104 protein-coding genes and 1 tRNA gene (1 of these 105 running past the window's edge) are annotated in these 115,343 nt (G+C 54.2%); 46 read left to right on the top strand and 59 right to left on the bottom strand.

The annotated features are described in order from the left end of the window. Positions 1 to 40: 40 nt before the first annotated feature. Positions 41 to 125: transfer RNA gene (locus EDB95_RS12505), tRNA-Ser, on the top strand. On the opposite strand, the gene EDB95_RS12500 is transcribed toward EDB95_RS12505, so the two are convergent. The 24 genes from EDB95_RS12500 to EDB95_RS12385 form a co-directional block, all read right to left on the bottom strand. After that, the gene (locus EDB95_RS12500) at positions 91 to 1,704 is read right to left on the bottom strand and encodes a recombinase family protein (protein ID WP_133994079.1); all 1,614 of its coding nucleotides are present in this window, start codon (positions 1,702 to 1,704) and stop codon (positions 91 to 93) included. The genes EDB95_RS12505 and EDB95_RS12500 overlap by 35 nt on opposite strands. Then, entirely contained in the window at positions 1,701 to 1,937 is a 237-nt protein-coding gene (locus EDB95_RS12495) for a hypothetical protein (RefSeq protein ID WP_133994077.1), read from the bottom strand. Before EDB95_RS12495 ends, EDB95_RS12500 begins: the two co-directional genes overlap by 4 nt. A 13-nt stretch (positions 1,938 to 1,950) precedes the next feature. Further along, complete coding sequence (locus EDB95_RS12490) at positions 1,951 to 3,408, bottom strand: P-loop NTPase family protein (RefSeq protein ID WP_133994075.1); 1,458 nt, start codon at positions 3,406 to 3,408, stop codon at positions 1,951 to 1,953. Between the two features lie 14 nt (positions 3,409 to 3,422). After that, the gene (locus EDB95_RS12485; protein ID WP_133994073.1) at positions 3,423 to 8,108 is read right to left on the bottom strand and encodes a strawberry notch C-terminal domain-containing protein; all 4,686 of its coding nucleotides are present in this window, start codon (positions 8,106 to 8,108) and stop codon (positions 3,423 to 3,425) included. A gap of 283 nt (positions 8,109 to 8,391) precedes the next feature. After that, positions 8,392 to 9,060 carry a hypothetical protein gene (locus EDB95_RS12480; RefSeq protein ID WP_133994071.1) on the bottom strand — a complete coding sequence of 223 codons (669 nt, stop codon included), beginning with the start codon at positions 9,058 to 9,060 and terminating at the stop codon, positions 8,392 to 8,394. 18 nt (positions 9,061 to 9,078) lie between these two features. Next, entirely contained in the window at positions 9,079 to 9,345 is a 267-nt protein-coding gene (locus tag EDB95_RS12475; RefSeq protein ID WP_133994069.1) for a hypothetical protein, read from the bottom strand. A 73-nt stretch (positions 9,346 to 9,418) separates the two neighbouring features. Beyond that, the gene (locus tag EDB95_RS12470; protein WP_133994067.1) at positions 9,419 to 10,021 is read right to left on the bottom strand and encodes a hypothetical protein; all 603 of its coding nucleotides are present in this window, start codon (positions 10,019 to 10,021) and stop codon (positions 9,419 to 9,421) included. Positions 10,022 to 10,067: 46 nt separating this feature from the next. Then, the gene (locus EDB95_RS12465) at positions 10,068 to 11,009 is read right to left on the bottom strand and encodes a peptidoglycan-binding domain-containing protein (RefSeq protein ID WP_133994065.1); all 942 of its coding nucleotides are present in this window, start codon (positions 11,007 to 11,009) and stop codon (positions 10,068 to 10,070) included. 1 nt (position 11,010) lies between these two features. Then, on the bottom strand, positions 11,011 to 11,697 hold the full coding sequence (locus tag EDB95_RS12460; protein WP_133994063.1) for a hypothetical protein: 687 nt from the start codon (positions 11,695 to 11,697) through the stop codon (positions 11,011 to 11,013). 44 nt (positions 11,698 to 11,741) lie between these two features. Next, the gene (locus EDB95_RS12455) at positions 11,742 to 11,924 is read right to left on the bottom strand and encodes a hypothetical protein (RefSeq protein ID WP_133994061.1); all 183 of its coding nucleotides are present in this window, start codon (positions 11,922 to 11,924) and stop codon (positions 11,742 to 11,744) included. Continuing rightward, positions 11,921 to 12,739 carry a hypothetical protein gene (locus EDB95_RS12450; RefSeq protein ID WP_133994059.1) on the bottom strand — a complete coding sequence of 273 codons (819 nt, stop codon included), beginning with the start codon at positions 12,737 to 12,739 and terminating at the stop codon, positions 11,921 to 11,923. Before EDB95_RS12450 ends, EDB95_RS12455 begins: the two co-directional genes overlap by 4 nt. A gap of 4 nt (positions 12,740 to 12,743) precedes the next feature. Further along, positions 12,744 to 13,016, bottom strand: a complete 273-nt coding sequence (locus EDB95_RS12445) for a hypothetical protein (protein ID WP_133994057.1) — start codon at positions 13,014 to 13,016, stop codon at positions 12,744 to 12,746. Positions 13,017 to 13,054: 38 nt separating this feature from the next. Next, positions 13,055 to 13,534: a hypothetical protein gene (locus tag EDB95_RS12440; protein ID WP_133994055.1), complete on the bottom strand. Its 480-nt coding sequence runs from the start codon at positions 13,532 to 13,534 to the stop codon at positions 13,055 to 13,057. Further along, a complete protein-coding gene (locus EDB95_RS12435) occupies positions 13,531 to 13,911 on the bottom strand; it encodes a hypothetical protein (RefSeq protein WP_133994053.1) in 381 nt (126 codons plus the stop codon). The genes EDB95_RS12440 and EDB95_RS12435 overlap by 4 nt, the downstream gene beginning before the upstream one ends. Positions 13,912 to 13,984: 73 nt before the next feature. Further along, positions 13,985 to 14,704 carry a hypothetical protein gene (locus tag EDB95_RS12430; RefSeq protein ID WP_133994051.1) on the bottom strand — a complete coding sequence of 240 codons (720 nt, stop codon included), beginning with the start codon at positions 14,702 to 14,704 and terminating at the stop codon, positions 13,985 to 13,987. A gap of 43 nt (positions 14,705 to 14,747) precedes the next feature. Next, positions 14,748 to 15,464 (bottom strand): hypothetical protein, encoded by a 717-nt coding sequence (locus EDB95_RS12425; protein ID WP_133994049.1) that lies wholly within the window; start codon positions 15,462 to 15,464, stop codon positions 14,748 to 14,750. Between the two features lie 35 nt (positions 15,465 to 15,499). Further along, positions 15,500 to 17,086, bottom strand: coding sequence for a transglutaminase-like domain-containing protein (locus EDB95_RS12420; protein ID WP_394346381.1), 1,587 nt, complete (start codon positions 17,084 to 17,086; stop codon positions 15,500 to 15,502). 167 nt (positions 17,087 to 17,253) lie between these two features. Next, positions 17,254 to 17,730 carry a hypothetical protein gene (locus EDB95_RS12415; protein WP_133994045.1) on the bottom strand — a complete coding sequence of 159 codons (477 nt, stop codon included), beginning with the start codon at positions 17,728 to 17,730 and terminating at the stop codon, positions 17,254 to 17,256. Further along, positions 17,727 to 17,918: a hypothetical protein gene (locus EDB95_RS12410; RefSeq protein ID WP_133994043.1), complete on the bottom strand. Its 192-nt coding sequence runs from the start codon at positions 17,916 to 17,918 to the stop codon at positions 17,727 to 17,729. The genes EDB95_RS12415 and EDB95_RS12410 overlap by 4 nt, the downstream gene beginning before the upstream one ends. Before the next feature lie 245 nt (positions 17,919 to 18,163). Further along, positions 18,164 to 18,721, bottom strand: coding sequence for a hypothetical protein (locus EDB95_RS12405; protein WP_133994041.1), 558 nt, complete (start codon positions 18,719 to 18,721; stop codon positions 18,164 to 18,166). Between the two features lie 302 nt (positions 18,722 to 19,023). Then, complete coding sequence (locus EDB95_RS12400; protein ID WP_133994039.1) at positions 19,024 to 19,233, bottom strand: hypothetical protein; 210 nt, start codon at positions 19,231 to 19,233, stop codon at positions 19,024 to 19,026. Positions 19,234 to 19,679: 446 nt separating this feature from the next. Beyond that, positions 19,680 to 20,186: a hypothetical protein gene (locus EDB95_RS12395; RefSeq protein WP_133994037.1), complete on the bottom strand. Its 507-nt coding sequence runs from the start codon at positions 20,184 to 20,186 to the stop codon at positions 19,680 to 19,682. A gap of 29 nt (positions 20,187 to 20,215) precedes the next feature. After that, positions 20,216 to 21,484: a hypothetical protein gene (locus EDB95_RS12390; protein ID WP_133994035.1), complete on the bottom strand. Its 1,269-nt coding sequence runs from the start codon at positions 21,482 to 21,484 to the stop codon at positions 20,216 to 20,218. Positions 21,485 to 21,751: 267 nt separating this feature from the next. Further along, positions 21,752 to 22,528, bottom strand: coding sequence for a ceramidase domain-containing protein (locus tag EDB95_RS12385; RefSeq protein ID WP_162852574.1), 777 nt, complete (start codon positions 22,526 to 22,528; stop codon positions 21,752 to 21,754). A gap of 104 nt (positions 22,529 to 22,632) precedes the next feature. Between EDB95_RS12385 and EDB95_RS12380 the strand changes: the two genes are divergently transcribed. The 4 genes from EDB95_RS12380 to EDB95_RS12365 all read left to right on the top strand — a co-directional run bounded on the left by EDB95_RS12380 (position 22,633) and on the right by EDB95_RS12365 (position 26,284). After that, positions 22,633 to 23,220 carry a Crp/Fnr family transcriptional regulator gene (locus EDB95_RS12380; RefSeq protein ID WP_133994031.1) on the top strand — a complete coding sequence of 196 codons (588 nt, stop codon included), beginning with the start codon at positions 22,633 to 22,635 and terminating at the stop codon, positions 23,218 to 23,220. Between the two features lie 132 nt (positions 23,221 to 23,352). Then, on the top strand, positions 23,353 to 24,828 hold the full coding sequence (locus tag EDB95_RS12375; RefSeq protein ID WP_133994029.1) for a hypothetical protein: 1,476 nt from the start codon (positions 23,353 to 23,355) through the stop codon (positions 24,826 to 24,828). Between the two features lie 12 nt (positions 24,829 to 24,840). Continuing rightward, on the top strand, positions 24,841 to 25,266 hold the full coding sequence (locus EDB95_RS12370) for a hypothetical protein (protein ID WP_133994027.1): 426 nt from the start codon (positions 24,841 to 24,843) through the stop codon (positions 25,264 to 25,266). A 400-nt stretch (positions 25,267 to 25,666) separates the two neighbouring features. Continuing rightward, a complete protein-coding gene (locus EDB95_RS12365; RefSeq protein ID WP_162852573.1) occupies positions 25,667 to 26,284 on the top strand; it encodes an RNA polymerase sigma-70 factor in 618 nt (205 codons plus the stop codon). Between the two features lie 75 nt (positions 26,285 to 26,359). On the opposite strand, the gene EDB95_RS28005 is transcribed toward EDB95_RS12365, so the two are convergent. Then, positions 26,360 to 26,683, bottom strand: a complete 324-nt coding sequence (locus EDB95_RS28005) for a DMT family transporter (protein WP_133994023.1) — start codon at positions 26,681 to 26,683, stop codon at positions 26,360 to 26,362. Between the two features lie 1,081 nt (positions 26,684 to 27,764). Between EDB95_RS28005 and EDB95_RS12355 the strand changes: the two genes are divergently transcribed. The 4 genes from EDB95_RS12355 to EDB95_RS12340 all read left to right on the top strand — a co-directional run bounded on the left by EDB95_RS12355 (position 27,765) and on the right by EDB95_RS12340 (position 32,857). Beyond that, a complete protein-coding gene (locus EDB95_RS12355) occupies positions 27,765 to 28,190 on the top strand; it encodes a helix-turn-helix domain-containing protein (protein ID WP_133994021.1) in 426 nt (141 codons plus the stop codon). A 184-nt stretch (positions 28,191 to 28,374) separates the two neighbouring features. Further along, positions 28,375 to 29,031 (top strand): hypothetical protein, encoded by a 657-nt coding sequence (locus tag EDB95_RS12350; RefSeq protein WP_133994019.1) that lies wholly within the window; start codon positions 28,375 to 28,377, stop codon positions 29,029 to 29,031. Between the two features lie 124 nt (positions 29,032 to 29,155). Then, on the top strand, positions 29,156 to 30,670 hold the full coding sequence (locus EDB95_RS12345) for a TIR domain-containing protein (protein WP_133994017.1): 1,515 nt from the start codon (positions 29,156 to 29,158) through the stop codon (positions 30,668 to 30,670). A gap of 549 nt (positions 30,671 to 31,219) precedes the next feature. Next, on the top strand, positions 31,220 to 32,857 hold the full coding sequence (locus EDB95_RS12340) for a hypothetical protein (protein WP_133994015.1): 1,638 nt from the start codon (positions 31,220 to 31,222) through the stop codon (positions 32,855 to 32,857). A 3-nt stretch (positions 32,858 to 32,860) separates the two neighbouring features. Here EDB95_RS12340 and EDB95_RS12335 read toward each other — a convergent pair whose 3' ends face one another. The 3 genes from EDB95_RS12335 to EDB95_RS12325 form a co-directional block, all read right to left on the bottom strand. Beyond that, entirely contained in the window at positions 32,861 to 34,210 is a 1,350-nt protein-coding gene (locus EDB95_RS12335) for an ATP-binding protein (RefSeq protein WP_211352096.1), read from the bottom strand. An 11-nt stretch (positions 34,211 to 34,221) separates the two neighbouring features. Then, on the bottom strand, positions 34,222 to 34,917 hold the full coding sequence (locus EDB95_RS12330; RefSeq protein ID WP_133994013.1) for a hypothetical protein: 696 nt from the start codon (positions 34,915 to 34,917) through the stop codon (positions 34,222 to 34,224). A gap of 80 nt (positions 34,918 to 34,997) precedes the next feature. Beyond that, the gene (locus EDB95_RS12325; protein WP_133994011.1) at positions 34,998 to 35,357 is read right to left on the bottom strand and encodes a chorismate mutase; all 360 of its coding nucleotides are present in this window, start codon (positions 35,355 to 35,357) and stop codon (positions 34,998 to 35,000) included. Between the two features lie 36 nt (positions 35,358 to 35,393). On the opposite strand from EDB95_RS12325, the gene EDB95_RS12320 reads away from it, so the two are divergent. From EDB95_RS12320 to EDB95_RS27290, 5 genes are all read left to right on the top strand, one after another. Continuing rightward, a complete protein-coding gene (locus EDB95_RS12320; RefSeq protein WP_133994008.1) occupies positions 35,394 to 38,333 on the top strand; it encodes a ligand-binding sensor domain-containing protein in 2,940 nt (979 codons plus the stop codon). A 47-nt stretch (positions 38,334 to 38,380) separates the two neighbouring features. Then, complete coding sequence (locus EDB95_RS12315; RefSeq protein WP_133994006.1) at positions 38,381 to 39,004, top strand: response regulator; 624 nt, start codon at positions 38,381 to 38,383, stop codon at positions 39,002 to 39,004. 66 nt (positions 39,005 to 39,070) lie between these two features. After that, entirely contained in the window at positions 39,071 to 39,730 is a 660-nt protein-coding gene (locus EDB95_RS12310) for a twin-arginine translocation signal domain-containing protein (RefSeq protein WP_133994005.1), read from the top strand. Further along, a complete protein-coding gene (locus EDB95_RS12305) occupies positions 39,714 to 40,634 on the top strand; it encodes a c-type cytochrome (protein ID WP_133994002.1) in 921 nt (306 codons plus the stop codon). The genes EDB95_RS12310 and EDB95_RS12305 overlap by 17 nt, the downstream gene beginning before the upstream one ends. A 98-nt stretch (positions 40,635 to 40,732) precedes the next feature. Continuing rightward, complete coding sequence (locus tag EDB95_RS27290; protein ID WP_162852430.1) at positions 40,733 to 41,650, top strand: hypothetical protein; 918 nt, start codon at positions 40,733 to 40,735, stop codon at positions 41,648 to 41,650. 28 nt (positions 41,651 to 41,678) lie between these two features. On the opposite strand, the gene EDB95_RS12290 is transcribed toward EDB95_RS27290, so the two are convergent. The 3 genes from EDB95_RS12290 to EDB95_RS12280 are packed head-to-tail and all read right to left on the bottom strand — an operon-like array spanning position 41,679 to position 42,803. Next, positions 41,679 to 42,260 (bottom strand): DUF502 domain-containing protein, encoded by a 582-nt coding sequence (locus EDB95_RS12290; RefSeq protein ID WP_133993996.1) that lies wholly within the window; start codon positions 42,258 to 42,260, stop codon positions 41,679 to 41,681. A gap of 12 nt (positions 42,261 to 42,272) precedes the next feature. Further along, positions 42,273 to 42,545, bottom strand: coding sequence for a hypothetical protein (locus EDB95_RS12285; protein WP_133993994.1), 273 nt, complete (start codon positions 42,543 to 42,545; stop codon positions 42,273 to 42,275). Positions 42,546 to 42,548: 3 nt separating this feature from the next. Then, positions 42,549 to 42,803, bottom strand: coding sequence for a short-chain dehydrogenase (locus EDB95_RS12280; protein ID WP_211352095.1), 255 nt, complete (start codon positions 42,801 to 42,803; stop codon positions 42,549 to 42,551). A gap of 41 nt (positions 42,804 to 42,844) precedes the next feature. Here EDB95_RS12280 and EDB95_RS12275 point away from each other — a divergent pair, with 41 nt between their 5' ends. Beyond that, the gene (locus EDB95_RS12275) at positions 42,845 to 43,111 is read left to right on the top strand and encodes a hypothetical protein (RefSeq protein ID WP_133993992.1); all 267 of its coding nucleotides are present in this window, start codon (positions 42,845 to 42,847) and stop codon (positions 43,109 to 43,111) included. Here the strand turns inward: EDB95_RS12275 and EDB95_RS12270 are convergent. The 3 genes from EDB95_RS12270 to EDB95_RS12260 all read right to left on the bottom strand — a co-directional run bounded on the left by EDB95_RS12270 (position 43,108) and on the right by EDB95_RS12260 (position 45,933). Continuing rightward, on the bottom strand, positions 43,108 to 43,398 hold the full coding sequence (locus tag EDB95_RS12270; RefSeq protein ID WP_133993990.1) for an RNA recognition motif domain-containing protein: 291 nt from the start codon (positions 43,396 to 43,398) through the stop codon (positions 43,108 to 43,110). The genes EDB95_RS12275 and EDB95_RS12270 overlap by 4 nt on opposite strands. 205 nt (positions 43,399 to 43,603) lie before the next feature. Then, positions 43,604 to 44,440, bottom strand: a complete 837-nt coding sequence (locus EDB95_RS12265) for a DUF4382 domain-containing protein (protein ID WP_133993988.1) — start codon at positions 44,438 to 44,440, stop codon at positions 43,604 to 43,606. Positions 44,441 to 44,520: 80 nt separating this feature from the next. Beyond that, positions 44,521 to 45,933: an aminotransferase-like domain-containing protein gene (locus EDB95_RS12260; protein WP_133993987.1), complete on the bottom strand. Its 1,413-nt coding sequence runs from the start codon at positions 45,931 to 45,933 to the stop codon at positions 44,521 to 44,523. A 78-nt stretch (positions 45,934 to 46,011) separates the two neighbouring features. Here EDB95_RS12260 and EDB95_RS12255 point away from each other — a divergent pair, with 78 nt between their 5' ends. After that, positions 46,012 to 46,923, top strand: coding sequence for a DMT family transporter (locus EDB95_RS12255; protein WP_133993985.1), 912 nt, complete (start codon positions 46,012 to 46,014; stop codon positions 46,921 to 46,923). Here EDB95_RS12255 and EDB95_RS12250 read toward each other — a convergent pair. After that, entirely contained in the window at positions 46,877 to 47,683 is an 807-nt protein-coding gene (locus EDB95_RS12250; RefSeq protein ID WP_133993983.1) for an RNA polymerase sigma factor, read from the bottom strand. The two genes, EDB95_RS12255 and EDB95_RS12250, sit on opposite strands and share 47 nt — an antisense overlap. 3 nt (positions 47,684 to 47,686) lie before the next feature. Further along, on the bottom strand, positions 47,687 to 48,475 hold the full coding sequence (locus EDB95_RS12245) for an SDR family NAD(P)-dependent oxidoreductase (RefSeq protein ID WP_133993980.1): 789 nt from the start codon (positions 48,473 to 48,475) through the stop codon (positions 47,687 to 47,689). Between the two features lie 115 nt (positions 48,476 to 48,590). Here EDB95_RS12245 and EDB95_RS12240 point away from each other — a divergent pair, with 115 nt between their 5' ends. The 6 genes from EDB95_RS12240 (at position 48,591) to cysC (ending at position 52,570) form a co-directional block, all read left to right on the top strand. Next, positions 48,591 to 49,463 (top strand): SDR family oxidoreductase, encoded by an 873-nt coding sequence (locus tag EDB95_RS12240; protein ID WP_133993978.1) that lies wholly within the window; start codon positions 48,591 to 48,593, stop codon positions 49,461 to 49,463. A 94-nt stretch (positions 49,464 to 49,557) separates the two neighbouring features. Continuing rightward, a complete protein-coding gene (locus tag EDB95_RS12235) occupies positions 49,558 to 50,595 on the top strand; it encodes an SDR family oxidoreductase (protein WP_133993976.1) in 1,038 nt (345 codons plus the stop codon). Beyond that, positions 50,592 to 51,389 carry a helix-turn-helix domain-containing protein gene (locus tag EDB95_RS12230; RefSeq protein ID WP_133993974.1) on the top strand — a complete coding sequence of 266 codons (798 nt, stop codon included), beginning with the start codon at positions 50,592 to 50,594 and terminating at the stop codon, positions 51,387 to 51,389. Before EDB95_RS12235 ends, EDB95_RS12230 begins: the two co-directional genes overlap by 4 nt. Positions 51,390 to 51,461: 72 nt before the next feature. Further along, the gene (locus EDB95_RS12225) at positions 51,462 to 51,668 is read left to right on the top strand and encodes a hypothetical protein (protein ID WP_133993972.1); all 207 of its coding nucleotides are present in this window, start codon (positions 51,462 to 51,464) and stop codon (positions 51,666 to 51,668) included. 18 nt (positions 51,669 to 51,686) lie between these two features. Then, positions 51,687 to 51,908 carry a hypothetical protein gene (locus EDB95_RS12220; RefSeq protein WP_133993970.1) on the top strand — a complete coding sequence of 74 codons (222 nt, stop codon included), beginning with the start codon at positions 51,687 to 51,689 and terminating at the stop codon, positions 51,906 to 51,908. Between the two features lie 89 nt (positions 51,909 to 51,997). Then, complete coding sequence (gene cysC / locus EDB95_RS12215; protein ID WP_133993968.1) at positions 51,998 to 52,570, top strand: adenylyl-sulfate kinase; 573 nt, start codon at positions 51,998 to 52,000, stop codon at positions 52,568 to 52,570. On the opposite strand, the gene EDB95_RS12210 is transcribed toward cysC, so the two are convergent. Then, the gene (locus EDB95_RS12210; protein ID WP_133993966.1) at positions 52,536 to 54,845 is read right to left on the bottom strand and encodes a WG repeat-containing protein; all 2,310 of its coding nucleotides are present in this window, start codon (positions 54,843 to 54,845) and stop codon (positions 52,536 to 52,538) included. The two genes, cysC and EDB95_RS12210, sit on opposite strands and share 35 nt — an antisense overlap. A 100-nt stretch (positions 54,846 to 54,945) precedes the next feature. Here EDB95_RS12210 and EDB95_RS12205 point away from each other — a divergent pair, with 100 nt between their 5' ends. The 12 genes from EDB95_RS12205 (at position 54,946) to EDB95_RS12150 (ending at position 66,614) form a co-directional block, all read left to right on the top strand. After that, positions 54,946 to 55,704, top strand: a complete 759-nt coding sequence (locus tag EDB95_RS12205) for an SDR family NAD(P)-dependent oxidoreductase (protein WP_133993964.1) — start codon at positions 54,946 to 54,948, stop codon at positions 55,702 to 55,704. Positions 55,705 to 55,727: 23 nt separating this feature from the next. Further along, positions 55,728 to 56,636: a helix-turn-helix domain-containing protein gene (locus EDB95_RS12200; RefSeq protein ID WP_133993962.1), complete on the top strand. Its 909-nt coding sequence runs from the start codon at positions 55,728 to 55,730 to the stop codon at positions 56,634 to 56,636. A 49-nt stretch (positions 56,637 to 56,685) separates the two neighbouring features. Next, positions 56,686 to 57,279: a TetR/AcrR family transcriptional regulator gene (locus EDB95_RS12195; RefSeq protein WP_162852572.1), complete on the top strand. Its 594-nt coding sequence runs from the start codon at positions 56,686 to 56,688 to the stop codon at positions 57,277 to 57,279. Positions 57,280 to 57,314: 35 nt separating this feature from the next. Further along, entirely contained in the window at positions 57,315 to 58,574 is a 1,260-nt protein-coding gene (locus EDB95_RS12190; protein ID WP_133993958.1) for an MFS transporter, read from the top strand. Beyond that, positions 58,528 to 59,073, top strand: a complete 546-nt coding sequence (locus tag EDB95_RS12185; RefSeq protein WP_133993956.1) for a cysteine hydrolase family protein — start codon at positions 58,528 to 58,530, stop codon at positions 59,071 to 59,073. Before EDB95_RS12190 ends, EDB95_RS12185 begins: the two co-directional genes overlap by 47 nt. A 68-nt stretch (positions 59,074 to 59,141) precedes the next feature. Beyond that, positions 59,142 to 60,356, top strand: a complete 1,215-nt coding sequence (locus EDB95_RS12180; protein WP_133993954.1) for an MFS transporter — start codon at positions 59,142 to 59,144, stop codon at positions 60,354 to 60,356. Positions 60,357 to 60,359: 3 nt separating this feature from the next. Next, positions 60,360 to 61,553 carry a Gfo/Idh/MocA family protein gene (locus tag EDB95_RS12175; RefSeq protein WP_133993953.1) on the top strand — a complete coding sequence of 398 codons (1,194 nt, stop codon included), beginning with the start codon at positions 60,360 to 60,362 and terminating at the stop codon, positions 61,551 to 61,553. Between the two features lie 40 nt (positions 61,554 to 61,593). Next, on the top strand, positions 61,594 to 64,401 hold the full coding sequence (locus EDB95_RS12170) for a PAS domain S-box protein (RefSeq protein WP_133993951.1): 2,808 nt from the start codon (positions 61,594 to 61,596) through the stop codon (positions 64,399 to 64,401). Next, positions 64,398 to 65,024: a response regulator gene (locus tag EDB95_RS12165; protein WP_133993949.1), complete on the top strand. Its 627-nt coding sequence runs from the start codon at positions 64,398 to 64,400 to the stop codon at positions 65,022 to 65,024. Before EDB95_RS12170 ends, EDB95_RS12165 begins: the two co-directional genes overlap by 4 nt. Positions 65,025 to 65,028: 4 nt before the next feature. Further along, on the top strand, positions 65,029 to 65,436 hold the full coding sequence (locus EDB95_RS12160; RefSeq protein WP_133993947.1) for a response regulator: 408 nt from the start codon (positions 65,029 to 65,031) through the stop codon (positions 65,434 to 65,436). Between the two features lie 74 nt (positions 65,437 to 65,510). Beyond that, positions 65,511 to 65,921 (top strand): Rrf2 family transcriptional regulator, encoded by a 411-nt coding sequence (locus EDB95_RS12155; protein ID WP_133993945.1) that lies wholly within the window; start codon positions 65,511 to 65,513, stop codon positions 65,919 to 65,921. A 42-nt stretch (positions 65,922 to 65,963) separates the two neighbouring features. Beyond that, on the top strand, positions 65,964 to 66,614 hold the full coding sequence (locus EDB95_RS12150; protein ID WP_133993943.1) for an NAD(P)-dependent oxidoreductase: 651 nt from the start codon (positions 65,964 to 65,966) through the stop codon (positions 66,612 to 66,614). Positions 66,615 to 66,632: 18 nt separating this feature from the next. Here the strand turns inward: EDB95_RS12150 and EDB95_RS12145 are convergent, their stop codons facing one another. The 6 genes from EDB95_RS12145 to EDB95_RS12120 form a co-directional block, all read right to left on the bottom strand. Next, positions 66,633 to 68,153, bottom strand: coding sequence for a redoxin domain-containing protein (locus EDB95_RS12145; protein ID WP_133993941.1), 1,521 nt, complete (start codon positions 68,151 to 68,153; stop codon positions 66,633 to 66,635). Positions 68,154 to 68,160: 7 nt separating this feature from the next. Further along, entirely contained in the window at positions 68,161 to 69,522 is a 1,362-nt protein-coding gene (locus tag EDB95_RS12140) for a RagB/SusD family nutrient uptake outer membrane protein (protein ID WP_133993939.1), read from the bottom strand. 12 nt (positions 69,523 to 69,534) lie between these two features. Continuing rightward, entirely contained in the window at positions 69,535 to 72,795 is a 3,261-nt protein-coding gene (locus tag EDB95_RS12135; RefSeq protein WP_133993937.1) for a SusC/RagA family TonB-linked outer membrane protein, read from the bottom strand. An 84-nt stretch (positions 72,796 to 72,879) separates the two neighbouring features. After that, the gene (locus EDB95_RS12130; RefSeq protein WP_162852571.1) at positions 72,880 to 74,049 is read right to left on the bottom strand and encodes a FecR family protein; all 1,170 of its coding nucleotides are present in this window, start codon (positions 74,047 to 74,049) and stop codon (positions 72,880 to 72,882) included. 68 nt (positions 74,050 to 74,117) lie between these two features. Next, a complete protein-coding gene (locus EDB95_RS12125) occupies positions 74,118 to 74,675 on the bottom strand; it encodes an RNA polymerase sigma factor (protein WP_162852570.1) in 558 nt (185 codons plus the stop codon). Between the two features lie 90 nt (positions 74,676 to 74,765). Then, positions 74,766 to 76,058, bottom strand: a complete 1,293-nt coding sequence (locus tag EDB95_RS12120) for an RICIN domain-containing protein (RefSeq protein WP_133993931.1) — start codon at positions 76,056 to 76,058, stop codon at positions 74,766 to 74,768. A gap of 192 nt (positions 76,059 to 76,250) precedes the next feature. On the opposite strand from EDB95_RS12120, the gene EDB95_RS12115 reads away from it, so the two are divergent. The 4 genes from EDB95_RS12115 to EDB95_RS12100 are packed head-to-tail and all read left to right on the top strand — an operon-like array spanning position 76,251 to position 82,461. Continuing rightward, complete coding sequence (locus tag EDB95_RS12115; protein ID WP_133993929.1) at positions 76,251 to 77,423, top strand: lanthionine synthetase C family protein; 1,173 nt, start codon at positions 76,251 to 76,253, stop codon at positions 77,421 to 77,423. 4 nt (positions 77,424 to 77,427) lie between these two features. After that, entirely contained in the window at positions 77,428 to 80,478 is a 3,051-nt protein-coding gene (locus tag EDB95_RS12110) for a lantibiotic dehydratase (protein ID WP_133993927.1), read from the top strand. Positions 80,479 to 80,518: 40 nt separating this feature from the next. Next, positions 80,519 to 80,869 carry a nuclear transport factor 2 family protein gene (locus EDB95_RS12105; protein ID WP_133993926.1) on the top strand — a complete coding sequence of 117 codons (351 nt, stop codon included), beginning with the start codon at positions 80,519 to 80,521 and terminating at the stop codon, positions 80,867 to 80,869. Then, positions 80,848 to 82,461, top strand: coding sequence for an amidase (locus tag EDB95_RS12100; protein ID WP_133993924.1), 1,614 nt, complete (start codon positions 80,848 to 80,850; stop codon positions 82,459 to 82,461). The genes EDB95_RS12105 and EDB95_RS12100 overlap by 22 nt, the downstream gene beginning before the upstream one ends. A gap of 105 nt (positions 82,462 to 82,566) precedes the next feature. On the opposite strand, the gene EDB95_RS12095 is transcribed toward EDB95_RS12100, so the two are convergent. Then, positions 82,567 to 83,622: an amidohydrolase family protein gene (locus EDB95_RS12095; protein ID WP_133993922.1), complete on the bottom strand. Its 1,056-nt coding sequence runs from the start codon at positions 83,620 to 83,622 to the stop codon at positions 82,567 to 82,569. A 14-nt stretch (positions 83,623 to 83,636) separates the two neighbouring features. Then, a complete protein-coding gene (locus tag EDB95_RS12090) occupies positions 83,637 to 83,960 on the bottom strand; it encodes a hypothetical protein (protein WP_133993920.1) in 324 nt (107 codons plus the stop codon). Positions 83,961 to 84,060: 100 nt separating this feature from the next. Between EDB95_RS12090 and EDB95_RS12085 the strand changes: the two genes are divergently transcribed. After that, on the top strand, positions 84,061 to 85,254 hold the full coding sequence (locus EDB95_RS12085) for a hypothetical protein (protein ID WP_133993918.1): 1,194 nt from the start codon (positions 84,061 to 84,063) through the stop codon (positions 85,252 to 85,254). A 123-nt stretch (positions 85,255 to 85,377) separates the two neighbouring features. Here EDB95_RS12085 and EDB95_RS12080 read toward each other — a convergent pair whose 3' ends face one another. Next, positions 85,378 to 87,774 carry an ABC transporter permease gene (locus tag EDB95_RS12080; RefSeq protein ID WP_162852569.1) on the bottom strand — a complete coding sequence of 799 codons (2,397 nt, stop codon included), beginning with the start codon at positions 87,772 to 87,774 and terminating at the stop codon, positions 85,378 to 85,380. Positions 87,775 to 87,902: 128 nt separating this feature from the next. Between EDB95_RS12080 and EDB95_RS12075 the strand changes: the two genes are divergently transcribed. Further along, positions 87,903 to 90,260 (top strand): ABC transporter permease, encoded by a 2,358-nt coding sequence (locus EDB95_RS12075; protein ID WP_133993913.1) that lies wholly within the window; start codon positions 87,903 to 87,905, stop codon positions 90,258 to 90,260. Here the strand turns inward: EDB95_RS12075 and EDB95_RS12070 are convergent. Next, positions 90,257 to 90,706 (bottom strand): anti-sigma factor family protein, encoded by a 450-nt coding sequence (locus EDB95_RS12070; RefSeq protein ID WP_133993912.1) that lies wholly within the window; start codon positions 90,704 to 90,706, stop codon positions 90,257 to 90,259. The genes EDB95_RS12075 and EDB95_RS12070 overlap by 4 nt on opposite strands. A gap of 6 nt (positions 90,707 to 90,712) precedes the next feature. Beyond that, on the bottom strand, positions 90,713 to 91,264 hold the full coding sequence (locus tag EDB95_RS12065; protein ID WP_133993910.1) for an RNA polymerase sigma factor: 552 nt from the start codon (positions 91,262 to 91,264) through the stop codon (positions 90,713 to 90,715). A 114-nt stretch (positions 91,265 to 91,378) separates the two neighbouring features. On the opposite strand from EDB95_RS12065, the gene EDB95_RS12060 reads away from it, so the two are divergent. From EDB95_RS12060 to EDB95_RS12050, 3 genes are all read left to right on the top strand, one after another. Further along, a complete protein-coding gene (locus EDB95_RS12060) occupies positions 91,379 to 91,774 on the top strand; it encodes a DUF6249 domain-containing protein (RefSeq protein ID WP_211352094.1) in 396 nt (131 codons plus the stop codon). Positions 91,775 to 91,841: 67 nt separating this feature from the next. Continuing rightward, entirely contained in the window at positions 91,842 to 93,041 is a 1,200-nt protein-coding gene (locus EDB95_RS12055) for a DUF2264 domain-containing protein (protein WP_133993908.1), read from the top strand. 3 nt (positions 93,042 to 93,044) lie between these two features. Then, entirely contained in the window at positions 93,045 to 94,451 is a 1,407-nt protein-coding gene (locus EDB95_RS12050; RefSeq protein ID WP_133993906.1) for a glycoside hydrolase family 88 protein, read from the top strand. A 131-nt stretch (positions 94,452 to 94,582) separates the two neighbouring features. Here the strand turns inward: EDB95_RS12050 and EDB95_RS12045 are convergent, their stop codons facing one another. Further along, a complete protein-coding gene (locus EDB95_RS12045) occupies positions 94,583 to 95,491 on the bottom strand; it encodes an AraC family transcriptional regulator (RefSeq protein WP_133993904.1) in 909 nt (302 codons plus the stop codon). 61 nt (positions 95,492 to 95,552) lie between these two features. Between EDB95_RS12045 and EDB95_RS12040 the strand changes: the two genes are divergently transcribed. The 3 genes from EDB95_RS12040 to EDB95_RS27285 are packed head-to-tail and all read left to right on the top strand — an operon-like array spanning position 95,553 to position 100,094. After that, entirely contained in the window at positions 95,553 to 97,898 is a 2,346-nt protein-coding gene (locus EDB95_RS12040; protein ID WP_133993902.1) for a DUF5703 domain-containing protein, read from the top strand. Positions 97,899 to 97,916: 18 nt separating this feature from the next. Then, positions 97,917 to 99,899 (top strand): glycoside hydrolase family 127 protein, encoded by a 1,983-nt coding sequence (locus tag EDB95_RS12035; protein ID WP_133993900.1) that lies wholly within the window; start codon positions 97,917 to 97,919, stop codon positions 99,897 to 99,899. Positions 99,900 to 99,923: 24 nt separating this feature from the next. Beyond that, positions 99,924 to 100,094: a hypothetical protein gene (locus tag EDB95_RS27285; RefSeq protein ID WP_162852568.1), complete on the top strand. Its 171-nt coding sequence runs from the start codon at positions 99,924 to 99,926 to the stop codon at positions 100,092 to 100,094. A gap of 744 nt (positions 100,095 to 100,838) precedes the next feature. On the opposite strand, the gene EDB95_RS12030 is transcribed toward EDB95_RS27285, so the two are convergent. The 10 genes in view from EDB95_RS12030 to EDB95_RS11985 are tightly spaced (at most 35 nt apart) and all read right to left on the bottom strand, a layout consistent with a single transcriptional unit that may run on beyond the window. Next, a complete protein-coding gene (locus EDB95_RS12030) occupies positions 100,839 to 101,183 on the bottom strand; it encodes a hypothetical protein (protein WP_133993898.1) in 345 nt (114 codons plus the stop codon). 35 nt (positions 101,184 to 101,218) lie between these two features. After that, positions 101,219 to 104,497, bottom strand: coding sequence for a glycosyl hydrolase (locus tag EDB95_RS12025; RefSeq protein WP_133993896.1), 3,279 nt, complete (start codon positions 104,495 to 104,497; stop codon positions 101,219 to 101,221). Then, positions 104,494 to 106,776 (bottom strand): alpha-L-rhamnosidase-related protein, encoded by a 2,283-nt coding sequence (locus EDB95_RS12020; RefSeq protein ID WP_133993894.1) that lies wholly within the window; start codon positions 106,774 to 106,776, stop codon positions 104,494 to 104,496. Before EDB95_RS12020 ends, EDB95_RS12025 begins: the two co-directional genes overlap by 4 nt. Next, the gene (locus EDB95_RS12015) at positions 106,777 to 108,354 is read right to left on the bottom strand and encodes a sodium:solute symporter family transporter (protein ID WP_133993892.1); all 1,578 of its coding nucleotides are present in this window, start codon (positions 108,352 to 108,354) and stop codon (positions 106,777 to 106,779) included. Then, positions 108,351 to 109,385, bottom strand: coding sequence for a Gfo/Idh/MocA family protein (locus EDB95_RS12010; RefSeq protein WP_133993890.1), 1,035 nt, complete (start codon positions 109,383 to 109,385; stop codon positions 108,351 to 108,353). Before EDB95_RS12010 ends, EDB95_RS12015 begins: the two co-directional genes overlap by 4 nt. A 3-nt stretch (positions 109,386 to 109,388) precedes the next feature. Further along, a complete protein-coding gene (locus tag EDB95_RS12005; RefSeq protein ID WP_133993888.1) occupies positions 109,389 to 111,302 on the bottom strand; it encodes a hypothetical protein in 1,914 nt (637 codons plus the stop codon). Then, positions 111,295 to 112,830 (bottom strand): sodium:solute symporter, encoded by a 1,536-nt coding sequence (locus EDB95_RS12000; RefSeq protein ID WP_133993886.1) that lies wholly within the window; start codon positions 112,828 to 112,830, stop codon positions 111,295 to 111,297. Before EDB95_RS12000 ends, EDB95_RS12005 begins: the two co-directional genes overlap by 8 nt. 12 nt (positions 112,831 to 112,842) lie before the next feature. Continuing rightward, on the bottom strand, positions 112,843 to 113,982 hold the full coding sequence (locus tag EDB95_RS11995) for a four-carbon acid sugar kinase family protein (RefSeq protein ID WP_133993884.1): 1,140 nt from the start codon (positions 113,980 to 113,982) through the stop codon (positions 112,843 to 112,845). Continuing rightward, positions 113,979 to 115,016: a 4-hydroxythreonine-4-phosphate dehydrogenase PdxA gene (pdxA, locus tag EDB95_RS11990; protein ID WP_133993882.1), complete on the bottom strand. Its 1,038-nt coding sequence runs from the start codon at positions 115,014 to 115,016 to the stop codon at positions 113,979 to 113,981. Before pdxA ends, EDB95_RS11995 begins: the two co-directional genes overlap by 4 nt. Further along, positions 115,013 to 115,343: the end of a dihydrodipicolinate synthase family protein gene (locus EDB95_RS11985; RefSeq protein ID WP_133993880.1), read on the bottom strand. 575 nt of this gene lie beyond the right edge of the window; the window shows 331 of its 906 coding nt (coding positions 576–906); its start codon lies off the right edge, out of view; the stop codon is at positions 115,013 to 115,015. Before EDB95_RS11985 ends, pdxA begins: the two co-directional genes overlap by 4 nt.

Genomic DNA, 115,343 nt, shown 5'->3' with positions numbered 1-115,343 from the left:
CTTTTTTGGTTCCTAATTCCCAAACCCTAATTTTGCGCCCGGAGAGATGGCAGAGCGGTCGATTGCGGCGGTCTTGAAAACCGTTGAGGGTTACACCTCCGGGGGTTCGAATCCCTCTCTCTCCGCAGAAGGGGACAAAAGATCAATAAGATAGTTTGTCCCCTTTTTTATTCCCTCTGGATCGTCCGCCAGTTCTGCGATTAGCTTAAAAATGATATTCATTTCCGTGGTTCGAAATGCGTCATTTTCGCGGTCATAATGGATTCCCTCGGGAAACACCAATTTTTGGAGGTCTTCTTTCCGGCCTATATCGCTGGAAGCCCATACAGTCCTGAGTTTTCTGCTCAGAATGACGGCTTTTTCGATGCATTCGGAAAGGTTCGAAATGACCAGCGAGCAATCCGCCAGTTTTTCCTCGATATTCTGCCTCTCACGTTGATACCGGGCCTTAAACTTTTCATAGGTATCCCGGTCCATTTCTTTAGTGATAAAGAAGGCTTCCTGTAGGGAATCTATCTTACTATCTATATCCGAAAGCTGCCGTTTTAAGGCCGGTTGTTGCTCCAACCTGTCTTTGCTCACCTCGTAAAAGAAACTTTCGAGGCGATGCTGGATAGTCGCCGCCAAGTCTTCTTTTGTGGCCAACCTTTCCAGGGTTTCCTCAAACAGTTCATGTAACCGCTTGGCGCTTTTATTACACTTACAGCCGGTTGTCCTGCACTTGTAATAATACAGGCCCTTTGCCCTTACGATATACCCTGTAAACGGTTCGCCGCAGTCACCACATTTTACAAATACCTTCAATGGCAATTGCTCATTTTCTTTTTGATGCGGTACGCCATAATTTGGCGACTGTTGGTGAATATTGTTTACACGTAAAAAGATTTCTTCACTAATTAATGGCTCATGTTGACCCCGGACAATTCTACCATCCAACATGCCATGTGCAATTAGCCCACAATAAAAAGGCTTTTTAAAGATTTTTGTCAATTGTTGTTTATACATGGGAAGGCCCAGGGCATTAAGGCGTTCTATAATTTCTTCGTTTTTCATTCCGTCAGCCTTCCATAAAAACGCCTTCTTTATCAATTTTCCTTCCCTGTTGACGACTAGCTTCTTTTCAGTATTGATCTTCACGCTGTCATAGCCCTGGGGGGGTACGGTTGACCATATCCCCTTTTCATATTGTGCCTTTAACCCTGCAACAGCGCGTTTTCTTCTCAGGGTATTATCGTATTGGCTAAAAAGGAACTGCATGTTTTGGCTCAAAATCCCGGTATCATCACGGGTATCTGTGGGTTGACATATAGCATATATGGTAACCCCGTATTTCTCCCTGAGTTCTTCGGCCAGTTTTATGGCTCCCCCGCCAGTTCTGCTAAATCGGTCGGTCATGTACACCCAAATCTGGCTTATTTTACCAGGGTTCTTTTTTATGTAGGTCAACATGCGTTCAAATTCCTTTCTGCCATCGGTCTTGGCGCTTTCATAAGTGCCCCCGAAGTTTGCCAGAATAGTTTTTCCTTTTCTACGAGCCTCATCATCAAAGGCCTTTTGCTGAGTGTCAAGGCTCAAATTCTTGTCGTATTGCTCCTTTGTCGAAACGCGAGAATAGGTTACCACGAATTCGGTTTCGACGTAGTGCACCGTTTTTTTAGAGCGCCGGGTAAAGCTGTGGAAAGCATTGAAATTTTCCGTTTTCATGCGGCATTATTTAATGGTTCGGAATTGTCTTCCAAATTTATTAAATATTGATTATCAATGCAATGCGAATATTCTTTTGCCACTACATCGTAAAGGATTCGGACAAAAAGGTCCACGGAGTGAATAATGGCCGTTGCCTGCTCGTCGGAAATATCCTGCCACCCGGTGAGCTGCCTCAACTTCTCCACGGTGAGCGGCTCCCTCTCGGGGTTTATAAGTTTGATCTTTGCCATTCTAGTACGGTATTCAGGCGGCAAGCCTGTCGTCAAAAATCTCCATTTCCCCGCCCTGGTTAAAGCGCCCGAATTGAACTGCCTTACCGGGCTCGGGAACCTCAATCACGACATCTACATCATGTTGAAAGGAATTTGCACCCCGGAAATTCCCCGCTTTCGTCGTCTGGAAAATAAAAATGAATGACTTGCCTGGATTGTCCTCTCTCAACCTGTTCAGGTCTTCCGGCGTAAGCCCGAGTTTATTCACGCTGTCCAGGACAATAAAATCGAATTGCGTCAAATCATCCGGGAGCTTTGAGGCAACAAAAAGTCGGGGATGTTTGACCGATTCCAGTTTCTGCTGTAAAGTCAAGTCCAGGCCTTCTTCTTTTGCCACAAAAAGGACCGTCCCATGATTGCGGGCCAAGTACCCCGCGAAATCAACACAAAGCCAAGACTTCCCCATTTTGGGCCTACCGAAGACCATTGCTGTAAAACCTGGAGACGGGTCCCCGATCAAGTCATACCATTTGCCCAACAACCCGATGGTCTCGAATTCCAGCCCGGCAAAGTCCATGCTGTTCATCAATACCGGTTTTTCAGCTCTTTTCGACTGACAGGAACAGCCCAGGGCGCCATTGAGCCCATTCAGAGTGGCCTTTTCAATATCAAGGGTCTTTTGTTCCCTACCGGTTACGAAAGCATGAAGGTTCTTTTTAATGTCATGTATCTCGATAATATAAGAATCACTGTCCGTAATTTTGCCTTTCTCTATAGCTCGATTGATCTGTTCCAGGAGCTTTTTTGCTTGCTCTTTTACGCCGATCTTTCCGTTGAGGCTGATATAGCGTTTGATAAAATTAATAGAGGGCATAATTTTCTGTCCTCCCAACAATACCTTTAGGGAGTCAAGGGTCTCAGGCTTCAATTCGATCTTTATTTTAGTCTTCATCGAATTGTACACGTCTATCAATTGATCCTGGATAAAGCGAATTTGTTCCGCGAAGGCTGAGGTCTTTCGGATACGCTTTTCCAGGATAGATTTTTGAAGGGAGTTGATAAACCGGAGAATTTCTTCCTTGGTTTTGGACTTGCCATTCATATTTATAAAGCGCCTGATAAAACGCAATTCCTCGGGGATACGCTCAACCATGTCCGGTATACGTGGCGAAATTGACTCCCGGGTTTCTTCAGTGGTGGCGGTATGTTCTCGAACACTAGCTTTACGGCGACGTGAATTTTGCCGCCCGGAGGATGACTTTCCTTTGCCCGTCGGCGCTGGAGGTGCTTTCCTTTCCAAAAACTTGTTGAGCTCGGACAGGTAAAGATCTACGATCCTTCGGATTTCGTCGCTTTCATAGTAGTTGTCCAAGTTTGTACCATTCTCGGTGGATTCGACAAGGAGCTCATGGCCTTTCCTTAAAGTATCATTCAGTGAGGACAAGTCAACCGATGATATTTCTTTAAAATAGTTGTCAATCGTAATCATGGGTCGGGGCTTTATTATGCAGCCAGTGAAAGCAATTCCAATTCCAAGGCTAACGCCTTAGCTTTCAGTTCCAAGAGGTGAAGACGTTTGCTTTTATCCGAATCCTCCGGGGGTGGCGGCTCTATGGGTTTTCGGTCATGATACCGGACATGACCGGTACCCAGCTTTCCGGCTTCGGATGATCTAAGAGCGATAGAACTACCATGGACCGCTTGGAGTATTTCTACCGCCTTGCTAAGGTTCTGCTCCGGTAAAACAGCGACCATACGATCCGACACCTTTTCAAAATTGTTTCCCTCCACCAGCTTCAGAATATCTTTATCCAAATAGACGTCTCCACCCCGTGCCCTGGATGCTGGTACAATCATTTTAAAATCACCCCTGGACCGAATTAGGGAAACCTCATTGTTAGTGACTATACCCTTGCCCTCGACCAGCGAATTGATAATGGGAAGGGCCTTCACAATGGGGACAATGACCTGGTCTACCTCCTTTTCGTCCGCCTGCCAGTTTTCAGGCAAAAGGATGCCTTTCTTAACCTGTCCGTCGATTGTCGAATAGCTGACGAGTTTTCCCCGCCCTTTCCCAAAGGCCTGTAAAAGGTTTCCAGTGATGACATGCCGTATTTTCCGGTCCATATTGTTCTCCTTGGTGTATGACTCCCATTCCTCCAGGAATGCCGGAAGGTCCACCTTGGGAAGATCGGCGCTGACACCGATGATGGCATTGATACGCTCCGAAAAGGAGGCGGGGATGGCCAGATACTTGGCTGAACTGGCTATCCCAAAGCAAAGTTTGATGGCGGAAGGGGCGTAAGGGTTCTTTTTCTTCGCGTCGATCAAAAAGCCCAAAAAGACGGCGGGCACCAGTTCATTACCACTTTGGAAAGTTTCGACAGGGTAACGAAGGGGGCGACTAGTCCAGTAAAAGGAAAAGATACGTTCAAGGTACTGCTGCCGGTTAGCGGCGATTTTTTCCAGATTCTTCATTTTAGCCTCCCGAGCTTCATTTAGCTCCTTTTCTCTTTCACGGGTGGCCTCCACCCAGGCCGCTTCACCTTCGCGTTCTCGTATGCGTTGGATATTCTTTTCGTCGGAAATGGATTCGATCAGGGTATCATACTTGTTGTTCACTTCGTCTTTTTCATCCTCTAGGCGTTTTTCTACAGATTGATGATACTCCTCCAGGAGAATGTCTTGTACCTGACGGGCATCCTTTCCCTTTAGGGATTCGGCAAGTAGATTTTCCAACTCCGGCCGTGTAAACGGCTTTTTGAGTACGTTGGCCCGGACTGTTTCCAGGATACTGTCATTGCCAAAGGCGCTATCTCCCCCTTTTCCCATAACGATGACTTTTGAACTGACCGTCTCCGTCTCCAGGTTCATCGTCTCCACTTCCAGGTCATAGGATCCAACCTGACGGAGGTAGTCCACATAGTCATCGTATCGTGCAACAACCTCGTTATAGAAGTCCTCCTGCATCCTGGTGGAAAGAACAGCAACCCGTCCGGAAACCTTCATAGCGGCGTCTTCCACATAGCTGGGATCGCCGCTGCCGCTATCCGCCTCAGCCCTCCCTATATGCAATGGGTCGTCCAAGAGCTTATTGACTTCAGGGTTCTCCACCAAATATTCCTCAACCACCTTGTCACCATATTTGTTAAGGAAGTCCGGCACGTCCAAAACCTTGGAAGACTGTTTCTGGTTGGACGTGGTATTCGCGTCCAGAGACTTCAGCTTTTTCTGGAGCATCATCATCAGCCGCTTTTCTGCGGGAATCGCAGAAATCAGGTAGTCATAAATGGGTTTCAAAATCTGTCCGGTCCGGTTAATACGCCCCCTTTTCTGGACTTCTGTTGAAATATCCAGCTCGGCTTGTAAAACGATCATGACCCGTTGCTTCACCTGTCCATCGGGGACCTTCGCCGTGGGGATGGCATGGGCCGAGGCTCCCGTCGAACCAGACTGATTGATCATGAGTACATCGACCTCGTTGTTGTTAAACTGCCGGAAGGCGTCATTTGTATTGACGCGTTTTCGGGTCATCACCAGCGCCTTGGAGCCTTTTTTGTTTAATTGTAACTCGAATTTCCTGCCGGTCACCTCGGCCACAGAGTACCCGGCCTCACGGATCATCTTAACAATAACATCAATGGGGGAAATCGTAATGCCAGTTGCTACAGTCAGGATGTTTTCCTGGATGTGATTGTAGTCGGCCTGTGCCTGGGGTGAAAAGTCGCTTATGGAAAACTTTTTATACATCGGGTTCCCGTCTACGTCTTTTTCCGTATAGCGCATGACCCCCTCCAGCCCACGCCGCAATACCTCACTGAAATCCGCGTCGATGGTATCGCCCTCGCTAACTGGAAGTCCCTGGTCGTTTTCGAGCGTCTCTATGAAACTACCCATCGTAGAAGCAAAGGCGATCACAGGCTTTTTCCCTTCCCGCAGCCGTTGAATCGCCCTTTCCGCCACGGCTGTAGCCTTCAGGCTGAACAACATTTGGTTGATTACTTGGAAAACTTTTGAAAAATAAGGCTGGTTGTCCACGCCAGCCTGGGAGGTCCCTTCCCGTAACCCGACCTCCTTCCCCTCCGCCACGGCGATCTTGTCCAATTGCTTCACCGCACTATCGACGTATTCACCCTGGAAGGCAATAATATCGCGCAATATGGCAGTGATATTGTCTGCGATGGCCCGGTGTTCTGGGGCCTTTTCTTCCAGGGTGATATAATTGACCTCTATTCCCTCGAAACTCCGTTCCCTACGAATCATTTGCCCTTCGGCCACCAGTTGCGAGGCAAGGACCTCCTGCATGGCCACACCGCCTCGTTTGATCGCATCGACCAACTCGTCCTTGCTCATATTACAGTCAGCAATAGACGTCTTCATGGCATATATGGGCATGTTGTCCGGGCGCTTGGCAAACGTGGCTGAGAGAAACACCACGCCCTTCGTCCGGGCGGCCACCCCTTGCAGGAATTCCCCGGTATTGGAAGAACCGCTGGCGTTATGTGCCTCATCCATGATGAAGATATTCCCTCCGGCTATAGAGGCCAGGAAACCCGGCTTTAGCGGTTTTTTATCTTTGGAATTGAATTGAGAATAGGTCCCTACGACAAAGTCGTATCCAGGCGGAATGTCACCGGCGGCGATTACCGCCTGTTGCTCCGGCAAGGGCGGCGCTTGATAAACGACATTACCGTCCTCGTCCTTTATGTCCGTCTTCGGCTCCCGTCCATTTACGATAAACGGCTTCAGGTGTCCCGATCCTATGGCCGCCAAGTCCCGGTATATATCGGAAAAGAGGTTGGCCTTTTCAGTCAGAAAAACCGGCTTCACTCCCTGCCACACACCATAGCGGATCATAGCTGCTGCGACGCGACCTTTTCCGATACCGGTTTGGTCGCCGATAATCATCCCCTGGTTCCTTGCCTCGATGTTATAGATGGCCATGGCGACGGCATCGATCTGTTCGGCAGACAAGGCCCGGCATAAGGTGGCCTTGCTGGGATACTTCAGCCGGTGGCGGACAAAGTTGTCCATGTCTCCACCCACCTCCCGCTTGATCTGCGCCACTGCCGTTTGGGTTTCAAAGGACATAGAATCGGGGACTTGGGTATGCAGGACAACGCAAGCATTGGACGCGGGTTCGTACGGCGCTCCCAGTTCTTGCGAAAGAGCCATTAGCTCCAGTTCTAAGGCCAGGGCTTCTGCCTCCAGGGTGCGACGATCCTTTACTTTTCGTTTCATATCAACATAAGGTGAAATTCTCTCAAAAAGTTCGTCATAGCTGCGGACAATCACGTCCCGGCGCTTGTCCCTCACTGGTGCATTACCCCGGGGCAACTGCTTTCTTCCATCTATCAATATCAACCGGACGTCGAAAGCGGTCCCTTGGCGGGAATACAGCCGGTGCCCGTCGATATTAATTACATCAGCCACATGGTAACGGCTGTACAGATAGTTAAAGAAGATTCGGTTCCGCCCGGCCTGGACACGGCCTTTGTCATCCCAGCGCGTATGCCCCCCAATGATAATAGCAGCCCTGCCGCCCGCTGCCATCGTGTCCAGCCCCCGGAGGGCCATCAGTTGCTCCAAGGTGCGGATGGGGAACGTCTCGTAGTAGACCGGCTTATCCAGTTTCCCAAAGGGGGGATTGGTGATCACCGCCTTGAAAACACCTTCTTTCCCGTGGAAGGGTTGGGTGGCGTCCCTTTGCCATACCTCCCGAAAACCCTGGGTCCGGAGGTTTTGATTGCGGAAGGGGTCAATTTCGTTCACGATGAAGTCAGCCGGGCGGCCAGCTATGGTAAGCAACCCATTGCCAGCAGACGGTTCAAAATATAGCGATCTATATGCAGGCCTGTCAACGCCACAAAACACCCCGGCCAAATATCCTATGGGGGCAGGGGTCGAGTATTGTTGCAATAGGATGCTCTGGCTCGTTCTATGGGAAAGGTTGACTTGCAACTGGTAAAGGTTCACGATCCGGTCAAACCGCTCCCGCACCGTTCCCGGCTCGTGGGCAAGCACCCTGGCGCGCCGGACGATGGCCAGTTCGGCCAACTCCTTTACCTGGGTCTTGTCTGCGATACCGAATGATGCCGCCAGTTTTTCGAGCGACAATTTGTTGTAGACTTTCTGCTCCACAAGTGCCTGCTCGACTTCCGCCGAAAAGTGTGCTGCCCTTTCCACCATATCCTTTCTGATTATAGGCCCATTTGGGTTGGGGGCGCAGTCCCTACCATAGTATTGATCGCATCCCTGAGCAACACGGCGGAACCGGCTACTGGAGCGGTCACATCCCCATAGTGGAAAAAAATGCTCCTTAAAAATCCGGAGACCCTTATTTCAATTGTATCACCTGAGACAACACTAACCTGTTGGATGTTATGTTTCATCACCAGGAGTTCACCGGCGTCTCCTACAAAATGAATACTGGCCCCATCGTCCGTTATCTGATAAGCCATGGCCTTATCGGTTAGCGTGTAAATAAATGGGCGACCAGGGCGGCGGCGATCATCAAACCCACGGTTTTGGCCGTGGCTTTGAATTTCTGTCGTTGGAGCATCTTTGTGAGTGCCCTGGTCTGGTCCTGGAGGGCCTTGTCGTTTGCAAGCGACTGGTCAAACGCTACCTTGAGCGATTGGTATTCCGCCCGCTGCACTTGGAGCGTGGAATCCTTTACGAGGACCTGTTCCTGAAGGTCGGCGGTGACTTGATCGTAGAGGCTGTCTTTGGTGCTGTCACCGACAACAAGATCCCGCACCCTGGCGTTTAAAGAATCGCAATCGGCAAGACGGGTGGCGGTGTCGGAGGGCATGCCACCAACCGGTTTATCCAGAAGGGCGTAAATCTGGGTCTGGAGCACGGCGTTTTTCGCCTTTGCCCGGTTCAAGGCTGTTTGTGTCGCCTGGAGGTCATCTTTCAGGTGTTTGCTGACCGTGCCCAGCGAATCAATACGCTCCTGGTAGCTTGCTTCGGTGATCGCCTGTTGCTTTTTCTCCTCCGCCACCTTTTGTATATCGCCGGACTTGGCGATAACCGGTCTCGGTCCGCAGCCGTTAAAAAGAACACACATATAAAACCCGATCAAAAGCCCGGCGCACAAAAGCGTGATTTTGGGGTATTTATTGAGCAATGTAAACATGGGTACGTGATTAGGTGGTTAAGAATGAGGGGTATCTACGTGATCTGCTTCGGGCACATCGCCGATGGGCGCCCTTTTTTCCAGGGAATACCCAAATACCCCGGCTCCCACCAAGCTGACAAAAGAGTAAAACATAAACTCCGGTACTTCCAGGCGGAAGAACTGCCGGGCAATCCAACTGGCGACAATGATGCCGATAAACAATACGACAAGGACTTCCCGCATAGAATAGCTGCCGTTTTTATCCTGGAAAAGTTGACCGACGAGGTTTTTAAGTTGTTTCATAATTATTCATTTAAAAAATTATAGGTAACAAGGGCCGCCGCTGTTCCGCAAGCGATACCTGCCAAGGCAAACGCTAATTTTTTTTTGTCGCCCTGGCCAGCGCCCTTTGATCAATGAGCGTATAGGTAAAATCATTGGTGTAGAGGTCACGATGCCGGTAACACAACTGCATAAACAGGTTGAAGTCCTCGGCATTGGCAAATACCTGACACCCGGCGGAAAATTTGTCCACGTACTTCGTGGTCCCCTCCGCCAGGGCGTGGTGGATGTTGATGCCAAACAGTCCCCGGTCTTCCTTGCCGTTCATGAAGTCAAGCACCGCCTTGCGGTCATAGTCCCGGATCACGGTTACCGGACGCTGTTGTACAAGGGCCATATACTTCCCACGGTGCAGTCCGATTTCATGGGACCCCAGGTACTGCCCTTCCTTTAGGATTGCGGTCCCCTGGGGGTTCAGCGGGTTTTCCAGCCAATACGTCCCTGGGTCAGTGGTCGCGGGATAGGTGTGCAACGCCCAGGTGCCGTCCTGATTTCTGTAGTAGACGTTTATCCAATCGTCAAAACGGTTCGGGATCGTGCTGTCTGCCCGAACCCCAACGATATTCAGCTCAAAAGGGCGTAAGAATTCCCGGTAGCCCTTTTCAACAAGGGCCTCCCGGATGTCGGAAAGTTGCATAGAGTGCGTTTATAATTGATGGTTAGTAGATAGTAGTTGCGAGGGGCTACCACACGTAGCGCACGCAGCGGGTGGGTACCAGGTAATACCGCCCCTGGTTCTCAAACAAAGTGTAGTCCAGGCGTTTGCCGACCTCGTTCCCGAGGACCACGCGGGGCGGGACGCTGACCCTTCGGCGGGCGGTCACCCATATCGTCGCAGGCTCAATGGTAATAATGGGGAGACCCCCAAGTCCCGAGAGACTCCACTTATTGCCGTCGTACTGCAAACCGATGCGCAGGAACTGGAATTTGATCGCCTGTTGCTGGTCGTCACTGGTAAAAGTATGGAGCAGGCCGTTTACGATTGTTTGATGGACGTTCCCCAGCCGATTGCTCTTAAAGGTCTCGTTGGCAGCGCTGTAGTCACTAGTACTGCTCATCTTCTTGAGTAAGGAGAGCACCTTGGGGTAATCTCCGGCTTCCGTGGCATTGTATAGATCCGTGCCCAGGGAAGAAGAATCCGATTGGACCTGGGCGGTAACCACGTTATACGTGCTCTCGTCTACGGTGGTGGGGAGGCCGGCCTTGCGTAGTGCAGATGCCGTTATAGGTCCAAAGATGCCGTCTGCTTTAAACTTGGCCGGGGCGCTCTTGCCAAGTTTTCCCTGGAGGGCCTTTTGTAAAAGCCGGACTTTTTCCCCCCGGCTACCCTGGTGCAACGGAAAATCGCTAGGTGTGGTGTCCGTTGGCCATGAAATGGCGCTTGTCTTCTTCTTAATCGGGGTAATACTATCCGAGGGTGACGGACTTATCGCTATCGGGTCATTCCTGGGAATGGTCATCGGGGTGAAATAGTTCTCGTCCTCACTCGATGCGCTTGCACTGGCAGCACGTTGCAACGTCCTTTTCTTCCAGAATTGATAGCCAAAGTAGCCCAATACCCCGGCACCGCCCACGGCGATGGCCGTGAGCACGACCCTTTTCTTGCGCTGTTTTTCGGTTGCCATATCAGCTTGGTTTATCTGTAATCATCTTTTGGATAGAGGGGTATTCCCAAAATGACAACGCGTAGCGGAGGTCACCGTCTAGTTCATTGCCATACATCGCCTTATAGACAAGTCCAAGCTGTTTGTAGGCACCCTGGGAAGGTATTTCCATGACAACGGCCTGGATGGCGCTTTCGTCGGCGTATGTGAAGGGCCCGTAGGGCCTGTCGAAGGCCGCCTTTAGTCTTTGCGCCCAGGACTGATATTGCTGGGCGGTCAACTGAACGGGCTGTACGGTGGTCCCCCTGGCGGGTTTTGAAGAAAGAATTGCCAGCATTTCATTGTACTCAGTGGTCTTTAGGTCCTGCTTCATATCCATCATCAGACTTCGGTTAAAGAGTCGTTGGTAAGACGTCATCACTTTCTTAAAGGTTGCCACACTGGGAATAGCTACTAAAATCTGCCGAAGGGACTGCGTATCCACGCCCCACCAGCCGTTATTTTCAAACGCCATCCGGATTTGCTGGGCATAGGCGGCGGGGTTGCCCTCGATGAAGGTGTTCCTTTCCTCGGTGGTAGACACAGCCTTTCGAATCAGGCTACGGCCCAGGTAAAAACTTCCGCCGATCACGACCAGACCAAGCAGAGTATACTGTAGCTTTTCCTTAAAAGTGAAATTCTCTGGGTGATGGGCGGAAGTGTCGGGCATACGAGGAGCATTAAGGGGTACGGTAAAAACGGGCGGGAGGTCTCCTATACTTTCAGGTACCGCTTGGCCAGCGCGGTCTTGACAGGGTCGTGCTTTACAATGTGCGCAAGCTTACTCAACTCTTGAGTGGTAAGACCTGACGCAAGGGTGCCAAGGGCCTTTACTTTGGTTTCGGCTTCATTCTCATCGATGGCCTCAATCGAAAAGTCATAACTGAACTTCTTCATACATTATTGATTTTTAATATTTTGGATACGGTGTCAAGGCTGTTGGGGTCTTCCGCAAATCGGGCGATGATACGCATGACCGTCTCTAGTTCCGGCTGCGGAAAGGCTGCCTCGATCTGGCGCAAGGTGTCCAGGTAGCGGAGCTGCTCCGGCGCCAGGTCGGGAGTCTCCGCCTTGCGCTCAAAAGTGACGTTCGAGGGCGGGGTGGTTTCTGGAAGCATCTTAGGTGTGGAATCACTTGTGAGGAGACCCGCCAGGGCTTCACCCCCCGGAACCCTTTGCAGCCATCCAGGATTATTGCGTAAAAGCCCCTGCAATACCCCTGCCGCCATGTCGAACAGCCCCATTTGGCGCTCCTGGCGACCCGCCCGGACGGCCTCCATCTCCTGACGCAGTTCCTCGGCCTCCGCCTCTGCGTCCGTGATCTGAGACCGGGCCTGTTCCAACTCCTTGCGTAGGCTGGCCATTTCATGTTCCCTGTCCCGGGCGGTCAGCTTCTCCTGGATCATCGTATCGATCTCACCCAGCGCCTCGGTAGGTTTGCCCGGTGATGCACCCGACACGGAAAAACAGAATTGATCGTTGCGGGGTGACAGGCTGGAGTTGTAAATGAGAATGCGAATCTTTTCCGTGTCCTCGTCCATATACCCCTCGTAGTTTTCAAAATTGCTAAGGTCTTCCGTCCGGGGAACGACCTTCAGGTTGTCTACGAAGATTTCATACTGGCGGGGTTGTCCCTTGCCGGCCATATCTTCCAGGTAGTGCTTTAACTTATCTACTTTGGATTGATCGAACTTTTGATGCGTAAACGACATGGGTTCAACGTTTGGGTATCACTTGAATAAAACGGACGTGGTTGGAAAAGATCGAATAATTGGTCACCAGGATGGTCCCCTTATGCTCGTACTGCAGTTCACTGGCGCCTAGTTCGCTTTCGTCGAAAAGCCCAATATCGCTTTCCACACGGGCGTCCGTAGGCGGGTCCGTCAGGAAAAAGAGCGTCGTATGCGCAAGGATGGTCCGCTGCTCACCCGGCTTCAACCGAAGATGACGAAAGCGAAGATGGTAGTCCTCCGAGCATAGTTCGCTCATTCGTCTTGAAATGTACTCTAGTGCCAGGGCCGGAGTCATCACATTTTTTTTTCAATCCACAAATGAATGGTAAGAACATAGGCACTGGAACCGGTCCAATCGTTCCGAAAAATTCCCTCTATAAAATCAGGGTTGGCAACATTTAATGATATCTCCGTCCGCCTCGTGTTGTGGGACCATACCGCTGGTTGCCAATGCGTATTCGCAAGATTCTCGCCCATGTGGATATTTCCGTCCTCGACCACATCCCCTTGATAGATTATTCCAGGGCATCCCGGTATTTGTAACATCAGCCGCCCAAAATGTACATTGGGCATCACAATGAACCGTGAGTCTACTGCATGGGGTGGGCGTATAATAAAAAAGGCCTTTATAGCCGGGGGCGCGCTCCACATACTGACAACCACCTCGAAACCGATGATCCGTTCCACGTCATAGGGCAGTAGCATTTGAAAATATTCTATCTGCCCGACTGTCCCTACGGTTATGGTATTGGTAATGACCTGCTGTTGGTTCATGCCTCGGACGTTTCACAATCCAGATAAAGCGTAACCCGGTAAGCGATAAATGTGGCAATGGTGGTATCTGTGTCGGTGTAGTCGATCTTGACTTTCCCATTTCCTGGCGGAATGCCTCCAAGGCTATAGTACCGGTCGTTGGGGGACACATTGAGACCCGACATCAGGAGCTTGCTTTCATATTCCGGGGGGAAAATCTCCTCTTTGTTGATCTCTACCCGCTGGGTCCCCCGGTAATACATGAGGTCTTCCCGGTCGGAAGTAAACAACAGGCCGTTGATTTTCGTGATGGTCTTTTCCAGCTCGAAGGTCTGGGAATAGGTGGCTCCCAAAGCCGTAATAGGTATGTCGAACCGTTTCATGATGCGTGTGTACATCGCCGTGATTTTTAAAAGAGACGGGAGGCCTTACGGGGCCAGCCCGCCCTTATATATAAACAAAAATCCCAGCCTAGGGGGTGGTGATGGTACCGTGCAGCCCGGCGTACAGGTAGGTGTTCGCTGCTATCCCGTTTACCGTACCAAGCTGTACCGTTAGTTCGATCAGGATGTCGTCGAGGATCAGCCGGGGGTTTGCCAGCTTGTAGTATCCCAGGGGGACACTGTGGAAGTTGGTTGTCTTGAAAACGGCGTTGCTCGTTTCCGGGAAAATCTGCTTTTTATTTGCCTTCAGGTCTGTTTCTCCTGTGGCCAGCGCGGGTATGTTTTCCAACGCAGCGAAATTCGTGGACATGATATTGTCCGGGGTCTGGTCCACCGATACGCCCGCCAGAAGAATCACCCCACTGACCAGGAGCGCCTGGTTCTTTGGCAGTTTGGCATTGGAAATGTTCCTAAGCCCGATCTGGCGGTCGTCCTGAGTCTCGAACATCTTTACTGTCTTCGAGTTGGCCAGTTTTATGGAATAGATGACCGTGTCGGCAAGGCGAAGATCACCCTTTGACAACCCATCCTTTATATATTGGGGCAATTCCGAAAAGTGTTTCTCCATTTCCGAACGGGATCCCCGGCTGGGGTGGCCCGTATTGGAAAGTTTATTGATGGTTCGCTGCCGCTGGATGGGGTTCATCTTGCGCAGCGCGCCCAGCAACTCGGCATTGTCGGTTGCATCCAGGCCAATGAGCGCACCGGCGTTGTTGTATTCGTCGGCGGCTCCAAGTATTCCCAACATAGTGTACGTTTTTTAATTTAAATAGGGGTTAGGCTAGACAGGTTTAATATAACGGGTCCTCCACCTCACCTACAAGTTGGTCCTCCATCTCGCCCACCGGCTGGTCCGGATCACCGAAGTCCTCCGACCCATCGGACGGAGAGGCGATTTCAGGGAAAGTGTCGGACATCTCCGGTAAATCGCCCGCTGCCTGTCCTCCCTGGAATGTCAGGGCGCTTTCCGCAAGTTGGTTTTCGATGTCGTTCAAGGCTGCAAGGTCCCCCGTGAGGGCATCGGGATAGGTGAAATACTGGACGTCTCCGAAACCCGAGGTACTACCCGCCGCAGCCGGAAGGGCAACAGGTTTCTTTTTTAGGAACTTATCGAGGTAAAATTTCTCCGAAAAGGAATGCTGGTATGCCGTCAGGCGATCCTTCATAGTATCGGTCCCTCCAAGCCCGTTCGTCCCGCTGGTGCCGCCCTGAAAACCGTTCGACGCCATCATGCCCGTGCCCAGCACCTGAACTAACCTGTTTCCCACATAGTGGCCGACGCCGGTGACCGCGATGCCCACGAGTAGCGACGACTTGCCAATGGCCGCGCCCACAACTCCGCCTACAATGACTCCTAGAATATCCTTACCCGTCTCTACGGCAGTATGGATCAAACGGTCGTGGGTAGGATGGGCAGCGTAGGTTCCGTGAAGGGCGTGGTGATGATGATGGAGCTTCCTTTGCCCTTTGCCACCCCGCTTTCGGGTATTCGATCTTTTTTTAGACATACAAAATTTTTTATCGGTTTGAGGATGACAGCGGGCTATATCAGTGCAACCGCCTTTTTTGGGGGGTGTTTCTTTTTGCGGTGATGGTTCCTGGGTTTGGTGGGTCCGCCGGAAAGCGGCGTTGTCTTTGTGCGCCCTTTAAGAAGGTGGTAACCCACGGCCAACACAACAATTCCGCCCGCCCCGATCGCTACCGGCTTTAACCAGCGTTTATTTTTTTGCCAGAAACCCGTTTGGGCGGGCGGTGTAGGGCTTCCGCTGCCGATCATGCCCGGGAGTTTGGCCGCTTGGACTACAGGGGTCGTTATCGGGACGTCGCTGCTGGCGTCGGACGTGGACGCAGCATCTTCACTCCCTGTTGGATTGGAACCAGAAGGTGATGAGTCAGTTACCGGATCGGGCGCCGAATTATCGGGGGTATTGTCCGAGGTGATAGCCGATGCCGGAAGTACCATGTTTGCCTTTTTCGCGGCCAATTTGGCTTGAAGAAAGGCAGGAGTAGCAGGTGTGGAACTGGGAGAAGTGGATGCCCCCCCGGAAGAATCCGGAACGGCGCTGGGATCCGTCGTATCGCTGCTTGTCGCAGCGGCGGTCGAGTCGTCTTCCTTTTTGCCACCAGAAAAAATGCCCCCGACCTTTTTAAGCGCAGCGACCAGCTTGGCAATGACCGCTGCAGCAGCGGAAATAGAAGCAATCGTAACCGGCTCGCCCAATGCGCCGAATCCAGCCAACCCTTGGAATGTCCGCTCGTTCTCGCTGTTATATATCTCGGGGCCTAGCAATTGTTCCAGGGGGGTAGTCTCGCCCATGGCGTCGATTTCCGAAAAATCAAGACTACCCAGCCCAGCCACCACCGCCTTGTCCTTGTTGCCTTTTCCTTTGAGGATGGCCTTTTTCAGGTTGTTCAGCTTTCCACCCGCTCCGTAGAAGATGCTTTCCAGGGTTTTGCGGACTGAGACCAATTGGGCCAGCTTCTGAGCACTGACTTTGTGACTCGCCGCCTGGGCGGGGGTAAGGTAGCTCCAGCGGAGCTTGCCGGCCACGCCGCCAAGATTCAGTTTCATGGACGCTAAAAGACCATTGCGGAGTAAGATCGTGGCCGGGTTAAACTTGTTGAGCTTATTGAGGAGCCCTTTGAGTTTGATCTTACCGAGGTCCCCCAGGTCTTCCCCAAAACGGACGGGGGACATGATCGCTCCGTCGACCCGGCCGTCGTCACCGGGACCGTTCAAAAACTGTAAGTCCATTGGAAAGTCTTTTTTTTCTGAATAAGGGACTTCGTAATCGAAGTCATCGGTCACACAATCCAGGATGATTTCCCCGTTTTCCGTGATCACCACCGGGTAGATATGCTGGAAATGATCCGCTTTATACTTGGTGATGCGAAAAACATGGGGAATATCCATGTTAGCCAGGACCGTAGAAATGAATACGGAATAGCAATCACAATCCACTCCCCGCCTTCGATCAAGCCACGATCTGGCGGGGCTGCGGATCTGTTCATATCCTGGCTGGTCCTTTTTATACTGTATATGACGGTAAACAAAATGCCAGATATTTGAACAGGTCTCCCGAAGACTTTTACCTTTTAGTCGAACCGACAGGTCCTTTGTATGCCTCATACAACTACGAACAACCTTGGGAATAAAGTCTATTGTATCCTTCAGGGAGGCATTTTCTTTTATGGTTTGTACACCACCGCTGGCTGTCGGCAAAAACTGATCAAAATAGTTGCCGGTTGCAATTCTCCTACGATTTGCTTCCATAGAGTACGGGTTATCGCGTCATTCTAGCTCTTTAGGGAAATCTCCTGGATATCGTCATAGTTGACCTTTGTAAAACCCAGGTCTATCAGGGTAGACACTTTTATCGTGATCTTCACCGGCAGCTTGTTCTGTATGGCGTCGATGAGACCCGAAGCAACATTCAAAACCCCGGAAATAGGAATTTCTATCAGGATTTTTTGAATGTTCGCTTCTCCAAAAGCGTCCACCGAAATGTCTTGGCTAACAAGATTGGAGCTACCTAGCAGGGTGCCCTTGTAGTATAAGGATACAAATGGAAACCGCATCTTAAAACTGCCCGTACTCGGATTCTTAATACTTACGTCGGCTCGAAGCACCAAGCCCGTCAGGCCGAATGAGGATACCGTGACCACAGGCGTCACAATGAGGTTTGTCTTCATCCGGCTGAGCTTACTTGCCACGAGGTACACGATCACCCCGCCACCGGCCGCTACAAGCGCTATTTTTCCGGTGGCGTTCATAACTTCCGCCCCCTTTTTTTCTCGATGTAACCGGCAGCCACCTTGTAACCCAGCCAGATACCACCACCGATTACCGCCTTTATAGCGTATTCTGCGATGTCCGAAATATTCACATTGGCAAGCAGAATAAAGCCGGTCAGAAAGACATTGGACGAAAGGCTGTCCAGGGAGAATTGATCTGTTTTCATATACGGAGTTAGAAGTGATTCGACGCATGAGGGATGCCCAAAAGTCTAACTATACGCTTAACCTGGGCAGCATTAAAGTAATACCCATCCTTTTCTCCTATCTCACACGCCCTGCACTCGATCCATCTACGCATGGTCCGGTAACCCACCTCGTAGATAACACATAAGTCTGAGAGCCGGTAAGGCTTTACAATCAAACGCCCTTTGTCGGTAAAATAGCGTTTGGGTTTACGAACTGCCACAGCTCAGGCAGTATAAAGGTGAGTAATGGCGAAACTCTGGAACAGACGGAGGTAATCGCCCTCGTGCTTATCCTTGAAATAGCTGCTCCAATAGCGGTAGTTCCTTCCTATTGGGTCCTCGCTAAACTCCAGAACAGCTTCGCCAAGCGCCTTCAGTTCACGCTGATAACCGGGCAGCGATTCCCGCAGCGCCTTTATTTCTGCATACGGCTGTTTGGTCCCGCCAAAACCCTCCACATTGGCCCTGTCCAGCCATGCAGACGGTAGCGGCAAAGATTCACGGCAAGAGTAGAGCATGTGGAAACGCGCCAAAACGATACGTTGGCAAAAGGACTGGAAGGACTGGCGGGGAGTCTTTGACAGTTGCAGGAATTCATCGATCTTTCGCTGCGCTGCGCGGATTTCTTTACTGGAGAATTGCACGTCATTCCAAAGCACGCAGTGGGTAAAAGTCCAGGCTGCTTCTGACAGCCTTTCGAGTTCGGAACGATCCTTACCCATGCCTTTTATTGCTCTAAGCAGGGGTTTCAAGGCATAGGTGGTTTTCTTTCGTTGTGTCATGGGGTCTCGGTTTTGTTGTTCTTTTTGCTTGAGAACACAAACCTACGACGGCTCCAAAACGCACTGTCCAACTTGGAGGGTATTGCGACCTATTGGGATTACAATTCCTTAAAAATGTCCAAATATGCCTGAAAATGCATGAAAAGACACTATTCCTTTTTGTTAGTTCCTTATCTAGCAAGGGTTCCGCTCATAGAAATGAATATAATTGGGCTAACTATCTTCGTCTAATGCAACCGCGACGGCGTTTAGCGGGCAGTTCTATTTGTGCAAAACTGCCCGCTTAGAAACCAATTGACTCATCAAGAATTAGGTGGATCACCTAATTTTTCAAATATCACGCGGACCTGACGAGGGGTATAAAGATAACCTGTTCTCTTTCCGATACTTTTTTTATGAGGAATAAGCCAACGTGTCATTGTCTTGGGGCTAACCTCATAAAGCTCTGCTAGTCCTTTTAGATTATATGACTTAACATCCTCTGATACAATCGAATTCTCATTCTTTTTCATGTTACCAAATTGGAAGTAGTAGTGAGTTAATAGCATTACACGGGAGTTGAAGCTAATTCGCATGACCGAGGCCGGCGACCGGTTGCGAGGACGTTGCTTTTTCATGGCGCCAATGCGCCATAAAAAAATGGGTAAGGCTGAACAACGGAACATTTTGGGTTAGTGAGGTTAAACGCAAGTAAATATTAGTGATCTATAGTAATTTATTAATAATTTTTTAATAGGCAATCTAAAAAGATCATAAATATTAGGTATCGAAACTAACATTTTTCTTACGGTGGAGGATATGCGGAGCAATAATGGATCAATTAAGGAATTGACGGAACAAGTTTTGGAGCAAAGGGGATCTTTGGGAAGCTATATATTCATATAAAGGGGTATCCCAAGGGGAAAAGCGACCTAGAATACTTCCAGGTCGCTCATCAACAGTAGTAAATCGGTAAATGTCACTTTGTTTTCAACGAAATAGGCTCGAATAGTTTTGGAATCCCCATAGACATTGGTGTATCCATTACTTTAAGGTGGTACTTTGTATTTAAAACTTTGATGTCGAAATTCCTTGGCAAAGAATCTTTTTGTGTCGATTCGCTTAAAACAGTCGTATCCATCGTAACAATTCCTGCACCAACCTTTAGACGAAATTCTGGATTATTCATCAAATAAGGCATTGGTGTCTCCCCCCCTACGCAATCCATTTCATTCAACATGTTTTCTAAATTGGGTTCCAACCATCTAATAGACTGAAAGTACAATATGAACCCAATTTTTTCTGATTCGCCCAGTCTGACTTGGATATTTTCCTCTAGGCTTTTAGTAGAATCAATAGAAGTTGGGAAAAAAATAATATCCTGGGGAATTTCATTAATATTTGGAAACACAACTATGCACTGGATTCTTTCCAATTTTCGGTTCTGAGCACTCGCCAGCTCAAAAAAGGAATTACTAAAACTCATCAAAAGAAGAATTCTCCACAATTTAACACTTATTCGCATGCTGAATACGCTTGAGTTACAACTGGATTCGCTGGATTGCTCGGCGGCGTCCTAGTCACCGTTCCATAACCACTCGAATACGATTGCATATAAACATTCGCCTGTTGTGCCCAATAGGTACCCAAATCCAATACAGTCTCCGTTGGAGCTGCCTTGAATTTGTTTCTCATATCATATTCTGCCGCATTGAGTGCATCCGCTGCCATCTTCGCCGCATCCGAAGCCGAATAGACCAACTTACCTCCTGAGCTGTAGTACGGCAAATTAAAATAAAGCGTGGAAGGAATTGTAACCTTTTCCTTGACATAAATTCCGGTAGTCGGATCCCAATAGACCAAATTGCAATAAATATTGTTCAATCCCGCTGTTTGGGTTAAGTTACTACTGGTAACCGATACAAATGTAAAGTTTGCTGGACAAGTGTACCCATAGTCATCCGTTACGACCGTAGCTGTTTCGTCTCCCCCATCGTCAGAAGGTCCAGTCACAGACACATAGTCACCTGACGAGGAAACAGACGTTCCGGTGGTGCCTGTAGAACCGCCGCCGTCATCGCATACCTCCTGCGTATATGAATATTGACAATTAGAGAGATTCCCGTCGGCATCGGGAGTACACCCATACCAATCCACATAGTAGCAGCCAGTAACTGGAAATTCGTCGGTTTGATTCTGAGAGAGCGTCGTTACCTTACTCACCTCATCCATTGCGGACGTTGAACTATAATAACTATGATCTGATACTCCACTAGTATAATGAAAACCTTTGAGAAAATCTCCTGACCAGTCCTCTATATTAATATATCCGCTGAACTTTCCACCTGGTGACTTCAAATAAACGTCATCGGGCATCCATGTCAGCACTTCCGCATGGTTTTTATCCAAACTATCAGTATATATAAGTAAGGATGTTATGCTGTTTATAGGCAAAGATGTAGTTCCATTATCCCGCTTAATGTTCAATTGCTGCTTAATCTTCAATGGAACGACGACAGCATCACCACTACTTATATGCACTACCCGGGCAGCACTCCATACCGGTCTTTTGTCAAGGCCAAACCTTGGGTTCACGCTGAGCTGTTCTTTATCGGTTATTGGAGGCGAGAAGACCTTTGAATCAAAAAATGATTTTGCCTCCGCAATCTTAGCACCAGGGTTTGCAGCGGAAGATACCCCAGCATTTTTGTGACATGAGATCAGACCGGCGATCAAACCTCCAAGAATAATAGCAGTAACCGCAACCAAATTGATTTTTTTCATAAATTATATTTTAGATTAATATGTGTAAACATACTTCTACCGCTCGATATCGAAGCATTTATAATCTAAGGTTTCGCAATGGGCCTTAAAAGGGAGTCTTGATTGATAAAGAAAATCCGATAGGGCTTGTCGATAGCATATTGGCGACACCGCCAGAAATAAAATGGCTCTGCGGAATATGACCGATATAATTTGGGCTTTGACATAGTTCTCAAGATGCAAGTGCTATGGCGTTCCTCATTACTTAAGATGTTTCATTTGTGATTCTTATTTAGTATGAAATGAAGGTTTGTCAGCATATCGCTCCCTGAACATACCCACCAAATAACCCGTGCTGACAGCCGCCGCCAAATGCTTCAGCGTATGGCCACTTACTACTGTAGTCCAAGTAAATATGGGGCCATCCAGAAACTCAAGTATCTTTGCTACCCCATACCAAATAACCACCCAAACTAAGCTTCTCAGGCCTTGATAGCCCCCGGAATGTCCAAATAGAATAAGTATCAGCGGTATACAGATCATCGGAAAGAATTGAACCCACCAATAAAACCGTAAATCCCCTTTTCCAGAAAACTCGGTTACATGCCAGTATAAAACACTCCCTACACCTAATGCTACCAAAGGCACCACCAGCCAAACTCCAGTCTTTCGATCAACCCATTCAGCTACTGTTAAGGCAAGAACTGACATAAATACAATCGTCATCGGCATGCGATCCCAAATTAGTCGCTCATTGTCCGGTGCCCAATGATAATAGGCCGACCCCAAGCCGGTTAGCGTAATCCCAGTAAATAAAATGGCAAAAATTAGCTTTATTCCACCTGGGGCTTGTCGTTTATAAAGCTCAAGAAACCCCCAACAACCAATCCCCACAAAAAAAATGTTACTCATTACGTTTCCGAAGTTCGGCACACCAAGCAAGCCCCTGGAGTCTACAAACCGGTGAAAAGCCGGATCTTGCCCAGCACGCGGCAACATCGCCGCCGCCGCTGCCGTAACCAGAACGACGGCCCATAAAATCTTTAATTTACCAGTCCTTACCATACGAACGGATTTAAACATTGATTTTCAATATCATAAGCACATCAAATTGCTTTTTGCCATAACTTTTATATCTTCCTCCATTGTTTAGATATTTGCTTTCCACTATGACGTCTGACTTCTTAGGCTACCTGAACGACATCGCTCCTTTAAGTACTGAATGCAAAGCATATCTTCAAACCGAGGCCAGGGTTAAAACCATTCATAAGGGCGACTATCTCTTAAGAGAAGGCGAAATTTGCAATAAACTTGGCTTTCTCCAATATGGGTGTCTCAAATCCTCCATCATGGATGGCGATAAGGAAAAAGTGGTCTGGTTCTGGACGACTGGCGATATTTCCACCTCCACAAAAAGTTTTTTCGAACAAACTCCCTCGAAAAATTTTATTCGCGCCCTCGAAGACACGCAGTTTCTTTACCTCACACATGAAACGCTCCAATACGTTTACATAAAATATCCTGAAAGCAATTTTGTTGCCCGGCTTATATTAGAGAAATACTATGTCAGGGAGGTAGAACGAGCTGAACTCTTACAAAGCCAGACCGCAATCGACAAATATCAGTATCTCATTGCCAACCACCCGGACTTACTAAATATCGTCCCCGATAAGGATATCGCATCATATATAGGTATCTCGCCCTATAGACTCAGTCACCTCCGTAGTCAATTGCGTTCGCGAAAACCTAAAACTTAGCCATTTCCCTTTCTGTAACGATTGCAATCTACCACATTACGTTTTTTATAAAGTTGCTATATAGCAACTCTCTCAAGGTAGGCCAGTTATAATTTCGACCTAAACTTATACCTCAAACCCAAACAAGCTATTATGAAAAAGAGGGCTCCATTTTTAGGCATATGTGCCATACTTATGATCTCTGTAGGCACCTACCTATCCTGCCGAAAAGTTGAAAGCAGGGCAACTACTGAATCGTCTCAAATTTCAGAAGCAAGAGCTTTTTTCGAACAGTTTATTGGCCCCAAGCACAATCCAGACACAACGGTTGATGCATCTCACATTAGAATGACGCTGCATAAAACACCCCTATGGAACAAATCCTACGTCGATGATCTTCCTTTCGGGAAAACAATTACCGTCCCGCTCCAGATAAAAGAACCTGTTTATTATAAAAACGGACGAACCTCGATTTCCATAAGCGAACTAAGCTTTCTGATCATGTATAAGGACCAGCAGGGAAATTATCAAGCGGAGGTAGTTACCAAAACGCCAACGGATACATTCTTGCACTCCAATCCCACGACCCGTATATTTTCTGGCCAAGTCCGGGTTGAAGATTGGGCTGGAAATTTACATAGCGTCTATCAGTATGCGCCAAACGGGTTAATTACACCTATGACACCGGCTAATTCTACCAATCTGACCGGTACCTTAAGTACATTATCGGCCGGATCAATTCAAAAAGACAACGTTCCGGTTACACCATTGGGGAATTGTACAGAAACCGATTGGTACGAGTGTTGGGCATATGGTGAGGGTCCGTTCCAATGCGAATCATGGTACCAGGAAATCGACTGCTCTGGCGACGGAGGGGGAACTAGTGCCGGCAGCAGTATACCCGCTGTTGCTTACCAGTATGTCGCAGCACCAGGGGGCGGCACAACTGCAGCACAAACCTATCAAAACGTTGTAAACAATTTCATTGCAATATCACCTTCTATTCCTATCACAAATTTCCAATCCTATACTCAGTGCTTTGATAATTCAGGAGTAAGTTACTATGTCACATTGTGGTGCGATCAACCAATACCGGGGACAAGTGCATCATATAGTCTTTGGGGGGCGGCAGGTTCCGGATCTTCCGGTCAAACAGTTAATGTTGGCCACACTTTTCTTAGTTTTGACGAATACGGAGGTGTTAATGGGGAGCAAATCACCAGGTATATGGGATATTATCCGAGCGGTTTTGCATGGCCAGGAAGTCCAATAAAACCGGGAACTTTAGGGGATGACGAACAACACTCCACAAAAGTGGCTCTTCAATTTCACGTTACGCAGACCCAATTCTATCAAATCTTAAATTACATGGGGAACGCGTACAATACGACATATAATCTGAGCTCAAATAATTGCACAACCTACGCTTTAAACGGTCTACAAGCGGGTGGTATCAACATTACCACACAACAAGGAACTTGGCCTGGGGGTGGTGGATACGATCCTGGCGACCTTGGCGCAACTATGCTAGGTCCCAATCCCTACGGAACAAATGTTACAGGTGGGAACGTCACAAGATTTACAAATATGACAATAGCAGGGTCAAATTTTGGAAGCTGCGATTACTAAATTTCTGTTTCGATGAAATCAATATTAACCATCTTAGTAACTGTATATTTCTTTCCAATTGGTATCAAAGCGCAAGAAATAGACTGGTCGAAAACAACGAACTGGAAAATGTACGACGTCCCTCGTGTTCACTATAATTCACCTGTCGATTCATTGTCTCAATTCGACTCTGTCCGTTTGAGCCTAGCAACGCTACAGCAATTCCTTGGCAACGTCACCAAGATACCAAAAGAAAACCGGCCTTACTGGGAAGGGGTCTATATATGTACGGCTCAAACAGAAACCGGTCAGAGAATAAAAGTTTATGTAAGTACCTTCGGTGGCTTTTTTATGAACGGCAATACAATGGACTGCTATGAAATTCCGGATGACCGAAAGGAGGATTGGCAAAAATACTTTAAAGATGAGTGGATGTCGATAAAACGAGCTTCCCGATGATGTTTATTGATCCCATAAAATTCAGAAAACGACTAACAAAAATAGTTCTAATTACACTAGGCATAGTTATACTAGTGCCCAATCTGTTTCCAATACTATCGGCCTTCAATTCCTATACATTCAGTAATAAAGATGGGCGTTTTGTATTCAGGGAATATCCAATGTTCGGGACTGACAGGGTTATGATGAACAAGCAGTGGGAGAGTTTTCTCGACACAACGAGTTCGCCGAACAAAACCTTATACAGGACATTTGCCAGAAATCCTCTGCATTTCTGGCAATGGGGGGAATACATCTTCAACGGACGTTACTACTATCCCTACTACAACCCCGATTCAATACCCTTCCCTGTTATTCAGCCATATACCCCTCGTCCAATCCCGCCACCTTAACAATTGTTATGGCATCTGACCAATTGGTAGATACAGTTTCAGAAGAAGACTTCCTTGTGGCAGAGTTTCGAAGAGGAAAAACGCGAGCTTTTGAGCAACTATTCCTAAAGCACCACGGAGCAATTTGCTACTATACACGGGAGTTTATAGCCGATACCGAAAGTGCAAAAGATATAGTTTCTGATATATTTATAAAGCTTTGGAGGCTCAGGGAAAACTTTGAGAATTTGCGAGCCATCAAGGCCTTTTTATATGTCAGTGCAAAGAACGCCTGCTTGAATTACCAAAGGCACTCCAAGCTAGTCGCCAATCACAAGAAAACGGCTTTGCTGGAGCTCTCCAATGAGGAACTGAGCGATATTGTAATGAAACAAGTTTTCGAAGCAGAAGTTATCCGAGAAATAAACCAAGCCATTGAAACTCTTCCAGTACAAACCAGAAAGATTGTTTTGCTCACGCTCCAGGGGATGACGACTGAAGATATAGCAGCTATTATGAACCTAACCGTCCAGACAATTCGAAATACCAGAAGTAGGGCTACGCACATTCTTAAAAAACGGCTGTCTGACGCAAAAATCGCACTCGTTATCATTGCACTGTTGGTTGATGCGGCAATGGTATGCTAAAAGATACTACAGAGATCGTCCCGCATAAAATATCGTTGATATCTTATGCGGGACGATTGTTGGCATAGAAGCGGCTCATCGTACACTAACCATATATACACCGGCAATTATTACAATGGCACCCATAAAATTCAATAAACTAATCTTTTCATGAAAAGCCATCCAAGAGGTAAGCAATACCAAAATAATGCTTACGCCACAGAAAATCGGATAGGCTACAGATAGCTTCAACTCCTTTAGGGAGCGCGTGAATAAAAAGGTGGTAATCCCTGCTAGGATCAGGCCACCCGTAAACTGAAGCACCCATTGAAAGCTATATGACTTTCCAGAGACGGCCTTCAACACCAAATAAGAGAGACAATTGATGATCGTTGAAATTGCGAGTAAGACATATCCCATTGCGTTGGCTTTTATATACTACAAATTAATAATTCTTTTCGTCACACCAAGAGTGTATGGGCTTCGATCAAAATTTTTATGCTTCCGCTAATTGAATATCTTCGGCTCAGCTATTTGCCCCTGCTTCCGGGTCATTTATGCGTTGTTCACATGGTAATCTACTGTCTGGATGTACATCGTCATCGTCGTCTTCATCATAGCCGAATTCTTTATACTTTGGCCTGTCTTCTGTGTGACTAGTGCCAAGCCTATCCCAATAACAAGCTGACACCGTAAATGACAGAAAACATTCAAATATTTCATGGCGCCAAAGGTCTACAGCAGAAAAACAGAGGAATCCAATTGCCATTATCAGTGCTAATACTTGCAGGGGTTTTGCGGGTCTCATTTGCATTTATTTTGTTTTTGAAGAAAAGACGTAGATTCAATGAGCCTTTCCACGGATTCGAAGAATAACAAAATCTCGGTCCTGGTAAATTCATTGCCGATATCCTCGTCCGCCATACAAAGGAGGTTTGCAAGGGCAAGCCCGCAAAGGTTTCGACAGAATTCGAGGTCGAATTCCTGAAAAAAACCATCGATTACTAGCACTGGAGTGCTCCTTTCCTCCGGAGTCAGACAGGTAAGCCGGTCTTGGAATATATCGTACCGCTTCATACGTTCAACTTTTAACAGGTATTCTTATATAGTTTTGTAGATTATGTTTGTATTCTTGTGGAATAAATAATAGATCATAAGGGATACCTTTGGCTAAGTATCTTCAAGGACAGAAAAAGAGCATGGGTTAGCCCCTGACATTATCTATACGCCACAGAACATAACCTCAGACAGGGACGCCCATGCCTATCTATACACACACGCTGAGAAAAGGATTATCTGTTTAAGACATAAAAGGATATGAAATAATCACCCCGCTTTTAATTATAAGTGCAAGTAACGGATTAAATATTTGATTATCAATTGATTGTGAGAATAAAATAGACGTTTAAGGGTATATTTTAGACAGTTTGTGGTATATTGTAGAACCACGTTTTTAATTTCTCTCTATCTTACCAATATATATAAGGATCAAAATTAATATATGACAACCATTGATAAACCCAAAAAGGTACATGAAGGCCGGAATGTGAAGCGCTTCCGGGAATTGCTTAGTATGAAACAAGAAACCCTGGCCGCTGCACTGGGTGAAGATTGGTATCAAAAAAAGGTTTCCCAACTTGAACAGGAGGAGACCATAGATCCTGAGGTCTTAGAACGAGTGGCAAAGGCTCTGAAGATACCCGCAGATGCGATTAAGAATTTTGACGAAGAGGGTATTTATAACTTCATTGGAAACACTGTTACAAATAACCAGAATGTTGCCTTTGTGCAGTATAGTCCTGTTTTTAATCCACTGGAGAAATGGATTGAGGCGATGGAAGAAAATAAAAAATTGTATGAGCGGTTGCTGGAGTCGGAGAGACAAAAGGTGGAAATTCTTCAAAACCAAATGTCTGCTAAGAAATAGCAGCTTCTTTTATAATTATATATCAAATTGACAACGAGACAAATCGAAAATGGAGTCAATTTTAAAATATACTGGCATAGCGGGACTATCAATTACCCTTTTATATCTTCTTTTTAAAAATATTCTTAGCAAGAAAATTATTCCGATACTAACCAAACGTCAAGGCTATAATATATTGCGATTGATGATCCTTGGGATATTCCTTCTATCCGTATTTAGCCTCATTGCATATTTAATTATGCATTCCGCTCCAAAATCGTTCTCGTCAAAAAATAATGTACGTGATACTTCAATAGTAATCCAGGGAAATAGAAATGCTATAGTAACGGAGAACCAAGGTACCATAGTGACTGGTGATCATGCAAATATAAATCAGGGTCCCCCCGAATATGATGGAGATTTTGCCAATAAACCTTTTGAAGAATTTGTCCGAGAAAATGACGGTAGAACTGTCTTTATAAATATAGATATTCCAAACGTCCCATTTTCAAAGGATATAGTTGACAATTTTGATTACCAAGATCACAATAGAATTCCTACATACGTAACGAAATTTGGATATGGAAGAACTGGCGACATCAATCTTCTTGAGTTTGCGGTACTCTGGCCATGCGATCCGAAAATTTATTGGAAAGACGCTTCCCAAGATGAATTGAATGATGACCATATATATTATGCTGGACCACTTGAGGGCATCTTAACAGTTAAGTTCATTGTCAATAATCTCAACATAGGGTTTATAACTGAAAAATTTCATGATATCTATATAAAAGGCCAATATCGGGTTAACTACCAATTAGGAGGCCAAGGCCAGAATTTTGTTACACTTAGTCCAATTTGAGGCAGTCTGTTTGACCTTTAGGAATACATGCAATTAGATATCCGAGTCTCCATTCATTATATTTCAGTAATTTAAATTAATTATTTATTTGACCATGCATTTTCTAAATACAACTTTATAATTTATGGAATTGGAAGATGTCTTTAATGAGGCTGCATTTCCCAAAAATACATTTATTGAAATTAAAGAGTACCCTTACATAAAGTCGGCGATCAGAGCAAAAGGGAAGCATATCACAATTTCAGGCCCTTCTGGAAGTGGAAAAACCACGATAATTAGCAGACTTCTTCTGGATGAAGGAATTGAATCTCGTGATACACTTTGGATAAATGCCCGTGAACATGCTAGTGCTAATAGCTACGCTGAACTATTTTCAACAGTACTAAAGACTGATCCGGATTTCGATGTAATAAACGACTATTTGAAGATGGTCAGATTCATTATCATCGATGACTTCCACTTTTTGACAGCCAATACTCGATCTGAGATTGCAAAAAATCTTAAACTACTTCATGAAAAAGACATTAGATTTATACTTATTGGAATATCTAGTTCGGCCGAAGAATTGGTAGGTATTGATGCTGAATTAGGAATTAGAAACGATCCATTTCAGCTCAAAACCCAATCCGAAGAGTTTGTCGTCAAACTAATCAAACTAGGGACAAAATTGCTCAACGTAGAGTTCGACAATGAAACAATAGTACAGATTATTACAGCTTCAAATTGTGTTCCTTCAATCGTACATGTCATTTGTCGAATGTCATTACTGTCAAAAAACATGACAAACACTCAAGCCGACTTGACCAAATTGTCAATTACATTGAAAGATCTTAAAGATGATATATTGAGGATCTTTGACTCTAAATACTTCAATAAAATAGTCGCGCTCACAAAAGGTAAACAACAAGCCAGATCAGTTCACAACACTTACTTTGACATAGTTGCCACCATTGCATCTGAGACTAGATCGGAAATATCAACAGAATTTCTATACGACAAAATTGTCCGCCCAATACCTGATGCAAAAGAAAGGGGGAAAAAAGCCACTTCCTTCTATAATTGCCTAAATAATTTAGATGAAATCATTGCTATTAATAACATTGATGATTTGTTGCATTACAATAAAACCGGGAAATCAATATCAATAGAAGATCCATCACTTAGATTCTACTTCAATTTATTAGATTTTAACAAGGTGCGAGAAAAAGTCCACGTCAGAACACCAGGATTTACTTATGACGTTGCCATTTCATTTGCCGGAGAGGATAGGGATTATGCGAAATCATTAAAAGTAGCATTTAGGGAAAGAGGCCTTGAAGTCTTTTATGATTTTGACCAACAAGCGCAACTGTGGGGCAAAGATTTAAATAAAGCCTTAACAGATACTTATAGAAACGATGCACTCTTTATGGTGATTATAGTTTCTAAAAGTTATCCGGAAAAAGATTGGACAAATTTTGAATTCGCTAATGGTAAGGACGCTGAAAAAATTCGTCCGCTGGAGTACCTTTTACCTATTAGAATTGATGACACCCACATTGTAGGCTTAAAGGAAACCATTGGATTTATCGATTCTCGAAAACAGTCAATAATAGAAATTGCAGACATCCTTGCTGAAAAAGTAGACCAAGTTGCTTAGAATTCCTTGGAATGAAGCCACGAATCCACGCAAATATTTGTACAGCTTTCCATAAATTCCGTTTGGAGGGCACATCCTAGGTGAAGTTGTTCAATAGAAAATAATCGCTGATACCTCAAATAACAAGCGGAAATGGAGTACAAAAGCTGGTAGGTATCTATTATTTATGAAGAAAATCTTTTATTTGAAACCCTAAGAAGTTGATCTTCAATAAATCGGATATAAAAAGGTTCGAAACTTGTCCCCTCCTCCCCGCCTTACAGCGCCAGCGCGATTCCCGCCGACTTTGTCGGCGGGATTTTCGTTTGTAGCGTATGGAACGAGCTATCTCGTTCCGGCCGCGGAAAACGAAAATCCGACCTCGCGCCAGCGAGAGCGAGATCAGCGGGGGGCTGCAGGGACCCCTTCGGGGATCACCGTAGCGCCGAAGGCGCGGAGCTAATCCCTCTCTCAGCAAATGCGAACAAACCATGCATGGTCAACCTCACCTTTTCCTTGTATTACAACCAACACTAGTTAATTTGCATTTTTCCAAACTCCAAATTTGTTATGGCTAACCATAAAAACACAATCATCTGCTGGTTCGTCGAACCTCATGAAGTGGATCTATTGACAAATCAGCATATTCCTTTTCAACCAACCTACAGCCCCTATTTGTATTTCCAACTCATAAAAAAAGGTGAAAACACTTTAGAGGGATATCTAGGTCGACACGACGTCGATGATAGCTTTCATCAAGTGATTGATTCTTATTATTCTTACTTCAGTAACTACCAGAATAACAAGAAAGTTTACATGACGATGGATAAAATTGTTGTCTATGAACTCATCGAAATTCTTCCATCTAATCCATTGTTGTTCGTATTTAAAAAGCTAGAAACCAATGTGCCAGCTACTCCATCAACTCCTATCAGACAGGTTAAGGCAGCGACAACTGTTCATCGCATACACTTTGAAGATTTAGAAAGCATAAACTTCGAAAGATTAGTCTTTGCTTATGTTAATCGGCTTAGAACCTGGGAAGATTTATTTTGGCTGGGCGAATCTGGTAACGAAAACGGCAGAGATATCTGGGGTACTTATAAAGAGAAAAACTATTGTTACCAATGCGCAAATCATAGAAAACTTCCTGCAGACAAAATTAAAAAAGACATTGATAAATTGGTTGAACACGGTCATATTCCCGATTCCTTTATTGTTGTTTCTGGAGGCAGCGTGAGTGCCACGACCAGGAACAACATAAGCAATTATGCACATGAATCCGGGATAAAACATATAGAAATTTGGAGCGGCGGCGAATTGGAGGAAAGGTTGCGAAAGGATCATCCCGATATTCTACTAAGATTCTTTGATGGACAATTACTACCAGAACTGGAAAGTTCTAAAGCTGACGCCCAAAAAGAGAATAAATCATTTCACTTCGATGATACACCTCCCTCACTGGCAATTGGTTTAGAGCCGAATCTTCATATCATGGAAACTGATGATGAGATTGCATTAGCCTTGGAAGATGCTCAATTTAGAATCCAAAAATCGCTTGAGCCGCCGATAGAAATAAGGATCCCCCGTGTGCATGACTTGTATAATCAATATTTATTGCTAAGTGACTCGGCAAATACGACGAGCAATAAAAAAAAGATCCTAGAATTAAAAAAGATATTGATTGCTAGCAAAGACATAGAAAATGAATTTCAAAGAAAAGCAAGACTTCTTTTTACCGCAAATCTATACGTCGTCACGAATGATTTCTCACTATTAGTACAATCATTTAAGGAGTTATTAAAGTTGAGCATAAGCCCTGATAAGCTGATCGAAGAAACTGATTTAGTCAACTACATTGATTGCAGTGGACGTAAAGAGCAACCAAAAAAATATGTAGGGAACATTAAAATCGATATACTTCAGCGACGCGGAGGGAAAATCGCATTCAGCATCTGGCTTTCCGATTCAGAATTGGACAATTTATTATTAAAAAGCCCTGTCAAATTGGACAGAAAGGAAATTTTAGAAAACCTGTCATTCATGGGATTCGAATGCTCCGATTTATCGATTGATGTATTTGCTAACAAAGCAATTCCGGCATTTATCGACAAGATTTACGATTTGATTTATGTCGATAAAATTATTGACGAAAGTGATACCTCATCATGGATACACCTCTCGTCTTATTTGATAGGACTGGGTTAAATCTTAATACAAAAACCCAAACATCCATAACGGCACCTTACTCCCAACCCCCATCTCAATATCATCCGCCGCCACCAGGTAAGAAGCTTCGCCCTTAACCTGCCCCGCATTCTTAGATTTCCCACCAACCTCAATGAAAAGGTCACCCACCTTAAAATCCCCCTGAGTCGGCGCTGTAACGCTAAGTCCAGCATTGACCAATTGCCCCATTAAGAAGGTCTCACGAAGATTGCCCATATCGGGAGAAGCCTGCATGGCATAAGCCAGGTTGGTATTCTCTAAATATATTTTCTCCGGTTTTTGAAGCCGGGAAACCCCCTTGCCCTCAGCCGAAAGCAGGTTTAAGAGGCGCGCATCCTCCAACTGATAGATAAATTCGTAAATCTTGTCCCGATGAAGCCCCATTTTATCTGCCAGCGCAGAGATATTGGGCTTGAAGGGCGCCGACTCGGCGATGACACCGAGCAGCTTCTTTACCCTTGCGGCAGTACCGGCATTATAAGAGGCCAGCGTGGCGAGATCAGCCTCCAGCGTCGTATTAATCACCTGTTCCAGCCGCGGCAGGTAGCTTTCTTCCCCTTCGGTAAATATCGGGAGGTACCCTTGGCGCAGGTAGTGTCTGAAGTCAGGTAGTGGTTGTACTTTTTCAAGCACCGACCGGCTAACCTCACGATGATGTGCACGAATGTCATCGAGGCTCATGGCAGGGAAAGTACCCCGCTCCGTAAACTGCAGGTACTCCCGGAAGGACAATCCCGGTAGCGAATAGGAAACAACCCGCCTGCTGAGATCTGCTTCGCCCCGGTAAATATCCAGTGCGGAAGAAGCTGAGAAAATGACTTTCATCCCTGGTAAGCCATCATATATGTTCTTCAGCTCCCTCGACCAATGCGGATATTTGTGGACTTCATCGATAAACAAGACACGCCCCCCCTGTTTCCACCAATCCATAGCTGTATCCAGGAGACTGTGCGTATAAAACCAAGTATGATCGGCTGTAACGTACAATCCTTTTTCCCGCTGATCCCCCAATCCAAATTTCAGCCTTTGTAAAATAAGCGTCGTCTTACCTGCCCCCCTGGGGCCCCGGATCCCAATCATCTTGTCATTCCACCGGATCTTGGCTACACTTTCCCGGCTAAACCGGTTCTCCACGCTGCCCAGCAATACATCTTGAAACGCCAAAAGTGGCTCCATAAAGTGTTGTTTTAAAACAACAAAATTAGTAAAATAATGTTGTTTTAAAACAACATACCGCAAAGAAATAAGTGAAATTAAATATTTATGTTGCTGATTTTCAATAGCAAAATTAGAAATAGGTTCGAAACTTGTCCTCTCCTCTTCGCTAAACACGTTAGCCGCTTCTAAGGCACAGCAAGTTCACGCTGCCCCCCTTGACCCATCAAATGATCCATTTTCCAAGACCAATAGAGGCCATGTACTTCGTCAAATTCCTCCCTTTTTGATTCGGCAAACGGACCAAATTTTTGATCGAATGAGTTTAGGTAGCCACCGGCTTCAGCACTCCCGGATATATACGCCCAAAAAAGCCCACGCGCTACCAGGAGGAGAGCATTATCATCGCCGGGTGTCAATTTGTTGTATTGGTCAAGCACATCTTGTATCTGGGACGAGGTAAATTTCGTTAAGTCGTTACGATAATCCGAACGGACAACGAATTTTGATCCCTTGTAATAATATCGCTCGATCCTAAAGGAAGTGGAAATAAATTCCATGTTTTTCCCAATGGGGAGGGTGACGAGGTGCCGCACCATGATCGTATCTTTGTCCTGATGGATTGTACAGGTCTTGATACCGTCCCAGCCGCGAAAAAAACCTTCGTCTCCGCAGTGATATAATATGACCTCGGAATAGACGGTGTCGCGATCGACCTTTTCGACGTCCCCGCAAAGCCCGATCTGTTTGCCATTGCTTAAATAAAACATCTTTTCCGGCGCGCCTTGATGGGCCAGGTCCTGAACGGTTGGACAATGGCAAGTCTGCCCGAGCGCCGCGTGTCCAAAGGCGGGGATGAGTAACATGAATAGAAACCATTTCATAGGGTTGAAAATAGTCCTATTTTATCATGCCCTGATAAAGGCGCGCATTTTTAGAAATTCTCCTACAAAAAAGTTCGAGTTTAAATCCCGCCAACGCTCCTTCCCCTTTTCAAACTATCCTCAATCCGCAAACTCTCTTCATGAATAGCATTCATCAACTGAGTGATAAAACCGGCCGACAGCCCTTCTTTTGCCCCGGCCTCAATGCTTTTTTGCAGGACCTGCTGAAAGCGGGCCGGCTGCAGCGGGGGGATGTTGTGTTGGGCTTTATAGAGGCCGATCACCGTTACCGCGCGTTCCCTGGCGCCTAATATTTCGATGAGTTTTTTATCCAGTGAATCGATCACCTTTCGTTGAACGTCGAGGGGGTTGGTTTGGGCCTGGCAGGCGGTGACACCCGCGATACATAGTACGGTGAGGAGTAAAATGGTCTTTTTCATTGTACTAATTTACCCTTATTTTCTATCTTTACAGGCATGAGGAAGTGCATTGTCATAGCACTTGTCTTGCTTATCTCCTCCACCACTACCGGCGCACAGGACATTCCTCATTTTGTGGAAAAACTCACCACCGCGGAAGGCTTGAGCAGCAACGTCATCACGGCACTCGCCCAGGACGACAACGGTTTCCTTTGGATAGGTACGCCTGACGGCCTCAATCGCTACGATGGAACGGAAATCGTGCACTATACGAACACGCTGCCGCATAGTTATATCAATTGTCTGCTCAAACTTCCGGGCAATGGCCTCGCCATTGGCACGCAGGCAGGCCTGAGTTTCTACAACACGGCTACGGGCGTTTTTCAAAATTTCTATTCCCATCATCAACCTTCCCTGGATGACTACAACAATACGATCATTGCGTTGGCGGTCGATGCCCGGGGTAACTGTTGGGCGGCCTCGAAGAACTGCATTTATATCTTTACCCCGCAACACCGGCTAAAAAAAATACTTTCCTCCAGCTTCACGGCTATGACGGCGGCCAGGGAAAGGCTGAGTTTTGTAGAAAAAATGCTTCCCCTTTCCGATGGCGACGTTTTACTATACCTCCATGACGGGTGGGCGATGTATTCGGCCACGGCTGATCGGCTTATTCACTACCAACGGCCGCCGGCCTTTCTACCCACGGCTGCCGGCCGGCTTTTTAAAATAGGGGACAGACACCTTCTTTCCATTCCAAAGGGCAAGGATAGCCTGCTGCTCTTGGATGAGCACGGCAGGGAGGAAAGCAGTTGCTTTTTCCCTTATAATAAATACCCTTACATTTCGTGGGCGCAGCAGGCCGTAGCACTCGATGCCGGGCGGGTTTTACTGTTGTTGCACAATTTTGGTTTTTTAATCCTGTCGCTGCACCGGGGAGAGACGATGTCCCTGTCGCCGCTGCTTTTTGAGGACAGTGAATATAAGACGGCCCTTTGCGATCTTCAGGGCAGTTGGTGGCTGGCCACGACAAGAGAAGGTCTGCAAAAAATCTCGGCCGGTCACCAATACTTTACCGGTACGCCGCTGATCGACCGTCAAACCGGGCGGCCGGTCCGTTATGAAGTGACCTCCTGTAACCGGCTGGATTCCACCCTGTGGGTCTTCACTTATGGGGATGGGTTCTTCGAGATGGATCTGCCCTCGGGCCGCCAGCGACAACACCGGCTGACGCACACGGGGAATGACATTTGGGCGAACTTCATCTGGAATTCGAGCAGGCAGGGCAAGGACACGCTCTTTCTCGGCACCCAGATCGGCCTGTTCTGGTATTCCACGAGGACGGGAAAAAGCGGCCGGCTTTCGGCATACCGGGGCAAACCGCGCATACTCGACACCGTTGCCATTACCACCCAGTTCCTGGACAGCCACGGTCTCCTGTGGATGGGGCTGGGAAAAGGTAAAGGTCTCTGCACTTATGAACGGTCCACGCACCGCTTTGACTGGTACCCGGGTAATTCTCCCAGCGGCTACCCGCTAAGATACCCCACCGACATAGCCGAAGATCCGCAGGGAGATCTATGGTTTACCAACGATGCCAGCAACCTGCTCGTCCGCTGGCATCGAAGGAGCCGGCAATTTGAAACCGTCGGCGGTTGGAAAAAGGTGGGGCCCTTAAAAGGCATTTGTTGCCCGTCCGATTCCATTCTTTGGATCGGCGACATCACCTGCGGCCTGCTGAAATACAACCTCCGCAACCATCACCTTTGCTATTATGGCCACGAACAAGGGCTTGTGAACTGTCATATATCGGACATCCGCGAAGACGAACGTAAAAGACTCTGGCTCGTCACGGAAGGGGGCCTCGCCTGTTTCGATCCGTGTACAAAGACCTTTACCAATTACACGACAAAGGATGGCCTGCCGGTTCCTTACCCTACGTCGGATTTTTTTTATGATTCCCGGGATAGACGCCTGTATTCCGGCGGCCATGGCGCCTGTTTCTTTTTCAATCCAGGCGCTATCCTGGATCACCCGGCGAGGAAAAACACCTTTATCACGGCCTTTAACGCCCGGCAAAACAATGTCACGATCCAATACGCCGCGGTTGACCTCCTGGACGGGCCCTCGACCAATTATGCGTATCGCCTCGTCGGCGCGGACACGGCTTGGATCATGGTGGGCAGGCAGCGTCAGATCAACTTCAGCCGGCTTCCCCCAGGCCGCTACACTTTCCAGGTGCACGCCACTGTAAATGGACCCATCGCCGCTGTCAGCTTTCGCATCGCCCCCCGCTTTACACAAACCACCGGCTTCTATGCCTTGCTCCTCCTGGTTTTTGCCATAGGGGTCGGCGCCCTTTACCGCTACCGTCAAAAACAGGTCAACCAAACCCTTCAGATCCGCGGCGAAATCTCACGGAACCTTCACGACGAGGTCGGCGCGGGTCTCACCAACATCAGCCTGAGTAGCCTGTTGGCCCAGCGGCAGTTGCAGGGTGAAGGGACGGTAAGCCACATTTTGGAACGTATCTACGAGGACAGTCAACGGGTATCGGAAGCTATGCGGGAAATCGTCTGGAGCATCAACCCAAACATCGACACGCTGGGCGAGGCGGTGCCCCGTATGATACAATATGCCGCTCACTTACTGGAAGCAAACAACATCGAGCTTCAGGCCGAGATCGTCCCGGAAGTGGAAAAACTCCGGCTGAACATGAAACAACGCCGCGACGTTTACCTCATTTTCAAGGAAGCTATCCACAATATGGTACGACACTCCAAAGCCACAAAAGCCATCGTTCAGTTCTACCTTTCGGGGAAAACCCTGCTCATGAAGATCTCGGACGACGGCAATGGATTCGACACCTGCGTTGCCGCTGCGGGCAACGGCCTTAGGAATATGCAGGAACGGGCGCGGCAACATCGTTGGAAACTTGAGATCAGGTCCTTGCCCCAGCATGGCACGACCGTTGTCCTGAACACAACGCTGACATGAATATGCTATTGACAGCCCGACCTTCGGGTTTTATTTTAAAGTCTGATATGCCCACAAGCATTGCCATCTTCGAAGACAATTCTCCGCTCCGCGAATCGCTGACGGTACTGTTAAGCGGTGTGGAAGGGTATATCGTATGCGGCGGTTATGAGAACTGCGCCGGGGCTGCCGACGTCATCCGGCAACACCAGCCCGACATCGTGATCATGGACCTTGATATGCCGGGTGTGGATGGCATTGAAGGCCTTCGCATCATAAAAGAGCAACGGCCGGAAACCTTTATCCTCATGTATACGGTATTCGAGGACGAGGACCGCTTGTTCCAATGCCTTTGTGGCGGGGCCAACGGGTATATCCTGAAGAACTCTTCTTTTGTCTACCTGCTGGAAGCCATCGAGAATATGCTGCATGGCGGCGCGCCCCTTTCTCCCGTCATCGCCAGGAAGGTATTGCAGTCCTTCCGCCCCCCACACACAGCGTACAGGCTTTCGGACCGCGAAAAAGAAGTACTGAAGTATCTTATAAAAGGCTACAGCTATAAAATGATTGCCGTCCATTGTCATATCAGCCTCGACACGGTAAGGGGACATATCCGGAACATCTATTCCAAACTACACGTCAACTGCGGCCGGGAAGCCGTATCAAAAGCGCTCCGCGGGAACATCCTGTAAGCGGCATCTTCATGCCATTGACGGCTTTTGGGGACGAACCTATTTTTATGGAAAACACTGGTCATCATGTCCACCACAACCCGTCGCAGCTTCCTTGGGAACATAGCCGTAGGCACGGCCGCCCTGGCTACATTGAATGTTCCGCTTCATCTGAATGCCACACCCGCCCGGGCTGGCGATGCCGACACCTGGTTCAGCCAGCTCAAAGGCAAGCACCGGATCGTATTGGACGTCCCACACCCCAACGAGTTATTTCCGTTCGCGTGGTCAAGGGTCTTCCTCATGACCAACATGGCGACCGGTACGCCCGAGAAAGAGAACAACGTCGTCGTCGTACTCCGTCACGAAGGCATTCCCTTTGCGTTCGAGGATCGGATCTGGGAAAAATACAAATTCGGGGAGGTATTCAAGTACAACGACCCGAAAACAAAAGCCCCCTCCACCCGCAACCCCTTCTGGAAACCCATGCATGGGGATTTCACCGTTCCCGGTCTCGGCCCCGTGGATATCGGTATCGACCAGTTGCAAAACAGCGGGGTCATGTTCTGTGTCTGCGATGTCGCCATGACCGTATACAGCGCAGCCCTGGCAGGAAGCGGCGACCCGGCCGAGGTAAAAAAGGACTGGATGTCCGGGCTGTTGCCGGGGGTCCAGCCCATGCCTTCCGGCGTTTGGGCGGTAGGTCGCGCCCAGGAACACGGATGTTCCTATGTTTTCGCCGGCTAGGTTATGCGGGTGGGGTCTCGTAGTCATCGCCTGTTCCTGCAAGCCGCATGGGAACGGAGGTCTTGACTGGAAGGCGCCTGATACGGCCCGGATACCAGCTACGGAGGAAGGCAGGCTCATCCGCTATGGCCGGGATCTTATCGCCAATACTGCCTATTACCTTGGTCCAAAAGGAACAAAGGCCGTCCTCACCAATGGCATGAACTGTCAGAACTGTCACCTCGACGCAGGGACAAAAGCATGGGGCAACAATTACAGCGCCGTATACGCCACTTACCCAAAATTTCGCGACCGCAGCGGATCAGTGGAAAATATCCACCGCCGGGTAAACGACTGTCTCGAAAGAAGCCTCAATGGCCGTCCACTGGATACCAATAGCCTTGAGATGAAAGCCATCTCCGCCTACCTCCGGTGGCTGGGGCAGGATGTGCCCAAAGGAACAAAGCCCGCGGGTGCAGGCATCAGGGATATTCCCTTCCTTGACAGGGCAGCCGATCCGGAAAAAGGCCGCCTGGTTTATCAACAGCTCTGTCAGCGATGTCACGGCGCGGATGGCCAGGGGACGCTCAATCCCGACAGCGCCAGCTACCGGTACCCTCCTTTATGGGGAGCCTATAGCTATACCACCGGTGCAGGACTCTACCGCATCAGCCGTCTGGCCGGCCTGGTAAAAGACAACATGCCTTACGGTGGCTCCCACGACGCCCCTCTCCTCACGGACGAACAGGCATGGGATGTGGCTGCGTTCATCAACAGCCAGCCGCGACCCGAAAAGGTCTTTCCGAAAGACTGGCCAGACATCGCGCGAAAACCGGTCGACCAACCCTTCGGGCCGTATGCGGATACCTTTAGTGCGATGCAACACAAATATGGGCCGTTCAGTCCCATTAGGAATGTGCACTAGCGCCATTTCCCGTATTACTGCGCATTCCGATTACGTAGTATTACTTGTGGTTGTCCGTAGCCCTTCTTCTACCTTCATGCCTTTAACAAACATGCGCAATGAAACATTCAACAACAGGGCTCTTCACGATACTGCTTGCAGTGGCCATTTGGGGAGTCTCCTCCTGCACCAAAACCGGACCTGCGGGCCCCCAGGGAGCCACCGGCGCCACCGGTGCCGCTGGCCCCGTAGGCCCTGCCGGCTCGAATGGCAGCCAGATCTATAGCGGGTCGACGACTCCTTCCGCCAGTACCGGAAACAACGGGGACTACTACCTGGATGTCACTTCGGACGTTTTATATGGCCCCAAAACAGCCTCCGGCTGGGGAACGGGTATTTCACTGGCGGGAGCCACAGGCGCCACCGGTGCTACCGGGGCTACGGGAGCCACCGGCGCTACCGGAGCCACAGGTGCGACGGGCGCCACCGGCAAAGCCGGAAGCCAGATATATTCCGGAAGCGGGGCGCCGCCCGCAGCTACCGGAACCACCGGCGACTACTACCTGGACGCCACCAATTATGTGTTGTACGGCCCCAAAACGGCCTCCGGCTGGGGGACGGGGATTGTCCTGAAGGGCGCTACCGGTACGGCCAACGTGATATACTCCGCATGGGGTTATGCCACCAATGCCAGGGATACGATGATTGACGAATCCAATCTGTGGGTGGTCGATTTCCCTGCAAACGCCCTTAGCCTGGCGGACCTGAGCACCGCGAGCATACAGGTGTATCTTCAGTTTGGAGGGGGTGAAGAGGTCTTGCCCTATATCGCCAGTGCCGGAAGCGTCAACAGTACGCTTGCCTTCATTCCGGAAGTGGGGAATATCCTGATCACCCGTTTTACCTCGGATAACTCGGGGAGTATAGAGATCCCGTTGAGCTTGCAATACAGGTTTGTGATTATCCCGGGTGGCGTGGAATCGACAAAGATTGTAGATCCTTATGCCCAGGGATCTTTTAATCCTAATAATTTCTAGACGGGATCGGGAACGCTGGGGGCGGCCTTTAGGCTTCCCCCAGCAATCCCCCGCCCGACCGGATCAATATATTATCCAGCTCTGTAAGTGAAAAGGAAAGTCTTGTAATCTGCTCGACGCGTACAACGTGTACCGCGCCACCGCCCATGATGGTACTGGTGGGGAAAAACACCACGGCGCGCCCTTCTTTTTCCTCCACCAATATGCCTAACTGCTGCGAGGAAGACCATTGCACCAGCACGGGGGCGCCCTTCTTCTCCTTTACGTGCAGTTTTTCCTCCATCATTGACTTTAGGAAATCGTACCCCGGCATCATATCCAGTACTTGTTGCTCCAGCCAGTTCTTGGCACGTTGAAGTACCGTAATATGGACCAGGATGCCCAAGGCAAAGACAAAAGCAACGAATCCCAAAACCACCATCGGCAGCAACAACAACAAACCGCCGTGCGATTGTACCCAGGGGTTGCTTTGGGTACTGCTCATGGCGCCTGCGATACCTCCGATAGCGCCGCTAAAAACCCAGCCAAGTGCGACCAGTGGGATTAGAAAAATAATGCCATTGATAAACGTGTTGCGGATCATGCCGCCTGTTTGTCGTACGATACTCATTTTATTGTTTGGCTACTCGTAGATCAACTCCAACCACCGCACCACCGATATCTCACTCCTGGGCCCCAGCGGCAACTTATCCCGCAGAAGGGATTCAATTTTTTCAACCTCCGCAATGGTGATCCCGGTAATCGATGTGCAGAAAGTATTGATGACGAAAAGTACTTGCTCGCCGTTGAAGGGGTCAAAAGCACGCCGGGTAGGGCTTCCGCTGTAAACGACCTTACCGGGCGGCTTTTCCCATTCATAGTCCTTGTGCGTAAGATCGTCCTTCGAATACAGCATGATCTATGGTATCGACAGCTTCGAGAATTCCAGGCCATTGAATATCCTGGCGTGGCTAAGGCTTTTCGTACGGATATAGTCATCCAGGTTCGGGGACATGACGATCCGCCAAAAGTTCTTTTTCTTCAATTCCTCGTAGTCGGGGGTTTGAATGAAAACACCCTGGACATTTTTTCTTGTTTTAAAGGATATGGTCACGGATCCAGATGCTCCTTTTGGATGCAACGCTATAAACTTTTCGATCTGTTGTACGGTCATTGATGTATTGGTAATTGAATATAAAGCATACCTTCGTCGATATGAGTATACAAGCAACGGGCATGGACCTGCTGAAAAAGAACCTCGATAAAGTCGAGGAAAAGTTCATGTCGTTTTTCCAACAGCACGAGCCGAGATGGCCTTCGGAAACGCGCGATTACATGCACAATCACCATCAAAGCCTGTCTCGTTTTACACCCTCCAGCATTTCCTTTGAAAAGCTCCAGTTCAACGACTTCCCCGAGGAAATTCTCCAACAGGTACGCCTGGCGTTCGAAGCTTTTAAGAGAAGCGAAGAGTACCACTAAAACCTGTTCCGGTTACGGTTGGGTTGGAACCCACCATCGGATTCATCCCTTTTCGGCTTTGCAGGGGCAATGGATAGCGGCCGGCCTTGCAAATCAACACCTTGAAGCTCGCGGATGGCGTTTTCGCCGGCGGCGTCCGGTATTTCCACAAAAGCAAACCCGCGGGACCTTCCCGTAGCTTTATCCATAATAATGTTAATGGAGTTAACGGCGCCAAAAGGCGTAAAAAGAGATTGAAGATCACGATCCGTTACCTGGAAAGCCAGGTTGGAGACATAAAGAGTCATGCTTAAAAAGTTTAAAATGTTAGAGACCAACTGAGAAGGGCGATAAAAAGTAGAGGGGACTTGACAATTACTTCTTTTGCTAAACTCAATGTTACCTACGAAAGTACGGTTTAATTGCCGAATTGCAGGTATAGATATGCAAAATGGCTCAAACTAGGGTTTTTCCCAAGTTTAGAGCCATTTTGCATCATTATGGTTTCCCGTGCTATTGCTTCAACTCGACACTCCCTACATCGGTGATCGTCCCGCGCACCACGGGAACATCGAGCAACGCCGTATCGTGGTAGCTTGAAGCTGTCGCGTGGAAGAAGACGTTTACCGTAGCCGTTTTTATCCCGCGTATTTCCCACATACCGGAATCCCCGGTGAAGGAAGGCAGGGCCACCAGCGTATCGCTGCCGCTGATGACGCCGACGAGGGGCGCGGACGCGTGGGGCATGACGATCCCTTTTATACTGGCGCTGTTGGTGGTGAACAGGCGGATAAAGGGTTTGAGTCCGAAGTTCCCCTGCGCGAGCTCGACGATCGAACGCCCGGCGTCGATGTCCATCCATAGCTGGAGGGGGGTGTCGCCCAACTGTATCGTATCATTGGTCACGGGGACGACCACCGTGGGTGCAAACAGTAAACCCAGTTGAACATTGATGCCGTTTGCGGTCACGGAGCTTTGGTTCCCGAAGACCACCTTGATCGCTTTAACCTGTCCCTTTTTGAGGTGCGTTGTGCCCAACGCGGTATCCATGCCGTTCCTGAGGTTCAAGAGGTTATATACCCCGGGCATGATGTCCAGGGGTTCCCAGTGATCGGTGTCCGACCACATCATTATGGACATGGATTCTATGTCCACGTTTACGGCGGTGATGCTGGCCATGGCATCGATCAGAACGGAGTCCGGGGGCGTGGGCGGGGGATCGTCCGTCAACATCATTTGGAGGTCTTGTTTGTCCGAAGAACCCCCTCCTGGTGTCGTTACCTTGATACAAGCAGGAATCATCGCTCCCAGGCATAGCAAGGCCAGGGAAACCACAGTAGTGCGTTTCATAGATGCGTTTTTTTGGATGAAAAGTTTGATGTGGCGGGGCGAGCAGGTGTATTCGAAAAACGCACAAAGTCTATGCCGGATCACATCATTTTCGCGAGGTTCCCCAGCTTTTTCAATTTGAATCTTATGTCTTCGGACCAGGGCAACCCGATACAAAGCCGCATGCAGTGCTCAAACTGGTGTTGAAGCGTGAACATGCGCCCGGGGGCAATGCTGATGCGTTGCCTGATGGCGAAGTCATACAATTCGGTGGTATCGATCCTTTTGGGAAATTCAACCCATAGGGCAAGGCCGCCTTGTGGCCGGCTCGTCTTTGTCCCATCGGGGAAGTATTCCGCTATCGTGTGGACATAGTTTTGGTAGTTGCTTTGGAGGGTTGCCCGAAGACGACGGAGGTGATGGTCATACCTGCCGGTACTTAGGAAATTCCCCACGGCTTCCTGGACAACGGAGGTGGAGGACAAGGCGTGCACCAGCTTTAGCTTTAGTATTTGCGCTTTGTATTTGCCGGGGGCTACCCAGCCGACGCGATAGCCCGGCGCCAGGGTTTTGGAAACGGAACTACACCATAGCACGGTGCCTGTCTCGTCAAACGATTTGCAACAGGGTGGACGTTGCCCACCAAAATAGAGGTCGCCATATACATCGTCCTCTATCAGTGGTATGCCGTGCTTTGCCAGCAGCGTCACAACCGCCTTCTTGTGCTCTTCCGGCATACAACTGCCCAAGGGGGTATTGAAGTTGGGGACCAATAAGCAGATATCAATCTTTGGAATGGCTTTCATTAAGGCATCTATTTCTATCCCTGTCGTCGGATGCGTCGGCAGCTCCAGCACTTTTAGACCCAGACTTACGGCCAGTTGCAAAATGCCCGGATAGCACGGACTTTCTATGGCAACCGTATCGCCGGGCTTGCCTAATGCCATCAGGCAAAAAGACAGCGCGTTCATGCCGCCGCTGGTCGTCACCAGGTCGTCTTCCGTGAGATGGCCGCCCCAGGCCAGGGAGCGGGCCGCCATCATCCTTCTCAATTTTGTATTGCCGGGTAGCGGTTCATACGCCGTTCCGCCTTCCTTAAGCGCCCGGGTGGCCAAAACGAGTTCCTTTTTCAATTTTGGGAAGGGCAGCAGGTCTCCGGATGGTGCGCCGATGGAGAACAGGGTGAGCTTCTCGTTGCCCATATTGGCGTAGACCCTGCTGATAAGTCCGTCTGGCTCCTTGCAATGAGCTGTCGGAGAAGGGCGGCTTACCTCGGGAAGCGGTAATTTTAGATACAGCAGTTTATGTACAAAATAGCCCGATTGGGGTTTGGATTCGATCAATGACTGGGCCTCCAGCTCCAAAAATATCCGCTTTGCCGTATTCATACCGATGCCATGTTCCTGGCATAACATCCTCACCGAGGGCAGCCTGTCGCCGGCTTTCAGGGTCCCATTTCTGATCTGAGCGGCGATCCTGCCGGCTATTTCATGGTATAAAAAATTCCTGGGCATAATAAACTGTATCCATGCAAATATATAAAACTGAGACTGTGTCTTTATGTTCTGCGCTTTTATTTTTGTGCAAAAAAAATGAGCGCAAAAACGACAAGTGGTTGGATGTATGGTTTTATCGGGGTAGTGATATTCAGTGGTTCACTACCCGCCACAAGGGTGGCCATTCTGGACTTCAGCCCCTTGTTTCTAACGGCGGCGCGGGCCACCATTGCCGGTCTGCTGGCGCTTTTTGTCCTTTTTGTCTTTAAGGAAAAACGACCGGCGCGGGAACAGATTTTCCCCCTGTCGATCGTCGGGTTGGGTGTAGTGGTGGGTTATCCCCTTTTATCGGGGTTGGCCTTGCAATATGTCACCTCCGCGCACTCCATCGTTTTTGTAGGCATATTGCCGCTTGTCACCGCCCTATTCGGGGTGATTCGCGGAGGAGAGCGCCCCCGGCCGGTATTCTGGATATTCTCCCTGGTGGGAAGCCTCCTGGTCGTTGGCTTTGCTGTCGCGCAAGGCATAAAAGGATCACCTGTGGGGGATGGACTCATGCTGCTGGCGATCCTTCTTTGCGGGCTGGGCTATGCGGAGGGCGCCAGACTCTCAAAGACGCTGGGTGGTTGGCAGGTGATTTCCTGGGCATTGGTGTTGTCGTTGCCGGTCATGGTCCCGCTTGTTTTCTTTTTACCCCCGGCCTCCTTTGTTCAAATTCACGCGGCCGGCTGGATTGGCCTGAGCTATGTCTCGCTGTTCAGCATGTTTATCGGTTTTATATTCTGGTATCGGGGGCTTGCACAAGGCGGGACGGCAACGGTCGGCCAGTTGCAACTGTTACAACCCTTCTTTGGATTGGGGTTGGCGGCGACGTTGCTTCACGAAAAGGTGAGCCTGGGGATGGTGGGCGTGACCGTGGGGGTGATTCTTTGTGTGGCGGGCTCGAAAAAGTTTGCAAAGCCTATTCCTCCGCAAAAAAATCCTTTTTCTCCCCAATCGCCGTTCTAAGACACTTCATAATCTCCTCGTGAAAATCGGTCCCCGACGCATGCAGGGGATCGATCGCTTTTACCAGCATGGTCCGCAAGGCATACAGCTCCTCCCGGTTGTATTTTTTCGAACCCTTTACAAGGTCCAGCTTCATGAGCTCCTCCTGCTGGTCCTGTTTGGGGTTGAATATTTCGTTGATGTGGCTGCATTGGTGACAGACGCCATTTTTGTTGATGAGCGCGCACCTGTGCTCAAATATATCCGTCATCGTGCTCCTGGCGTCGTTTAGCAGGTGCTTGATGACGCCTTCCGTTTTCCCCAGGATAAGGCCAATTTCCCTGACTTGAAAATCGTAAATGTCTTTTAAGATCAGGGCGACCTGGTTTTCGATGGGTAAGGTTTTTGATATACAAGTAAAACAGTAGTCGATATGCTCCTTCATTTCGTACGCCCCGTAAGGCGATGTATGGTGGACCATCCAAAATACCTGCCGGATTTCCTCGGAACCGATGGCGAGGTCCGCCGCCCGGTCCTGGGCGTCGGCCTGCCATCTTTTTTGTCGCCGTAAATGATCATACGCGAGGTTGGTCGCTATTTTGAACACCCAGGTTTTTAGGGAAGATTCCTGGTTAAAGGTGGATATCTTGGAAAATGCCCGGATAAACGTGTCGTGCGTCAGGTCCTCCACGTCATTCCGGTCGGTCACCAGACGATACAGGTATGACTTTAACGGGTTTTGAAACTCGGCGAAAAGGGTTTGGAAATCGTTGATATCCATGGATCACAAGATATTCAACTTACCACAATCCACGTCAACAATATGACTGTTGAAGGCCACCCCTGTCTCGGAAGCAAGAAAGGCGGCGGTGTCGCCGAGTTGCTTCAGTGTAGGCACCGTCTTTAATATGTCAAAGGCTTTGTATTGTGACACGATTTGCTCCACCGGTATTCCGTATTGGTTTGCAACGGACTCTATCCATCCGGAAATCCGCTTCGTCTCCATCAAGGCGCCGGAACAAATACAGATCACCTTTATACCGTTACCCCCAAATTCCGCGGCCATCACCCTGGTCATCCCTTCAATGGCGGCACTGGCGGCGGTGATGCCTGCCAGGTTGGGGATTTTGCTTCTGGACAGCGCCGCCGTGAGCAGCAGGATGGTCCCCTCGGAACCGGTTTCCATCATGTACCTTGCCGCTACCCTGGACGTAAGGAACTGTGAACCGCAAAGTTTTTCCATGGGGCTCATAAACTGCTCGAAAGTCGCTTGGGTGGTGGGTGGACGGCCGCCCATGTCGTTGTAGCTCACGCCGATACCATTGAATACGACGTCCAATTTGCCGTTGTCCGCGACAACCTTTTGTAGGAAGTGGTCGATTTCGGTCTCCTTCATGGCGTCCACCCTGGCGGCTTCCGCTTTGAGCTCGCGCGCCAACGCTTTTACGGCATCCAGGTTCCGGGCGGTAACATAGACCTTTGCCCCTTGATCGGAAAACGATCGCGCCACGGCGCCCGCTATGTCTCCGGAGGCGGCAAATACGACGGCTACTTTGTCTTTTAGAGGTTGCATTTTGTTTGTTTGTCTATAGACGAAGGAGCCGGGCAAAACGGTCGGGATTTTAGAAATTTGAGTCAAATGTCCTTGTTTTCAAGTCTCCCGACGGCTCAATTTTGTATAAAAAAATATGCGTGTCTTTATTACAGGTGCAACTGGATTTATCGGATCGGCCCTTGTCCCGGACCTGATCAAGTCGGGTCACCAGGTTCTTGGATTGGCTCGTACGGAAGCGGCGGTGGACGCATTGGCAGCGGTGGGCGCGGAAGCGCATCGCGGGGCGCTGGAAGATTTGGAAAGCTTGCGCAGCGGCGCCGCGGGCGCGGATGCGGTCATTCATTTAGGCTTTATCCATGATTTCTCAAAGTTTGCGGAGAATTGCGAGGTCGACCGGCGCGCCATCCTGGCCTTGGGCGAGGGGCTGGGCAGCGGCCGTGGTCCGTTGATTGTTACCTCGGGAACGGGTATGGGCGTTTCGGGCGGGCCCAGGACGGAAATGGAAGCCCCCCACCCCAGTTTCGCGCACGTACCCCGTGTGTCGGAAGCGACGGCGGACGTGGTGGCGGCGCAGGGGGTCCCGGTGTCGGTGGTGCGTCTTCCGCAGGTGCATGACCGGGACAAGCATGGGCTCGTCTCCCTTGCCATTGACATCGCCCGTCAAAAAGGGGTGTCGGCATACATCGGTGAAGGGCTGAACCGCTGGCCGGCGGCCTACCGGTTTGATGCCGCGCGGGTTTATCACCTGGCGTTGGAAAAAGGGTTGGCCGGTGCGCGGTATCATGCGGTGGGCGAAGAGGGCGTGCCGCTCAAAGCCATCGCCGAAGCGATCGGCCGCCGGTTGGACCTGCCGGTGGTGTCCTTGTCTCCGGAGCAGGCGGGTGAGCACTTTGGTTTTTTGGCGGCGTTTATGGGGATCGATATGCCGGCGTCGAGTGCCTTGACCCAGGAATGGCTGGGATGGCGTCCGACAGGGCCGGGGATGATTTCGGACATCGAGCCGTAGACCTTATGGCCCGCTCAACAAAACAACTTTGGACTTTTCAACAAAGCCGGCAAATCCTTTTCCGTTGACCTTTGTCCTACAAAATCATGTAATAATGGACAAAAAAGAAACGGTTTTGGTCACGGGAGGAACCGGCTTTGTTGGGGTTCACTGTATTCTCCAACTGTTACAGAAGGGCTATCGCGTAAAAACGACCCTTCGGACCATGAACAGAAAGGAGGAAGTCCTGGACATGCTCCGCAACGGGGGCATCGCGACGCCGGACGGCCTGGAATTCGTCGAGGCGGACCTGATGAAGGACGCCAACTGGGACAAAGCGGTGAAGGATTGCCGTTTTGTGTTGCACGTGGCCTCTCCCATGGCCACCGTCATTCCCAGGGATGAGAACGAAGTGATCCGCCCGGCGGTGGACGGCACGCTTCGGGTGTTGACAGCGGCAAAAAACGCCGGTGTCAAACGGGTGGTGTTGACCTCCAACTTTGGGGCGGTGGGGTACAGCCACAAAGATCCCCATACCGTGATCACGGAGGAAGAATGGAGCAACCCCCACCAAAAAGGGATGACGGCCTACAACCGGTCAAAAATCCTGGCCGAGCGCGCCGCCTGGGATTTTATCCGCAAAGAAGGTGAACAGATGGAGCTGGCGGTGATCAATCCCGTGGCCATCTTCGGCCCGACATTGGGGCGGGATATTTCGGGCAGCTTTGCGTTTTTGACACACATGCTCGACGGCTCCATGAAGTCCATCCCCCAATTAAACATGAACATCGCCGACGTCCGGGATGTCGCGGATTTGCATATTCGCGCCATGACCCATCCGGGGGCCAGCGGGCAGCGGTTTCTGGCCTTATCGGGTGGAGCCATGTCCTTACCGGAGATGGCCGTATTTCTAAAAAAAGAAATGCCCGGGGTTTCCCAAAAGGTGTCCACCAAGGTTTTGTCCAATGGGCTGGTCCGCCTGGCCGGTCTTTTTAATAAACAAGCCAAGGCCATCGCACCCTTATTGGGGGTCAGCCGGAATGTGAGCAACGCCAAAGCAAAGAAAATGCTGGATTGGCAGCCGATCGCCACCAACGAACAAGCCATTGTAGCTTCGGTGGAAAGTATGATTAAATTTGGGGTCCTTCAATGAGCACCTTGGTACGCAAAACTTGTTATATCGGTCCGGAGATGTCGATCGAACAATTCATCCCGGAGCACTTTTTCATTTATATGGTGAAGGGGACCCTCAACGGATACGTGGGCAATAAAGAATATTCGTTGGTGGCGCACGAATCCTACCTCGTCCGTAAAAATCAGCTGGGCCGGTATAACAAGCCAGCGCAAGGCGAAGAACCGGAAAAGGTCATTCTTGTTTTTGACGAGCCTTTTCTAAAAAAATTTCAGGAAAGGCACGAGGTCACCGTTGAAAAACGGATGACCTCAGAGGCTGCTGTATGGTTGCGCGCGGATGAGCGGATACCGGAGTTTATCCATTCTTTACAACCTTACTATACGGGTTCAGGTAAGATCGACTCCTCCTTTTCGGAGGTCAAACGGGAAGAATTGCTCCTCCTTTTATTACAGACACAGCCGGAGTTGGCGGGCATCCTCTTTGACTTCGGCGTACCCGAAAAAATAAACCTGGAGGAGTTTATGAACCGGCACTATACCTTCAACATCAGCCTACAGCAGTTTGCATTTTTAACGGGACGCAGCCTTTCAGCCTTCAAAAGGGATTTCAAGGCCATCTTTCACAACACGCCCAATCGCTGGCTGGTGCAAAGACGGCTGCAGGAAGCCTATCTCCTTATCCACAAGCTCCGTAAAAAACCGGCAGAAATTTATATTGACCTGGGGTTTGAAGACTTGTCCCACTTTTCCTTTGCTTTTAAGAAACAATTTGGACTAACGCCCACCGAATTAGCGGCGCTAAAAAAATTGTGAAAACGCAATCTTTTCCCGTTTATTTTTTTGTATATTGGTTAGGATAGATTATTAATTCAAAAAAGCCACACCATGCAATCAACATCCCTGAAGGCCCTTAGCCGCGTGGAAATGAAGTCCATTAAAGGCGGCGGCCCCCAACTCATCTGTCCTTCCCAAGGCGAAACCTGCACCGGTTCGCAAGGCACCGGCGTCTGCGTCCCGCACGGCATCACTGAGGTATGTTATTGTTCCATCCCTGGGTATCCGATCGAGTGGCCTTGTCCCAATCCGCTCTAAAACCTAAACATTCATAAGATGAACACCAAACCTGGTGCGGCGCTTAGCCGCAGCGAAATGATGCATCTCAAAGGAGGCGCACCACAGTATGCGCCTTGTCCTTCGGAAGGCGAATCCTGCTTTGTCAACTACGAAGGCAAGATATTCTATGGGACGTGCGAACCGCATGGCGGCGCCTTCTGCTATTGCATTGCCTCGGGGGCGCCGATCAACCAGCTGTGCGCCAATCCACCGGCGTAACGAACGGTTGCTTGCCAAAATGTTGCAGCGCCTCCGGCGCCCTTAAGGATAGCCTGCGAAACCGCAGGCTATTTTTTGTACTTTTCAGAATGAGCACAACGCCCAAACAATATGCCGGCTACACCGTCTGGCTGACAGGTTTTAGCGGAGCCGGCAAGACCACCATCGCCCACCGGCTGTCCGCCACCCTTACCTCCCTCGCCCACCCCGTGGAAGTGCTGGACGGGGATGCGATCCGCGCCAGTCTTTCCAAGGGCCTGACGTTCTCGCGGGAGGACCGGTGCGAGAACATTTTGAGGTTGGGCTTTGTCTCCGAGTTGCTCTCCAGGCATGGCGTCGGCGTTATCGTTTCCGCGATCTCGCCCTACCGGTCCGCAAGGGATATGGTCCGCGGCCGTATCCCGAATTTTATCGAAGTGCACGTCAAGTGCTCCATCGGCGAATGCGAAAGAAGGGACGTCAAGGGCTTGTACAAAAAAGTCCGTGCCGGTGAGATCAGCCACTTCACGGGCATAGACGATCCTTATGAAGAGCCGGCCGATCCCGAGGTCACTTGTTGTACGGAACTGGAAACCGTGGAAGAGTCCACCGCGAAAATATGCGCCGAATTGATCCGCCGGAAGCTGATCACTGTTCCTCCCGGTTCGCTTCACGAATCGTAAAAGGCAGGGTCTTCCCACCGGGCATTACGTATTGCCAGCGATCCCCGTCGTAACACAACAAGGGGTAGGTCAATTGAACCGAATTGTATAAACGGCTCATGTCGATCGCCATCATGTCCTGGTAGATGGCGGGGATGATCATCTTCCCGTCGGCGGCCATAATCCCGAACTTGCCGTTTTGGCGCACCAGGTATTCCTGGCGGGCCGTGTCCTTCCAGATGACCTCGAACCGGGGAGGAGTGATGATCGTGCCGTCCCGGCGGGCAAGGCCCTTTAAAATGGAGCCGCTCTCCGTATCCCGGCGGAACAAGACCAGGTCGCCCCACAACATCGCGTCTTCGGTGGAGAAATATTCGTTGGGAATGTCGTATTGCAAAGGGACCACGACTTTCCCGGTGGTATCGACAATTCCGTAGGTGCTGTCGTTTTTTTGTACGACCGCCATGCCTTCCATGAAGCTGGAAAGCCGGGCGTAGACAAAGGGGACCGCTACCTTGCCCGTAGTGCCGATGGCCCCTTCCAGGCTGTCCTTGCGGGCATGGGCGACATCGTTTCTAAAGGCATCGATCTCATCGTATCCGTCCGCGACGATGCGCTGAGACACGGGGTCCAGCAATTTTACCCCTTTCCCGTCGCTGACGATCAGCCATCCGTTCGCGTCTGCAAATGAAACATCGCTGTAAGGCAGCGAATCTTTTTGACCGGTCCGGCTGTTGATGAGGAAAAAAGTACCGTCTTTGCGCAGCAACCACCGGTCATTTCCGATCCTGTCAAGTCCGCCGGACCGGAGCGGCAGGATCATCCGGCCCTGAAGGGTGGCCAGCCCTGCCAGGTCCCCCTCCTTGCGCATCTTCACCAGTTTCACACAGGTAGTGTCGTCCCCATCCTGCTCCACCCAATCATAGACCGGCGCCAGGAGAATCTTGCCGCTGGTGTCACACAACCCTTTATGATCGCCTATGCGTATGTCCAGTTTATCGGGAAAAGACTCGAAGGTTGCGATATCATCATACCGCGGGGGGAGAATGGTTTTGCCCTGCAGGTTGAGCAATCCCTTGCGGGCACCTTTTTTCACGATGAGGAAGCCCTTCACTTCGTCGTCCGAAATATCATTATAGATACAGGGGGTCAGCACACGCGTATGGCGGTTGTACAGCCCCCACGTATGACCGTCCCCGGAAACCACGTATACCCCTTCACTGACCGGCTGGATGGTTTTGAAGTAGACCGGAAGCAATGGCCGGCCATGCCGGTCGATGAGCAAATGCCTTTCGTTCCTGTATACGTCAAAGGTACTGTCGTCGATGATCGAGACTTCCCCCCCCTGGCGGACCGGAATGATGAGGCTTCCGGTCGAGTCGATCAATCCGTACAGACCGTTCTTTTTGACGGAGGCGTAGCCGCCTGCTATTCCCTGGGCTTCTTCATACCAGAAGATCTCGTCGTAGTCAAAATTCGTTACCGGCTTGCCCGCGGCGGTGACGAGGCCAAATTTTTTATGTTGCCCTACGCACACCAGCCCGTTCCAAAGAACGTCCTCGGGCAAGGTGTACTCCGGTTCCCCGAATACCTTCCCCGTAAGCATGTTGATCAAAACGGGCCGGCCGTTGCGCTGAAAGCTTTGGACCCATTCATCGCTGCGCATGTTCCTATGGGTGTGTTCGTACGCGAAGGGGACACGAACCTTGTTGTCAAAGCCGATGACGCCCCATTGTTGGTCCCGTTGTGCGAACACATAGTCGGAGGCATCGCCGCAACCGCCGCAGAAGTCGAAGCCGTCGTACTGGAACGGGATAACGACGCTGTCCCGCTGCGCGTCATAAATGCCCCATTTCCCGCCCTGGCATACGTCGAAATAACGGCCGTCCAGGTAGCCCGCATCGCTGAAACGGAGGGGCAACAATAGTTTACCGCTGGTGTCGCACCAGGTGCTTTTGCCGTCCCTGGACAACTTCCACACGTTAAAACGGGTGTCGATCGTGTCGTATTCCGGTGCCAGGAGCCAGCGGCCGGCGCGCAACATGCCCCAGTGGTCAGGACGGTCCTTCGTGCCGCGGACCAGGACGAGCTTGTCGGCAGTGCCGTCGCCACCTGTGATCGCGGTTATTTCGTTAAAAGCAAATTTTCCGGTGGTATCGATATAAAAGGAGCTATCCCCCCGCGCCACGCGCGCAAATCCATCGATAAAGGGGTAGGCTTTGTCCAGGGAGTCCTGGGCGGCTGCGTGCAGGGTACAGCATAACACGAACAGCAAGGGGAGCGGCGTTTGATACATAGGTGAGCGCAAATATATTTGAATTTTGCAAAAACCCGATTGATTCTTTCAATGCCTGGCGCGTCCGGCCGCACTAATTTTGTAAAAAAAAACAAGCACAATGAGTAACAAAATAGCCCTGGTAACCGGCGGCAGCCGTGGCCTGGGAAAAGACATGGCGCTGAAGCTGGCCGCCAAGGGACTGGATGTGATCGTTACCTATAACAACCGGGCGGAAGACGCGCAGAACGTGGTCACGCAGATAGAAGCGGCCGGGCGAAAGGCTGCGGCGTTACAGCTCAATACGGGCGAACTGCAAAGCTTCGATGGCTTCGTGGAACGACTGAAAAGCGTTTTAACGAACCACTTCAAGACCGGCCACTTCGACTTCCTGGTGAACAACGCCGGCCAGGGCGGCTACAGCCCCATCAACGCGGTGACGGAGGCGTTTTTTGACGACCTGTTGAACGTACATTTTAAAGGCGTCTACTTCCTGACCCAAAAGCTCCTCCCGCTGATGAATGACGGGGGTGGTATCGTCAACGTCTCTTCCGGGCTGACGCGGGTGTCCGTTCCCGGCTCGTCGGTGTACGGTTCCCTCAAAAGCGCCGTGGAAACGTTGACCCGCTACCAGGCCAAGGAATTGGGCGTCAGGGGTATCCGCGCCAACGTGGTGGCTCCGGGGGCGATCATGACGGACTTTGGCAACGGGCATCTCCGCAGCGACGAGTCGCTGCAAAAGATGATCAGCAGCATGACGGCCCTGGGCCGTCCGGGCGTAGCGGAGGATATTGGTGGCGTGGTGGCCTTCCTTTGTTCGGAGGACGCCCGTTGGGTGAACGGTCAGCGGATCGAAGCCTCGGGCGGCATGCAGCTGTAAAATGGTATATTTGAATTCTATAAATGCTTTCGGAAACAACCTCCCTGGATGACTTTTACCGGAACAATGCCACCCCGCTCCCGGACGGTATTGCGCAGGAGATCGGCCACTTCAATGTGTTCGAAACGGAAAAGTTGTACGACAAGGCGACGGGTGCGCGCACGATGCCCTATAGCCGGAGGGATTACTATAAGATCAGCTGGATAAGAGGCAAGAGCCGGGCGGAATATGCCGACAAGGTGATCGACATCGAAGAGCACGCGCTGCTTTTTGCCACACCCAAAATACCTTACCACTGGATCCCCGCAGACACCCAGACGGGTATGTTCTGCATCTTTACACCCGATTTCCTTACCCCAAGGAAATCGGGTGTTTTATTGGATGAGCTGCCGATCTACCAGCCGGGGCAGTTGCCCGTTTTTCAGCTGAACCCGGCGGAGCACGCCGAGGTGGAATACATCTTTAAAAAAATGCTCCGCGAACTGGCGTCGGACTACAAATTCAAGTACGACCTGATGCGCACCCTTTTGCTGGAGCTCATCCACTATGGGCAAAAGCTTCAGCCCATGTCGGCCCTGCGGACGACGCAAAACGCCGCCCAGCGCATTTCCGCGCTTTTTATCGAACTCCTGGAGCGGCAGTTCCCGCTGGAGTCACCCCATCAGCGGCTGGGGCTGCGGACCCCAAAGGAATACGCCGACCGCCTCGCGGTACACGTCAACCACCTGAACAAGGTGTTGAAAGAAGCCACCGGCAGCACCACGTCCGAACTGATCACAAAGCGTGTGATAGAAGAGGCAAAAATATTGCTGAAGCAAACCAACTGGAGCGTGTCCGAGATTGCCTATACCCTCGGCTTTGACGAGGTGGCGCACTTTTCCAACTACTTCAAAAAGCAGACGGCCACTGCACCGCTGTCTTTCCGGTCCTGACATTTCAACATTTTTTGTGAATTTGTCGAAAAGGTCCTATCTTTGCACCGTGCTCGTAAAAGAAGACCATATTCTTCAGGCGGCCCAGCAACTGTTCCAGAAATACGGCTGGCAAAAAGTCTCCATGGACGACGTGGCCAAGGCCATCGGCAAAAGCCGGAGCTCGTTGTATTACTATTACAAAAGCAAGGAAGAGATCTACGCCGCCGTGGTCAATATGGAGGTGGACGATATCGTGGACAAGATCGGCCAGGCGGTGGAGCAGGTGACGGGCACGGAAGAAAAGATCGCCACTTTCTTTACGACCAAAATGCACCTGATGCGCAAGCGGCGCGAGCTGTATGGTTCCCTGGAGGCGGGTATGAACGCGGACGAGATATCCAGTCTGTCCGGGATCAAGCGCGCGGGCCACGCCCGTATCATGAAGGGGGAAGGCGATCTGTTGAAAGAAATACTGAAACAAGGCGTGGAAGCAGGTGAGTTACGTCCTATCCCTCCCAGGGAAATGGAAAACCTGGTTTTTGTCATCCTGGCAAACATGCACGGGTTGAAACGGGAAATGCTGCTCGCCGAAGATGCTCCAAAAATCGACACTTTAGCGCAAACGCTCAGCCAGCTGATCGTACACGGGCTGAAGGCGTGATTTTTTTTGCCCAGGTTTCGACAACTTAACCTATAATGTCAAAAAGTCAACATACTTTTCGGGCCTTCCGCAGCCGCAACTACCGGCTGTACTTCTATGGCCAGTCGGTGTCCCAGATCGGCACGTGGATGCAACGCACCGCGGTCAGCTGGGTAGTCTACACCATGACGCACTCGGCCTTTATGCTGGGGGTGACGACCTTTGCCTTCGGGTTTCCCACTTTTCTCCTGACCTTGTATGGCGGTATCGTAGCCGACCGCTACAACCGGTTCCGGATCCTTTTGTTGACCCAGGCGGCGTCCCTGGTACAGGCAGCCCTGCTGGCCGCGCTGGTCCTGACCGGGCACTATGCCGTTTGGGAAATCCTGGTGCTCAGCGTCGTCTTAGGCGTTATCAATGCCTTTGACGTACCCGCCCGTCAACCGCTGGTGCACGAGATTATCCGTGACAAGGACGACCTGCCCAATGCCCTCGCCTTTAATTCGTCGATGAACAACATGGCCCGGCTGGTGGGGCCCGCCCTCTCCGGGATCGTCCTGCAACACTTCGGCGCCGGGGTTTGTTTTCTGCTCAATGCCGTCAGCTTCGTCGCGGTGTTGGCTTCGCTCCTGCTGATGAAGCTGCCCGCCCATGTTCCGCAACCCGTGCCAAAGAAAGCCCTGAAGGAAGGTTTTGAATACGTCATGAATACCCCCGCCATCGGCGGCGTCCTTTTGATGCTGGCGTTGACCTGTCTTTTTGTATTACCCTACAATACCTTGTTCCCGGTCTTCGCCAAGGTGATCTACCGGGGGAATGCAGAAACCTTTGGGTACATCAACAGCTTTGTAGGATTGGGCGCGCTGGCCGGCGCCTACTTCCTCGCCACGTTAAAGACAGGGGCTGATTTTAAAAAGATCCTGTTCATCAATACGCTTATTCTGGGGTTGGGCCTGATCCTGTTTTCCCAGGTCACCTACTTCCCGCTGGCCATGGTGTTTGCCGTCGCCTGCGGCTTTGGCACCATGTCCCAAACCTCGATTGTCACCACCATCGTCCAGATGGAGTCGGACAAAAATATGCGGGGACGGGTCGTCAGCTTCCTGGCGATGGCCGTCTTTGGCATGTTGCCCCTCGGCAGCCTGCTTATCGGCTTTGTGTCCAAACACATCGGCGCCCAGGCCAGCCTTTTTGCCCAGGGCTGTGCCGCGATATTGATCGCCCTACTTTTGTCCAAATTTCTCTTACGTCACAAAAAACAAAACATACATGAAAACAGCCCTTCTCGTCATGGACATGCAGTCGGCGTTTCTTAGCCGTTTCCCGGACATGGCGTCCGTCACCAAAAGCGTCGCCACGGCCATTGCTCACGCCCGTGCCAAGGACATCCCTGTCATTTATGTCGTGGTCGGTTTCCGCGACGGCGCTCCCGAGATCAGCCCCAACAACAAAGGTTTTATGGCGGCAAAGCCCATGGTGAACGGCGTTACGTTTGAACAATTTACCGCGATCGACGCCTCCGTGGCGCCCGCCGCGGGCGAGATCACCGTCGTCAAACGCCGCGTCTGCGCCTTTACCGGAAGTGACCTCGAAGTCGTCCTCCGCGCTTATGGTGTCGGGCACCTCGTCCTCACGGGCATCGCTACCAGCGGGGTCGTCCTGTCCACCGTGCGCGAAGCCGCCGACAAGGACTACGTCCTCACCGTGCTGTCCGACGGCTGTGCCGACGGGGACGCGGACGTCCATCAGTTGCTCATGACGAAAGTATTTCCCCGCCAGGCGGAGGTGATGACCGCGGCGGAGTGGGTCGGATAAGCAAGGATAATTAAGTAAATAGCCCGGTGCCAAAAACGCCGGGCTATTTTTATTGCTAACTTGGCGTCATGACTCGGACGAACCGCATCCAGTTCTCCGCCCTCATGTTCCTGGAGTTCTTTGTCTGGGGCTCCTGGTACACGACGATCGGCATCTATATGACCCGGCACGGTATGGCGGACCTGACGCACTGGCCCTATACGGTCAACCCGATCGCCGCGATCGTGGCGCCCTTTTTTGTGGGGTTGATCGCCGACCGGTATTTTGCGACAGAGAAAGTGCTGGGCGTACTCCACCTGCTGGGGGCCTTGTGTATGTTCCTGGCGCCGTCTGCCGTTCATCATCCCCTCCTTTTTATCCTCCTGCTCTTAGCCTACAATATCTGCTATATGCCCACGATGGGGCTGGCGAATACGATCTGTTTTTATAAGATGCCGGACCAGGAGAAACAATTCCCGGCCATCCGCGTTTTTGGGACCATCGGGTGGATCGCGGCGGGTTTGGTCATCAGCTTTATCTTAAGCCGCATCGCCGGGGAGAAAGCGGAAGCAACGGCGCTCCCGCTGTATATGACGGCCGGAGGCGGCCTGCTGCTGGGGCTCTATAGTTTCTGGCTTCCGCATACCCCTCCGCCGGCGGCGGACAAGAAAGTGTCTTTCTACAGCATCATCGGTGTCGACGCGCTCCGGCAACTGGGTAGCCCGTCTTTTTATATTTTCCTGGCAAGCTCGTTTTTAATCTGTATCCCGCTGGCCGCGTATTACAATTTCACCCAGATTTTCCTGGACAACGCGCATTTTACGAACATCGCCGCCACCCAAACCCTCGGACAGGCGTCAGAGACGCTGTTTATGGTATTGATGCCGTTCTTTTTCGCCCGTCTGGGGGTCAAGTGGATGCTGGCCACGGGGATGCTGGCCTGGGTCTTGCGGTATGCCTTGTTTGCCATGGGCGCCCCGGGGATCGTGGACTGGATGATCCTGACCGGGATCGCGCTGCACGGGGTGTGTTACGATTTCTTTTTTGTCACCGGCCAGATCTATGTGGATACAAAAGCCGGCCCCCACATCCGGGCGCAGGCGCAGGGCCTGATCGTGTTTGCGACGTATGGCACCGGCATGCTGGCGGGTGCGCAGATCGCGGGGAGTGTGTACAACCGTTTTCTACGAAACGCCCCAGCCCTCGGGTTAACACAATGGGCGCACTTCTGGTGGATCCCCGCCTGGTTTGCGGCAGTAGTACTGATTTGTTTCGTCCTTCTTTTCCATACAAAAAAAACCTGACAGATGCCCCAGATCGCCATGCTCGGATCCGGCTTTATTGCGCGTTTTTATGCAGATTCCATTCTCGGTCAGCGGAGCCGGGATAAGATCGTTAGTGTCTACTCACGGCGTACCGAAAGCGCCGGGGCGTTTGCTATGAAGTACGGTTGTGTACATGCGACCACCGATATGGAGGTGGCCATCGCGCATCCGGAGGTCGACATGATCTGTATCGCGCTGCCCAACGACCTTCACGAAGCCGCGGTGATGCTTTGTTGCAAACACGGCAAGGCGGTGATGACCACCAAACCCCTGGGGCGCACCGCTGCCGAAGCGCGTCGCATGCTGGAGGCCGTGGAAAAGGCGGGTATCTTCAATGGTTACCTGGAAGACCTTGTCTATACGCCGAAATTCCTAAAGGCGCTGGACAGCGTGCAAAACGGCGCGTTGGGCCGCATCCTCTGGGCCAAATCCCGCGAAACACATCCCGGTCCGCACAGCGACTGGTTTTGGGACCTGGAGCACGCGGGCGGCGGGTGTATCCTCGACCTGGGCTGTCATTGCGTGGAGATCGCGCGCAGCTTTATCGGCAAGGACATCCGGCCGGTCGAAGTGATGTGCTGGGCCGAGACCCAGGTCAAACCCATCGAAGCCGAAGACCATGCCATCGGTCTTGTCAAATACGAAAACGGCGCCATCGGCCAGTTCGAGGTCAGCTGGACCTTCCGGGGCGGTCTCGACCTCCGGGACGAGGTCATGGGCACCGAGGGCACCCTTTGGATCAACAACTTTCTGCGCACCGGCCTGGAGATGTTTACCACCGGGAAAGGCGCCGACTATGTGTCCGAAAAGGCCGAAAGCAATACCGGCTGGCTTTTCCCCGTCGGGGACGAGCTCAACGACCTTGGCTACAACCACATGTTTACCGACGTATTCAACGCGTTCGAACAGGGGCGCGCGCCCCGGGAAACCTTTTACGACGGGTATGTCGTCAACGCCATCCTCGACGCGGCCTACCGGTCCGCCCGGACAAAATTGTGGGAGCCCGTCGTCCTGGACGTCTGGCGGGGACGCACCGGTGTGACCAGGGACAGTCACCTGACGGAATACGATCAGGACCACTACCTGATCAAGGAGGAAACGACGCACTACGGGGCGCGGAAGGTCATTTTAAAACACAAAACAACCGGGCAAATCACCGAACGGGTCCTTTCTTGATAATTTCCGTACATTTACAAACGCTCAAAACCCCGTCTCCTTGTACAAACAAGGCATCCTCCCGGCCGCCTGTGTGGCGGCATTCCTTTTTGCCCTGGCTTATATCTACTATCGGAAAAGGGTAAAAGCATCGGCGCGCGCATCACAAAACGGCTACGGCATCTTCCGCGCCCTGGTGGAGAATAACCAGGGGATCATCGCGTTGTTGGATGAAAATCTTCGCATCATTTTCCGGAGTGCATCGGCGGAAAAGATTACGGGGTATTCCAACGAGGAGTTTCCCCGGTTGCCGGAGGAGCAGATCCACCCGGAGGACGTGCCCCACGTAAGGGCGGCCTTCGCGGAGGCCAGGATCCACCCGGGCATGACGGTGCACATGAACCACCGGTTGCGCCGCAAGGACGGCAGCTATATCTGGCTGGAAGGGACGGTGCGGAATATGTTGCAGGATCCGAAGATCAGGGGGTTTATCGTGAACCTGCTGGACATCACGGACCGGAGGAAAACGGAGGAGCAGTTGATCAAGACCAACCGGTTGTACCTGTTTGTAAGCCGGATCAACCAGGCCATCGTACAGGCGACGGACGATCATGCCCTGTTGTCAGAGACCTGCCGGATCGCGGTGGACATAGGCGGGTTCAGGATGGCATGGATCGGTTTGCTGGACGGGGAACGGTCAAGCCTGATCCCGGTGACCTTTGCGGGCGAAGGCGCGGAATATTTGTCCGGCATCAGCATCATCCCCATGGAAGGGCCCCCGGAAAGCATGGGACCGGGTGGCCGGGCGCTCCGGGAAGGGTACTATTTCATGTGTAACGACATCGAGGCCGCCCCGGACATGGAACCCTGGCGGGAGGCGGCCATGGAGCACAACTACCAGTCGTCCATCGGGCTCCCGATCAAACGGTCGGGTACGGTGGTGGGGCTTTTCTCGCTGTATGCCGACAAAAAGAATTTCTTCGATACGGAAGAGATCGACCTGCTGATCGCCATTGCGGCGGATATTTCTTTTGCCATCGACGGATTTGCAAAGGACGCCTTGCGCAAAAGAACGGAAGAGGAGCTGATCATCAGTACATTGAACTACCAGACGCTGACGGAGTCTTCACCGGTGGGCATCTTCAGGACCGACGCCTCGGGCTGGACGACCTATGTCAATCCCCGGTGGTGCCAGATCACCGGGATCCGGAAGGAAGATGCCCTGGGCAACGGCTGGCAGGGGGCGGTCCACCCGGACGACCGGGCGGTGTTGTTCCGGGAATGGGAGCAGGCAACGGTCCAGGAAAGGGCATCGGTGGCGGAATACCGTTTTGTAAACCCTGACGGGAAGGTGACCTGGATCCTGGGCCAGGCGGTCCCCGAAAGGGGGATCGACCGGGAAATCCTCGGCTGGGTGGGAACGGCCACCGACATTACCCGTCTGAAGACGGCCGAAATGTTGCTGGAAAAAAGCGAGGACAACTACCGCCGGGCGGAAACCCTGGGCCGGATGGGCCACTGGGAGCTGGACCTTCAAAACAATTACCTGTCCTGGTCGGACGAGATCTACCGGATCTTTGACCTCCGGAAAGAGGAATTCGGCAACCGGTTCCAGGACTTCCTGGAATGGGTGCACCCGGAGGACCGGGAAACGTTTGAATACCTGCAGGCAAAGGCGCTCAGCGGCCGCGCGCCACTGAATTTCACCCACCGCATCATCACCCCGAAGGGAACGCTCAAATACGTGCACGAGATCGGTGAGCTGCGTACCGGGGAGAACGGCGACATCCTCTACCTGACCGGGACTGTACAAGACATTACCGAACAGGTGAAATCAAGGGACCAGGTAGTGAACGAAAGAAACCTGTCCGATTCGGTCATCAACAGCCTGCCGGGCGTTTTTTACCTCTACAACAAGGAGGGCCGGTTCCGCCGGTGGAACCTCAATTTCGAAAAGGTGACGGGGTACAATTCGGAGGAGATGCGCCGGTTGCATCCGCTCGACTTTTTTGATACGGACGAAAAGGAGTTGCTCCGTCAGAAGATCGGGAGCGTCTTCGACACGGGAGAAGACGCTGTCCAGGCAAACTTCCTGACAAAAAGCGGGGTCAAGATCCCTTATTTTTTTACCGGGAAAGCCATCACTTACGAGGACGAACCCTGTTTGCTCGGTGTGGGCATCGATTTCTCGGACAAGGTCAGGGCGGAAGAGCAACTGCGGGAACTGGCAGCCCACCTCCAAAGTATCCGGGAACAGGAAAGGGTGGACATCGCCCGGGACATCCACGACGACCTGGGGCAGCAACTGACCGCCGTCAAGATCTCGATGTTCCGGCTCACCAAACACATACAGGGGAACGAGGCGCTGGAAAATGGGATCCGGTCCATCATCGACATGGTCAGCCAAGGGATCGAATCGATTCGCCGGATATCCACCGAGCTCAGACCAGGCATCCTGGACGACCTGGGGCTGGTCGAAGCCATGAAGTGGCAGATCGAGGAGTTCGAAAAAAGGTTTTCCATCCCCATCGCCTCGGCGTTTTTCGTGGCCCCCGTGCCGCTGAACCCGGAGGTATCGATCAATACGTTCCGGATTTTCCAGGAAACCCTGACAAATATTGCCCGTCACGCCGAAGCGTCCCAGGTGGACGTACGTTTTACCATAAACCACGAGTGGATCCTCCTGGAGGTCAGGGACAACGGGAAAGGATTACCCAGCAACGGCGTCAAAACAAAACGTACCTTGGGGCTTCTGGGCATGAGGGAACGGGCCCGCATGATCGGGGGACGCCTGGATATAGACAGCCGGCCCGGCTATGGTACGACCGTTTTGGTCGAGGTGCCGCTGTCCAAAAACATAACGCTATGAGAATTCTGATTGCTGACGATCACGCCATTGTTCGAAAGGGGCTTGTAAGTGTCCTCAAGGAAGAGTTTCCTTCCGCCGAGGTCGAGGAAGTGGGAGACGCGGAAACGCTTTTCAAGTTGTCGTTAAAAGGGGAATGGGACCTGGTCATCAGCGACCTGTCCATGCCGGGCCGGAGCGGTCTGGAGATCATCGCCGAAATCAAACAGCACTTCCCTAAGATCCCCACGCTGATCCTGAGCGTGCACCCGGAAGAATTATACGGCCCGAGGGTCATGCGCGCCGGCGCGTCCGGTTACCTGAACAAAGATGCCGCCCCTACCGAGCTCAAAAAAGCCATCCACTGGATCTTACAAGGCCGGAAGTACGTTTCCACCCGGCTGGCCGACAAGCTGGCCGACGACATCACCTGCAACAACACCAAATTTCCGCACGAATTGCTCTCCGACCGCGAACTGAACGTCATGGTGATGCTCGCGTCCGGAGAATCCACGGGACGTATCGCCGAATTGTTGTCCATCAGCCACAGCACCGCCACCAATTACCGGACAAAGATCCTACAGAAGATGCAGCTTCAGTCCAACACCGACCTCACCAGGTATTGCCTCGAACACGGAATACTATAACCGCATGATTCCACTTCGCTTACTTCTTGCCGACGACCACCACCTGATGAGACAGCTCATCCTTCAGGTCATTGCCGACGACTGGCCGGACGCCGTATGCGAACAGGTCAGCGACGGCGCCCAGCTCGTGCGGCGGGCCATGGAAGAGCTATGGGACATCGTCATTTCGGACATCAGCATGCCGGTGATGAACGGCCTGGAAGCCCTGGAGACCCTCAAACGGGAGGTCCCGGACCTTCCCGTCCTCATCATCAGCATCCACGCGGAAAAACGATACGCGCTGCGCGCGCTGGAATTCGGGGCCGGGGGGTTTGTGCCCAAGCCCCGTATTGAGCAGGAGCTGGTGAAGGCCATACGGGCGGTGCTGGCGGGGGAGATTTACCTGTCGGCGGAGTTTGATGGGGCGCTATAGCGGCAGCCGCACAGATTTTTTTTGAAATTCCGCGGAGCGGTGTATCTTTGTTCTGTAATTATAAATATTACAGAATGACCAACGGCCGTTTCTCGATCTCCCTACATATCCTGACCCTCCTGGATCAGATGTCGGGGAAGCTTGTGTCGTCCGAGTTTCTGGCCGGGAGCATCAACACCAACCCGGTGCTGGTCCGCAAAGAAATCAGCAACCTGAAAAAGCACGGGCTGGTGGACAGCAAGGAAGGGAAGGCGGGCGGGTTCAGCCTCGCGAAACCCGCGGCCAGGATCCGGCTATCGGATGTGTACCACGCAGTCCGGCAAACATCGCCCCTGGGCCAGGCGAAGAATACCCCCAACCCCGACTGCCCGGTGGGCCGGCAGATCCAACAGCATTTGGAAGACCTGTACGCGGAAGCCGAGGAAGCGCTCGTCAAAAAACTGGGCAGCACGACGCTGGCCGAATTTCATAGCCGTTTTATCTGATATTTTTTTTATCTATAACTGTAACATACAACATTACAAATCATGAACATCGCACTCATCGGGGCCTCCGGTTTTGTAGGGTCCAACTTATTGACGGAAGCGCTGAGCCGCGGCCACCACGTGACCGCCATCGTACGCAACCCGGAAAAGATCACAATCACGCATCCGAACCTGACGGTGAAGAAAGGGGACGCCACGAACCCTTCCGAATTGGCCGCGCTGGTCAGCGGGCACGACCTGGTGCTGAGCGCCATCAATGACCGGCAGGTCCCCAACCAGTACGACACGTATCTGAATGGGTCCCGGGCCGTGCTGGAAGGTGTGAAAAAGTCGGGCGTAAAACGCTTTATCGTCATAGGGGGAGCGGGAAGCCTCGAAATCGCCCCCGGCGTACAACTCGTCGATACACCCCAGTTCCCCGAAGAGTACAAGCGTGAAGCACAGGCGGCCAGGGATTTCCTGAACGTCGTCCGTAAAGAAGACGGTCTTGACTGGACCTTTTTCAGCCCGGCGATCCTGATGCATCAAGGCATCAAAGACGGCCGGACGGGTAAGTACCGCCTGGGGACGGACCAGCCGGTGTTCAACGAGCAGGGCGAAAGCCGGTTGTCCGGAGAGGACCTGGCGGTGGCGATTCTCGATGAGGTCGACAACAAGAAATTTATCCGAAAGAGATTTACAGCGGCCTATTAAAAACAATGGCTCGGGGTATTAACCCCGGGCCATTTCTATCATTGCAGACACTTCTTCGACGGCGGCATCATCGCCCCCGTCAAATCCTGTAAACTTGAATCGGATCTTCCCATTCCCGTCTACGACGAACTTGGTGGGAATACCGGACACCTTATAGCTTTCCACGACCTTATTGGCGCCGTCTTTCGGATCCTTGAGGTCCATCAGCACCTCGAAGGGATACTGGTGTTGCTCGATAAAGGTCTTGGCGGCCGCGGTGGCGCCGGTGTCGTGTTCCCAGGTGTGAATAAACAGGAACGCCACGTTTGTATCGGCGCTATACTTTTCCACCACCCTTTTCATCGATGGGAAAGACGCTTTACAGGGGGTACACCAGGTGGCCCAGAAGTCAAGTACTACTGTCTTGCCCTTATAATCGGACAAGGTCACTGATTTGCCGTTGACGTCTGTCAGGGTAAAATCAGGAGCGGGCAGGTCCATCTTCTCCTTCGTCAAACGGTTGTGCATATCCTGGAGGAACGCCTTGTGAATGGCGTCTGCGTAGGCATCATAACCGGTAAGTCCGCCATGCACCTTTACATAAAGCACCTTGAAGGTATCGATCATCTCGGTATTCGCCTGCCCTGCTTTTAGCGTTCCCTCCATGTAATGGAACGCCTCGGTGTACCGGTGCCGGGTCATAAGCAGCTTCGAATACACGAAGGCGAGACGGGGGCTGGGCTCCTTTTGCAGGGCCAGGGCCTTTTTCGCCCAGGGCAAGGCTTCGGTGTACTTTTTCTCCTTGATCAGGATGTCGGTATAGCTGGTCATCAGCCCGGGATAACCGGACCCGGCAAACTTAGCGGCGTTGTCGGGGTTCTTTTCCTCATAATACTTCTGCGCGCTGAGCAGGGCCTTTTTTGTACAGGTCTCCGCCATGTGCAGCTTTCCGAGTTTTACGTAGTGCTCACCCAAGCCGCCGTATATGTTCCCGAAATAAAAATCCTCTTCACACCGGCCCGCCCAGTACAGCGCCTTTGTATCGTTGCCTGCTTCCGCAAAAGCATTGGCGAGGGACATCCGCGCATAGTCGTAGACGATGTGGTCGTGGTCGATGTTGGGGAAACGCGAGGGCGGAAATTTGGCGACCCAGGCCTTGTATAGGGCTTCCTTTTGGGCGGGGTCCTTTTCGTTATAGATCGCTTGTTCGGCTTCACCCCGGGCTTCGTCGCCCAAGGGGAACTTTTCGCGGATCACTTTTCGGAGGGAGTCCGCGGTGGCCTTTTCTTTGATAAAAGCATAGATGTTGGCCGCAATTTGTAGGTGACGTTCGCCGGCGCTGGCTTTTAGGGTGTCGAGGATCCCGCGGAGCGTGTCCCGCGAGAGGGGGTCTTTAGAATTGGCCAGGCCGTATGCGTAGGGGGCAAGGGTGTCGCGCTGCTCTTGCGCGGGGGCGCTGGTGCGGTGCGCGGCGGCCGTGGTCGCGTGGTGCGCCGCCGTTTGTGCGTTGGCGCCGGAGCAAATGCCCGCGAGGGCGAAACAAATAAGAATTGTTTTCATGGCTTTATTAATTATATCCAGGATTTTGTGTCAGGTTCGGATCGGCCGATATTTCCTTCAGCGGAATCGGCAACAGTTGCGCGTCGCTGGTCCAGGTAGGTTTTAACGTCCCAAGGACCGTGTTGATCGTGCCGGTCCGTTTGAGGTCGAACCAGCGGTGGCCCCATTCGGTGAACAGTTCCACCTGGCGTTCGTGGGCGATCGCGGTGAGCAAACCCGCCTGGGTGGTGGCGGTGGTGGCCGCCAGACCGGCGCGGCTGCGCACGGCATTCAGGTCGGACGCGGCTCCGGACAGGTTGTTTTGCCAGGCGCGGGCTTCGGCGCGGATCAGGTACTGTTCCGCCAGGCGCAGGACGACGTTGTATTGAGCGGCGGCGGCGGAAGGCGCCGTGACATATTTCGACGCATAGTAGTACGTCGTCCCCATATAGGGATAGGCGGTCACCCACGAGGTCTTGCGCTTGTCCCCGGCTTCGAAGCTGCCGGCCAGGGAAGGCGTCAGGTAATAAATGGGGCCGCTGGTGGCGTTGGCCGGCGTGTACCAGCCGAAGTCATAGGCATTCTGGCTGGCCTCGGAAACGGGCAGCAACTGCCAGATGACCTCGTTGCTGTTTTTTTGAAAAACACCTTGGAGGCTGGACACCAGTTGGTAGGGTCCGGACAAAACGGAATCGGCTTCCGCTTCTGCCTGCGCATAGTGTTGCTGGTAGAGGTATACCCTGGCCAGCAGGGCCTGTGCGACATAGCGGTTGGCGCGGACCATGTTGGAAGAGGGATAGGATGCCGTCAATAATACGGACGCTTTTTGCAAATCGGACACGACCTGCTGGTATACGGCGGCGGAATCCGTACGCGCCAGGGAGGCATTGGCGCTGTAATCGGATGTCACCGTCAGCGGTACGGCCCCGTACATATTTGTCAGCGTGAAGTAACTAAACGCGCGGATAAAGTAGGCCTCCCCCAGCAGTTGGGTCTTTATGGAATCGGACAGGCTGGTGGAAGCCGTCAGTCCTTCGATGGCGGCGTTGGACTGGTAAATGGTATAGTAAGCGGTGGACCACAGGTAGTAGTTCGGCGCATAGCCCGTATAGTTGACCTGGTCTTTTACCCAGTCCGGGTAGCGCTGGGTAAAATCGTTGAGCTCGTCCGATGCAAAACCCAGGTATACACCCAGGCTCCCGTTGAAACAGGTGCTCCCGAGGCTGCCGTACATCATCGAGGTATAGATCCCCAGGATGGCGGACGTGGCGGAGCCATCGGAGGTGAACACCGTGGTCGATTGTATGGCGTTCTTTTCCGGATCGGGCGTGAGGAATTTTTTGCAGGACGTCAGTGCCAAAAGCGCTATGAAGAGATATTTCTTGTTCATGTGGATCGAGCGTTAAAATGAAAGTTGAATGCCCCCGGTAAGGGTCCGGACGACGGGTGTGAATACGCCCCCGGTTTCGGGATCGAGACCGCGGTAACCGGTGATGGTAAACAGGTTATATCCTTGGACATAGACCGAGGCCCTGGTGGCGCCGATCTTGGCCAAGGCTGCCCGGGGAAGTTCATACGAAAGATAGACCGTTTTTAACCGCAGGTAAGACGCGTCCCCAAAAGCCGCGGACGAACTGGTATAGTAGTACCAGTTATAGTTCGAGGTCGTTGCCTTTGGAACGGCGGTGTTTTGACCCGGCGTGGTCCAGGCCTGGAGCGCCAGCGCGTCGAAATTGTTTTCGGAGCCCATGGGATAAAAAGTAGAGGACAGGTAGTTGTAGCCATCCTTTTTGTCTAGCTGGACAAAGAACCTCAGGTTCCAACTCTTATACGTAAACGAGTTTTGAATCCCGCCGTAAAATTTCGGATCGGTGTTGCCCAGCACTACGCGTTCGTCGGCCCCGCTGTGGTCTTGAAGGTAGACCGGGTTCCCGGTGCTGTCGATCCGCAGAAGCTGGTATCCCTTGGCCACGTTGACCGATTGCCCGATCGCATAGCTATACGCGTAGGAGCTGCCGGCGAGGTTGGGGAATTTCAACAACTGGTTTTTCGGGACGGTCAGGTTGAGCGTTGTCTTCCAGGTAAAATTTTTGATGCGGATGTTCACGCTGGTAATATCCAGTTCGAGCCCCTTGTTTTGGATCACCGCCGGCAGGTTGTATTGCACGGTGGTAAAGCCGGTAATGGCGGGCAAGGCATAACCGACGAGCTGATTGCCGGTGCGGTTGCGGTAGTAATCGGCGGTGACCAGGATCCGGCTGTCGGCAAAACCAAGGTCAAGCCCGATATTCAGCTTTTTGTCCGATTCCCAGCTGTACTGGCTGTTGGACAGGTTCCCGGGTACCAGGGCGGTGATCCCCTGGAAGGACCGGGCATAGGGCGTCGAATAGTTGCTGGAATATCCATAGTCCCCGATCTGGTCGTTCCCAGTGGTGCCGTAGCTGGCCCTGACCTTTCCAAAGTTCAGCCACTTTTGCGCCCCTTTCATAAATCCTTCCTTGCTAAAGACCCAGGCGGCGCCCACGGAACCGAAGTTCCCGTAGCGTTTGTCGGGTCCGAAACGGGAGGATCCATCCCGGCGGGCGTTGAAGCTGATGATGTATTTGCCCAGCCAGTCATAGTTTAACCGGCCGAACACGGACGCATACCGGTAGTCCGCGTTGTTGTAAGACATATAAGTGCTCCCTGCGGCCGCGGGGGAGTTGAGCAACAGGTCCGAGCTATAGCCATAGGCATAGATATAATCCCCGTCGGTCACCCGCCGTTGCAGGGTGGACCCGGCCAGGAAGGACAACCGGCCCTTGCTGATGTTCAGGAAGTAATTGAGCTGGGGCTCCACGACCCAACTGCCCAGCGACGTCCGGCCAAACTGGGCGAACGGCTGGTAATAGGCGCTGGGCGCGGCGGAAGTGGAAGGAAAAGTATTCACCTGGTTCATGACCGCCTGGTTATACCCCGCGCTGACCTTCAGATCCAGGGTGGGCAGCACCTGGTAGTGCACGACTGCGTTGGAGATCAGGTTGCTGGTCGTATTGTTAAACGGCTGGTACATGACCGCCAGCGGGTTGGTGAGGTTCCCAAGCCCGTTCCAGTTCAAGGCGCCCGTAGCCGTATACGGGGCCTGGTTGGGCACAGAGAGGATAGAGGTAGCCGGGTCCCCCGACATCATGTCGTTTTTATCATAGGAAAAACTATTGGTCATCTGTAACCCGAACTTCCGGTCGAAGGAGGTAAAGTCGTAGTTCATGTTGGCCGACATCCGCTGATCCGCATTACTGCCCGGGTAAATGGTGGATTCTTTGCGATAGGTAAGCCCCAGCGAAAACCGGCTCAGGTCCGCCCCGGTTTCCAACCGGACGCTGGCGTTGGTAGTATGCGCGGTATTCCCGAGGAGCAGCTTTTGCCAGTTGGTATTTTGGGTTTGGCTGAATACGGTAAGGTCGGCCGGGCTTTGCGTGGGATCCAGGTAGTTGAGCCCATCATTGGTGTAGGCCTGTTTCCGCAGCTTCAGGTATTGCGGGGTATTGAGGAGGTCCATGTAGTGCGCCATGCGCCCCCAGCCCTCGTATACGTCGGCGCTGGCAACGACTTTGCCGTTGGTGTTCCGGGCGCGTTTGGTGGTGATCAGGATGACCCCGTTGGCGCCCCGGGAACCGTAGATGGCCGTGGCGTCGGCGTCCTTCAACACGCTGATGCTTTCGATGTCGTTGGGGTTGATGCTGTTCAGCGGGCTTTGATCCCCGACGGGCGGGTCGCCTAAATAGTCAAACTGGTTGAGCGGTGTGGAATTGTAGGGTACCCCGTCGATGATGTATAAAGGATCGGTCCCCGCACCAATAGAGTTGGTTCCGCGGAGCTGTACCTGGATGTTGGCGCCCGGGCGACCGCTGGTGGTGACGACATTCAAGCCGGTCACCCTTCCTTCCAGGGCGGAGAGGGGGTTGGATACGGGCTGGTCGTGGATCGTTTCCGCCGAGATGGTGCTGATCGACCCTGTGCTCCGTTCGCGGCTGGTCGTACCATACCCAATGATCAGGGTTTCGTTGAGCGCGGTAGGTTTTTCGCGGAGCGCTACGACGAGCGTCTTCCGGTTTCTCAAGGGGATTTCGGTTTCCTGGTAGCCGACAAAACTGACCACCAAAACGGCTTCGGGGTCTACACCCGGGAGAGAGAAGCGTCCGTTGGCGTCGGCCGTGACGCCGATCTGGGTTCCTTTGATTTTTACAGTGGCCCCGGCAAGCGGCCGCCCGGTACCCGATTCGGTCACTACCCCCGTCACCGTGATGATGGTGGGGAGCGCCGCCGCTTCGATCAACACGACCCGGTTTTCGATCTTGTAGCTGAGGGGAAGGCCGCGCAGACATAAGTCCAGCACGCTGGCGAGCGGCGCGTCTTTAACGTCGAGCTGCACGTGGTAGGTTTTGTCAAAAAGGTTTTCGTTCCACAATACCGAATAACCCGTCTGGGCTTCGATTTCCCGGAAAACCCCTTCCAGGGTCATCCGCTTCGAGGCGATCGTCACGGTTTGGGAATAAGACCTGGCGCTTACGTGAAGGGAGGCGGCCAGAAGCATCAGAGCGGTCAGTCTCATGATCAAAAGCAGTTTGGCGAGGGCAAAGGACGGCCTTTTGGCAAAGGCTTTGCCATCTTGAAGTAGATGCATACTTTTGTACAGTTAGTTTGTTTTAAAATTTTCTCTTCCGGGCGCTGTTGCAACCAGCGTCCGGTTTTTTTTGTCTGTTTGGTTTTATGGTAGGATGGTTATAGTTTTCCCTTCCGTCTTATAGTGAACCCCGTTGTCCGCGAGGTATCCCAGCAACATACTGAGGCGTACATCCCTGTGTACAAGCCCGCCGATGTGCACGCCCTTCGGCATCCCTTCAAACACCACGTCCACGTCGTACCAGCGGGAGATCTGCCGCATCAGCGCGCCAAAGTCTCCGTTGTCGAGGTCCAGGAGGCCCCTTGTCCAGGCGGTTACCCGTTTGCCGTCGGCGTCCGCCTTAACGAGCGCGCCGGTCTCGCGACTGACATTTGCCTGTTCCCCCGGTGTGAGCAATGTGCCGTTCACCCGCACCGACCCCTGCAATAAGGTCACTTCCGTCCGCGGCTCGTCGCTATAGCTCATGACGTCAAAATGCGTCCCCAGCACCGTGGTCTCTACCCCACCCGACCGCACGACAAAGGGTTTATCCTTCTCCGTTGCGACCTCGAAATATACCTCTCCTGTTACCTCCACTTCGCGCCGGTTGCCCTCGAACTGTACCGGGAAGCGGATCGAGCTTCCGGCGTTTAGCCAGGCTTTGGTGCCGTCGGAGAGCACTAAGGTGTATTCGCGGCCGCGGGCGGTTTTCAGGAGGTTGTACAGGGCGGCGCCAGTTGCGCCCGCGGCGTACACCAGCTGATGGCCGTTCCTCGATAGCCGCGCGCTGCCCTGCTGATCCGGCAGGTGATCGGCCGCGCCAGGGTCCAGCGATACCACCGAGCCATTGGCCAGCGTCAGCGTCGCGCCCTTGATACCGGGCGGCGCGTCGAAGGCCTTGGCCGGCGCGGTTGTTGCGGCCGCCGGCGTTTGCGCTTGGGGCGCTAGTGCGGGGCTACCCTTGTGCCACAACAAGTACCCTCCCACCAACAAGACCGCCGCCGCGGCCGACAACGAGGTGACTAGCCATCGGCGTATGAATGGCCGGCGCTCCTCGCGCATGCGGTCCGCCAGGGCCGCCCACACCTCCTCCTTATCCTCCGGCGCGCCGGGTTCGGCAAGGGCGGGATTCGCAAAAGCCGCGGTCAACACCTCGTCGAGGTCCCCCTCAAAGCCCTTGCCCTTCATCCATTCGAACAAAAAAGCCAGCTCCTCCGGGCTGATGGTGTCATCCAGGTAATGTTTAAAGACTTCCAGCAAGCGGTTTTCAGACATACTATCCATATAAAGACGGATGACATTCTCCGAAGAGAACATTGTTTTCAAAAAAAAATAAGAATTTTTTAAAGGTGGCTCATCGTCCACAAAACGAGCAGCTTAGGGCCGTTCCTGCCCAGCTCCTCCCTCAGGAATGCCAGCGCACGGACCATATACGTCTTCGAGGAAAGCGGGGTGATGTTCATCCGGCGGGCGATCTCTTCGTGTGTGAGCCCTTCGATCCTGCTTAGCCGGAACACCTGTCTGAGCTGGGGTGGCAACCGGTCGATGGCGGCCAGCGCGGCCCCGTCCAGTTCTTTCTGTTCCACGATTTCCTGGGGGGAGGCCTGGGTATAGGTCATGTATTGTTCCAGGAAACCCCGGTTCGATTCCCGGAAGACCTGGGTACGCAGGTAGTCCCAAACGGCGTTCCGGGAAACGATGAACAAATAGTTCCGAAGCTCGTTGACCCCGGCCAGCCGTTCCCGGTTTGTCCACAGCTTGAAAAAAATGTCCTGGGCAAGGTCCTTGGATTGTTCGGGGGACTTGGTCAGGTGGAAGGCGGTGCCATAGACCTGGTCCCAATAAAACTCATAAAGCGCCCGGTAGGCGGACACATCCCCCTCCGCCAGCCGTTGTAACAATTCGGGCTCGTTATGTGGACTTTCTCGTTTCAATACCAGGCGCGCGCTAACGGGCTCAAATTACACATTTTCATGCGATTGGCGCGAAACCTACGGCAACCACCGCACAATCTCCCACTGCTGGTTCGTCCCCGTATGGTACGCCCACTGCAGAAGCGTATCCCCCTGGGTTTTTAGCCCGCCGCTCACATCCATGACATACCCGCTGTTGCTGTTGGTCACGGTGTAGTACCCGCCGCCGATGTCGGCAATGGACCACAGCTGGCTGCCGGCCCCGCTATAGTCGTTCTGGACGATGCTGGCGCCTTCGGTGGTGGAGCTGCCGCGGATGTCGATCACCTGGCCGCTGTTGCGGTTGACCAGGGCGTACGTGCTTGTACCCACGGTCGCGATCTGCCATTGTTGTTCGTTCCCGCCTTCCCAGGGCCATTGGATCAGCGTCACGCCCTGGGTGGTGGAGGCGCTGGGAACGGCGGCGACCATCCCGCTGTTGACGTTGACCAGGCGGTAAAAGGAATTGGGGTCGAAGGGGGTGGTACCCTTGCGGATGGTGACGTCTTTGATATTGTAGTACACGTCATAGTTGGGTCCGGGGCTGCCGCTGGAGCCTTCCATCTGGAGGTCGATGATGAGCCACATGGGGGACCCTTCAAAGCTGGTCCCGGTCTGGACGGACACGAGGTTGTCGTCAACGAAGTACTGGATCTCGACGTTGCTGGACCAGGTGCCGTTGGTATTTTTGAGCAGGTTGTATACGGCTTTGTAATGGTGCCAGGCCGTGGCGGCGTCGCTGACGGTGGTGGAGTGGGTCTGCCAGCTACCGGTGTAGGTATTGGCCCAGACGGACGTGGACCCTTTGACCTCTGCGATGTCGCTTTCGGGCGGCCAGGTATTGACGCCGGTCAGCCAGAATGCCGGCCATGTCCCATAGGTGGTGGGTGCCTGCAGGTCGACGCTTACTTCCCAATAGGGATAGGTCGTGTCGATCTGGATCTGGTGTTTGGAATAAATGGTCCCCGAATGATAGTGGATCGCCAGGTAGGGCGACTTAGAACTGGGGGTGGCGTCCGTATCGGGATTCGCCTTTAGCGTCAGTGAGCCGTCCCCGTTGAGGTAGATCTGGCTGTGATCGCTGTCGCTCCCATACATACGCGCGCTCCCGTTGTGGTCCGACCCCCAGGGATAGAGGTAGTTCCAGTGTTCGTCGAAATTGGTGTAGTTGGCAAAAGAGGTACTGTCGGTCACCGTGACCCAGGTACTGGTCTGGCCCGGGATGCTGGCAAAGGACGATACTTCCGGCAGGCTTTTGGAATCCTTAAAAGATTTGGTGCACGCCCCCAACAAAAGGGCGCACCCGATAGACAAAGCAATTGTTTGTTTCATTATGGTGTGTTTGTTTAAAGACGGATGTTGTCTACACACCTTACACAGGATTCCTAAGGTATGAAAAATCGGCGAAACTGGTGGAGAAAGAACTTTTTCGTACGACAGTGTTCGGACACCTGCTCAAGTCATCTAGTTAATTTAATGTAGCAGCGCTATTTTTTTTCGCGGCCTTTGGCTTACATTTATTTGATGGACATCCAGGACACCATCGCACGGATTCACCACGACACCCGCCCTTGGATGGCAACGACCGATCCGTCCCTTTACGTCGGAAGGGCAGGTCTTATCCTTTTTGACTACCTTTTTCAAAAACACGGGGGAAATGCGGCCGGCGCCGTGGACTTCGGGGAAGCGATCCAGCAGTTGGCGGAGGATTCGATCGACACGACCAACCCTCTTTTTTGCGGAGGGGCGGCGGGCGTTCGCTGGCTGTTCACTTACCTGTACAAAGAAGGCATACTGGAAGAGAACGATTGGCGGTTTCTGTGCGACCCCAAAGAGCCCTTTGAGGAAACGGCCCTCATCCTGCTCGAACAGGGCAACTATGACTTTCTCCATGGGGCGACGGGGATTGCCCACTACCTTTTGTACGCCATGGACGAAGGTCGGGACGCGTTCTTCAGGGAATTTCTCCGCCGGCTGTACGCACTTTTTGGGAAAAGCACAGACGGCCGGGCGATCCCGCGCTTTAGCTACGAAAAGCAGGTCCCCGTGCCGGGCGAGGTCAACCTGGGTCTTGCCCACGGGCTGCCGAGCCTTCTGCTGTTTTGCGTCCAGTGTTGCCGGCAGGACGTCTGCGCCTGGGAGGCGGAGGCGATTGCCCGGCGGTTGATCGCGTATATGGTGGACAACATCAACACGGATACCCGGGAGAACTTTTTCCCGAGCATCGCCGGCAAAGGCATTTCGGACAAGACGAGCCGCCTGGGCTGGTGTTATGGAGACCTCGGTGTCGCCTACTCCCTTTACCGGGCCGGGCAGGTTTTTCAGGATACCCGTCTCCGTTCGCTGGGGGTGGACATCCTGTCCAAAAGCACCCATCGGCGCACCCATGCGCAAACCCTGGTCAACGACGCGTGTCTCTGCCACGGCAGCGCGGGCATCGCCCACATCTATCACCGGTTGTGGCGGGACACGGGCCTGCCCGTTTTCCAGACCGCCTGTGACGCCTGGATCGAGCGCACGATCGGTTACGCCACCCATCCCGACGGCATCGCCGGGTATAAAATGTATGACAGCCCCAGCGAGGGCTACAGGAACCAGATGGGTTTTCTGGAAGGCCCGGTCGGTATCGGGATCGTCCTGCTGGCCTACCTGACCGGAGACCTCGGTTGGGACCATTGTCTCATGTTAAACAGTTGAATCGTTGACACTCACATCGTATGACAAGGCTCTCCTCCGGACGCCGGTGGGAAGCCTTCTCCTGGCCGGCCAGCCTCCCCGGGAAGAACCGATTTTCGAAGAAGCCCTTTACCTGTCCTCTCCCGAATTGTGGAGCGAGTATAAGAAACGGGATGCGCTTACCGGTAAAAAACGCGATAAGCTGACCCTTTCCCTCCATAAGTACTGGCTCCGGGGGTGTACGCGTGCTACGCCTTATGCGACTTTTGCCGGGAGTACGTTGGTGGATATGGAGGGCAAGCCCACCAGCCTTGTCCTCGATGCGCCCGGCGCGCACCGCCGGAGCGTCCGGCTGGACATGAACTATGTCGCGCAGTTGGTCCACGTCCTGACGGAAGACCCGGCCACCAGGGGACAGCTCCGGTTTTTGACCAACAACAGCCTGTATACGGTCGGGGATACCTACCGGTATGTGGAGTATACCATCGCGAACAATGTCCGGAAGTACCAGTTGACCTCCATAGAAAGGACTCCTTACCTTAATGCCCTCCTGGAGGCAGGGCGCCACGGCCGCCGGCTGGAGGAGCTCCGCGTGGTGCTTATGGAAACAGAACAGGTGACCGCCGAAGAGGCGGACGGCTTTTTGCTGCAGTTGTGCGAGGCGCAGTTGTTGCTGTCCGAGCTGGAGCCCTGTGTGACGGGGGAAGAACCCATCGACCGGTTGATCGGGCAGCTCTCCGCGCTTTTGGAGCCCCCTGCCGTTTTAAGCGACTTGCGCCATATCCGTGACCTGACCCGTCTGCCGCAACACAGCGTGGAATCGTATGTCGCTATCGACGAAGCCCTCCGCCGGATAGACCTCCCCGGCGGCGTCCCCCGGAATACGCTCCAGACCGACCTCTATCTGTCCGCCGCGGGGCGCACCCTGGACAAGACGCTGGTGGAGGCGCTCCTCGCACAGGCATCCGACCTGATGTACCTCTCCCGCCGGCATCAAAACGCGGACCTCAACGACTTTAAAAATGCTTTTGTCCAGCGATGGGAAGAAGCCGAAGTCCCCTTATCCATCGCCCTTGACGGCGACGTAGGCGTAGGCTACGCCGGCGTGGGAGACGAGCTCGCGGGGGAAAACGAATGGCTCGACGGCCTCCCCCACCCGGGCGGTGACGCCGGGTCCTTAAGCAACGACTTTATCCAGCAATTTGTCCTGGATAAATACCACGATTTTCTTCGCCACGGGCGGACGGGTATTTTTTTGGAAGAACAAGAACTAAAGGCCCTCGCAGACAAAGTGTCCGGCCATCGTTTTCCCGGACAACTCTTTCTGATGGGCAGCCTTTTGTCCGCGGACGGTGTCCTCGACAAAGACCATTTTCTTTTCGACCTGAGCTCCTTCGGTGGTCCCGGTGCCGCCAACCTCTTCGGCCGGTTTACCCACGGCGACCCGGACCTGTGCCGGTTTACGCAGGCGATCCTCCGGGAGGAAGAAGAACAACAATCCGACATATTGTACGCGGAGGTAGCCCACCTCCCCCAGGCCCGGATCGGCAACGTCATCCTCCGGCCGGTACTCCGCCGCTTCGAGATCCCCTATGTGGGCGCTTCCGGGGCCGCCGGCCAGATCCCCGTCGACGACCTCCTGATCAGCGTGCGCCAGGGGCAGGTCGTCCTGCGCAGCAAGACCCACGGCAAACGCGTGTTGCCGCGCCTTACTTCCGCCCACAACTATAGCCACAACAGCCTTCCGGTATACAAGTTTCTTTGCGATCTGCAGTTGCAGGATCTGGCGATGCCCAATATCTGGGATTGGGGGGCGGTGGCTCCTGCGCCTTTCCTACCCAGGGTAACGTATAAAAATATCATTCTTCGGAAGGCGCGGTGGATCGTGGAAGAACGCGCCGTGCGCGACATCGCGGAATTCCGCCGCCAGTGGAACGTCCCCGGCCGCGTTGTGTATGCAGAGGCCGACAACGAGCTCCTGATCGACTTCGACACCGCCGCGGGTGTCGCGCTTTTTACGCACTACCTCCAGCGACATAAGCGGATTATGCTGGAAGAGTTCCTGTTTACGGAAGAGAATTGCGTAGTGCGGGATGGGGAGGGGAGGGCGTTTACGAATGAGTTGATTATACCGGTGCGGTTAGAGGGTTCGCCCGCGTCGGGCGCGGGGGCGCGTGGTGGGGCTGCGGACGTCCGCGACGGCGGCGCACCGGAGCCCGCGGCCGTTCAACGGAAATTCATCCCCGGCAGCGAGTGGCTTTACTACAAGATCTACTGCGGACGAAAAACCGGGGAGACCCTTTTAAAAAAGCTCCTCCTGCCTTTTGTCCGGCAAGAGGGTCTTTTCGAACACTTCTTTTTTATTCGCTATAAAGATGACTTTTCCCACCTGCGGATCCGATTTTACAACAGCGATCCCCGGCGCCACGAACGCCTCCGCGAAGCACTTACCCCCCTGTTGCATCCCTTTATAGAGAGCGGCCTTGTCGATAAGGTCGTCCTGGACACCTACACCCGGGAACTGGAACGATACGGTGACTATCGGATGGCCGACGTGGAGCGCATGTTTGGTAACGACAGCCGCGCCGTTTTGGGGCTTATCGACCTGTTCGAGGGCGCGGAGGGGGAGAAATACCGGTTGTTGTTTGCCCTCAGGGGTACGGACGCCTTATTGGACGACTTCCACTTTACCCTCGGGGAAAAAAGGAGCCTGTTCCAGGGTTTGCAAAAAGGTTTTTTCCAGGAATTCGGTGGGCAGTTGCGTTTGCAGCAAACGCTCAATGAGAAATACAGGAACCATCAGAAGTGGCTGTTTTCGCACATGGACCCGGCCCTTGACGACCAGAACGAGATCCGTGAAGGGACGGATCTGCTGACGGTCAGGAGCCGGATGAACGCGCCGATCATCACGCGGATCGGCGGCGGGGCCGCATTCGTGCAGAGCCTGATCCACATGTATCTAAACAGGCTGTTTATCGCGCAGCCGCGCAAACACGAGCTGGTCGTGTATCATTTTCTGGAGAAATATTATGCGTCGCAACTGGCGATCACGGCGGCGCGGCTCCCGGCGGGGTGATATTTCCTTTGTTGGCGGCACTTACAATAAACGCCCCACCATGAACCATGAACTTTATGCCGCCTTTAACGCCCGCGACCTCCCTACCCTGCTCGCCCGGATGCACCCGGACGTCGAATGGCCAAAAGCCTGGGACGGCGGTTATGCCCACGGTCCGGAACAGGTCCGCGACTACTGGGTCAGTCAATGGAAGACCCTTGATCCAAAGGTGACGCCGACCCGCATCGATACGCTCTCCGATGGCCGGGTCCGGGTCACCGTCCACCAGGTCGTCCATGGTCTGGACGGTGCGCTCCTGGTCGACACGACGGTGGTCCACTTATATACTTTGGAGCAGGGATTGATCAGGAAAATGGATATATTGGAGCTATGCTCAGACGCTCCTTCCTAAAGACCGGCTCCCTCGCCGGTGTCTCCGCACTGGCACTGGCCGGGTGCCAGCCATCATCGACGGGCCACAAGAATGCCGACACGACCGCAACCGGGGCGGCCGTGGTTCCTCCCTTCGACCTCGACGAATCCACCATCGACGGCTTACAGCAAAAGATGCAGCAGGGGACGCATACCGCCCGCTCATTGACGGAGGCCTACCTGAAAAGAATCGCAGCGGTCGACCCCCTGCTCCGCGCGGTGATCGAGCTCAACCCGGATGCGCTCTCCATTGCAGACGACCTGGACAAGGAAAGAAAAAATGGGAAGGTCCGTGGCCCCCTACACGGGATCCCGGTGCTGATCAAGGACAATATCGATTCCGGGGACAAGATGATGACCACGGCGGGGGCGCTGGCGATGGAAGGAAACATCGCCACTCAGGACGCCTTTATCGTTGGCAAATTGCGGGAGGCGGGTGCCGTACTGCTGGGGAAAACAAACCTGAGCGAGTGGGCGAACTTCCGTTCCGAGCGGTCCACCAGCGGGTGGAGCAGCCGGGGCGGGCAAACACATTGCCCCTTTATCCTGGACAGGAATCCGTCGGGATCCAGCGCTGGCACGGGGTCGGCCGTGTCGGCCAATCTTTGCGTGATCGGTATCGGCACGGAAACAAACGGGTCCATCGTGTCCCCCTCCTCGGTCAACGGGTTGGTGGGGATCAAACCCACGGTAGGGTTGTGGAGCCGGAGCGGGATCATTCCCATCTCCGCGACACAGGACACCGCCGGTCCGATGGCGCGGACGGTCCGCGACGCCGCCGTCCTGCTCGGCGCGCTGACAGGCGTGGATCCCCGGGACCCGGCGACCGGCACCGGCAAAGGCCTGAAAGACTACACGGTCTTCCTGACCGGCAAGGGCCTGAAAGGAAAACGCATCGGCATCGAGCGCTCCTTCCTGCATGGACACGAGGGGGTGGTCGCGTTATACAACAAGGCCATCGACCTGCTCAAACAACAAGGGGCCGAGGTGGTGGAGGTGGACCTCCTCAAGGCCCTGGAACCCATCGGCCACGCCGAGTTCACCGTCTTGCAATATGAGTTCAAGGACGGCGTCAACCGCTACCTGGCGCAGGCGCCCCATGCCAAACCCCGGTCGCTCACCGACGTGATCGCCTTTAACCGCGCCAACGTGGCAAAGGCAATGCCCTTTTTCCAACAGGAAACCTTGGAGTCCTCCGACAAAAAAGGCGGATTGGACAGCACGGAATACAAAGAAGCGCTGGCAAAAGTACTGGGGTCCCGCAAAACGATCGACGACCTGATGCACACCCAACGCCTCGACGCCATCGCAGGCGTGACCAACGGTCTCGCCTGTTGCATCGACCTCATCACCGGCGACTATGATACCGGCTTTTCTTTTTCCGGGCCCGCCGCCATGGCCGGCTATCCGCACATCACGGTGCCCATGGGAACGGTGATGGGATTGCCTGTCGGGTTTTCTTTTATGGGGAGCGCTTATCAGGAGCCCGTTCTTTTGGATATGGCGTATAGCTTTGAGCAGGCGAGGCCGAAGCGGGCGGTGCCGGGGTTTGCGAAGGCGTTTATTCCCTGAGGGGCGCGGCCCCGAACCGCGGGGGCGCGGCTCACGGGGCACGGGGGCACGGGGGCACGGGGGCACGGGGGCGCGGCTCACGGGGCGCTACTGCGCGCCGCCCCCTTAGATCGCGAGCACCCGCTCCGCATTCGCATGCGCGAGCAACATCTTGGCCTCCTTATCCAGCGGCAATCCATCCAGGAACCGCCTCCCCTCTTCCAGGGTACTAAACGGATAATCCACGGAAAAAAGCACGCGCTCGATGCCAAAGGTGTCGATGGCCGCCTGGAGGGGCGTCAGCGTAAACATACCGCTGGTGGTGACAAAAACCTGGTCCCGGAGCGTACGGCTGACGCTTCTTTGTTGAAGACCCGTGGCACCCACCTTGAACTTCTCGTCGATACGCGCCATCATCATGGGCAACATCTCGCCGTTGTGGCCGATGATGATCCGGAGGTCGGGAAACTTGTCGAACGTACCGGACACGATCAGCCGCAACACGTGAAGCGCGGTTTCCGCGTGCCAGCCCCAGCCGGACAGGGAGAGCTGGAGCCCCGCGCCCTTGGGGAGACCGCTGAAATAGGCCTTATCGACCGCCGGGGGCGGCGGACCGGGGTGCAGGTACAAGGGTACGTCCAGGCGCGCCGCCCTTTCGAGCAGGGGTGCATAGGCGGGGTCGTCCAGAAAAACACCCTGCGTCATGCCTTTGATCAACGCTCCTTTGAAATCGTATTCGCTGACGGTCCGGTCGAGCTCGTCCGCCGCCGCCCAGGGCAACGCCATGGGGAGGTGTGCAAAGGCGCCGAAACGGTCGGGGTGGTGCTGGATCTCTGCGGCCAGCCTATCGTTGTAGGCCCGCGCCATGTTGACACCCTCCGGGCCTTCCAGGGCTTCAGCCCCGGGCCCTACGACGGACAGAACCTGGTACGTGATCCCGTGCTGGTCCATGGCGTCGAGACGGGCGCCGTCAACGTCGGCCAGCAGGGGCGCAAGCGGGCCCGTGAGCAGCGACCCAAGCGGGTCCGCCTGCGGCGGCGCGAGGGGGTCTGCCTGCGGCGGCGCGAGCGGGTTTGCCTGCTGCGGCGCGAGAGGATCTGTAGAATGCCGGCCGGCGCCAGGCAGGTATTGCCGTACAAGATCAGGGAAGCAAACGTGCTCTTCCAGGGTGACGATACGCATGGGCTAAAGATAGCTCACTTGAGGAGACCGTCCACTACCGCCTGGATCTGGTCCGGTCGCAGGTCTTTCCCGTTTTCCAGGGTATAGTCCTTCCCTCCGGGCGTTTTGACAACCACCCGGGTGCGGTAGTTGTCCGCGTATTTTTGAAGACACTTCACCAATTCGAAGAGGGGTTTTTCGGCTTTTTTCAGATTTGCCTTGAGGGCGTCGAGGGGGCCGACGCCACGGGCCAGGTCCACGCCTTCGAGACCCTCGATGCCGGCTCTTTTGATAAAAGTCTTTAGCGTAAGCAACTCGTTGGGATGATTGTTCCCATTTAGTGTAACGGATAATTCCATAGCCGAGGGGTATTTCTCATAAATTAGGCAAATTTCTTCATAAGGACACCGGGTGTTTTTACGGTGTGCGCGACCCTGTCCCCGTATTATCTTGACGGCGATGGGAAAAAAACCTCTTGACTACGATACCCGGGAATTCCTCGTGACTATGTTGTGGCTGGCAATCGCCGTGGCCGCCGTTCTTTTGCTGACCTACGCGGAACCCGTTGCCCCACCGCTGTTGGGCAGTGTGGGTCTGCTCTACCTGCTCCACCGCAACAAGCATCCCCTCGCTGCGCTCACCCGGGAATTCCTGTGGTGTGTGACCACCGGTTTGGGCATTGTATTATTCTGCTACGGACTCGTCGCGCTTTGCCTGGCGTGGTTCTCCACCCGGGACCTGACCCCGGCGCTCCGGTCCGCGGAGAACTTTATTTCAGAAGCGTCGGAAAAAGCAGAAGCGCTCAGCGGCTGGAAACCCACGCTGATCATTTGCGTTGTCGTCATCGCGCTGGTGTTGCTCACCCGCCTGCTGCCCCGCTGGCAATTACTCGGCCGGTTTGCCACGCTTCGTGACTGGTTCTCGCGGGTAGCGTTGGTGTTGTCCGTCGTCGCCGGGTATACCTTTTTCACCGCGGACCCGATTGCAAAGACCGTCCGCGGGCATGGGCTCGCCCTTCAACGAAACACCCACGACAACCAGCGCAAAACCCTCGCGGCGCAGGCGCTTCAAGCGCACGTGGCTGCGATGGACGAGGCGACCAAAACCTACTACCAGGTGTTGTTCCAGGATCCGCGCATCTCCGGGGAGGGGGTGGCGGAGGCGGTCGCGGAGCGGCAGGTGGAGGGCGCCGCACCAGCGCTGGCGACGGCGCAGCCCAGCGAAGCGACAGCGCCGACTGCAACCGAGAGGTCGCCCGTGGACGCGCCACCCGGTGCAGCGACAGCGCCGGTGGGGACCGCCGCCGCCCCGCGCCTCGGCGACCTCGACGCCCAATCCCGCGCCAGCGCGCGCGAATACAACGCCACGCTCGAAGGCACAAAACTGATCTTCGGCCAGGTCCTGGGGTTGCAAAGCCTCGTCAACGGCCCGATCGGCGACTACGTCACCGGCCTGATCGAAGACCGGGGGGACGTCTTCCTCGACAAAGGGTTCCGGTGGCTCCGCCTGACGGGAAACCATGACCCGCAAAAGGACGTCGCCGCAGCCAGCGACAAGGTGCTACAGGAAGAGGTCGCTAGGGAGCAGAAAGAACGCGAGCAGGAGCTCGAAGAACGGGCCAGGGACCGGGACCGCACGGTCCCCGAGCGTTAGCGTGACGCGGGCGAGCGTTAGCGTGACGCACGCGAGCGCCAAGCCGGTGCACGCCCGAGCGATAGTGGGATGCGCGCCCCAGAGCGGCACGCCGTAGCGGCGCGTCCGGGCGCCAGAGTGGCGCTAGTCCACCCGCAAACTCTCCACCGGATTCACCAGCGAAGCCCGCACCCCGTGGAACCCCACGGTGAGGATCGTCACGGCGAGCGTCCCCGCGGCGGCAAAGGCAAAGATGCCCCAGCCGATGGATGTGCGGTAGGCGAAGTCGTGCAGCCAGCGGTTCATGGCAAACCAGGCAAGGGGCGACGCTAAGAGGAGGGCCAGGACGACCTGCACCTGGAAGTCGCGGAGCAGGAGAACGACGATGGTCCTTGTTCCTGCGCCTAGTACCTTGCGGATGCCGATTTCCTTGGTCCGGCGGGTGGCCACAAAAGAGGCGAGGCTAAAGATCCCGATCCCCGAAATAAAGATGGCCAGCGCGGCAAAATAACCGACGAGCCTGGAGAGGTTTTCCTGGGCTTTATACAGCGCGTTGATGTCTTCGTCGAGAAAGCTGTAGTCAAAAACGAGGTCGGGGAAGTGTGAGGACCAGGCAGAGCGGATATACGCCAATGCAGAAGGCGCGCTGACGCGCACCGCAAAAGTGGTAAACCGGGGTACATTCACGTCCATAATCATCGGCTGAAGCGGCTGGTCCAGCTTGGCGAAATTAAAATCCTTGACGACGCCGATCACAAACCCTCTTTTTCCATTAATCATATTACCCCTGATCATTGTTTTGCCGATGGCGTCCCGGGGGCTTGCCCAGCCGAAACGGCGGACCGCGGACTCGTTGAGGATAAACGCCTGGGTGTTGTCGGTACCGGCGGCCTTGGAAAAGCCGCGGCCGGCGACGACCTGAATACCCATCGTTTCTATAAAATCATAGTCGACGGAGGCCCAGGGGAGGAAAATATTGTCGCGTTCGGTGAACCCCTGGGGGATCACCAACCCCTCGACAAAAGGCGTACCGGGGAGGACGGACGCGAGGGTGACGCCCTGTATGCCGCTGTAGGCGCGGAGATCGTCTTCAAAGGCGTTCATCCGGGCGCGGAGGGGGCCGTCCACGCTGTTGCTGATGGGGGAAGAGGCTTTCCCAAACAAGGGTAACACCAGGACCTGGTCCTTGCGGAAGCCCAGGGGCTTTTCCCGTAGGTAGGATAACTGACGGTGGATGACCACCGCCCCGATGATCAGGGCCACGGCGATGGTGAACTGGGTGACGATCAGGACCTGCCGGATCAACCGGCCGCCGATTTTTGTGCGCCCCTTGATCAAGGCCCCGGCCCCAAACCGCGTGATAAAAAGCGCGGGGTAGAGACCGGCCATCAAACCGGTACAAAGGAAAAGGAGGAGCAACCCACCCACGACACGCCCCTGTCCCAGGACGGCCGGGTGGAGCGCCTCCCCCGTCACCTCCCGGACGAGGGGGAGCGCCGGAAAGGCGAGCCCAAGCCCCAACAAAAAGGCGATAAAGCACAATAGAAGACCTTCACCCAGAAATTGCAGGATCAGCTGCGTATGCCCCGCGCCGGCCACCTTGCGTACTCCGATCTCGGCGATACGCGTCAGGGCCTGGGCGTTGGAAAGGTTGATAAAGTTGATGTTGGCGATCACCAGGATGAGAAATGCGATGGCCACAAAGATGTAGATGTAGGTGATGCTGTTGGTGCTCGGATTGCCTTCGACATCCGATGCGTACAGGTGGATGTCGCGCAAAGGCTGGAGCGACAGGGACCAGAATTTCGCCACGCGCTCGTCTCCGTACTTGCGGGTCAACCCGCGCACCGCAGGGGCGAGCGCCGCCGCATCCTGACCCGGGTGGAGCAGGACGTAGGTGTCCGCAGGGTTGAAAAGCCAGTTGGTGCGCAGAAAGTCCCCCGTCGCCTGGTTTTCCACTGAATAAAGGGTTTCAAAGGGGATCAGGAAGTCGAAATGTATGTCTGACGTGGCAGGCCAATTGTCCACCACCCCGGTCACCTGCAAGGGCGCCTTGTGCTCATACACCAATGTCCGCCCTACCGCGGAGGCCTGACCGAAATACTTACGGGCCATATCCCTGGTCAGCACCAGCCCTCCCGGCGCGCCTTCGAGGAAATGAAACGAAAAGATGTCAAAGATGCTTCGATCCGCAAAGACGACGCCTGTCTCCTGGTACTTCAGGGAGCCTGCTTCCATGATCCCGCTCCGGTTGTACAAACGCCCCACGGCCACAATACCCGGCACATCCTGCGCAATGGCCGGCCCTGCCGATACGGGGGCGCTAGACATCTTGCGCCGGTCCGTTGCGTTGTTGAAGTTGACCCGGTAAATATCCGCGTAGTGCCGATGGAAGGTATTATAGCTGAGTTCGTCCGACAAATAGACAAGGATCAGCATACAACAGGCCATCCCGATGGACAGACCGACAAGTTTGACGACATTGGCGCCCCGGTGTTTGACCAGCTGACGCCAGGCGATATGGAGGTAATGCCGGAGCATGTGCCAAGTTAGCCAATTTTTCGTACGGTCCGGATAGCGGGCTGTATCGAAAACGAACGCCACCTCAATGCCAAAATGATCACAATCAATCATTTGTACACCGGCATCGTTTTGGTGTCTTGGGATACATGCTGCTCAACTACTGCAAGATCGCCCTGCGCCGCCTGTCCCGTAGCCAGGTCCAGTCTGTGATCAATATTTCCGGTCTCGCCCTGGGGATGGCCATTGCCCTGCTCATCGGTCTTTGGATCAACGACGAGCTGACGTTTGACCACTACCATCCCAACCACGGGAAGATCGCCGAAGTGCTCCTGTCCCAGCAGGGACAAGGACACCTCTATATCGGCCCCACCATTGCCACCCCTATGGGCAATGCCCTGCACGACAACTATAAAGACCTTTTCGAACGCACGGCGCTGGTGTCCTGGCCATTCGATCCCCTCCTCGGCGTCAATGACAAACACCTGACCGCGACCACGGTCTGGGCACAGCCGGAATTACCGGAGATGTTTACGTTCCAGATGATCCGAGGTACGACAGCGGCGCTGGCCGACCCCACTACCCTCCTGTTGTCTGCGTCCATGGCCAAAGCACTTTTTGGGAACGCCGATCCCGTCAACAAAACCGTCCGGGTCTTTAACGCACTCGACATGCGCGTGGGCGGTGTATACGAAGACCTGCCCCGGAATACCACCTTCAACACGGTGCAGGTCCTTTTGTCCTGGAACAGCAAAAACAACTACCTGAACACGGTCACCGAGTGGAACAACCACGGCACCAAACAATTTGTCCAGCTCAGGGAGGGCGTGACGGATGGGCAAGCCACGGCGAGGGTCAGGAATGTCCCCACCCCGTTTGTAAAGGAGGATACGGAAGGCGTGTATCTTCAGCCCCTCGACAAGCTCCACTTCACCAACGAAATCATCGACGGGCAACCCACCGACATGCACCGGCAGATCGTGTGGCTCATGGGGGTCATCGGTTTTTTCGTGCTTTTGCTGGCGTGTATCAACTTTATGAACCTGTCCACGGCCCGGAGCGAAAAACGCGCCCGTGAGGTGGGTATCCGCAAAACGGTGGGTACGCTTCACCGGCAGCTGGTGGCCCAGTTCCTGGTGGAATCCGTTCTGGTGGCCATGATCGGCAGTGTGCTCTCGATCCTCCTCGTCCAGCTCACACTCCCCTTTTTCAATAGTATTGCAGACAAAGCCATGGAACTGCCGTGGCGTAGTCTTCCCTTCTGGGGGATGCTGCTGGGCTTTACCCTGCTGACCGGCCTGGTAGCAGGCAGTTATCCCGCCTTCTACCTCTCGTCCTTCAAACCCATCAAGGTGTTGAAAGGCGTCTTCCGTGCAGGGCGTTATGCGTCGTTGCCACGGAAAGTGCTTGTCGTGCTCCAGTTCACCGTATCGCTCACCCTGATCATCGGCACCCTTATCGTCTATAATCAAATTCAGTTTGCACAGAACCGGCCGCTCGGTTATGACCGCGCGGGCCTGGTGACCGTGCCCATCAATACCCCGGACTTCGATCAACACTACCCAGCATTCCGCACGGACCTGCTGGCTACCGGTCTTTTTGAAAACGCGGCGCGCGCGTCCCAATCCATGACCCTTTTTGGGAGTAACAACAGCCTGGAATGGACGGGCATGGACCCCGGCCAGCGTTCCATCGATTTCCGGAACGTCACGGTGACGCCCGAATTCGGGCCCACCATAGACTGGAAAGTGACCGCGGGACGGGACTTTTCCCGGACCTTCCCCAGCGACTCCGACGCCATGGTCCTCAATGAAACAGCGGCCAGGACCATCGGCCATCCCCACCTCATCGGCGAGACCGTCAAATTCTTCGGACACCCTTATAAGGTCATCGGCATCGTCGGGGATATGCTGACCAACGAACCTTATGCACCGATCGAACCCGCCCTTTTTATCGAGCGCGGTTACACCGACGTGATCACCCTCCGGATCAAAACCGGCGTAGCCATGCAAAAAGCGCTCGACGCCCTGTCGGCCGCCTGCAAAAAATACAACCCGTCAAGCCCTTTTATCTATCACATCAACGACGACGAGGACGCGCACAAGCTGGCCGAGCTCCAGCGCACCGGCCAGCTCGCCGCTATCTTTGCCGGTCTGGCGATCTTTATTTCCTGTCTGGGGCTTTTTGGTCTTGCCGCGTTTATGGCGGAGCAACGCACCCGCGAAATCAGCATCCGGAAGGTCCTCGGTGCAAGCGTACTACACCTGTGGGGGTTGTTGTCCCGCGACTTTGTACGCCTGTCCGCCATCGCGCTGCTCGTTGCTTTTCCCCTGGCGTATGCCGGTATGCACTGGTGGCTGGAACGCTTTCCCCTCCATACGGCCTTACATTGGTGGATTTTTGCCATTGCCGGTGCGGGCATGGTGTTGCTGGCCCTGGTCACCGTCAGCGGTCAGGGGCTAAGGGCGGCGATGATGAACCCGGCGAAAAATATGCGTGTAGATTAGGCGGTTTTCTTTTTGTGCAAAAGGGCGTCCAAGGCAATGAACCCGGATACCACTGCCACAAAAACGCAAACGATGCTGACGTAAGGATTCAATTGTATGTCAGGTATACTAATGACCGGCATGGGCAGGTTTTTCCCTTTGGGAAAGCTCGGGATTTGAAGGAGTATATAGACCAATACGACGCCGATCAAGGACAGCAACAACACGGCAATCCCGCGGATCACGCGCTTGTTGACATAAGGCACCGGTGCAATGGCTTCCATCACGTTCTTGGTAAAACGGACACCGGGCTCTTCCAAACCCGAGGCGTGCAACGCCTCATGGAGCTCCAGCAGCTCCGCGTATTTTTCGCGGGCGGCTCCATCCGTCGCCAGCAACGCCTCCACGGCCGCCCTTTCCGAGGCGTCCGCCCTCCCATCGATAAAGTCCCACAAACGCTCTTCCATAATGGTTCAATTTATGCTTTCCCTTCGATAGTGTTTTTCGATCACCTCCCTCAGGCGGTGCCGCGCACGGTGCAACCGCACCTTGACGGTATTCGTCTCCAGCCCCATGATCCGTCCGATCTCCTCCAGGGTTTGTTCCCCCTGGTAAAACAACGTCAGGACCTGTGCATCCTCCGGACTCAGCAACCGGATCGCCCGGTTCAGCGCGTCGTGCCGGGAGCGGGTTTCCGCAGGGTTTTGCGTATCCGCCGCGAGCTCTACCTTGTCCAAAGAATTGATGACAGGTCGCTTCCTTCTTAGAAAGGTCGCACAGCTCGTCTTCACGATGGTATACAACCACGTACTGAACCGCGCGTCCCCCCGAAAATCCGCCAGCGAGCGGTACGCCTTTACAAAGACGTCTTGCGCCACTTCCTCCGCGTCCTCCCGGTTCCCCATCTGCCGCAACACCAGCGTAAACACATACGACTGGTACCGCTCCACGAGACACGCAAAAAGAGTGTGTTCCCCCTTCCGTATCCGGTGGATCAATTCCGCGTCGGTTTGTCCTGTCTGCATCGATCCCATGAGACTACCCTTCTGCCGCAGAGGTTACACGGTTCTTTGTAAAAATAGTTTCTTCCGCCGGTAACCTCCTTCTTTCCTTCCGCGTCTCAGTACAAAACGTATATTATGGGACCGGAAATGGTTGTTTTTTGGTTGATTATCAGCACCTTAACTGTTTTTGCAACGATTTACGGGTTGCGCTATATGGCCAATAAAGAGAATATGGCCATGATCGACAAGGGCCTGGATCCCCGGCAAAGACCTTTGCGTCCGCGCCCGGCGCCCTTCCGCAACCTCAAATGGGGTCTTCTGCTGACCGGCGCCGGTCTGGGACTCTTCATCGCCTACTTCCTTGACAACTTTGTCCTTTACAACGTCGGCCATGTCCAGGAGACCTGGGGCCATCATCCCAACGGCGAGAACGTGCCTATCTATTTTGCGCTGATCGCCATCGGCGGAGGGCTGGGGCTTATTGTTTCCTATAGGATTGAGAAGAAGGAGTTATTGGACAAGGAAAAATAAGGTGGGCACTACAACGTTGTCGTAAATGCGGAGTGCCGCGATCGGTCTATTGGATACCTTTGAGCCTATGACTTTTAGACGATTCGCGTTGCTACTCTTCTTGTGCGCACCGGTCGCGGTTTTTTCCCAAACCGCCGACCGTGCCTACTGGCTCGAAACGATGGACAAACTCGCCCGGCCCGTCCTTTCCAACCTGGCCAAGGACAACCTCCGCCAGGCCATGCCGGTCAAACTTTCCCCCAAGATCGATAACGCTGCGCTGCGCAGCCAGGACGCCTACCTCGAAGCCTTTGGACGCCTGATGAGCGGGATCGCTCCCTGGCTGGGCGGCGAAGGCGGGTCCGCCAAAGAAGTGGCCCTTCGCACCCAATACCGTGCGTGGGCCCTCAAGGCCATCGGCAACGCCGTCAACCCCGCCGCCAAAGACTACATGGCCTGGGACGCCGGCGGCCAGCCCCTCGTAGACGCCTCCTACCTCGCCCTTGCTTTTCTGCGCTGCCCCTGGCTTTGGGAACACCTCGACACCACCACCCGCCGCCAGGTCGCCGACGCGTTTATACGGACCCGTTCTATTGTGCCCGCCTTTAACAACTGGCTGCTTTTCCAGGGAATGATCGAGGCCTTTTTTTGCCACTACGGCCTCCCCTGGGACAAGGTCCGCATCGACTACGCCCTCCGCCAGATGGAGCAATGGTACATCGGCGACGGCGTTTACTCCGACGGGCCCGAATACCACTGGGATTATTACAACAGCTACGTCATCCACCCCTATCTTTTTGAAATCCTGACCATCGCCGGCGACCGCTATCATGGGATGCTCGCCACCGTCCGGCAAAGGAACGAACGCTATGCCGAAATCCAGGAACGGCTCATCAATACCGACGGCAGCTATCCCGCCACCGGCCGGTCCATCGTTTACCGCGGCGGTGCCTTTCACCACTTAGCCGACATGGCCTGGCGGCAGGCGCTCCCCTCCGCCCTTGTCCCGGCCCAGGTCCGTTGCGCCCTCACCGCCGTCCTCCACAAAACCCTCGACGCCCCCGGCACATTCAGCGCCGACGGCTGGCTCCAGATGGGCCTGGCCGGTAGCCAACCCGACCTCGCCGACTGGTATATTACCACCGGCAGCGGCTATCTCTGCGCCAATATTTTCCTCCCCCTGGGGCTGCCCGAGACCGATCCCTTTTGGGCCGGGGCACCTATGCCCTGGACCGCCCAAAAAATATGGAGCGGGCAAGATATTACTCCTGATCACGCTATTGATTAACTTATGCGCACCCTCCTCCTGCTTTTGCTGTCCCTTTCCGCCTCCGCCCAGTGGAAACCCGACCCGGTTCTTTTGCGGACGATCGACACCAACCTCCAGCTCGCCTGCACCCAGTATAAATTCCTTGCGGACCACACCCCCGCCGGTGTGCTGCCGCGCAGCTACGCGGGCGGCCACTGGGTTACCAGCGGACCCGGCTGGTGGACCAGTGGCTTTGTCGCGGGTACCATGCTCCAATTGTATAGTGCCTGTCCCGACACCGCGCTCCGCGGGGACGCGCTTCGCCTGCTGGATCTGTTGTATACCCAGCAGTACAATAAAGGCACGCACGACCTTGGGTTTATGATGTATTGCAGCTATGGAACCGCGCTGCGCGTTCTTGGGGGTAAAGCCTTTGATACCGTCCTGATGAACAGTGCCCGCTCCCTGGCGACCCGTTTCCGCCCCAAGGTCGGCTGTATCCGTTCCTGGGACCACGATAAATGGGAATACCCCGTCATCATCGACAACATGATGAACCTCGAATTGTTGCTGTGGGCGTCCCGGCACAGCGGCGACACCAGCTTCCGCCACATCGCGATGACCCACGCCAACACGACGATGCGCAACCACTACCGGCCCGACTACAGCTCCTTTCACGTCGTCGACTACGATACCGTCACCGGCGCCGTCATCGGCCGCGAGACCGCCCAGGGCTTTGCAGACTCCTCCGCCTGGGCCCGCGGCCAGGCCTGGGGTTTGTACGGATATACCATGATGTACCGGGGCACCCGGGACCCGCGCTACCTGGACCAGGCCAACCACATCGCCGGGTACCTGTTGCGCCGTCTCCCCGCGGATGGCGTACCCTATTGGGACTATGACGACCCCGCGCATACCTACCGCGACGCCTCTGCGGCGGCGGTGATGGCGTCCGCTTTTATCGAATTGTCCGGGTATGTGCCCGCGTCGCTCTCCCGCCGCTATCGTTTGGCCGCCGAAACCATGCTGCGCACGCTCTCCTCACCGGTCTACCGGGCGGCTTTTGGTACCAACGGCGGTTTTTTATTGATGCACAGTGTGGGGAATATGCCGGCGCATAGCGAAATCGACGTGCCGTTGACGTACGCGGACTACTACTACGTCGAGGCAATGCTGCGCTACCGCGCGCTCGCCCAGGTCCACCGTCCCCAATCCAAGGAAGAAATGATCCTGATCTGCAACAAATTCATGGATGGTTTTGTAAAGGACACCTATGCGGATGCCTTTGATGGGATCAAACCCTACTCCAGTATACAAGACGTAAAAATCGACACCATCGCCCTCACCGTGAAGCGGGAAATGGCGGGCGTCCGGCCTTTTTATGGCAAAACGCTTTCCGCCGGGGGCAGCAAAAGGCCATCGCCGGCGAAAACAAGGCCATTAAACTAAACCCCTACTTCAGGGGCGCGCTCAACGACCGGGGCGTGATCAAAAAAAGGAAGGCTGTCCCGATATTCAAAAGGCCTATACCCTTGGATCGCCGTACGCAAAAAAATACCTGGAGACCTATTGCAAATAGCTCAATCCTTTTTGATCGTGCGATACTTCGTCGGCGGCATCCCGATCACCTTTGTAAATCTTTTGGAAAAATAATACGGGTCGTCAAACCCCATGGAAATGGCGATGTCCTTGACCAGTTTGTCCGTGAAGTCCAGGTGCTGGCTCGCCTTTTGCATCTTCATCTGGATGAAGTAGTCGATGGGCGCATACCCCGTCTTTTGTTTGAAAAGGCTGGAAAAACGAGAGGCCGAATAGTTGTACCGGCTGCTCAGGTCATGGAGCGTGAGGTTCTCGTGAAGGTGCTCCCGCATGTACATGATCGCGTTGTCGATCACGTCCATCTTCCCGCTGGATTCTCCCGAAAAGTGCCGCTGGCTGTATAAAAACAGCGAGAGAAAGTACGGCAGACACATATTCGCAAACACCAGGTTGTCGTTCGAATACCCCAGCTCCAGCGTGCGGTACATCTTCGCAAAAAGTGAAAAGATCTCCTCGCCCCCCTTCACATAAGCAGGGGAAAAATGTTCCTGGACCGTGTGCATCTTGTTGATGTTCGCCAGGCTCGTGCCCCCATAATGGACCCAGTAGATGCTCCACGGATTGTTGTCCTCGCTCCCATACGCATGCTCCACACCCGCGGGCAGTATAAAATATTCGTTGGGTTTGACCTCGAACCGCTTGTCCCCGATAGAATACCAGCCGGAACCGTCGACGCAATAGAAAAGGAAGTTTTCGGGAAGGCCATTTTTCCGGAAGGTGTAGTGTCCCTTTGCCTTGGGATAGTACCCAAGACCGCAGATGTACAGCTGTTTCAGCCATTCATCCTGGAGTACCCTCGATTTCAGAACGGACTTGGGTATTTCGATCCGCTGGCGGCCCAAACCATGCCAGACGTTTTTCCTCGACCCCACCTTTACTTCTACATCCATGACCGGAAATTTTGGACGCTTGCGCCCTTCAAATATAAGCAGGCGGGCTTAACTTACCGCCATGTTGCGGCTATTAATATGCGGGGCGGTACTCCTGACGGCGCTGGGGCTCAAGGCACAAAGGACTGAATTGTCTTATGACAACATCGTTTGGACAAGGCCCGGCGGCCGGTCCGATGCCTCCATGCCCTGTGGGGGCGGGGACATCGGCCTCAATGTATGGGTGGAAAAGGGCGACTTGCTGTGTTATGTGGCCCGGAGCGGCACCTTTGACGAAAACAACAGCCTCCTGAAGCTCGGCCGGATTCGTGTCCATTTGACACCTTTCGACACCGGTACCTTCCGGCAGACACTGGACCTCCGGGAGGGGTGTGTACGCGTGGAAGGACGTTCCGTTTCCGTGCTGGTCTGGGTCGATGTTTTTCGCCCGGTGGTGCATATCGCCGTTCATGCGCTCCGGCCTGTTCAGGTCCAGGCATCCTGGGAAAGCTGGCGTTACCGCGACCGGCCGGTCCGCGGCTCCGAGAACAACCAGGACAGCTACCGGTGGGCGCCCCCCTTCCCCGTGGTCACCTTCCGCGATTCGATCGCCTTTGCCGCGGGCGGTGTTCTGTTCTGGCACCGCAACCGCGATACGCCTTCGGTGTTTGATCAGACGGTGCGGCAGCAGGGGCTCTCCGCGGACTCACTCTATAATCCCCTGAAAGACCTCACGTTTGGAGGGGTCTTGCGCGGTGTGGGGCTTTATCCTTCCGGGACGGATACGGGGACGTATGCGTCGACGGATTTTAAGCGGTGGACGCTTGCCGCGCGGCGGCCTTTGCGCGCGACCGAGATTACGCTCGCGTGTTATACCGCGCAGGCACCCACCATCGGGGCTTGGCAGGACAGCCTTGCCGCGGCGCCTGCCGCCGGTCGCCAGGCCACCCTCGACTGGTGGCACGCCTTCTGGGACCGTAGCTTTATCTTCATACGCCCCGGCGAACACGCCGCCGACTCCGCCGACTGGCAGGCGGGCCGCAACTACCAGCTCTTCCGTTATATGCTGGGTTGCAATGCCTTTGGCAGCTATCCCACCAAGTTTAACGGGGGACTCTTCACTTACGACCCCGTATACGTAGACAGCACCCTACCCTTTACCCCCGACTTCCGCAAATGGGGCGGAGGCACGTTCACCGCCCAGAACCAGCGCCTGGTCTATTATCCCATGCTGGCCAACGGGGACACCGATTTGCTCCTTTCTCAATTCGCCTTTTACCAACGGCTCCTGGGAAATGCCTCCTACAGGACACGGGCCTACTGGGGACACGAAGGCGCGTGTTTTACCGAACAATTGGAAAATTTTGGCCTGCCCAACTATGCCGAATACGGAACAAAACGCCCTGCCGGGTTTGACCCCGGCCTGGAGTACAACGCCTGGCTCGAATATGAATGGGACACCGTCCTCGAATTCTGTTTTATGATCCTGGAGGAAGAACGCTATACCGGGATAGACATCCATCGCTACCTCCCCCTGATCGAATCCTGTCTCACCTTTTTCGACCAGCACTACCGGCTGCTCGCGCAACAGAGGGGTCGAAAAGCGTTGGATGGAGAAGGACACCTGATCCTTTATCCAGGGTCCGCCGGAGAAACCTACAAGATGGCCTACGACGCCTCCTCGACGATCGCGGGGCTGCGCGTGATTTTGGCACGGCTACAAGCCATCCCCTACGCGCGCCGCGACGCCTGGGCCGCCATGCTCCGGGAACTTCCGCCGCTCTCATTCCGGAGTTTTGACGGGCATACCACCATCGCGCCTGCCAAGGTATGGGAACGGGTCAACAATACCGAGACGCCGCAATTGTATCCTGTATTTCCCTGGGGGCTTTTTGGGATTGGGCGGCCGGGATTCGACACGGCGCTGAATACCTACCGTTACGACACCGACGCGGTGCGATTCAGCGGGTATGTTGGTTGGAAGCAGGACAACATCTTCGCTGCGCGGCTGGGGCTGGCGGGGGAGGCCTTTCGGCTGACGGTGGCGAAACTTCGTGACGCGGGGCGGCCCGCGCCACGGGGTGACGGCCGGCGCTTCGCCGCATCGCGCGACGCCGACCCGACCGTTCCCGCATCAGGCGGCGCCGGCCCGATCTTCCCCGCCTTCTGGGGCCCCGGCTACGACTGGGCCCCCGACCACAACTGGGGCGGGAGCGGTATGATCGGCCTGCAGGAGATGTTGCTACAATCCAATGGCCGGGCGATCTATCTTTTTCCCGCCTGGCCCTTGGGGGAGGACGTCCACTTCCGGCTCCATGCGCCCTACAACACCACGGTCGAAGCGCGCGTACGCCACGGCGTCGCGGACATCATCAGCGTCACCCCCGAAAACCGGCGAAAGGATATTGTTAATATGTATGGGCAATAGTGTAAATTACGTGTCTGTATGACACGAATTATTTGCTTGCTATGTTTGACGGCGTTGCGCGTGCAGGCGCAAACGGCCGAGGCGCCGCCTCCCCCGGCACACCTGCAACAGTTGCCCCTGGGCTCCGTCCGCTGGACGCAAGGTTTCTGGGCCGACCGCTTTAAAGTCTGCAAGGACTCCACTATACCCCATCTTTGGTCCGTATACACCGATCCCCGCCAGGGACACGCCCTCCAAAACTTTGACATCGCCGCGGGAATCCATATCGGTCCACCTTTTCAAGACGGTGACTTTTACAAACTCATCGAAGCGATGGCCGCCGTATACGCGTCGACCCACGATCCGCGTCTGGACAGTACCATGGACCACGCCATCGCGATCATCGCAAAGGCCCAGCGCGCCGATGGCTACCTGCATACACCGGTACTCATTGAGCATGGCGCTCACTCCGCCGCCACTCACCGGCTCGACTTCGAAGCCTACAACTTCGGCCATCTCATGACCGCTGCCTGTGTCCACTACCGGGCCACCGGCAAAAAAACGCTGCTCGTCGTGGCCGAACGCGCGGCCGGCTACCTCATTCACTACGACAGTGCGCACCCCGGGGCAATGGCCCTCAACAACATCTGCCCCTCCCACTATATGGGCCTGGTCGAACTCTATCGTACAACAGGTGTGCGCGCCTACCTGGAACTCGCCGACCGCCTCATCCGCGAGCACGGCGCCGCGGGCAAAGGCACCGATCAAAACCAAGATCGAATACCTTTCACCCGCCAAACCACCGCCGTCGGCCACGCCGTCCGCGCCAATTATCTCTATGCCGGCGCCGCCGATGTGTTCTCCGAAAACGGCGACAGTGCCCTATGGCGTCCGCTACTCCCCATCTGGACCGACGTCACGTCCCACAAACTCTACGTCACCGGCGGCTGCGGCGCCCTCTACGACGGCATATCCCCCATGGGCACCGCCTACGACCCCGCCCAGATCCAAACCGTCCACCAAGCCTACGGTGCCGACTACCAGCTCCCCAATCGTACCGCCCACAACGAGACCTGCGCCGCTGTCGGCGCCCTCTTGTGGAACTGGCGGATGTTCCAGGTCACCGGCGCCGCGCGCTATATGGACCTCGTGGAGCTTGAACTCTACAACGGGATCTTGTCCGGGGTCAGCCTCGACGGCAACCGCTTTTTTTATACCAACCCGCTGCGCGTGCTGCGCTCCGCGCCCGACACACTACGATGGGCCGGGACACGCCAACCTTATATCACCCTGTCCGATTGCTGTCCGCCTAATGCGGCGCGGACCATTGCCGAGGCCTCCGGGTATGCCTATTCCCGGGACGATCGGGGGGTATGGGTCAATCTCTACGGTGGTAGCACCTTGTCATTGCCGGGGCTCCGCATGGAACAAACTACCGATTATCCTTGGAACGGTCGCATCGTTCTTTCCATAGACGAAGCGCCGGCGGATTCAATGTCGCTTTACTTGCGCATACCCGGGTGGTGCTCGTTCGCGGATGCTGCTGACGTCGGTGCCACCCTCACGGTCGACGGCGCTGCTGTCCCGGTCATGCCTGGCTCCTATGCTGAGGTTCGCCGCCACTGGCGTCCCGGGGACTCCGTCGTGCTGTCCTTATCCATGCCTGTTACGCTTTTGCAAGCCAATCCGCAGGTGGAGTCGGACTTGGGGCAGGTCGCTGTTAAGCGGGGGCCCATTGTCTATTGCCTCGAATCTACAGATGTGCCGGATGTACACAATATTCTTGATGTTGCCGTCGGTGTCGAGTGGAAGGAGGTGCCCTTTGCCGTCGGAGGCACATACATGATTAAGCTGGAAGGTACCGGGCGGTTGTATCCCGAAAGGACGTGGAATGGGTTGTATCAAACCGTGGTTCTTGGTGTGTCCACCGGGACGAACTTTCGGTTGATTCCTTATTTTGCCTGGGGGAATAGGGGAGCGTCGGATATGACGGTGTGGATCCGGCAGATGGACAACCCCTGACGGAATTCTCTTATCTTGGGGTCTATGGCAGTCAATTTTTCTCCCATATATCTTCGTTTTGGAGGGGCTGATAAGTCTTTCGCTGAAATGAATCAGCAAGAAATAAAAAAAGCAGCCGAATCCATTATTCGCAGAGCAAAAGAAAAGGCCTTTTTTAAAGGCAGACCCATTAAGAAGATAAAGAGAGGGGCGTAAGACATAAAATGGGGAGGCTCTAGTCGGCCAGCGTGGAAAATACGACGCCGGGAGTATCGAAAACGACTTTCCAGGGTCCGGTAACCATAAGCGACCTGGTAGAGGCGGCAGATATGCCAATCCTATAAAATAAATTCGCAATTTCGCCTAAATCTGCTTATATGCCATCGGCTTTGAATATGGATGATATTTTGTCCCAAGTGAAACGTATGGACAAGGAAGATCAGTTGACCCTCCTTGAAAAGATTGCTTTGCTTATCAGGAGGACAAAGAGCAAAATGAATCTGTAAAACTATCTTCTATTTCAGGCATAGGGTCCTCCGTATGGTCCGGTACAAATATCGACGAATATGTTGATGGGGAAAGGCAATGGTAATTTCTGATTTTACATCGAAAATTGTATTCCTGGATACAGCGCCTTTAATTTATTTTATCGAGGGGCATTCTGTTTATCAGTCATTTCTAAAGCCGCTTTTTGAGGCCAACGACAATGGAGATTTTATCTTTGTAACTTCATCTATTACCTTGCTGGAAGTATTGGTAAACCCGTTAAAAGATGGAAAGCTTCAACTTGTCAGCCAATACAAAGGTATTTTGTCGTCTGCTTCGCATATTGAGATTTAGGAGATAGACAATATTATTGCAGTGAAAGCCGCTGAATTAAGGGCGAAGTATAATCTACGGACGCCGGACGCTTTGCAGATAGCTACCGCTGCCAAAGGCCCAACAAGGGGGTCCTTATCTTCAACCCACCCCCGGTACAATCAACAACCGGTAAAACAGGAGCACCCCATCGGAAAGCGGTTCCCGAAAGGCCAGATAGAGAACTCCAATATAGAATAAGCCGAACGTCACGGTTTGCGCCACGGCACCTGTTTCTTCTTTTTTGTCCATTTTCACACCTTTAGCGATCAGGACAATGTAAAGTGCTAAGGCAGCGGCACCCAATAGAATATAAAAAATGGGTCTGAATGCTATGATGTCTTCGCGTTTATATAAACGCTCTATCCAGTCATGTGACCATGTAAGCGCAATCCATATACCGACGACCGCAATGTTCCAGCTGTATTTTTTTAAAAAGGAGACCATGCCAGAGGTTTGATTGTATCCCTTAATTTACACCTTTAAAACCGCAATTGTACCGGCCCCAGCAAGCCAGAGGGCAACAACTTCCCGTCGAGCCGGTAAGGCGCATTCGTCCAGGCATGTTGAGTGGAGTCCAGGTGATCCCCGATGATCCGGTTCGCCCAGGTATTGGTCACCTCGACCTCCAAGTGGTTCTCTCCGGGTCGCAGCGCGCGCGTGATATCTACCCGGAAAGGCGCCGTCCAGGCCACCCCGCAATCCAGGCCGTTGACGCGCACCCCGGCGACATCGGCGACGCGGCCCAGGTCCAGCCAGACGGGACCACCTGCGGGCCGGAAGCTAAACCTGGCGCTGTACACCGCGGTACCGGAGTAATACCGGGTGCGTGGGTCCAGGCTCCAATCCATCGGCGCCGGAAATACCAAGGGCGCGGTTGGGCCGCCAAAAGCGGTATCGAAGGTGACGGTCCAGGGGCCGGTAACTGCAAGTGACCTGGTGGGGTCGGGCGGCGGAGGCAGGGGCCGGGCACGCTGCGCCGCCCGGAGCACCACAAACACAGACGCCCCTGCATCAAGGCGAAGCGGCAGCTCTGTCCGCCCCCGCACAACAGACGCAGAAGGACAGGAGTATATCCGCCCGGTAACGGGGTCCCAGCACTCGGCACCACCGGCAACCGACCGAAGGGAAAACCGCAGGTCCCGGGTACGTCCTTCCTGATTGGAAATAAAATAAACATCCGCCCCCGGCCCGGTACGGTGCGTATAGGCGATGCCGTTGGCCACCCTGCCGGCCGGGTCAACAACCGTCACGTCCGGGGGCAAGCCGAGAGAGGTCAGTGAGGCCTCCGTCCAGGGCGTTTGCAGGATGTGTGCGCCGGACAACCGCGTGATCGCAGCTTGTGTGGCTGAAGAAAGCGTATCGGGTTGTGACGGTAGCCCCGGGGGAAACACCAGCACGCCGTAGCTGGCGCCGGAGGGCAATACCACACGTCCATGCGACACCCGGGCCTGGGCCAACACGTCCGCGTTAAAGCAGTCATAGGCGTACCCGTGCAGAGGATTGACCCAGTCGGCGGCGTCAGCGATGTTCGCCACGTGTTGCACGCCCGACGTTTTGACCAGTGGTACGCCTGTATTGGTAAGACGACGCGTGTTCAACGCCACCAGGCTGTCCCCGATCAGCCCGGGCAGCACGGTGCACAAGCGATCGGGCAACACGGACCGGGAGGGCACATTGTCGCCGGTATACACCGCGACATCCACGACGGGTTTGCCCCATTGCAGGAGTGCCTGACAGCGGGTAGTATAGTCCACCCAGGCCTTGCCCGGTTTCCACCACGTCTGGTCCCTTTGAAAAAACAACCCCACACCGTCGAGCGTCACACCGGGGCGGCGGTCCATCCAGGGGTTGTGCATAAAGACGTGAAAGACGAGCCGGTTGACACCCCAGGCGTAGTTGCGGTCCTGGAGGGTTTTGAGCATACCGGGGTATTCGTCCCATTGAAGCCGGAGCTCGGTAAAGGCTTCGGACTGGATGATGGGTTTGCCATAGATGTGTCCCCCCGAAACGGCGTCGAGGACGTCGAGAGGTTTGTCGTGGGTGGGGCTGCGCAGCCAGAACTCGCCCATGGGAAGGTCTACGGTCTTGTTGTGGAGCAGGTTGTCGACGGTCACGACAGGGGCCACGCTTTCGGCGCTGAACTGGCAGCCGTGGGCGTGGGCAAGCGTCGCCATGGTATGGAAAAAAGCATCGTTGACCAGCTCCGAAATAGTCTGCCGGACATCGGACAGCACGTGCTCGGAAAAGCCGGTACCTCGCACGGGAATTCCTGCCATGACGGGTAAGTAGGGCAAAAGATCATACCCGCGCCTTTTGCGGAATTCGGCCGCGAACACAGGGGACCAGTTTTGGTCGCCGCACTCCCAACTGTCGACGTGAAAGATCCTGATGGCTTTGCGCGCCGGGCCCACCGCTTGTTCGATGGCGCCGAACCAGTGGTTAAACTGGATCCGCGCCGCTGCGGGATTGAACTTGTCGCACTCCAGGCCGCGCCCGCCGCCACCGGTGGCGTTGGTGTGACCGGTGGTGGTATAGCCCATCCGGAGAATGGTCCAGGTGCCGGGGGGCGCCTGCCAGCGGAGGTGTCCGTGGGCGTCCATCGCACTGCTGATGTCTAGCAGGTCGCTCGCGGCTGGCAGGTCAACGGCTGTCGGTGGGCTGACCCGCCACACCAGACCGGACTTGCCTTCATATTGATCGATACGGGGTTCGGCGGATAGCGTGATTCCTTTGATCTTTAGCGTGGGTTTCCACTTCGCGGCGTCCAGGTCTTCCGCGCCCGGTTCCGAGCCTTCCTTGTCGTACACAAACCGGAAAAACCGCGCCCGGGTGGGCGGGATCGCATACGTATCGGGTGCTTCGGCGTCCTGCCAACCACTCCGGGGGGGCACCAGCCGTTGCAGCACCCGGAAGTGTTCGCCATCATCGGATACCTCGACGAGGAGCCGCTGGGCCTGGTAGTTGGCGCCGGCGGGGCGGATGACGATCGTCCGGATGGTCACGGCGGTATCGTAGGCGTATTGGATCCAGCAGGGAGTATCGCTGGTGAAGGATTTGCTGCCGCCTGGACGCGCGGAAGCGCCGCCGGGCTGCGCCGATCCATCGCCGGGCTGCACCAGGAACGAGACATCACCCTCGCTTGAACTGACATGTGGCGCAGCCGCCGGGGCATACGCCCGATAGGCGAAAACGCGAATATCGCGATAATACCCCTCGTTGGTTTCCGGTTGCGCAAGCACCTCGTCGACGGCCCCCTGCACAGGGGTTTCCGTCCATACGACCTTTTGCATAGACAGCTCCGGCGTAATCCAGGGCCCGCCGGCCACCGCAAAACCATCTGCGTCGTGAAAGGCCAGTTGCACGCCGAGGCTGTCCGCGACCTGCACGGCGTACCGCACCATCGACCACCAGCGGGGCGAGAGCTGCCGAGCAGAGTGTTGGAAGGGCAGTTTCGAAGTGGTATCCTGTATGGGCATGAGGTAGGCGCCGCCGATACCTTCGTCGCGCATGGCGATGAGGTCGGCAAGGATGCCTTCCTTTGACACTGCCCCGTGCAGCCAGTACCAAAAGACCCAGGGGCGCGCGGCGGCGGGCGGGTGTTGAAACAGGGACTCCAGGGAACGCGCGCCCTTCGGCGAGCCGGGCTGTGCGGCCCGTGACGGTGCGGCCTGCCGCAAGCCGGCGCCGGTCGACCCCGCCGGCTGCGCCCCCGCGGCGCCCGCCAGCAAGAGCAATCCTATGACCACCGTGCATCTCATCGTTCCCACAATTTAGCCACCACATCCTTATCCGCCACCTCGTAGTAAACTGTATAGGTCCCTGCCTTGTCAAGGTCCACCTCGTAAAGCCCCTCCCCCATCTTCCGGACAGGCCCTTCCGCACAACGCGGCAGGGAACGGCTGGCGAAGCGCAGCACCCCGTGACCGGGCACCGCGGTGACACGCAGCTCCGAGCGGTTGCAATACACTTGTATGTCCCCGTGGGGCGTGGGCACGGTACCGGTTATCCAGCTCAACCCACCGAGCGTCGGGCAAACGAGGTAGGACGCATAACCGGGGGTCAGGGGGCGGACGCCCAGGTAGTATTTGCCGAGCAGGTACAACGGGCTCGCGCCCCAGGCGTGGCAAAGGCTGCGGCCGTAGGGGCGGCCGTAGAGCGCGTAGTCCTGGACGCCATGTTCGGCGGGGTCGTATTTTTCCCAAAATGTCGTCGCGCCTTCGTGGAGCATGCCACCCCAATAGGCCTTGATTTGTTGAAGGACGTCGTCCTGGTGGCCCAGGGCGCAAAGGGCTTCCTGGGCGTAGAACTGCATATACGGGGTCGTAATGGGGGCGATGCTGTCGTTGAGCAGAACGCGGTGCAATACGGACGTGCGTTGGGCAGGGGAAAAATAATTCAGCAACACACCGAACATATTGGCATAGCGGTTGACCGTGGCCGTGAGGTGTCCGTCCATCATATTGTGAACGAGGGCTCCGCGCGAAGGGTCCCAGAAACGGGACAGAACGTCGGTGCGCAACCGGCGCGCCAGGGTCCCGTATAAGGAGATCGTATCGCCGGCCAGGCGGGCACACATATCCATGGTCTCCAGGCTCCGGCAAAAAAGAAGTTGTTCGAAACTGAGGGCTCCCTTTTTGCTCAAACCATCGGCCCAGTCTATAAAGACCCAGTCGCCGGGGAGCCCTTGTACCATCCCGTTGGCGTCACGCCGGCCCAGGACATAGTCCATCAGGGTGACCATGCGGGGATAACAGGTGCGGATAAAGGAGGCGTCACCGGTATACAAATAGTAGTCGTAGATCCCCATGAACCAGTAAAACGTATAGTCGAGGATGGTGTTGACGTGGCTGGTCACGGGGTCCTTCCCGCGCAGGGCGTAGAGTGTGCGGGTGACCTCGCTGGAATCGAAGAACAGGTAGTAGTTCATCAGGTCGCTCTGGTAGGCATCCCCGGACCAGATCCAGCGGTCGCGTTTGATCCCGTCGAGGAAAAACTCCCGGGTGGCGAGGTGGAGCGTATACGACGCAACGTCCCAGATCCGGTTAAGCAACGTATCCGAGCAGCGGAAGGCGCCGCGGATGGGAAGCGGGTTGTACTCATAAAGGGCGGACACCGAATCGATCGCAAGATCCGTCTGCAGGTGGACATACCGGAACGCCCGGGACACCGGCGCCACCCAACGCTCTCCTGCGGACACCTGGAGGTGGTCGAGTGTTTCACAGCTATCGGTGGACAGGGCTTCCTCCCGCGACTCGCCGTAGTAGAGGTGGAGCGGCCCGTTCCCATGAACGCCGTGAAGAACGACGTATCCAAAAGTCTCGCGTCCGAAGTCGAGCAACCAACCGTTGCTTTGGCGGACAACCGACACCGGGGAAATAGGTTGTGTAGCCAGTTTGTATTGCGAAGGTGTCGCAGCGGGGTCGCTGAAACCCCACGATTCCGCGGGCATCCACACGGTGCCGGATTTGTCGGAGACCTTACCCGTGGCATCGATCCACTCCTTGTCTTCGCAGGTGACCCGCCAGGTCGAGTCGGAGACAAGGTCAGGCGCGGATACGAAGATCGCGGGCACCCTGTCGCGGCAAAATACCTTCAGGTCGATGTCGTGGGGACCGGCGTCTATATGAACGACGGACGATGACGGTTGCATCCGGCCGTCCAGTTTCAGGTTATACTGTCCTTCGGAAAATATGTGCACGTCCTCTGCGAAGGGCAGCACAAAAGACTTGTGGAAGTCCACGAGGATATAAGGATTGTCCAGTTTCCAGAAGGGGGGAAAAAAGGCGCCTCGCTCGGCCCGGCGGTTTTCGACTTCGGCGGAGAGCCAGATCGCGAAGTCGCCGGGGTACCAGATCCAGGAAGCGCGGGGCGCAGCCCCGGCGACAGGAGCGGACGCAGTAGCGACGGGCGCAGCCGCAGGCGCGGGGCCGCCGGCGGCGGCGCGGGGCGCGGCGGCGGCGACATGGGCCGAAGGCGTTTGGGCATAGGCGGGCGCGCCGGACAGCAGGACAAACAGTAGAAAGAGACCTTTTTTCATTTAGTGTCCATTAAAGAAAACATACAACCCCACCATCACCACACACAACCCCACCCAAAGCCCGACGACGAGCCGGTCGGGCCGGCCGGAAACGGGGGCGGCGTGGAGCGGCGCATGGGTCTTGTCCGCAAGGGAGACGACGACCGTCAAGGCCGACATCACACAAAATAAATAAAACGACAGCAGCAGGAAGTGGGGCCAGGCGGGATACAATGCCGAAGGGAAAACCCAGAGGTACAACACCCCTACCCCTACGCTGAACAGCGTCCCTAAGGTAAGGACGGTGTTGACTGCGAGGGCGGTGGTGCGTTTCCAGAGGATGCCAAAAAGAAAAGCGGCGCTCATGGGCGGGGCGAGAAAACCAAGGACGGACTGGAAGACGTCAAAAAGGTTTAGACCCTTGATCCGGTCGATGGCGAGGGCCATGCCGATGGAGACCGCTGCCCCGGCAATGGTGACATACCGCCCGGCGCGGATCACTTCGGATGTGGTGGCGGAAGGGCGATATTTTTCCACGTAAATATCGATCGTAAAGACGGTGCTGACGGAATTGAGTGAAGAACCGATGTTGCCCACCAGCGCGGCGATCAGGACGACGATGATGAGGCCCTTCATGCCCGCGGGGAAAAGCCCCGTCACGAGGGTGAGGTAGGCGGCGTCGGGATTACTCAAATGTGGATACAACAAGTAACAGATCACCCCGGGGATGATAAACAGGGGAACGTCGAGGATCTTCAGCCACCCGATAAAATTGGTGCCGAGCTGGCCCTGGCGGAGGTTTTTCGCGCCCAAGACGGACTGAACCATGGACTGTTCGGTGCACCAGAACCAGACGCCCATGATGGGGTAGCCGAGGAGGATGGCAGGCCAGGGATAGCGCCGGTCGTGGGCAGGGAGGAAAAGGTTCCAATAGGTCGCGGGTGTATGGGTATACAACACGTGCACGCCACCGATTTTTGACAAACCGATAATGACGAGGTAGAACGACACGGCGATGAGCAGGATCATTTGAAAAACGTTGGTGTACGCGATGGCCTTGAGACCGCCGGCTGCGGTGAAAAAGCCCGCCAGCAGCATCATGGCGACGATGGCCAGCCACATGGGTACGTCCAGGAGCTGGCGGACGAGCAAACCACCGGCAAAAAGGCCCAGCGACAACCAGGAGATCAGGATGGTGATGAGGGTGTACCAGGCCAGGAGGTTGCGCGTCGTGTGGCCAAAGCGTTTGCCCATGAATTCGGGGAGTGTGGATACGCGGGCACCGAGGTAACGGGGCGCAAAGACGAGCCCGAGCATCAGGATAAATACAAACGCGTACCAGGAGAAATTGCCGGCGACGATCCCCGTGGTGTAGCCGATGCTGGCGGACGCGATGAGCAAGGAAGGCCCGACATTGGTTCCCCACATGTTTAGCCCGATACTGGCCCAGCCCAGGGAGTGTTGTGCGAGGAAAAGGTTTTCGCCGCTCCGGCGGCGCTGGACGAAGCTGACGTAACAGGCAATCCCTATCAGGACGACGAAGTAGATCCCGATGATGATGAAGTCGGGTGTGCCCAGGGAAGCGGCGAGGCCTTTCATAGGGAAACGGGTTTACCGGTGGTGAGGGATTGGTCCATGGCCTGGAGGAGGGCGACGGTCCCTATGCCTTCCCTGACGTCGGGGTAGGCGGTGCGTCCTTCTGCCAGGCAGTCCGCGAAGTAGTCCAGGTAGTTCTGGTATTCGCCGGCGTGGTGGCTTTTGCCTTCAAAACGGAAATAGTGTTTGAGCTTGTGCTCCCAGGTGACGATGCGCTCCTCCCCGGTCCGGTCGGTAATGGCATACCGCAGGTCCATATAGTCGGCCTGGCTGCAGCCTTCGGACCCGCGGAGGATACAGCTCATTTCGCTGTCGCGGGTAACGGGTTGGACGGGGCCGGTATAGGCGCCGCTGACCCGGGCGACCCGGCCGTCGGCGGCCTTGAAGATAAAGTGCATGGTGTCCTCGTGTTGCAGACCGCCCTTGCGGCCGTTGGGGCTGAGCAGGCCATACCCCATGACTTCCACGATGTCGGGCAGGTACCAGCGGACGAGGTCGACGGGATGGCTGAGACCACCGTAGAGCCATTTGAATCTTTCGCCCAATGACCATCCTTTGGCCAGGAACCAGCGGTGGTCGGCGTGATAATACGCTTCTACCGTGACGAGATCCCCGATGAGCCCCGCTTCGTAGTCCGCGCGTTGCCGGCGCATGGGTTCGAAAAAGCGCGAGCTTTGGCCGACGAATACTTTGCGTCCTGTGGCTTCGCTTAGATCGATGAGTTCCTGTCCGCGGCCGAGGTCGTCAATAAAAGGTTTTGTACATACCACATGTTTGCCGTGGAGCAGGGCTGCCTTGACGTGGTCCGCATGGAGGTGGTCCGGCGTATAGATCGCAATCACATCGATGCCGGGGTCGTCCAGGAGGTCCTGGTAGTTCAGGGTATAGGTCGGAAAACCGAACTCTTCCACGCGTTCGCGGCAAAGCGCCTCGTTCCGGTCGCAGATGTTCCGCAATTGATAGCGATCGCTGTGAAGGGCGGCGGAGATGGCGCTGCGGCCCTCTCCCAAACCAAGAATGCCAAGTCGTAACATAGTCTATCGATAGGCGGGCTCCAGACCCGCGTTTTGTTGGATGGTATCGGCCACTGCCGGGCCGTTGTCTTCCCAGGTATTGCCGGGTCCGTTGCTGTTCCGCATAAACTTCGCCTCGGGACACCAGTTGTGTTGTATGGTGATAAAGGACGATCCTTCGTCAAAGTAAAAATAGAACCAGTGCCCGGGGTCGTGTACATACGCCGGGTGCAGGATGTCGTCCACGCGGTTGTCTTCGATCAGCGTTCCCGGCTGGGCGGACAAGGTATAAATACCCCCCACGTCGTACATGTGCGTGGCGTAGTGGTGCACGTAGTTGGCGATGATCCTGTTCCCGTACATCGCGTTGGGAAGTTTTGTCCAGCCCCAGCCCACACAGATGCCGGAATAGGGTACGTTCCGGACCTCGTTGTGTGTGATGCAGGCCTCCCGGACATACCCCTCGCTGATCCCCACGCATCCCCAGTCTTCGTTCCCGCAGTTGTCGACGAGGTTATCCATGACCGTATCCCGGGTACAGATGTCGCGTACGTCCGAGGGCTGGTAGGGCAAGTGGGTTTCAAACCCTTCGTCGCTGTATACGCCCTCCTGGTAACCGGTCCCGCCGATGTCGCTAAACACACAGCCCTTGACGATATTGTCGTGGGTCCCCCGTTCCAGGTCGAGGCCGCTGCTGGCCAGTTCCCCGAAACGGCAGCCGTCGAACCCGACGTGGTTGGCATACACCACCGACACGGCGGCGGGCGGGCGGCCGATCCAGGCCTGGTTTTCGAGACCCTTTTTCTCCGGGGTTCCGGCGGGCTTGAGCTTGTAGGCGTCCAGGAGGTACATCCCCGCTTGCAGGGGGACGTGGCCCATCCGGGAGGGGCGCATCCAGGTGGTATAGACGAAGTGCAGGCCTTTTATATACACGTAGGAGACGGGGCGATCTACGGTTCCAAGAATGCGTACCAACGTTTCCAGGGCGGGGGCGACGACCTGTGCATTGCGCATGTCCTCGCCCGTCCGTGGCCAGTAGTATACCTTGCCGTGCGACGCAAACCACTCCCCCGGGGTATCCAAAAAGGCGGCGCTGTTGACGAGGTAAAACGCCGAGTTCCCATTCACCTTATGCAGGCTATCCATCACCGGCGCCGGCCAGGGATGTTGCATTTCGATGCGGCTCTCGGGCTCTTTAAACGTAAGGATGGCAGACTGACCGTCGACGGTGATGGTTTTCACGCGGAGGTTGGCGATGGCCCACATCTGGTGGATGACCAGTTCCATGCCGTCCGGTTGGGCGGGCAGCCCCCCGGGGGGAAGCGGTATACGGATGGTGCGTAATGCCTTATTGACCGACAGGATGCGGGGCATTGCATCGTCCGTGTTGGGCGTTCGCGCACGGACAGCCTTTACGCCATTGACGTAGAGCTGGCGGAAATCGAGCGGGGCGTCAGCGACCCATAGGTGGCCGCGGGCGGCCTTCGGCGCGTCTTTTGGGTCGGCCACCGGCGCTCCATCTGGGTCGGCCACCGGTGAGCCATTTAGGTTGGCAGGCCGCCACCCTTCAAGGCGGACCCCGCCGCTAATGACCGGGTGTTCCCCGGGCGCAGCCTCGATCACCGTCGGAGCGGAAGGCGTACCCGAGTCCTCCGGGCGGATAAAGAGGGGTTCGTCCAGCGGGTAGTCGCCGCCTTTTACGCGGATGTCCACCCCATCCGGGGCCTGGTTTAAGCGGCGGCACTCCCGGGCCTTGCGGAGCGCGGCGGCCACCGTGGCCAGGGGCGCGGCTTCCGTACCGGGGTTGGCGTCGGAGCCGCCGGGGGCGACCCAAAGGACCAGGGGGCCGGGCGCGCCGTCGCGGGGAAGCGCCACGGGCGACCCGGCTGCGCCGCACAGCGGCAGCACCACCGCGAGGGCAAAAAGGAGCTTACGCATGCGCCCTCCTTTTCCTCAAAAAAAGAAGTTGCCGGTCGGGCACGGAATACGGCCAGAACAAACTGGCCCCATACCCCACCACGAGAATGACCAGGTGACTATACACACCGAGCATAAGTTTGTGTTGGGTGAAATTATACGTCCCCAGGTCCAGCAGGAGGTGGTTGTCCGCCCCGATCCGGGTGGACGTGAGGACGGCATACGCGGTAAACAGGATACAGGCGATGATGGCGACCGTCATGCCCTGGGCATTGGCGCGGGGGCTAAACAAACCGAGGAGAAAGATTCCCGCGATCCCGCCGGAGAAAACGGCATAGAGCGTAAATACGATGCCGAGCACGCCCTTGTCCCCCATCCCGACATAACAAAGTGCGACGAGGATAGAGATCACACCGGAAAGGATGATCATCCCCCGCCCTGCCACGAGGTAGTGGTGGTCGGTGCGCCCTGGACGGGCGGCCTTATAATAGTCTTCCACCGCCACGGCGGCCAGGGAATTCAAGTCGGCGCTCATCGAGCAGATGCCGGCGGACACCATGGCGCTGATGACAAAGCCTACGACGCCCACGGGCAAACGGGTCATGATAAAATAAGGAAAAACCGAATCGGCTTTCGCGGGTACGCCTGCCGGGTGTTGCTGGTAGAACACGAAAAGGGCGGTACCGATAAACATAAAGAGCGTCCAGATGGGCACCGTAAGACACATGCCCAGGATGGTGGCGCGCAGGGCGGCCTTGTCCGTCCTGGCCGTGAGGTAACGCTGGACGACCGTCTGGTCGGCGCCGTATTTTTGCACAGCATAAAAGATACCATTGATGGCCATGACCCAAAAGGTCAGACGCGTAAAGTTCCAGTCAAAAGGTCCGAAACCCGTACGCCCCGCGGCGTGGGCTATCTTCCAGGCACCGGGAAGGCCGCCCTCGACAGACCAAAGCACCAGGCAAAGACAGACGATTCCGCTGGCAAACAACAAAAATCCCTGGACGACGTCGAGCCAGATGACCGCCTCCATACCGCCCAGCAGGTTGATGACCATGATGAGCACGCCGATGACGAGGATCATCACCGTTGTATTCAGCCCGGTCATCCCCGCCAGCGCCAGCGCCAGGAGATAAAAAATGGTCCCCATGGCGGAGAACTGCCGGAAGACAAAGGCCAGCGAGCTGTAATAACGGGCAAAACGGCCGAACCTTTTTTCAAAATATTCATAGGTGCTCAGCCCGATCACCCGCCGGTACAGGGGCACGATAAACCAGATCATCGCAAAAAGGACCACGGGCCCCATCAGCCCCTGTACCAGGAGGATCCAGTTGGAAGAATACCCCTCGCCCGGATAGGCCAGAAACGTCACGCTGGAGATCAGGGTGGAGAGGAGGGATATCCCGATGGCCCAGGCGGGCACCTTGCCCCTGGCAAGGAAATAGGATTCGGTAGACTGTTTTTTTCGCAGGAAGCGGAATCCGAAAAACAGGGTAACCGATAAAAAAACGGCAATAATCAATATGTCTGGCGTGTGCAATCGATTCATGAAACAAGCAACTTAGAGCATGGACAAGGCGGGCCAGCTGTAGCTGCCCGGCTTTACGGTAACGTGCAGCCCGGGGTGTTCGGGCATGCGCATGCGGATGACCCCCGCGGCCTTTTCTTCGACGGGGACAAAGGTTTGAAGGTCCAGGCGCTCCAGGATCGTCCGGGCGGTGGAGCCTCCTTCAATAAACAATTCACGGATGCTTTCCCGGGCGCACACCTGTTGGACGAGGAGCGCAGTCCTTTCCCGAAGGGCGGACGGGGATACCAGGTGGGTTTCTCCGCCACGGATGGCGATGATCGCGACACCAAATTCTTCAATCAGCTCGCGAACTTCCTCCACCCAGTCTTCCAGGCTGTCCAGGTCCTCCGTGCTGGCCAGGGACAGGGGCATATAGCTCACGGGGCCGCCCCGTTCTTCCAGGGTACGGATGGTCTCCAGGCTTTGGGCGTAGGCGCTGCCGCAGACAAACAGACAGGGTTTGCCGGCCGGCTCACGGTAATGCGTATCCGCCACGCCCCGGACATGCAGGCTGTCGAGCACCGCGGCAAAAAAGCCCGAGGCACCCGCCACGAGCGTTTCACCGTCGATGCGCCTGGCCCAGTCCTGGAGGTCGGAAGCGATCTCCGCCTCGCCCACGACAATCCCCGTAAGGGGCAGGTCGTCGCTCAGCTTCCGGACCGGGATCTTTCCCTCCGGGATACGCAGCATATCGTGGATGCGCGCGCTCGTAATGGCGTATTCGGGGTCTTGGGAAAACCCGCTGTGGTGGATGGGTTGTCCCTGCAGGTAGTACAAACCGTTCCGGATGGTCCTGCCCAGCACGGGATTCGCCGGCACCAGGAGGGCCTTTGAAAAACCCAGCACCCTCATCTGCACCTCCATTTCGGCGGCGACATGCCCCCTCAGGACGGAGTCTACTTTTTTAAAGATCAACTGGGGTCTCAGGGGAGCCACGGCCTCGGTGATGCGCTTCATCTCGTGCATCGCATCCTCTTCGTTCATCGCCCGGGTATCGGAAGCAATGATCAGGACGTCCGCCTTGCAGGCGGGATTGACTTCGGTATGGATTTCCACCGACAGGTCATACCGGAGGGCAACCCCTCCCAGTTCCGCAGCACCCGTAAAATCGTCGGCAATGACAGCAATCATATCGTGTTCTTATTTACGTGTAATTGAATGGCGGCATCGATTGCCAGCGACATCGCGTCGGGGCTGGCGATTCCTTTGCCGGCGATCTCGAAGGCCGTGCCGTGGTCGACCGAGGTCCGGATAATGGGCAACCCAAGGGTGATGTTGACCCCCTTGACGCTGTCCATCCTTCCCGCTTTGGCGTTCCAGGTAAAACCCGAGAGTTTGAAGGGGATATGTCCCTGGTCGTGGTACATGGCGACGACGCCACCGTAATAGCCGGTAGCGGCTTTGGCAAACAGGGTATCCGGCGGGACCGGTCCTTCGACGTCAAAACCTCGTTCCTGCGCGGTTTTTACCGCCGGCAGGATCTCTCCGTCGTCTTCCGTTCCAAAAAGCCCGGAGTCCCCCGCGTGTGGGTTCAACCCCGCCACGCCGATCCTGCGGTCTTCTATCCCCAGGCTTCTAAGCCCCTTATCCAGGAGTTCGATCACTTCCAGCACCCGCTCCTTTGTGACAAGGTCGCAGGCCTGGCGGAGTGATACATGGGTCGACACGTGGATAACCCGGAGGTGTTCCTCCACCAGCAACATCCCATACCTGGCCGTGTGGGTAAAGTGCGCATAGATTTCCGTATGCCCGGCAAAGTGATGCCCGGCTTCGTTGATGGCTTTTTTGTGGATGGGCCCGGTCACGGTGGCGTCTACCGCGCCTTTCATCGCCAGCGCGATCACCTCGCGCACTGCTTCGAAAGAGGCGTGCCCGGATTCCGCGCTGATCTCACCCCAGGGGAGGTCCTTGTTGGGGACGGTCTGCATGTCCAAAACGTCGATGGTGCCTTCGTTGTACCGCGCTTCACTTACCGCGTGGACCGGCCGGATCGTGGCCGGCAGCCGAAGGTGGCGGGTGATGCGTTCGATCACCCCCGCGTCGCCCACCAGCAGGGGCCGGCAGCGCGCATACACCCCGGGTTGTAACAGGGCCTTGACGGCGATCTCCGGGCCGATGCCCGCGGGGTCGCCCATCGTAATGCCTAGAATTGGTCTTGGGTTCATATCCATTCGTTGATCAGGTCTATGTCTTTTTGTGAGAGCACCAGCGGCGAAGCCGCGCCGACTGGCGGCGCCATCGCTCTCAATGGCGGCGCCATTTGCGGGCCGCAAATGCCTTTGGCGGCCAGTATCGCCTTCATCGCCGCGAGCGACGCTCCGAGACTGCGTCCCTTCTGATACACTTCCCCGAGCGCGTCGGATACCTTTTGGAGCCGCGCCGCCTCTTCTGTCTGCCCCGCCCGCGCCGCTTCGTACAATGCCCGGTACAAACGGGGGCTGAGGTTGGCGCTGCTGGGCACGAGCCCGTTGCTCCCCAGCTCCAGGGCCAGG

Origin of the sequence: Dinghuibacter silviterrae, from assembly GCF_004366355.1 — a bacterium.
Lineage (GTDB): Bacteria > Bacteroidota > Bacteroidia > Chitinophagales > Chitinophagaceae > Dinghuibacter > Dinghuibacter silviterrae.
This window is presented reverse-complemented; position numbering and strand designations above follow the sequence as displayed.

Coding starts and splice junctions, on each gene's coding strand:
- EDB95_RS12470 (WP_133994067.1), bottom strand. CDS start 10,021: ATGCAACTTTCCGACATCCGGGAGGCCCTTGTTGAAAAGGGCTACCGG.
- EDB95_RS12020 (WP_133993894.1), bottom strand. CDS start 106,776: ATGAAAAAAGGTCTCTTTCTACTGTTTGTCCTGCTGTCCGGCGCGCCC.
- EDB95_RS12210 (WP_133993966.1), bottom strand. CDS start 54,845: ATGTATCAAACGCCGCTCCCCTTGCTGTTCGTGTTATGCTGTACCCTG.
- EDB95_RS12250 (WP_133993983.1), bottom strand. CDS start 47,683: ATGGATATCAACGATTTCCAAACCCTTTTCGCCGAGTTTCAAAACCCG.
- EDB95_RS12235 (WP_133993976.1), top strand. CDS start 49,558: ATGGACAAAAAAGAAACGGTTTTGGTCACGGGAGGAACCGGCTTTGTT.
- EDB95_RS12200 (WP_133993962.1), top strand. CDS start 55,728: ATGCTTTCGGAAACAACCTCCCTGGATGACTTTTACCGGAACAATGCC.
- EDB95_RS12085 (WP_133993918.1), top strand. CDS start 84,061: ATGGGAAAAAAACCTCTTGACTACGATACCCGGGAATTCCTCGTGACT.
- EDB95_RS12080 (WP_162852569.1), bottom strand. CDS start 87,774: ATGCTCCGGCATTACCTCCATATCGCCTGGCGTCAGCTGGTCAAACAC.
- EDB95_RS12180 (WP_133993954.1), top strand. CDS start 59,142: ATGACTCGGACGAACCGCATCCAGTTCTCCGCCCTCATGTTCCTGGAG.
- EDB95_RS28005 (WP_133994023.1), bottom strand. CDS start 26,683: ATGGGATATGTCTTACTCGCAATTTCAACGATCATCAATTGTCTCTCT.
- EDB95_RS12290 (WP_133993996.1), bottom strand. CDS start 42,260: ATGAGTATCGTACGACAAACAGGCGGCATGATCCGCAACACGTTTATC.
- EDB95_RS12415 (WP_133994045.1), bottom strand. CDS start 17,730: ATGAACGCCACCGGAAAAATAGCGCTTGTAGCGGCCGGTGGCGGGGTG.
- cysC (WP_133993968.1), top strand. CDS start 51,998: ATGAGCACAACGCCCAAACAATATGCCGGCTACACCGTCTGGCTGACA.
- EDB95_RS12490 (WP_133994075.1), bottom strand. CDS start 3,408: ATGATTACGATTGACAACTATTTTAAAGAAATATCATCGGTTGACTTG.
- EDB95_RS12400 (WP_133994039.1), bottom strand. CDS start 19,233: ATGAAAAAGAATGAGAATTCGATTGTATCAGAGGATGTTAAGTCATAT.
- EDB95_RS12255 (WP_133993985.1), top strand. CDS start 46,012: ATGAGCGCAAAAACGACAAGTGGTTGGATGTATGGTTTTATCGGGGTA.
- EDB95_RS12480 (WP_133994071.1), bottom strand. CDS start 9,060: ATGTTTACATTGCTCAATAAATACCCCAAAATCACGCTTTTGTGCGCC.
- pdxA (WP_133993882.1), bottom strand. CDS start 115,016: ATGAACCCAAGACCAATTCTAGGCATTACGATGGGCGACCCCGCGGGC.
- EDB95_RS12005 (WP_133993888.1), bottom strand. CDS start 111,302: ATGCGTAAGCTCCTTTTTGCCCTCGCGGTGGTGCTGCCGCTGTGCGGC.
- EDB95_RS12265 (WP_133993988.1), bottom strand. CDS start 44,440: ATGAAACGCACTACTGTGGTTTCCCTGGCCTTGCTATGCCTGGGAGCG.
- EDB95_RS12370 (WP_133994027.1), top strand. CDS start 24,841: ATGAAATCAATATTAACCATCTTAGTAACTGTATATTTCTTTCCAATT.
- EDB95_RS12140 (WP_133993939.1), bottom strand. CDS start 69,522: ATGAACAAGAAATATCTCTTCATAGCGCTTTTGGCACTGACGTCCTGC.
- EDB95_RS12450 (WP_133994059.1), bottom strand. CDS start 12,739: ATGTCGTTTACGCATCAAAAGTTCGATCAATCCAAAGTAGATAAGTTA.
- EDB95_RS27285 (WP_162852568.1), top strand. CDS start 99,924: ATGGCAGTCAATTTTTCTCCCATATATCTTCGTTTTGGAGGGGCTGAT.
- EDB95_RS12225 (WP_133993972.1), top strand. CDS start 51,462: ATGCAATCAACATCCCTGAAGGCCCTTAGCCGCGTGGAAATGAAGTCC.
- EDB95_RS12390 (WP_133994035.1), bottom strand. CDS start 21,484: ATGAAAAAAATCAATTTGGTTGCGGTTACTGCTATTATTCTTGGAGGT.
- EDB95_RS12190 (WP_133993958.1), top strand. CDS start 57,315: ATGTCAAAAAGTCAACATACTTTTCGGGCCTTCCGCAGCCGCAACTAC.
- EDB95_RS12365 (WP_162852573.1), top strand. CDS start 25,667: ATGGCATCTGACCAATTGGTAGATACAGTTTCAGAAGAAGACTTCCTT.
- EDB95_RS12045 (WP_133993904.1), bottom strand. CDS start 95,491: ATGGATGTAGAAGTAAAGGTGGGGTCGAGGAAAAACGTCTGGCATGGT.
- EDB95_RS12025 (WP_133993896.1), bottom strand. CDS start 104,497: ATGAGATGCACGGTGGTCATAGGATTGCTCTTGCTGGCGGGCGCCGCG.
- EDB95_RS12445 (WP_133994057.1), bottom strand. CDS start 13,016: ATGAGCGAACTATGCTCGGAGGACTACCATCTTCGCTTTCGTCATCTT.
- EDB95_RS12105 (WP_133993926.1), top strand. CDS start 80,519: ATGAACCATGAACTTTATGCCGCCTTTAACGCCCGCGACCTCCCTACC.
- EDB95_RS11995 (WP_133993884.1), bottom strand. CDS start 113,982: ATGATTGCTGTCATTGCCGACGATTTTACGGGTGCTGCGGAACTGGGA.
- EDB95_RS12435 (WP_133994053.1), bottom strand. CDS start 13,911: ATGTACACACGCATCATGAAACGGTTCGACATACCTATTACGGCTTTG.
- EDB95_RS12230 (WP_133993974.1), top strand. CDS start 50,592: ATGAGCACCTTGGTACGCAAAACTTGTTATATCGGTCCGGAGATGTCG.
- EDB95_RS12070 (WP_133993912.1), bottom strand. CDS start 90,706: ATGGAAGAGCGTTTGTGGGACTTTATCGATGGGAGGGCGGACGCCTCG.
- EDB95_RS12475 (WP_133994069.1), bottom strand. CDS start 9,345: ATGAAACAACTTAAAAACCTCGTCGGTCAACTTTTCCAGGATAAAAAC.
- EDB95_RS12280 (WP_211352095.1), bottom strand. CDS start 42,803: ATGACCGTACAACAGATCGAAAAGTTTATAGCGTTGCATCCAAAAGGA.
- EDB95_RS12050 (WP_133993906.1), top strand. CDS start 93,045: ATGCGCACCCTCCTCCTGCTTTTGCTGTCCCTTTCCGCCTCCGCCCAG.
- EDB95_RS12440 (WP_133994055.1), bottom strand. CDS start 13,534: ATGAACCAACAGCAGGTCATTACCAATACCATAACCGTAGGGACAGTC.
- EDB95_RS12160 (WP_133993947.1), top strand. CDS start 65,029: ATGATTCCACTTCGCTTACTTCTTGCCGACGACCACCACCTGATGAGA.
- EDB95_RS12345 (WP_133994017.1), top strand. CDS start 29,156: ATGGAATTGGAAGATGTCTTTAATGAGGCTGCATTTCCCAAAAATACA.
- EDB95_RS12285 (WP_133993994.1), bottom strand. CDS start 42,545: ATGCTGTATTCGAAGGACGATCTTACGCACAAGGACTATGAATGGGAA.
- EDB95_RS12185 (WP_133993956.1), top strand. CDS start 58,528: ATGAAAACAGCCCTTCTCGTCATGGACATGCAGTCGGCGTTTCTTAGC.
- EDB95_RS12150 (WP_133993943.1), top strand. CDS start 65,964: ATGAACATCGCACTCATCGGGGCCTCCGGTTTTGTAGGGTCCAACTTA.
- EDB95_RS12040 (WP_133993902.1), top strand. CDS start 95,553: ATGTTGCGGCTATTAATATGCGGGGCGGTACTCCTGACGGCGCTGGGG.
- EDB95_RS12155 (WP_133993945.1), top strand. CDS start 65,511: ATGACCAACGGCCGTTTCTCGATCTCCCTACATATCCTGACCCTCCTG.
- EDB95_RS12135 (WP_133993937.1), bottom strand. CDS start 72,795: ATGCATCTACTTCAAGATGGCAAAGCCTTTGCCAAAAGGCCGTCCTTT.
- EDB95_RS12000 (WP_133993886.1), bottom strand. CDS start 112,830: ATGAATCGATTGCACACGCCAGACATATTGATTATTGCCGTTTTTTTA.
- EDB95_RS12175 (WP_133993953.1), top strand. CDS start 60,360: ATGCCCCAGATCGCCATGCTCGGATCCGGCTTTATTGCGCGTTTTTAT.
- EDB95_RS12220 (WP_133993970.1), top strand. CDS start 51,687: ATGAACACCAAACCTGGTGCGGCGCTTAGCCGCAGCGAAATGATGCAT.
- EDB95_RS12055 (WP_133993908.1), top strand. CDS start 91,842: ATGACTTTTAGACGATTCGCGTTGCTACTCTTCTTGTGCGCACCGGTC.
- EDB95_RS12310 (WP_133994005.1), top strand. CDS start 39,071: ATGTCCACCACAACCCGTCGCAGCTTCCTTGGGAACATAGCCGTAGGC.
- EDB95_RS12380 (WP_133994031.1), top strand. CDS start 22,633: ATGACGTCTGACTTCTTAGGCTACCTGAACGACATCGCTCCTTTAAGT.
- EDB95_RS12375 (WP_133994029.1), top strand. CDS start 23,353: ATGAAAAAGAGGGCTCCATTTTTAGGCATATGTGCCATACTTATGATC.
- EDB95_RS12090 (WP_133993920.1), bottom strand. CDS start 83,960: ATGGAATTATCCGTTACACTAAATGGGAACAATCATCCCAACGAGTTG.
- EDB95_RS12500 (WP_133994079.1), bottom strand. CDS start 1,704: ATGAAAACGGAAAATTTCAATGCTTTCCACAGCTTTACCCGGCGCTCT.
- EDB95_RS12455 (WP_133994061.1), bottom strand. CDS start 11,924: ATGAAGAAGTTCAGTTATGACTTTTCGATTGAGGCCATCGATGAGAAT.
- EDB95_RS12260 (WP_133993987.1), bottom strand. CDS start 45,933: ATGCCCAGGAATTTTTTATACCATGAAATAGCCGGCAGGATCGCCGCT.
- EDB95_RS12060 (WP_211352094.1), top strand. CDS start 91,379: ATGGGACCGGAAATGGTTGTTTTTTGGTTGATTATCAGCACCTTAACT.
- EDB95_RS12240 (WP_133993978.1), top strand. CDS start 48,591: ATGCGTGTCTTTATTACAGGTGCAACTGGATTTATCGGATCGGCCCTT.
- EDB95_RS12350 (WP_133994019.1), top strand. CDS start 28,375: ATGATCCTTGGGATATTCCTTCTATCCGTATTTAGCCTCATTGCATAT.
- EDB95_RS12120 (WP_133993931.1), bottom strand. CDS start 76,058: ATGAAACAAACAATTGCTTTGTCTATCGGGTGCGCCCTTTTGTTGGGG.
- EDB95_RS12410 (WP_133994043.1), bottom strand. CDS start 17,918: ATGAAAACAGATCAATTCTCCCTGGACAGCCTTTCGTCCAATGTCTTT.
- EDB95_RS12130 (WP_162852571.1), bottom strand. CDS start 74,049: ATGTCTGAAAACCGCTTGCTGGAAGTCTTTAAACATTACCTGGATGAC.
- EDB95_RS12405 (WP_133994041.1), bottom strand. CDS start 18,721: ATGACACAACGAAAGAAAACCACCTATGCCTTGAAACCCCTGCTTAGA.
- EDB95_RS12065 (WP_133993910.1), bottom strand. CDS start 91,264: ATGCAGACAGGACAAACCGACGCGGAATTGATCCACCGGATACGGAAG.
- EDB95_RS12315 (WP_133994006.1), top strand. CDS start 38,381: ATGCCCACAAGCATTGCCATCTTCGAAGACAATTCTCCGCTCCGCGAA.
- EDB95_RS12430 (WP_133994051.1), bottom strand. CDS start 14,704: ATGTTGGGAATACTTGGAGCCGCCGACGAATACAACAACGCCGGTGCG.
- EDB95_RS12010 (WP_133993890.1), bottom strand. CDS start 109,385: ATGTTACGACTTGGCATTCTTGGTTTGGGAGAGGGCCGCAGCGCCATC.
- EDB95_RS12395 (WP_133994037.1), bottom strand. CDS start 20,186: ATGAGTTTTAGTAATTCCTTTTTTGAGCTGGCGAGTGCTCAGAACCGA.
- EDB95_RS12145 (WP_133993941.1), bottom strand. CDS start 68,153: ATGAAAACAATTCTTATTTGTTTCGCCCTCGCGGGCATTTGCTCCGGC.
- EDB95_RS12330 (WP_133994013.1), bottom strand. CDS start 34,917: ATGAAATGGTTTCTATTCATGTTACTCATCCCCGCCTTTGGACACGCG.
- EDB95_RS12035 (WP_133993900.1), top strand. CDS start 97,917: ATGACACGAATTATTTGCTTGCTATGTTTGACGGCGTTGCGCGTGCAG.
- EDB95_RS12465 (WP_133994065.1), bottom strand. CDS start 11,009: ATGGCAACCGAAAAACAGCGCAAGAAAAGGGTCGTGCTCACGGCCATC.
- EDB95_RS12075 (WP_133993913.1), top strand. CDS start 87,903: ATGCTGCTCAACTACTGCAAGATCGCCCTGCGCCGCCTGTCCCGTAGC.
- EDB95_RS12305 (WP_133994002.1), top strand. CDS start 39,714: ATGTTTTCGCCGGCTAGGTTATGCGGGTGGGGTCTCGTAGTCATCGCC.
- EDB95_RS12095 (WP_133993922.1), bottom strand. CDS start 83,622: ATGCGTATCGTCACCCTGGAAGAGCACGTTTGCTTCCCTGATCTTGTA.
- EDB95_RS12325 (WP_133994011.1), bottom strand. CDS start 35,357: ATGAAAAAGACCATTTTACTCCTCACCGTACTATGTATCGCGGGTGTC.
- EDB95_RS12355 (WP_133994021.1), top strand. CDS start 27,765: ATGACAACCATTGATAAACCCAAAAAGGTACATGAAGGCCGGAATGTG.
- EDB95_RS12100 (WP_133993924.1), top strand. CDS start 80,848: ATGCTCAGACGCTCCTTCCTAAAGACCGGCTCCCTCGCCGGTGTCTCC.
- EDB95_RS12320 (WP_133994008.1), top strand. CDS start 35,394: ATGAGGAAGTGCATTGTCATAGCACTTGTCTTGCTTATCTCCTCCACC.
- EDB95_RS12275 (WP_133993992.1), top strand. CDS start 42,845: ATGAGTATACAAGCAACGGGCATGGACCTGCTGAAAAAGAACCTCGAT.
- EDB95_RS12385 (WP_162852574.1), bottom strand. CDS start 22,528: ATGGTAAGGACTGGTAAATTAAAGATTTTATGGGCCGTCGTTCTGGTT.
- EDB95_RS12245 (WP_133993980.1), bottom strand. CDS start 48,475: ATGCAACCTCTAAAAGACAAAGTAGCCGTCGTATTTGCCGCCTCCGGA.
- EDB95_RS12030 (WP_133993898.1), bottom strand. CDS start 101,183: ATGGTCTCCTTTTTAAAAAAATACAGCTGGAACATTGCGGTCGTCGGT.
- EDB95_RS12425 (WP_133994049.1), bottom strand. CDS start 15,464: ATGTCTAAAAAAAGATCGAATACCCGAAAGCGGGGTGGCAAAGGGCAA.
- EDB95_RS12015 (WP_133993892.1), bottom strand. CDS start 108,354: ATGAAAGGCCTCGCCGCTTCCCTGGGCACACCCGACTTCATCATCATC.
- EDB95_RS12270 (WP_133993990.1), bottom strand. CDS start 43,398: ATGACTCTTTATGTCTCCAACCTGGCTTTCCAGGTAACGGATCGTGAT.
- EDB95_RS12420 (WP_394346381.1), bottom strand. CDS start 17,086: ATGAGGCATACAAAGGACCTGTCGGTTCGACTAAAAGGTAAAAGTCTT.
- EDB95_RS12165 (WP_133993949.1), top strand. CDS start 64,398: ATGAGAATTCTGATTGCTGACGATCACGCCATTGTTCGAAAGGGGCTT.
- EDB95_RS12485 (WP_133994073.1), bottom strand. CDS start 8,108: ATGGTGGAAAGGGCAGCACACTTTTCGGCGGAAGTCGAGCAGGCACTT.
- EDB95_RS12115 (WP_133993929.1), top strand. CDS start 76,251: ATGGACATCCAGGACACCATCGCACGGATTCACCACGACACCCGCCCT.
- EDB95_RS12460 (WP_133994063.1), bottom strand. CDS start 11,697: ATGCCCGACACTTCCGCCCATCACCCAGAGAATTTCACTTTTAAGGAA.
- EDB95_RS12205 (WP_133993964.1), top strand. CDS start 54,946: ATGAGTAACAAAATAGCCCTGGTAACCGGCGGCAGCCGTGGCCTGGGA.
- EDB95_RS12340 (WP_133994015.1), top strand. CDS start 31,220: ATGGCTAACCATAAAAACACAATCATCTGCTGGTTCGTCGAACCTCAT.
- EDB95_RS12495 (WP_133994077.1), bottom strand. CDS start 1,937: ATGGCAAAGATCAAACTTATAAACCCCGAGAGGGAGCCGCTCACCGTG.
- EDB95_RS27290 (WP_162852430.1), top strand. CDS start 40,733: ATGAAACATTCAACAACAGGGCTCTTCACGATACTGCTTGCAGTGGCC.